The following is a 115,343-nucleotide window of genomic DNA, read 5'->3' on the forward strand; positions in this document are numbered from 1 at the left end:
GGTCTACAACTGCCAATTTAAAAGCGAGGGAATAATCTCGTTGAGTTCTTTTGCCAATTGATTTCATTACACTCTCCAAATTAAGTTTGAAAAGTGTCAACGCTATTTAGGACGGGTCAATAGCTATAAAAAAACCGCTCATGGAGCGGCTTTTTTTATGTTTGGTCAAACGCTTAGTAAGTAGCGCTACCTTTGGTACGTGGGAACGCGATTACATCACGCACGTTGCCCATGCCAGTCACATACGCAACTAGACGCTCGAAACCAAGACCGAAACCTGAGTGAGGTACAGTACCGTAACGACGTAGGTCGCGATACCAGCTGTAGTCTTCTTTGTTCAGGCCCATTTCTTCAAGGCGTGCATCAAGCACATCTAAGCGTTCTTCACGTTGAGAACCACCGATGATTTCACCAATGCCTGGCGCTACAACGTCCATGGCTGCAACCGTTTTGCCATCTTCGTTTTGGCGCATGTAGAAGGCTTTGATATCACGTGGGTAGTTTTTGATAACTACAGGTGAATTGAAGTGCTCTTCCGCTAAGTAACGCTCGTGTTCTGATTGTAAATCCACGCCCCACTCAACAGGGAATTCAAATTTCTTACCACAACCTTTAAGAATCTCGATTGCGTCTGTGTAATCAACTTGTGCAAAGTCTTTGCTCACGAATTCTTCTAAGCGTGAAATCGCTGTTTTCTCGATGCGCTGAGCGAAGAATTCCATATCATCACGGCGCTCTTCAAGTACTGCTGCAAATACGTATTTAAGCATGTCTTCTGCTAGCTTAGCGATATCTTCTAAGTCAGCAAAGGCAACTTCAGGCTCTACCATCCAAAACTCTGCAAGGTGGCGAGAGGTGTTTGAGTTTTCAGCACGGAACGTTGGGCCAAATGTGTAAATTTTTGACATCGCACTGGCATACGTTTCGCCATTCAATTGACCCGATACGGTTAAGAATGCTTCTTTACCGAAGAAATCTTCACTGTAGTCAATGTCGCCCTTATCAGTGCGTGGTAGGTTCTGCATATCCAATGTTGATACACGGAACATTTCACCCGCACCTTCACAGTCACTGGCGGTGATAATGGGTGTACTGATCCACATGTATCCACGCTCATGGAAAAAACGATGGATTGCTTGTGATAAGCAGTTGCGCACACGCGTTACCGCACCAATTACATTGGTACGTGGACGCAGGTGAGCGTGCTCGCGAAGAAATTCGATACTATGACGTTTTGCAGCCATAGGGTAGGTGTCTGGATTCTCAACCCAGCCGATCACTTCTACTGCATCTGCTTGAATTTCGAATGCCTGACCTTGGCCTTGTGACGCAACAAGTTTACCGGTAACTGATACCGAGCAACCTGCAGTTAAACGTGTTATTTCATCATAATTATTAAGCGAATTTGGCACTACTGCTTGGATAGGATCAAAACTCGAACCGTCATGGACGGCTAAAAACGAAATACCTGCTTTAGAATCGCGACGTGTGCGCACCCAGCCTTTAATAGTTACTTGGCTGTCTACTGCAACAGCGCCTTTTAATAGCTCGGCGATTGCTGTATGGCTCATTTTCACTCCAATGATTACTTGTGCCAAAGTGTCAAATACAAACTGATGACACCCTACTTATGATGAAAGTTAAGAGGCCTATCTTAACCGTGATCGAATGAGAAAAAAACTGTCAATTGGCCTGTTTAATGCTTTATTCCTCAAAAGTGCACAATATTTAGCCTAAACTTAATAGGAACAAGGGATTATTAGGACAACTGTGATGTTAAGAGGTGATCGAACAAGCCCATTTGTTTTTGTTGCATGGTGCGCAGCGATAGGCTGGTGCTTGTTTGTGGTCGTTTTAGTGTTAATTCACTATGGCAAACCCGAAGTACAGTACGGCATTTTAAGCTACTTCGGCGTGGAAACTCGTCACCATTGGTTAGTAAAACCAAAAAATTCTGCATTAATCTTACTTGGGCTGTGCAGTATTTGTAGTGTTTGTGGCATTATAATAGCCACAAAGATAAATAAAATGATGCACCTAGCGTCACTATCCTTAGTTGCTCTGGCGCTTTTGAGTGTCAGCTTCACGCTAGCTATAGTGAGTAGTAAATGAAACAAGTGTTTATTCTAAGAGGTTTACCGGGCAGCGGAAAAACCCATTATGCGCAAAACTTAGCAGACGATTTGGTGGTAGGAGACTCCAGCCAGTATTTCATTTGCAGTACTGATGATTATTTCACATCGGCTGATGGTGAGTATCAGTTCGATAAACACAAGTTACCGCAATATCACAATCTTAATTTGGCGCGCTTTATCAAAGCACTTAGTGACGGTATCCCACTTGTCATAGTGGATAACACTAATATTAAAAAATGGGAATTCGTAGCCTATGTAGAGGCGGCACATGCGTTAGATTACCAAGTTAAAGAGGTTATTGTTGGTGAGGTCAAAGACAAGGCCATGCAGCATTTGTACGCACAGCGTAACACTCATAATGTGGCGCTCAGGACCATAGCCAAGATGGCTTATCAATTTGAATGGTAATAAAAATCCCGCTAATAGCGGGATTTTTTAGTTTGGCATAGTGTTGTTAGTACGCGTCTTGCGCGATAGCCTTATAAATTGCACTGCACAGTGCGTTGATATCGTCTTCGCTACTGACAAAAGGTGGCATGAGGTAAATAAGCTTGCCAAACGGGCGAATCCACACACCGTTATCGACAAAGAATCGTTGAATTTTTGCAACATCAACGGTGCGCTTTAACTCTACAACACCAATCGCACCGAGAGTACGAACATTGGTGACAGCTTCAAGGGTTTCACAGGCTTTTAGTTGCTCTAGCCACTGGTTGATGTTTGCTACCTGCGCTTGCCAGTCATTTTTATACAATAAACTCAAGCTTGCATCGGCAACCGCACACGCTAATGGGTTCCCCATAAATGTTGGGCCGTGCATCAGAACACCGGCTTCACCTTCACAAATACCACGAGCCACTTTATCCGTAGTTAATGTCGCAGCGAGTGTCATATAACCGCCTGTAAGGGCCTTGCCCACACACATAATGTCTGGACAAATATCAGCATGTTCGACTGCAAACAGCTTGCCTGTTCTACCAAAGCCTGTGGCAATTTCGTCACAAATCAAGAGTACGTTGAATTCATCACAGAGCTGGCGCACGGTCTTGAGATATTGCGGGTGATAGAAATTCATGCCTCCTGCATTTTGCACTATAGGCTCAATGATAAAGGCAGCGATATCTTCATGATGCGCTTGGAAGTGTGAACGCAGTACTGCAGCTTCGCGTTCATCAAATTCGTCGTAAAAACCGCTTTTGGGTGCGGGAACAAAGTGTTGTTCTGGTAGGAATCCGCGATACATGCTGTGCATTGAGTTTATCGGATCGCACACACTCATCGCTGCAAATGTATCACCATGATAGCCCTTAGCAGGGGTCATAATTGTGTGCTTACGCTGGTTGCCCTGACTAAACCAATACTGAATCGCCATTTTTATCGCGACTTCAACACTCACAGAACCACCGTCAGCTAAAAATACCTTTTGCAGTGGCTTTGGTGTCATCGCAATCAGCTTTTTACACACGTCAATTGCCGGCTTATGGGTAATACCACCGAACATAATATGGCTCATTTGTTGGCTTTGCTGCTGTATCGCCGCGTTTAATTCAGGGTGATTATAACCATGTAAGGCGCTCCACCATGATGCCATACCATCCACCAATGACTCCCCACTTTGCAAATAGATGCGCGTGCCGTTGGCATGTGTAACAGGGTAGTTTGGCAGTGGTTTAAGCATTGACGTGTAGGGGTGCCAAATATGTTGGCGGTCAAATTCAACGTCAATCGTGTTGTCTGTACAAATATTGCTCATATGTAAACTTGGGTGCTTTGTAATTCGTTGACAATACTAAGGCAAGTCGTAGACTGATACAAAATTAGTTTTAGTGCCCATGTATAAAGAGAACTCTATGGAACAGGCCCAAGTCCGCAATAACTGGACCCATGAAGAAGTAAAAGCCCTATTCGAAATGCCGTTTAACGATTTGTTATTCAAGGCTGCGAGTATTCACAGACAAAACTTTAATCCAAATGAAGTACAAATTTCTACGTTGCTCTCGATTAAAACCGGCGCGTGTCCTGAGGACTGCAAATATTGTCCTCAGTCAGGTCATTATAAAACTGATCTAGAGCGCGAGCGCCTCATGGAAGTGGAAAAAGTGGTTGAACAAGCACGTTTGGCAAAGCAAAAAGGCGCAACGCGTTTTTGTATGGGTGCTGCCTGGTCTGATCCTAAAGACAGAGACATGCCTTACATCGAAAAAATGGTCCGCGAAGTAAAAGAGTTGGGCCTAGAAACGTGTATGACCCTTGGTATGTTAGACAATGACAAGGCACACCAACTTCGTGATGCTGGTTTGGACTATTACAACCACAACCTAGATACATCGCCGGAGTACTACCAACAAATTATCACTACTCGTACTTACCAAGACCGCTTAGACACTCTGGATAACGTCCGTGACGCCGGTATGAAAGTGTGCTCTGGTGGTATCGTAGGTATGGGGGAGCAAGCCAAGGATCGTTATGGTCTACTGTTGCAACTAGCAAACTTACCAAAGCAGCCAGAGAGTGTGCCAATCAATATGCTTGTTAAGGTTAAAGGCACGCCACTGGAAAATGTGGATGACTTAGATCATTTTGAATTTATCCGTACTATTGCTGTAGCGCGTATCATGATGCCTAAGAGTTATGTTCGTTTGTCGGCAGGTCGCACGGGAATGAATGAACAGATGCAAAGCATGTGTTTCTTCGCAGGCGCAAACTCTATCTTCTATGGTGACAAATTGCTTACCACAGAGAATCCAGAAGCGGATGCAGATATGAATCTGATCCGTAAATTAGGCATGAATCCTGAAAAAGGCCAAGATTATTCAGATGAAGCGTATGAAGCGTCTTTGAGCTCTGCAATCGCAGATAAAGCCGAGTCTGAATTATTCTACGAAGCGAACTAAATGGCGTTTGAATTCATCACTGATGCTTTAAATGAACGACAGGCGCAGCATTTGTTGCGCCAGCGTGTTGTTGTGCAAAACAATAGTGCGCGCGTGATTGAGATAGCCGATCATCAATTTTTAAACTTTGCGTCCAATGATTACTTGGCGTTAGGTGATGAGCCTTTACCACTAATCACACGCCGAAGTGGTGCCAGCAGTTCACCGTTAGTTACAGGGTATCAAGCATGTCACCAGCAATTAGAGCAACGTTTTTGTGATCTATTAGGTTACGAGGCGGCAATGCTCTTTGGCAGTGGATTTAGCGCGAATATCAGTGTTTTAAAAGCGCTGTTCAACGAAGCGCCCGATGGATTCATTGTTCAAGATAAGTTGAATCATGCGAGTTTGATTGACGGTGGTTTGCAAGCAAACGCGCAAATGCAACGCTTTAATCATAATAATCTCAGTCACTTGCAGGCACGCCTTGAAAAGTCCAAGTCACGCAACAAGTTAGTTGTCAGTGAAGGGGTGTTTTCTATGGATGGAGACTGCGCACCGGTGGCAGACATTAAAGCGCTATGTCAGCACCAAGGCGCATGGTTTATGCTCGATGATGCCCATGGCTTTGGCGTCAAGGGCAATGGATTGGGCTGCGGCGCAACCACAAAGCCCGATATTCTCGTCATTACCTTTGGTAAAGCGCTAGCATGCAATGGTGCCATAGTGTTGTCGAGCAAACCAGTGATTGACTTACTGCTACAAAATAACCGTGACTATATTTACTCTACTGCGATTTCGCCTATGAGCTGTGAAGTTGCAGATCACCGTTTGACCCAAGTATTAGCAGCAGATGACAAACGTGCGCATTTATCTGATTTAATCAGCTATTTTAAATCTCGTTGCGCTGATGAGGGGTTGGCGTTAATGGACTCTGACACGCCGATTCAACCATTAATTATCGGCGATAGCGAAGGTGCTTTAAACGCGCAACAAGCGCTGCGAAAGCAAGGGATTTGGCTTAGCGCGATTCGCCCGCCAACCGTTGCTCACAACACTGCACGGTTGCGGATCACACTTAATAGTGCGCATACGCATCAAGATATTGATACGCTCGTCAATGCGTTAAGGAGCTGCCAATGACAGCAGCTCTAAAAGTAAAGACGCAATCGCACTTCTCCAAAGCTGCCAGCCAGTATCAGAGTCACGCCAAAGTACAGGCGTTAAGTAGTGATATTCTGCTCTCACGCATTGGCGATAGTCACCTTGGCACATGTTTAGACTTAGGCGCAGGGCCAGGCGTCAATACAGGTGTATTAGCGGCGCAAAGTGATAACTACATTGCGTTGGACTTATCGCAGCAGATGTTGACTCGTATTGATGCCAATGCCCATAAAATATGCGCTGATATGGACATGTTGCCCGTGCAAAGCAATGTGATTGACACAGTCTTTAGTAACTTTGCAATGCAATGGTCTGACGATTTTGCCAGTGCCGTTGAAGAGTTATATCGTGTTATCAAACCTTCTGGAAGAGCGTACCTTGCTGTTGTTGCTTCAAACTCCTTGGTAGAAATTAAGCAGGCATTTGCAACTGTAGGGCGCAGCGCTATCAACCACTTTGATTCGATGCACAGCATGATTACTGGTGCACAAAACGTAGGTTTTGAGGTTACGTGGCAGCAGCAATCATTACTGTTTGATTGTTTTGATACGGCGCAAGAGGCATTAAAAAGTATCGGTGCCATTGGTGCGTCGAGTACACAAAACAATCAAGGTAGTCTCACGAAATCGCAGTATATTCAAGTACTTGACGCATTACAAAATGGCAGTCAGTCAGTAAAGCTGAGCTACAACGTTGCCTTTATGGAATTAACTAAATGAAACAGTTTTTTATTACCGCCACTGACACTGACGCGGGGAAAACGCATATCGCAAGTTTGCTTTTAAAGCTTGCGGTGCAACACAAAAAAAAGGCGGCGGGTTTTAAACCCATAGCCGCTGGCGCCGAAGAAGCGTTTGGCAGGCTAGTGAATACAGATGCATTAACGCTGATAGAAAGTGGCAATTGCAATGTGTTGTATGAGCAAGTGAATCCATTTATATACGCGCCGCCCATTGCGCCGCATATTGCCGCGAAGGAAGTCGGTGAGCAGATCACCATTGAGAAGTTAAACCAAGCTCACACAGATATAAGTAGTGTAGAGGCCGATATCTTGATCACCGAAGGAGCGGGCGGCTGGCTTCTGCCTATCAATGACACAGAATTAATGAGCGAGTGGGTAGCACAAGCACAACTGCCAGTGATCTTGGTAGTGGGCATGAAGCTGGGTTGTTTGAACCATGCGTTGCTTACGATGGAAGTGCTCTCAAGCCAAGGTATACATGTTGCTGGGTGGATTGCCAATCAAATCGACCCAGACATGCTGTGTTATCAACAGAACCTCGAAACACTCAAAGCAAGGCTGCCAGCGCCCATGCTCGCAGAGTCGCCATACACAGAAGATAAGCCAAAATTACGTATTCACGGGGCTTTGATGGATTTGTTCGGCTTGCGTTAATCGTGATCGACTAACCTAGACATACCTATTTACACTTTGTATGTCGCAATTAGCTTGAAGTTACCTATGTTCGACTATATATAAGAGGTAACTTCAACCAAGTCGGTGATGCTATCCATTATGAGTCATTGTTGGACTCCTAATGAATATTCTTACTCGATTGGAGAAATGTAGTATGAAGCGTATTGTGCTGTTTTTATTGACCAACCTTGCAGTGATGCTGGTACTTGGTCTGGTATTATCCGTTCTTTTTGCCTTCTTTGGTATTTCATCTCGAAGCATCGGTGGCATTCTCGTTATTGCGGCAGTGTTCGGATTTGGCGGCTCGTTCATTTCATTGTTTATGTCAAAATGGATCGCAAAAAAATCCACCGGAGCATACGTTATTGAGCAAGCTCGTACAGACACTGAGCAATGGTTAGTATCAACGGTGGCTGAACAAGCTCAGCAGCGTGGCATTAAAATGCCAGAGGTTGCGATTTATGACAGCCCTGAAATTAATGCCTTTGCTACCGGGCCATCAAAAAATAACTCACTTGTAGCCGTGAGCAGTGGATTACTTCACAACATGACCAAGGATGAAGCGCAAGCCGTTCTTGCTCATGAAGTTTCCCACGTTGCTAATGGAGACATGGTGACACTGACCTTAATCCAAGGCGTAGTGAATACCTTCGTTATTTTCTTGGCAAAAATTTTGGCGGGCATTGTCGATAATTTCTTAAACGGCGATGAAGAAGAAGGCGGTGGCTGGACTTACTTTGTCTTTGACATGGTATTCCAAATTCTTTTCGGTATTTTAGCCTCAGTCATCGTTGCTTACTTCAGCCGTAAACGTGAATTTGCAGCAGACAAAGGTGCGGCTGAAATGGTCGGTGCTAATAAAATGCGCTCAGCGCTTGAGCGTTTGAAGCATAACCATGAATCGCGATTAGAGGGTTCTATGATGGCGTTTGGTATTGCATCGGGGCGCTCAATCAGCGAGATGTTTGCGTCGCACCCGCCGCTTGACGCTCGAATAAACGCACTAAAATAAACACAGTGATGATTTGAAAAAGGGCCATATTTGGCCCTTTTTTATTGCTCGCGTTCACGAGCTTGTTGATTGGGCAGTAATTCTTCTACGATTTCTTTGGCAGAAATAGTGTAGCGCACGCCGTCGAACATGACGGATGTGAATTCGTCAATTCCGGTGATCCCTGTGAGTGTCCAGCCTTCACCGCGTTTGGGACAATACACTGTCGTTGTTGGTGGCACTTTGACGTACTGCTCTTGCATCTTATTTGCCTTTTGATGACTTGCTTGTTGACCTAGTTTAAGGCAATAATTCATCAACTTAAACCTTCAACTTCACTCCTTTGAAGATCAGCTGCAAAGACTCAGTCATTACATTGAGACCGATAACCCATAAAGACGCAAACGCGTTAATGCAAATCCTGTCATTGCCTAGCGTGGGAAAGTTTAATGACTATGGCTTGCTCACTGATAAGCACCAAGTAAGAGAAATTATTCAACAGGATATCGAACTGTTGCTTAGTGGATGCGGCGTGCGCATGGCGATTCTTTACGATAACCAGCTTATTGGCACCTGCGGCCTCTATAATGTCGAACGCCCCCGCGTTGAAGTGGGTTTTGAGCTCCATCCTGCTCATTGTGGAAGAGGGCTTATGCAACAATCACTCGCGTTGCTATTGAGCCACAGTCATCACTTTATTGGGTTTATACCTAGTCAGTTTATTGCTCACACGCACCAAGATAATGTGTCCTGTATTAAGACGTTACATGCCATGGGGTTTGAGCGCACACATGACAAGTTAGAGCCTAACGACTCGCTTGTGAGATTTATGCGTACCAATACTCATAAAACGTAGCGCACTAAAGTAGTACTGATAGAGGGCTGCGGTAATTTTTGCACTTCTATTGAAAAAGTCATTTGATATTAGCGAGATACGAAGGATAATCACTGAGAAAATGGTAACAGTGTAATAGTGCAACATGTACTTATTGTACCCAATAAGGTATATTTGCGCTGTTTATTAGTTAGCAAAAGTGGTTTTACATAAACCCATTGTATAAACAAATTACGCTGTTGTGCGATACGGAAGGCCTTATAAAAATCACTAGATTGGCCATTAGAATTGAATGGATTGTCCTATGAAAAAAATACTATTTATATTTGCTTGTTTACTCAGCACTAGCGTGTTGGCAGCGTTGCAGAATGCGCCCATTTTACCTGTTGATGTCTACGCTGACTTGCCAAAATTTAGTATGGCTCGGCTATCACCATCGGGGCAACGCATTTTGTTCCGCGCAGTTGATGGTGACAAAGACATCATGATGATCAAAGAGCTGAGCACCGGTAAGTTGGTTGGCGGAGTCGTGCTTGGCGAAGTTAACCCAAGTGGCGCATTTTTTATTGATGAAGACCGAGTCATTCTGCAAGCCTACAAATACAAGAAACTGCATGGATATCGAGGAAGGCATAACGTCAGTACAGCGTACGTGTATGATGTAAACACCAATAATATCGTGCAACTGCTTGTGCCTGGGCTTGGTATATATCATGGACAAACGGGTCTAGGTCACATTGTTGGTATTTCTGAGGATAAAACAGAAGTGTATATGCCAGCGTATACCGGAATTAAGACCCTTGATAACCCGCCTTATTCCTTGGTGAAGGTCAAATTAGATACTAAGCGTTCACGTGAGCCTCGTATCGTAAAACGTGGACGAAATGAAATCGATGATTACTTTGTTGATAGCCAAGGCGAAATTATTGCTATTGAAGCGTTTAACAACAGAGATGATCTGCACACTATAGATTCCTATATTAGTGGCGAAAAAGTTGAAATTTTCTCGCAAAATACGGCGATTAAGCGCGTATCATTTGTAGGATTAACACCTGATAAGCAATCTTTGGTGATGATCAAGGGCGATGAGCATGGCGGTGATAGTTATTACACAATGTCGTTGCATGATGGCAAAGTTACCGGACCCATCTTTGTAAGGCCAGGTAAGGAAATTGATTATGTTTTATCAGATATAAACCGTGTGGTTTATGGCGTTCGTTATTCTGGATTTAAGCCCAGCTATGAGTTCTTCAATAAGCAGGTAGACAATGTGCTTAACGCTTTACAAAAGCAGATGCCTAACAATGTATTTTACATTCAGGATCATAGCGCTGATTGGCAGAGCATCTTGCTATTAGTTGAGGGTGAGGGAAGCCCACAAGACTATTACTTATACAACAAAGAAACAGGGTTTCAGTTTTTAGCGAGTGCGCGCAAGGGAGTTGACCCAGCCTATGTAAATCCTGTGTTGGAAACGTCTATTACAGCCAGAGATGGTCTTGCTATTCCAACATTAATAACCAGCCCAGTAGGTGTAACCTTAGGGGATAAACCACTCCCTACTGTTGTTATGCCCCACGGTGGACCCGAGTCTTATGACAAATATGGTTTTGATTATATGGCTCAGTTCTTGGCGAACCGAGGTTACCTTGTGATCCAACCACAATTTAGGGGCTCGCGAGGTTTTGGCGCCGATCACACCACCAAGGGCTATGGTCAGTGGGGCCAAGCGATGCAAACAGACTTAGATGATGCATTAGCGGCCATGGTAGAGAAGTCTTACGCTGACAAAGACCGCACGTGTATGTTGGGATGGAGTTATGGCGGTTATGCAAGCTTGACTGCGGCGGTGTCTACGCCACAGATGTATAAATGCATCATTGCGATTAACGGTGTAAGTGACTTGGAGGAAATGCTCTCTACTGAGCGCCGTGAACACGGTAGCGACCACTGGATAGTGAGTTATTGGAACAAAGCCATGCGTGATAGCGTCGATGATAGCAAATTACTTGAACGTTATTCGCCAATTAATCATGTACACAAAGTGCAAGCGCCAGTCTTGGTGATTGCCGGTGAGCACGATAAGGTCGTTCCCGTAAAGCAATCGCGCAACATGGTGGAAGAACTTGAAGACGCGAACAAGGATGTCACCTACATAGAACTAGAAAATGAAGGCCATTCTATTATCAACAACAATACCAGCAGAACCATTACCCTAACTGCAATTGAGAAGTTTTTGGATAAACACTTATAGTCTGGAACTGGCGGGTGGCTGCAGGAGAGCCACCCGCTAAAGCAATGCCAATTTTGCGCTCAGTCTACTGACCATCGCCGTCTTGGTGATACCTTGGGTATTTAACCCTTCTATTAATGTCATAAAAAAGCAATCCATCATCGCTGCTGCACGAACTTCATCATATCGGTCACAGTCGACAAAAAGCTGCTGCTTTAATTTTTCTATACTGCTATTGAAAAAGACCCCTTGGCAAACCAATCCTTGGAGCAGGGTTTGTGTGAATTCCTGATAGCTTAAGAAAAAAGCATACAAGTGCTGAGCGTAATGGCGCAGTTTTAACTTGGGTAGCTCGAATGTGTCATCTTGCTGTGCTTGGGCTATGACATCGTCAAAATGCGCTTGCATCAATTCGTTTAGCAATTGTTCTTTGTTTTCAAAGTGGCTAAACAGGGTGCCATTTGCGATATCGGCTTTTTTGGCAATATCACGAGTAGATGTGCCAGCGTAGCCCTTGGATAAAAATAACTCCCATGCGCAGGACATTATTCGTGCGCGAGTGGCCAGTTTCTTTGGTGTTGTATGTGAAATAGTTGTCATTACAGATACCATTTTGAGCGTGCTCAATTGCTTTGTGAGCGCGCTCAATTCAAGTGCTTTTTTTAGTGTTGTTAGTAATACCTGCGATTTTTCAATACGTTATAGAGAAACGCAATTTTATGCTGGCAAAATAATCTTGTCTGTGTGGTGTACAATAACCTCTTACATGAAGCTTTAACAAGTCGTTAAATGATATTGATTTGTGGCATGATTTTTAACGCACTATTTTGTATAATGCGCCGCGAGTGCTGTAGGTGCACTACAGCCAATGAGCCAGTAACCCCCAGCATTGTATATGTCTATCTGGCTTTAAAAATACAGTATCGTTTATACCCCAGGAGTAATAATGAAAGTAGGTATCATCATGGGTTCCAAGTCAGACTGGCCCACAATGCAACACGCAGCCGATATGTTAGATAAGTTTGGCGTTGAATATGAAACCAAGGTTGTGTCTGCGCACCGTACTCCTCAGTTATTAGCAGATTATGCATCCTCTGCTGCCGATCGTGGCATTAAGGTTATTATCGCAGGCGCCGGTGGCGCTGCTCACTTACCGGGTATGGCTGCTGCATTTACTTCGCTTCCGGTGTTAGGTGTTCCGGTTAAATCAAAAGCATTGAACGGTGTAGACTCACTACTTTCTATCTGCCAAATGCCCAAAGGAGTAGCCGTAGGCACATTAGCTATTGGCGATCCGGGAGCGGCTAATGCAGGTCTATTGGCGGCACAAATTTTGGGGTGCCAACAACCAGAGTTATTAGCCAAAATCGACGCTTTTAGAAAAGAGCAAACTGATACAGTACTTGCTAACCCAAACCCCGCTGAGTGAGAGGCTCTGTAAGCATGAACATGTTAGTGTTAGGAGCAGGGCAACTAGCCAGAATGATGGCGTTGGCGGGTACGCCACTGGATATTCATATCAAAGCGTATGATGTTGGCTCAAAACAAGTCGTTCATCCTGTAACGGGTCAGGTTTATGACTTGAGCCTAGAGGCGGCGATTAGTGAGAGTCACAGTATTACCGCTGAATTTGAACATATCCCCAGCGATGTGTTGTTGCTGTGTCAACAAAGCGGTAAGTTTTTCCCAGGTCAGCAAGCCATTGAATGTGGCGGCGACCGCGCCAAAGAGAAAGCGCTTTTGGAGAAAGCCGGTGTGCCTAGCGCCCCTTATGTGCTGGTAACAAAGCGGAGCGATTTTGACAAAGCCATCGTTGAACTTGACTTGCCTTTGGTTATTAAGACTTGCCAGGCAGGATATGACGGCAAAGGTCAGTGGCGCTTAAAAGACGCTGCAAATGCTGATGAGATTTGGCAAGAAATGTCGGCATTTCTTGATAAAGACCCTGCGCACAGCATCATTTGCGAGAAGATGATCCCGTTTAATCGTGAAGTGTCAGTGATTGGTGCTCGCGACCAAAAAGGTAATGTTGCAATCTATCCTGTCACCGAAAATGAGCACACTAACGGCGTGCTAACGCTTTCCTTAGCGGGCGTAGTGGCAGAGTCAATTCAACAGCAGGCGATTGATGCGTATACCAAGCTTGCGAATGAGCTCAATTATGTGGGTGTATTGGCGATTGAATTTTTCGACGTAGACGGACAGTTGTTAGTGAATGAAATTGCGCCACGCGTTCATAACTCAGGGCACTGGACGCAGCAGGGCGCGTTTTGCTGTCAATTTGAAAACCACGTACGTGCGGTAGCTGGATTGCCACTTGGCGACACACAATTGCTGCAACCGAGCGCAATGATCAATGTACTTGGGCAAGCACACATTCCCACCACCGTATTAAATACCCCACAGGTACGCAGCCACTGGTATGCAAAGGGCGTAAAACCGGGTAGAAAGATGGGCCACATCAATGTGAGCGCATCATCGTTGCAATGTTTAGGTGAGCGTATTGAGCGCCTTACCTCAGAGCTCGATGAGCAAAATTATCCAGGATTGGCTCGTTGCGCCGAACGGCTTAAAGCGATGTAATGAAAAAACCGAGCATGTGCTCGGTTTTTTTTGTATCTTATCGCACGTGATAGGCGTGAGTGCATTCGCTTTGCATCGCCCCCACAATACTTTGCCTTATTAAATGGAATGAATATGAACAGTAAACTAAGCTGCGCGCTGCTCCTTGGTCTTCTTTTACTTACAAGTTGCGCTGCAGATGATGTACATATTGAACAAGCCGAAACGCAAATAGCTACACCAACTGTGCGCGTTGCCACGTTCAATGTGAGTATGGATGGCTCTAATTACGTCAAAGATTTTACCAAATTATCTGAGTCGCCATTACCTGAACTGTTGGCAGAGGGTACCAACGAGCAAATACACAACATCGCACAGATCATTCAGACGGTACGCCCTGACATCATTTTGCTTAACGAATTTGATTACACGCAAGATTGGCAACGTAATGTCGAATTATTTAAAGCGAATTTTCTATCTAAGGCACATGGCTCTGCGAAGGCTATCGATTATCCATATGCGTATAGCGCACCATCAAACACCGGCATAAGCTCTAAATTTGACTTTGATGGTAATGGCAAGAAGACTGGCAATGCAGGCGATGCTTATGGGTTCGGATTTTACCCTGGGCAATATGCCATGGTTTTGTTGAGTCGCTATCCTATCGACGCAGATTCTGTACGCACTTTTCAGCATCTTAAATGGCATACACAAGAAAACGCTGTGATGCCAATGCTTGAGGGGCAGCCTTTCTACGATCAGCAAACGTGGCACGCTGCAAAGTTAAGTTCAAAGTCGTTTTGGGATATTCCTGTGCGCATCGGCGAGCATACGTTGCACGTGTTGGCCTCTCATCCAACACCGCCAGTGTTCGACGGCCCAGAAGACCGTAATGGTTTGCGCAATATCGCAGAGATAAAACTGGTTGCTGATTACATCACTGAAAATTCGCCGAGTTATTTAATTGACGACAAAGGCGTACAAGGTGGCTTAGCGCCACAGAGTAGATTTGTAGTTGTTGGCGATTTAAATGCAGCACCAGAAGGTGAAAAAGCGCGCCCTGAAGCCATTAATCATCTGCTTGAGCACCCATTAGTTAATGCGACGGTCCCCCCCGCAAGTGCAGGTGGGGCTGCAAGTGAAGATGCGCAGTATGCCAAATATTACACGGCTAGCTGGCGCGCGCGTGCTGATTATGTGTTGCCATCTAAGGCAGGGCTGGAGATTGTCGATGCAGGGGTATTCTGGCCACATATCCAAGACGAGGGATATGAGCTAGTTAAAGATCGCACCCTGTCGTCTGATCACAGATTGGTGTGGATGGATTTAAAATTAATTGCGCACGGCGGGAACTAAATTGTACAAAAAACACTCAAACAATCTAGATAGAGCAGGTTGATAGCCTGTTTTATTGCTAGCGCAGAGTTTTGGTCAGCACCCTTGCTGGCCTTTTTTTATGCTCGTAGCGCTCCCTTCAATCGGCTTTGTGTAAAGCGTGACACCGCCTAACACTGTGTCCCAGTTAATGGAAATGGCACAATAAACAACTGCTTTTATATAGTTTTTTGTTTATCTCTCCTATAGTGAGGACAACGACCCATCGGGTCGTTTTTGTCATGTACACGTTCAGAGCGATGTTGCGTAACTTCAACTCTGGTAAGTACTTCCTAAATTTGCTATCAATGGTCTAAGGACAAAAACGAGACAGATTGCGGTAGAAAAACGACCCAATCGCTCGATATTAAATCGTTATTTTTACAGGCAAGTTAATGCTAATTCCGAATCCAGATGATCTTACAAATAAAGTGTCAAATCGAACTCGAAAGATATTCGGCTTTTTGAGTTTATTTATTTCTATCGGTGTAGTTAGCTTATCGTTTATATCTAATGACTCTACCGCAATGATTTTAAGCTTGATTGCAGGAGTTCCTTTATTTTTATTAGGCTGTTCATTGCTTTTTGGTAGAGGTAAAAAAGGAAAAGGTATTTTTTCTCCATTTACACTTTATTTAATTGGCACAGTTATCGGAGTAGCAAGCGTAATTACAGTGTTAATGGGGTATATGCCATCCAGTGTTGGTTTTGCAATTGCTTTTGGTTGCTATGCCCTAGCAAAAAAACGAAGCTACGGTGCAAAGTAAACGTAACCAGTTAATTAAACAATGGACGCAAAACAATAGGTTTGCGCTCCTTGGTCGCTTATTTTAGCCTACTATTTTGCGCCGTTTATTATGGCGTTGTGTGTCTAATAGGAGTAGGTGTGATTATCAAGTTTGACGTTTTTGGTAAACAAATGTCTGTCATAAAAAAAGAACACGAGTGGCAGTTATTTAATGAGTCAGACACGGGCATGCGTGCGCGTGTTTATGACGTAATAATACCTTCGGATATAAACGAGGAAGAGTTAGCACAATATTTGGATGACATTTACCATGAGTATTCATCTGACAAGCACGCTAAAGTAACACGGCTAAATTAGTTGAAGAGCGTCGTGGATGACCATTACAGTGGTGAGGCATTAGCCACCTTTACAAGAGCGAGTGGGCGCGCCACCGAACATGGAATTGGCTGTCATTTGTTGTTATCTACCTCAAAGAAAAACATCTTGGTCTAAAAAAAGTGTCAATGTGTGGCAGTTTTTGCTTAAATCGTGGCACCTTGGATTAAGAATTCTAAAATTATGTTCCATAAATCTTTTCTAGCGGTTACGGTTGCCTCGAGTTTTGTCCTAACAGGTTGCCAAACTACACAACAAGCGCCAGTTGAGCGTGTTGAACAAGCAGCCCAAGCGCCGCAAGCTGTTGTAAACACTCCTACTAAAGTGGGCAGTGTTCCTATCACCTTAGAACAAGCAATGGCAGACCCAGATTGGCTGGGCAATCAACCAGAAGGTGGTTTTTGGCTTGCTGACTCTAGTGCCATCGTTTATCAGCAAAAACAGCAAGGCAGTGTACTTAAAGATACGTATGTACAAGCGCTAGCTGATAAAGAGGGTAAACAGGTTGCGCTCAGTGCTTTGCATGAACTCGGTGCTGATGATGCAACATTTAGTAAAGACAAACGCCTGCAAGCATATGAGTTTGAGGGTGACATCTTCTTAAAAGATGTGTCTAAAAACACCCTAATCCAAATTACCAAAACCTCTGCGTTTGAATCTAAACCACAGTTCTTAAACGATAACTCGTTAGTGTATCGCGTGGGCAACATGTTTATGCATGTGGACTTGCAAAGCGGTTTACATACTGAGCTTGTTAACTTAAAGCTTGAAGACAAACCAGTTAAAGTGAATGAGCCAAGTACCTACATCGCCAAAGAGCAGCACAAGCTCATTGATTATGTGGCACTGCAGCATAAGAACCAAAAAGATAGAGTGCAACGCGAGCAAGCGCTCAATGATGCAAACACAGCGATGGTTGATGCCAATATTTATCTCGGTGATAGCAAGCGTTTAGTTGATGCTCAGCTGTCTCCAGATGGTACCAAGTTGATAGTGGCGTTGACTGATACACGTGGTTGGCGCTCAAAAGACGACATAATGCCTAATTACATCACTGATGATGCCGGTATCGATGCTGTGCCAGCGCGCCGTCGTGTTGCTGATGCAAAACCTCAAGAAACAGAACTCGTTTACATCGACTTGCAAGGTAAGCAGAAGTCAACGTTAACCTACAATACTCTGCCAGGTTGGGACGAAGATGTACTTGCCGATGTTAAAGCTGAAAATTATGCGCGCGAGGGCAAAAAGTATAAATCTGAGAAAAAGCGCCGTGAAATCAATTTGATGATGGACTGGGGTTGGGATCAAAGTGCCATCGTGTGGAACAACTCAGGGTCTGAAGTTGCTGTGATGCTTGAAGCATGGGACAACAAAGATCGCTGGATTGCGACAGTTGACTTTAATGGCAAAAAGCTCGTTAACCAGCACCGTTTGCATGACGATGCGTGGGTCAACTACACATTTAACGATTTTGGATGGTTGAATAATGACAACACACTGTACTTTTTGTCGGAAGAGACAGGTTATAGTCACATTTACACCAAGGCGTTAAATGGCAAGGCGCAACAGCGTACTCAAGGTAAGTTTGAGGTGTCTGACTTAACCCTTACTGCTGACGATAGTTACTTGTATTTCAAAGCAAATAAAAAGCACCCAGGTGTTTATGAGACCTACAGATTAGCACTCAACAATGGTCAAGTAGAGGCGTTGACTGACCTAGGCGGAATGACTGACTACGTATTGAGCCCAGATGAGAGCAAATTGTTACTTTCACACTCTACGATTATGTCACCGCCAGAGCTTTTCGTGATGGACGCGGTACCTAACGCTGAAGTAACACAACTCACGCACACTGTGTCTGATGAGTTTAAAGCAACTAAATTAATCGCGCCGCAAATCGTCGCTGTGCCATCGAGCCACGGCGAGCAGCCTGTCTACGCAAAAGTGTATTACCCAGCCGATTACCAAGAAGGTGAAAGTGGTAAAAACCGTAAAGCGGTGATCTTTAACCACGGCGCGGGTTACCTACAAAACTCGCATTTTGGTTGGTCAGGCTATTTCCGTGAATTTATGTTCCATTCACTACTAGCCAGCGAAGGTTATGTGGTCATGGACATGGATTACCGCGCATCAAAAGGCTACGGACGCGATTGGCGCACAGCGATTTACCGTCAAATGGGTACGCCAGAAACACAAGACTTGGTAGACGGTGTTAAGTGGATGGCTGAAAACGCCAACGTAGATGTTAAGCGTGTAGGTACTTATGGTGGCTCATATGGTGGCTTTATGACCTTTATGGCGCTATTTACAGAGCCTGAGTTATTCCAAGCTGGTGCGGCACTTCGTCCGGTAAGTGATTGGGCGCACTACAACGCACCGTATACCTCAAACATTCTTAATCACCCAGATGTGGACCCAATTGCGTACGAGCGTAGTTCACCAATTTACTTCGCTGAAGGCTTAGCTAAACCACTTTTGATCAATGCACCTATGGTAGATGACAACGTATTCTTCCAAGATGTGGTGAGACTGGTGCAGCGCTTTATTGAATTGGAAAAAGAAAACTTTGAAACTGCGATTTTCCCTGTAGAGCCACATGGTTTTGTGCAGCCATCAAGTTGGTTGGATGAATATCGTCGTATCTATAAGTTATTCGAACAAAACCTGTAATAGGCAGGTGTTAAAAACCCAAGCTTAATGCTTGGGTTTTTTTATGCTTAAAAGTTCTATAGCGCCAAGCGCCAGACCGCATAGCAGGCCAAATAGATGCGCTTCAATAGCAACGCGGGACTCAATTAACGTTTCTAAATCACTGCTTGCACCAATTGTCTGTTCGTATGTTACTTTTGCAATGACACCAACGAGTAATAACCAGCCCGTTTTCTCTTTGTTTTGAAGATCTTTTATTGCACCATAAGCGATTAACCCATGTAATGTTCCGCTTAGGCCAACATAGATATCAATATTGCTGCTGAATATATAAATGAGTAAGGTGGTGACCAGTGATATGGCACACAGGTAAAGCCAATATTTTGTGACACTGAAAAAATGATGATGCAACAACCACAGTGCACCCACACCTGCCATATTCATTGCCAAGTGAGCATCATTGCTGTGAACAAAGTTGCTCGTTAGAATGCGATACCATTGCCCATTTGCGATGGCATCTCGGTCAAATCGTAAATCAATGTTAAAGCCTAAAAACATGACCAAAGTACATATAAAAACAACGAACAAAGGGGCGAGATAAGTCTTTTTATTTGTTAATAATGAGCGCATAAACAACCGGACGCAGAATCTTTACTTTGCACATTGTGCCCGTTTAATTTTAAGATGCCAAACACACATGTCGACGAAGGATGATAAATGACATTCCCAAAAACAATTTTGTCACTGACATTAACTATTCTACTTAGCGCCAGTTGCACCGCCGCAACGCCAACAAAACCAAATCAAGTCCTAGCGGATAGAGAGCCGGAAGCAACCACCTCCGTTGTTGTCAAACAACAAGTCGAGGGCAGCAAATACATGGTTGCAGCGGCTAACCCTCATGCCGTACGTGCGGGAGAAGCTGTATTGGCAAAAGGCGGCAGTGCCATTGATGCCGCGATTGCCGTGCAATTAGTGCTGACACTCACAGAGCCACAATCGTCGGGAATTGGCGGTGGCGCATTTATTATGCATTATGACAATGCAACCAAGCATTTAACCAGCTTCGATGGCCGTGAAACTGCACCAAGCAAGGCAACACCTGAGTTGTTCCTTGACGGCACGGGTAAGGCTGTACCTTGGATTGATGCCGTGGTAGGGGGGCGCTCTGTGGGAGTGCCCGGTGTGTTAAAAGCACTAGCTGATGCTCATGAAAAATACGGTACTTTGCCGTGGGAAGAGTTGTTTACTGATGCCATTAAGCTCTCAGACCAAGGCTTTAAAGTGTCACCACGTTTACATGGCTTAATAGCAAAGAGAATTAATCCGGGCGTTGAATTAATGCCCAAAGCCAAGGCTTATTTTTTTCCCAATGGTCAGCCGTTAGCAATCGGAACCATTCGCAAAAACCCTGAACTTGCCCAGTTATATAAGCGTATTGCAACTCAGGGCGTGTCTGCTTTTTACAGTGGGGAGAACGCCAAGGCGATTGTCGAGGCTGTAAACAACAGCCCAATTGCGCCAGGGGTTTTGAGCATAGATGATTTGGCGTCTTACCAAGCCAAAGAACGCGCACCAATCTGTGTGGGATATCATGCATATCGGGTATGTTCTATGGCACCACCAAGCAGTGGCGGTATGGCCGTTTTACAAATATTGAAATTTCTAGAAGACAAGAAGTTGTCTCAGTATGCGCCAAATGACCCGGTGGCACTGCATTATTTTACCCAAGCATCCCGTTTAGCATTTGCCGATAGAGCGGTGTTTATGGGCGATCCTGATTTTCAACCTGTGCCAACCCAAGCTTTACTCGACGAACAATATATGGATACCCGTGCTGCGCTTATTACTGAGCAAGATAAAAAGCAAAAACATGGCAATCCAATGACAGGTGCTGCATACGCACAGGATGATTCTTATGAATTACCAAATACCAGCCACATATCAATCATAGACGCCAGCGGTAATGCCGTGTCTATGACCACATCAATCGAAATGGCTTTTGGCTCCACTGTGATGGCCAATGGGTATCTGCTCAATAACCAATTAACAGATTTTGCCTTATCGCCTAAACGCGATGGTAAATACGTTATGAACCGCGTGGAAGGTGGTAAACGCCCACGCAGTTCGATGTCTCCAGTAATTGTGTTCAATTCAGATGGGTCAATTCGTTTAGTGATTGGTTCGCCTGGCGGCAGTCGCATCATTAACTATGTGGCACACAGTATTGTTGGTGTATTGGATTGGGGATTAAGTGCTCAGGATGCGATTAACTTGCCGCGCATTACCAATCGCAACGATAAAACGACATTAGAGCAGGGTACGGAGCTAGCCGCGCAAAAAGAAGAATTTGAAAAGCGTGGGCACAGCGTTTATGTCGGTGACTTGAACTCGGGCATTCATGCAGTAGAAATTATAAACGGGAAGTTATATGGTGCCGCCGATCCTCGTCGAGAAGGCATCGCACTGGGCAAATAATGTGTGTTAAGTGGAGCACGTACAGTGCTCCACATCATGCAAATGTTAATGTAACTTCATGGCTGTGTTGTATATTTGCAAACAAGCCTAAAATCTCTCAAAGAATCGCTCGTCTAACCGATTTCGGTTTGCAATTTTAACCTGAGCAGCAATAATATCAGGCAATTGAATTGAGCTCTAAGTAGGCATCATGACTGATAAATCATCTGAAAAACAAAAGCACTCTACAGATCAAAACTACCTATATATTCCATACTCTGGGCCAACCTTACTTGAAACGCCGTTGCTAAATAAAGGCAGCGCCTTTAGCCAACGCGAGCGCGAAAGCTTTAACTTAGCAGGATTGTTACCGCCGCGTTTTGAAACAATTGAAGAGCAAGTTGAGCGTTGTTATCAGCAATATTCAAGCTTTAGCGACAACCTTAATAAGCATATTTATTTGCGTGCGATACAAGACAATAACGAGACTCTTTATTATCGCTTGGTGCGCGATCACATCGATGAAATGATGCCAATTATCTACACGCCAACAGTAGGTGATGCGTGCGAACAATTCTCTGATATTTATCGTAGTTCACGTGGCCTGTTTATCTCTTACGAAGATAGACACAATATTGATGACATTCTGCGCAATGCTACCAAAGGCAAAGTAAAAGTAATCGTTGTCACCGACGGTGAGCGCATCTTGGGCTTAGGCGACCAAGGTATTGGTGGTATGGGTATTCCGATTGGTAAATTGTCGTTGTACACAGCCTGCGGTGGTATTAGTCCAGCGTACACCTTGCCTGTGATGCTCGATGTAGGCACAAACAATGAGAAGCTTCTGAACGACCCAATGTACATGGGCGCACGTCACCCGCGCATTGGCCAAGAAGAATATGACGAGTTCCTAGATTTATTTATTAAGGCAGTTAAACGTCGCTGGCCAAATGTCATGCTGCAGTTTGAAGACTTTGCCCAGCCAAATGCGATGCCACTGCTCAAGCGTTACCGAGATGAAATCTGTAGCTTTAACGATGATATTCAAGGCACCGCTGCGGTTACAGTGGGAACCTTACTTGCTGCGTGTCGCGTAAAAAATGTGAAGCTCAGCGAGCAAAAAGTCGTATTTGTAGGTGCTGGCTCAGCGGGCTGCGGTATTGCTGAACAGGTGATAAGCCAGATGGTGTCAGAGGGTATTACTGATGCACAAGCGCGTAGTCAGATTTTTATGGTAGACCGTTTTGGCCTTCTTAGTGAAGATATGCAGGGACTACGTGATTTCCAGCAAGCCTTGGTACAATCAAATGACGCCCTGAGCGAGTGGACATACAGTGGTGACTTTGCATCGTTACTGGATGTCATGCACTGTGCTAAGCCGGGTATTTTAATCGGTGTATCTGGACAGCCTGGGCTGTTCACTGAACAAGTTGTCACGACCATGGCTGATAACTGCGATAACCCGATTATCTTCCCGTTATCTAACCCGTCAAAGCAGGTTGAAGCGCACCCACAAGATGTTCTTAACTGGACAAAAGGGAACGCCATCATCGCAACAGGTAGCCCATTTGGCAAAGTGCGATACGAAGATAAAGAAGTGGTTATCCCACAGTGTAACAACAGCTACATTTTCCCGGGTATCGGTTTGGGCGTTATTGCTATTAAGGCAAATCGTATCACCGATGAAATGCTTATGGCTGCAAGTGAAACGCTCGCAGCAAGCTCGCCACTGGCTAACGAAGGCAAAGGTAGCTTATTACCACCGCTTACACAGATTGAAACCTTGTCTAAGCGCATCGCCTTTGCGGTTGCTAAGGTTGCAATAGAGCAGGGTGTTGCGCTTGAAGTAAGCGACGAAGATATCCAAAAAGCTATAGATAAGAACTATTGGTTACCACAATATCGTAACTACAAACGCGTAAGTGTATAAACACACTACAGTTTGTAAAAACGCCGCACCTAGTTGCGGCGTTTTTGCGTTGAAGACGGCAATAAGCAAGACCAAATACAGTGTTTTTTGACCTTGCTTTATGAATAATGATTATAGGCAAATGAGTAACTCAATGAGTATGTTGCGTTACCAAGGAGTGAACGTCATTTTGAATTGGCAACAATTAGTAGATAACCGTCAGCGCTTTTTTTGGGTATTACAAATAGCGGGTTGGATTGGTTATGCGTTGGTTAACTACATCGGCTCCAAGGTGTTCGAAATGCGTGATATTTACGTATTCGTTATCTTGTTGAATGCCTATGCTGGTTGCTTGATGACGGTGCCTTTGCGTTATTTATATCGTAAGGTTTGGAATGCGAAGCCATGGATCCTTGTTACCGTTGTGTTCTCTGTTTCATACATAACAGGCACGCTTTGGTCGGTAGTGCAAAAGTTTAATTTGTGGGAAATATACCGCCATGGATACCGTCCTGACGAGTGGTTCTATTATTTTCAGCAAGGCCTAGACTCTGTTTATATTATTTTGTGTTGGAGTGGTCTGTACTTTGGCATTAAGTATTACCAGTTGCTTCAAGGTGAAAGACAAAAGGCCCTTAAAGCAAATACAATGGCTCACGAAGCGCAGTTGAAAATGTTGCGTTATCAGTTAAATCCACACTTCTTGTTTAATACATTGAACGCAATTTCAACGCTGATATTGGTTGAACAAAATAAAGACGCAAACAAGATGGTATCGCGTTTGAGTGACTTCCTGCGCTATACACTCAATACAGATCCAATAAAAAAGGTGCCGCTAGAACAAGAGCTTCATGCCCTAGGTTTGTATCTTGATATAGAAAGAGTGCGCTTTGATGACCGTTTGTCCGTAGATATGCAGATTAGTGAGGACGCAAGACAAGCGTTAGTGCCAAGTCTCATCTTGCAGCCGATTATTGAGAATGCCTTGAAGTATGCCATAGCGCATCTTACTGAAGGCGGCATCATAAGCATTAAAGCGCAAGTATTTGCGAAGGAGTTGTTGCTTGAGGTCAGCGATAATGGACCTGGCGCAGAACTTAAAAATGGTCAATTAGCGAATGCTTCAGGTGTTGGCGTGGCAAATACTAAAGATAGACTTAAGACCCTTTACGAAAACAATTATTCATTTGTATTATCGGGGAATACGCCGACCGGATTGACGGTTAACATTCGTATCCCTTTTGAGAAGGCCGTAACAGAGTGAATACAATAAAAACCCTTATTGTTGATGACGAATCATTAGCACGCAAAGGTTTGGCAGTACGACTTGCGCAGGTTCAAGAAATTGAACTGGTAGGTGAGTTTGCTCAAGGTAAAGATGCCGTTGAGTTATGCCAAACAGCGCAAATCGATTTGGTGTTTTTAGATATTCAGATGCCGGGTATGAATGGCTTTGAAGTGGCAGATGCATTATCGAATTTGCCAGTGACTCATCAACCCTTAATCGTTTTTGTTACAGCTTTTGATCGCTATGCCGTGCAGGCTTTTGAAGTACATGCGCTCGATTATGTACTCAAACCTGTGGATGACGACAGACTAAAACAGGCGGTGGAAAAAGTGCAATCACATCTTAAAACACAGCAAGATAATGCCCATAAGAAGAAGCTTGCAAGTTTTGTAGCGGGCATTACAGGAAACAACTGTGAAGAGATCCTCAAAAAGTTGGCATCCGGTGACAGCTTAGAAACGAAGCGGTACCCAGAGTCAATTGCAGTAAAAGAGCAGGGCGAGATTATTCGCGTTCCAACCAACACCATTGAGTGGGTTGATGCTGCTGGCGATTATATGTGTTTGCACTGTGGTGATGGGCAAACTCATATCCTGCGTAAAACGATGAAAGAATTAGAGCAAGAGCTTGACCCTAATCTATTTGTTCGCGTGCATCGCAGCGCCATTGTTAACTCCAAGCAAATCAATAAGCTTGTCACGCAGGTCAGTGGTGAATACCTATTAGTGCTTAGTAATGGCCAGGAATTAAAAGTAAGCCGAAGCTATCGAGACAAGGTTAAAGCTGCGCTAGCAAACTAGGCGCAGCAACCAAAACTAAAGGCGATATTCTTTCAATCGCGCGACAAAACTTCTGTTGCGCTGGTGGGTGTCTGAGGTTTCCTTAAGTGGTGTTAGCGTCACTTTATTATCTTCAATGCCCACCATCACGCCATTATCGCCAGCTTCTAAATGAGCGATTGAAGCAACTCCCAGTTGGGTTGCTAAAATTCTGTCTCCAGCCACTGGGGCACCACCACGTTGTACATATCCCAATATCGCGCTGCGACTATCGATGCCAGTAAAGTTACTTAGTTGCTGTGCTAACTCTTGCGCAGATATGCTCAACGAGTGCTCGGCCATGACAATGACATAGCTGTGCGCCGCATCATTTTTTAATGAATCAGCGACTTTCTCTTTTAAGTCTTGCACAAACGAAGATTCATCATCGATGAGCTCCTTACAGATAATTTGCTCTGCGCCACTTGCAAGGCCAGACTCCATGGCGATGATGCCACAATCGCGACCCATTACCTCGACTACAAACGTACGTTCAAAGGCTTGAGCGGTATCGCGTATTTTATCGATACAATCAAGAGCTGTGTCGATGGCAGTGTAAAAGCCAATGGTTGCATCGGTACCGTTGATATCATTATCAATCGTACCGGGAATGCCAATAATTTGCCCTGACCAATGTTGTGCGAGTTCTTGTGCGCCTTTAAAACTACCGTCACCGCCGATAACAATTAATGCGTCAATGTGATTTTTACGCAAACTATTCACCGCTTGAAGTATACCTGCGTTAGTGTGCATGTCTTTGCAACGTGCTGATTTGAGTATCGTGCCGCCACGATGAATAATATCAGCAACATGTGCAGCGCCAAGTTCAGTGAAATGTTCACCAATGAGACCATTGTAACCGCCGTAATAGCCGAACACGTGATGGTCGAAGGAGAGGGCTTTGAGAGTCACAGCGCGTATGGCTGCGTTCATGCCGGGGGCGTCGCCCCCGGATGTAAGTATTGCGATTCGTTTTTGTTTTGACATAAGTCGTTGCGATGATTGCGAAAACTTATGTTAACTATTTATTGAATAGTAAGAATTTTCAAGGTGTTTGTTGCACCAACCGTTTCCATCATATCGCCTTGAGTCAAAATAACCGTGTCGCCTGAGTTCAATTCACCCAGTTCAACCAGTCGTGCCAACGCTTCTGAGGCAATAAAATCTTTTTGGTATTTAGTCGAGTCGAAATAAACCGGATATACACCGCGGTATAGGGCTGTTTGGCCTAATGTTTGGCTGTGGCGTGCAAGCGAGTATATTGGTAATCCCGACGAGATACGTGACATGAGCTTTGACGTATTGCCCGATTCTGTCAGTGCCACAATCGCTTTTACCGTACCTAAATGGTTGGCCGCGTACATCGCTGATAGCGCGATGGTTTCCGCATTGTCAGCAAACATGCTGTCTAAACGGTGCTTTGAAATATGTGTCTCTTTTTGTGACTCTGCACCAACACATACACGTGCCATGGTTGCCACTGTTTGCTCAGGATAATCACCAGCGGCTGTTTCAGCAGAAAGCATCACAGCGTCTGTACCATCAAGAACGGCGTTAGCAACGTCCATTACCTCTGCACGCGTTGGCATTGGGTTATCAATCATCGATTCCATCATTTGTGTTGCAGTGATAACAACACGATTAAGCGAACGAGCACGGCTGATGATGGTTTTTTGTTTGCCAACAAGTGCAGCATCACCAATCTCAACACCCAGATCACCACGGGCAACCATTACCGCGTCAGACGCAAGGATAATGTCATCAATTGCTTCAACAGTCTCTACAGCTTCTGCACGTTCGATTTTTGCCAGTAGTTGCGCTTTGGAACCTGCTTTTTCAGCTAACGAACGAACGTAACGCATGTCTTCGCCAGAGCGCGGGAATGACACTGCAATGTAGTCTACGCCGATGTTAGTAGCAGTGATTAAATCTTCTTTATCTTTGTCTGTGAAAGCGGGAGCGGTTAAACCACCACCTAAGCGGTTAATGCCCTTATTGTTTGAAAGGATGCCACCAACGGTCACTTCACAATGTACCTTCTTGCCTTCAACTTTATCAACGGTAAGTTGAATTAGACCGTCGTTTAGAAGCAGTAGGTCGCCATGTTTTACGTCGTTTGGAAGTTCTTTATAATCAATACCAACCGCATTAACGTCGCCTTCGCCTAAACCTAATTCAGCATCTAGCGTGAACTTTGCCCCCACTGCGAGATTGACTTTACCTTCTTTGAAGGTTGATACACGGATTTTTGGGCCTTGTAGATCAGCTAGAATCGCTACGTGAACGCCAAGTCGCTGGGCAATTTCGCGAACATCATCAGCACGCTTTTGGTGGTCACTAGGCGTACCATGTGAAAAGTTGAGACGCACAACATTGGCGCCTGCACGGATTATTTTTTCTAAATTGTTATCTCTGTCGGTAGCTGGACCAAGTGTTGCGACTATCTTTGTACGTCTTAACATGCGTATCTCCCGTAGGCGTGAATGCTTTTAGCATGGTAGCAAACTTATAATAAAAAGACCCCAAGCTTGCTAGTGCTTATTATAGTTAACAATATTCGAACATTATGACACCGGTGTCAGGTGCAGTCAATGCGCTTAGTAAGCAAGCGATGAGATCTTTGTCCAAAGTTTTCCTATTAATTTGATATAATTCCCAAGCGGGGATTGAATGGTGAGTTGTTTCGCCTATAATGCCCGCCGTAATAAGGCTTTAACAGCCACACTATACGTTTTTACCGAGGAGGAAACTTGATGCAAGTTGCATTAGTAGGTCTGGGAGTGATGGGCAAGAACCTTGCGCTGAACTTAATCGAAAAAGGGCTAACCCTAGTTGCTTATGATAAAAACCCAGATGCTGGTGAAGAATTACTAAGCTGCGCCAAATCACAAGGAACGGCAGAGCGCTTGCACATAGTTTCTGATCTTCACGATATGGTGCGTCGTTTAGAAGCGCCTCGTTCAATTTTATTGCTTGTTCCTGCAGGTGAGTTGGTAGACCGCGTTTGCCAAGACCTTATCGATGCCGGTGTGAGTAAAGACGATATCATCGTTGATTGTGGTAACAGTAACTACAAAGACGGCATTGCTCGCAAGCTCAAGTACCAGAATAAATTTGAATTTGCCACTATGGGGATCTCTGGCGGGGCAGAAGGTGCGCGTCACGGCCCAGCAATGATGGCAAGTGGTTCAGAAGGTGGTTGGGAGCGTATTGAATCGTCAATGGAAAAAGTCGCTGCTAACTACAATGGTGAGTCTTGCTTTGCCCGTGTAGGTCAATCAGCCAGTGGTCACTTTGTGAAAATGGTTCACAACGGCATTGAGTACGCTCTGATGCAGCTCATCGCTGAGGTATATCATTTACTTCGTCTGGGCGCAGGTAAGTCACCGAAAGAAATCGCAGCGATTTTTGACTCATGGGGTGAAGGTGAGCTCAATAGTTACCTACTCGCTATCTCAAGCCACATTCTTAAGTTAGATACGCATGAAGGGCAGCCTCTAGTTGATTTAATTGATAACAAAGTAGGTGCTAAAGGTACAGGTCTGTGGACTGCGCAGAATGCACTAGAGCTTGGTATTGCTGTTCCATCATTGGTTGCTGCCGTACAAGCTCGTCATTTAACCAACACCGGCGACACTCATGCGGCGAAAGAGATGACCTACGCGCCAATTGCAACCGATAGCATCGACGTAAATCTGGATGAACTAAAAGATGCGTTCCACATCGCGAGCTTGTTGTGTTACCGCCAAGGTCTGGCACTAATCAAAGGTGCTTCACGCGCGCATCAATGGAAGGTTGATTTGTCTAAAACGCTACAAACATGGCGTGCAGGTTGTATCATTCGTGCTGACTACCTTGACCAAATCGCTCAGGGTGTAGAGTTTATCGACACGCTTGATGGCCAAGTCAAAGCACTTCGTCGTATCACGGGAGCTGCGGTTACTACAGGTCTTGCGTTCCCTGTGCTAAGTGCCACACAAAACTATTTAGCAACACTGAGCACGCCAAGTAATGGTCATTTAGTTCAAGCGCAACGTGACTACTTCGGTGAGCACGGCATTAAGACACACAGCGGCGAAGTATGCCATTTGACGGACCTTGCAGAGATAGACGCAAAAGTACGTTAATTATCTTCAGATTGAAAAAATGCCGCTATTTAGCGGCATTTTTTTTAAATTGACGTGACTTAGCGCGTTAACTCGCCGCGCAGATTGTCTTGCATAAGATGACGAATGGTTTGTGTAGAGTGGCGCTTACTGAGTAAATAGTGCAGTTTTGTAAGGCACGCCTCAAGAGTCATATCAAACCCGCTGATCACACCCACATTTAATAATGCGTTGCCTGTTGCGTATCCCCCCATATTGACTTGCCCTTGCAAGCACTGGGTTAGGTTGATAATGATAATGTCGCGCTCGTTGGCCTGTTCCAATAGCCCAAGAAACTCATGGTTTTGAGGTGCATTACCCACACCAAAGCTCAATAGTATCAGCGCTTTAATGTCGTCATTGATGATAGAGCTCACAACATCAGCGCTTATTCCAGGGTATAGGTGTAGAACCGCAATCGCTTGTGGCGTGATCCTAGCAACTTGGAGGTCGTTATCGATATACGGACTCAATTGTCCTTCAATGAGATTTATATTTATGCCAGCCTTCGCCAGCGGCGCTAAATTTGGTGAATCAAAGGCATTAAAACCATCAGCGTGGATTTTGGTTGCGCGATTTCCGCGAAATAATTGATTGTTAAAGAACAAACTGACTTCAGCGATAGGGTAATTGGCTGCTAAATACATTGCGTTTAGCAAGTTCACTTGGCCATCGGAGCGTAATTGGGACAGCGGGATCTGTGAGCCTGTGACTATTACTGGCTTAGTTAAATTCTCAAACATAAAAGACAGCGCTGAGGCGGTATAAGCCATGGTGTCTGTGCCATGAAGTACCACAAAACCGTCGTAATCATGGTACTTAGCTTTAATATCGTCCGCTATCATTTGCCAATGAGCAGGAGACATGTCTGAAGAGTCAATGAGTGGGCAGTATTCTTCAATATCAAATAACGGCATTTCATCACGGTTAAACTCCGCACTGTTTTTAACCGTTTCGGTCAAGTAGCCAGCCACAGGCACAAAGCCTTGGCTTGATTTTTTCATACCAATTGTACCGCCCGTGTAGGCGATGTAGATACGTTTACGTTTCATAAAAAAAGCCCGATAGTGTCTATCGGGCTAGTATAACATCGACTCAGGTGAGTGCTAAAAATTGTCAGGCAATTTATTCACCTAAATTAGTTCGTTACGTCACAAACAAGACAACGAATATAAATTCCTTCAGGGTCATTAAAGCTCTTGATGGTGGTAACTTGTTGCTTCATCTGTTCAACTAGCGTGTCAAATTGCAGTGCTGCACCGAAGCTTGCGTCATTCACTTTGTCTGAAGCAATGAGCGATTGTACTGCAGAGCTAGAGAATAGGTTTTGAACGAAGATATCTTGAGCCGAAAGAGGCTGCTCGATAAGTTTTACGTCATACATGTTAAGACCAGCTAGCTCAGCGGCCGCTTCAATCGCATCTTGTTTTGTACCAAGTTTATCAATGAGTCCTAGCTCTTTAGCCTGAGTAGCAATCCACACACGACCCTGAGCTATTTTATCTACTTCTTCAATGGTCATGTTACGTGACGTCGAGACGACTTCTAAGAAGCGTTTGTAGGCGTTTTCTACGCTCATCTGAATTGCTTGAGCCATTTTATCGTTAAGGCCAAGCAGCACGGAAGAGCCTTTCATTTCTGTAGTGCCTACACCATCTGAATAGATACCTAACTCCGCAGCACTGTTTTCAAATGTCATGATGGTACCAAATACGCCGATAGAACCTGTGATTGTACTTGGCGAAGCCCATATTTCATTGGCGTCACTGGCAATCCAATAACCACCTGATGCTGCTACTGAACTCATTGACGCAACCACAGGTTTACCTGCTTCTTTAAGCGCAATAACTTCGCGACGAATTAATTCTGATGCGAACATAGAGCCGCCACCAGAATCGATACGCAACACTACAGCTTTGATTGTGTCGTCATTGAGCGCTTGACGAAGTAGGGCAGCAGTACTGTCACCGCCGATTTCCCCAGCTTTCTTATGACCGTCCATGATAGTGCCCTTAGCTACAACAACGGCTACTTTTTCAGTTAATGGGTTATCGAAAGATACCGGAGGTTTAAAGCTTGCTAAATAATCATCAAAGCTAATTTGACGGAAGGTTTTACCTTCCTCATCTTTGCCAACTAAATCGATCAGTTGTTGACGAAGTTGTTGATTCGTTTTTAGCTCGTCTACCCATCCATACTGCAGTGCATAATCAGCGTTGTTACCATCAACCGTTTCAAGCTTTGCTAGATAGCTGTCGAGGGTTTCATCAAAATTTGAAATGTCGAAACCGCGTAACTTTGCGACCTCGGTTTTGTATTGTTGCCAAAGCTGATCGAGCCATTGCTTATTCGCTTCTTTCGCTGCGTCTGACATGTCATTGCGGATCAGCGGCTCTACGGCTGATTTGAAAGTACCAACACGGAAAACATGTTGTGTTACCTTAAGTTTCTCGAGTGCCTCTTTGAAATACACAGGGTAAACGCCGAAGCCTTCAAGCAATACACCACCATAAGGATGAAGATTAATCTCATCAGCATGGGCTGCTAAGTAATATTGACTCTGTGTGTAGTAATAGCCACTGGCGATAACCTTTTTACCGCTGGCTTTGAATGCTTCAATTGCTTGGGCAACAGCATGTAGTTTATTTACATGTGCGCTGCCAAGATTTTGAACGTTTAGTAATAGGGCTTCGATGCGACTGTCTGTTGCTGCGTTGTTAATAACATCAACTACGTCGTCGACTAGAATTTCAGCAGGTTCATCACTGCCACCTAATGACTCAGCAAGCGCGGCATCTAACGGATCTACGTAGCGCTTTTGTTCCACCAAATAGCCGTTGAGGTTGAGATTCAACACTGATCCAGTTGGAACGATTATTTCATCGTCATCACTTGCGATAGACGAAATAATAGCGATAACGATGGCGACAAAGATAATATTGACCACTAATCGGCGAGAGAAGTTAATCCCATCCCAAGTAGTTTTTACTGCTTTTTTAAACAAAGTCAGACCCTTACTAAATATAATTTAGGTACACACTGGTTAGACTTCCATATTAGCTCAAACATTCCCTAAGGTTAAATAGAAAAAAGTAACTAAGTGTTTACACATTACGTTTAGTACACCCAATAAGACTTGCCCGAATGTTTAAAAATCGTTAACCTCAAACAGGTATGACCAGAATATTACACAGAGGATGACCATGCTAGAAAACGCATTAAAATTAGCGCATGGAGAAATAAGAAACCGGCTCGTGATGGGCTCTATGCACACAGGACTTGAAGAAGGCTGGCACAATCGTAAACGCTTGGCAGCATTTTATGAAGAACGAGCGAAAGGCGGAGTCGGCCTCATTATCACCGGCGGCTATAGCCCCAATACTCGCGGTAAGCTGTCTCCTTTTGCATCGTCCTTTAATTCTCTTTTCGATGTGGTCAAGCATCGTAAATATACCCAAGCAGTGCACAAGCATGGCGGTAAAATCTGCATACAAATACTGCATGCCGGGCGCTATGGTTACCATCCGTTTAATTGCGCTCCAAGCGCTATCAAATCACCGATTACGCCATATGCACCCAAAGAAATGTCTGTGTCGATGATCAAAAGTACGATTAAAGATTTCGCAAAAAGTGCACGTTTAGCCCAACAGGCTGGCTATGACGGTATCGAAATTATGGGCTCTGAGGGGTACCTTATCAATGAGTTTATGGCTCCCCATACAAACAAGCGTACAGACGAATACGGTGGAAGCAATGAAAACCGTATGCGTTTTGCAAAAGAAATCGTTGAGGCTGTGCGTGGTGCAGTGACTGATGAGTTTATTGTCGTATTCCGCTTGTCTGTCATGGACCTTGTGCCAGACGGCTCCACCAAAGAAGAAGTGACACAGCAAGCAAAGACACTGGCTCAAGCCGGTGTAGATATATTCAATACAGGTATCGGCTGGCACGAGGCGCGCGTTCCGACGATTGCTTCTATGGTACCGCCAGGTGCATTTAGAGAAGCGTCCAAACGACTAAAAGACGCAACTGACAAACCTGTAATCGCCGTTAACCGCATCAATACACCTGATATCGCCAATGACATCCTCAATGCGGGTGACGCAGATATGATTTCTATGGCACGCCCGCTTTTGGCAGATCCTGAGATATTTAACAAGTACGCGCAGCAACGCGCAGACCAAATAAATATTTGTATCGGCTGTAACCAAGGCTGTCTTGATCACGTGTTCAAAGGTCAGCGCGCGACGTGTCTGGTTAATCCTCTTGCTGCATATGAACTAGATTATGCAATCGAAAAGGCGTCAACGAGCAAAAACGTATTGGTCGTAGGAGCAGGGCCTGCTGGTCTTGCGGCGAGTATTTACCTGCGCCAGCGCGGTCACGAAGTGACCTTAATTGAACGCAGTGACTCATTAGGTGGGCAGTTTAATCTAGCAATGCGCATCCCTGGTAAAGAAGACTTCCAACTAGCGCTGAAATATTTCAGTGATGAAGTTGTACGACAAGGCGTCAATCTACAAACGGGTGTCCAATACCAAGAGTCTATGCTTGGCGACTATGATGATGTGGTTTTTGCCTGTGGTGTTTCTCCCAGAGAAGCAAGCTTTGAATGTGCGGATGGCAAGCGAGTCTTTCGTTATGATGAAGTGATCCGTAAGGACGTTGAGCTAGGTTCAAAAATTGCGATTTTAGGAGCAGGGGGGATAGGCTTTGATATGGTGGCGTTTCTTACTGAAGAGCATCACCAGAGCATCGAGAGTTTTAAAACGCAATGGGGGATAGAGCAAACGGCTCAACCACATCGCACTGATAAGAAGCTCTATATGTTGAAGCGCAGTGAAGGGCGTTTTGGTTCTACACTGGGAAAAACGACCGGCTGGATACATCGCCAAGTTGCAAAAATGCAAGGCGTTGAACAAATATCGCAGTGCCAATATGTGCGCTTTGATGCCGATGGCTTACACATTTTAGTCAATGGCGAACCGCGAACACTGGATGTCGACACCGTCATTGGGTGTATTGGACAAACATCGAATGATGAGTATTTCAAACAAGCTCAAGATAAAGCTGCATCGGTCCATGTAATTGGTGGCGCGAAATTAGCGTCGGAAATCGACGCCAAAAGGGCGATAAAAGAAGCGTTAATGGTAGCCAGGGCTATATAAGTTAACAATAGGGAGCATTGCTCCCTTTTTTTGGGTAGCGAAATCTTTTCTGAGTTTTGTTGGTCTTTGTGCTATATCAGTAATTAACAACGATAAAAGTAGACTCACTATGTACGCACGGACCACCTCTTTTTACGAATCAGTTATATCTCGTTTGCAGCAATTCGACGGGCTTGCACCGTTACTCATGCGTTTGATTCTTGCTCCGGTAATGATCATTGCCGGTTACAGCAAACTTAACATCGGTAACGCTGACTTACCTTGGACTCAAAGACTATTGGCTGATCCCAATATAGTGTCATGGTTTGGTAATAGCGATTGGGGGTTAGGGCTACCATTTGCAGACTTTTTGGCGTTTGCAGCAGGGTGGACCGAGTTTGCCGGTGGGTGGCTGCTTTTAGTCGGTTTGTTTACGCGCCTTATTGCAATACCACTGCTTTTTACCATGGTTGTAGCTGCAACCACTGTGCACTGGCATAATGGCTGGTTTGCCATTACACCTACAAATCCCCAGACCAGCCCCGCGATGGTTTTAGACTGGGTTGGTATTGAAGGAGGACGCGAGAGTTTAAGCAATTCAATTATGGCCAAACATCGCCTCGATACCATTAAAGAAATCGTAGATGAACATGGAAGAACGTCTTACTTGTACGAAAAAGGTCCGATTGTAATACTAAATAACGGTATTGAATTTGCGGCAATTTACTTCACCATGCTGCTGTCTCTATTGTTTGTAGGTGGTGGACGTTATGTGAGTCTTGATTACTACCTGACACCAAGGCGACGGGACTTCTGATCAGGCAGTTTTTACCTCAGCATTACTGTGATAGCCTTGTTACATTGACAACTATGTGAATCATTACAAATGAATGCTAAAGAGCTGTTATTAAACAGGCAATCAGACAGCCAATTATCGTACCCTGGCCCAACATTGCAGCAACTCGAACTTATGCAGCACGCGGCGCTGAGAGTTCCAGATCATGCAAATCTCGCTCCGTGGGAATTTATTGTTTTAGAAGATGATAAGCGCGATGATTTGGGTCAAATCTTTTTACAGGCAGCAGAAGCTGAAAACATGGGTGAAAGGGCGCTGCAGCGCGCTGCATCACTCGTAGACCGCGCGCCAATGGTGATAGTGTGTATCATGAAGTACAAGCCACACGATAAAGTTCCACGTGTCGAACAACTAGCAAGTGCAGCCTGTGCAACCTACGCCATGCAACAGGCCGCTTTTGCCCAAGGTTTATCTGGTATTTGGCGCACAGGAGCTTACGCCCAATCTCCTTTCGTAAAACGCGCATTAGGATTAACTGAGCAAGATGAAATTATGGGGTTTTTGTATGTCGGTACACCGACACTTGATTGCCCTAAAAAACGACGTCATCAACCGGGCGATTTTTTTCGTAATTCAATTTAATTCTAAATATTTCGCAACCTGCGCCATTGCTCGGGTTGCGCTGTAAACTTCCACTACTTTCCTTTATTTAGATTACTATTTTTCACAATTTACTCTATGTGAAGGTTTTTTATGTGTACAAATTTTGTTAGTGTAAGAAATGTACAGAATTGTAATCATAAAAATAAAAAGAAGATAAGAATCAATGGGGAACTTATTCTTAAAAGAAAAAGAGCGTTGGGGCTTATGGACATTTTGGGGAGCAATTGGAGCGCTTATAACCACCTACGTAGCTGAGGTTACACAAGCGCCTTTGTACATCACGTTAAGTGCATTAATTGTGGTTGTGCTGGTGTCAACGTGGATGTTGTATTCTAAGCGGTATGACTTTCTTAGAGCGCTAAAAGTGACCGCATATATACTCGCTGTGAGTGTATTGCCAGCACTCACGTTGTTAATATTGCCAGCGAGTCAGCAGCAACGCACAGAGCTGATGGCACAAAGTTTAATTTTCGCAAGCATAGGGCTTGTTGGTTGCGTAATATGTGCCCTTATCGCAAAAAGGCCAAAACAATATTATTAAACCGCCTAATTTGACCCTGGAGTCTTTACATCAAGGCTGAAAAACACTAGTATTCTCAGCGCTTCGGAGAGATGGCTGAGTGGTTGAAAGCACCGGTCTTGAAAACCGGCATACGTTAATAGCGTATCTAGGGTTCAAATCCCTATCTCTCCGCCACCTTATTCTAAAAACCGCCCTCGTGGCGGTTTTTTCGTAATATAAATACTATGAAGGGAGCATTTCGATGCCAGCAATCATGCGTCTGTTTTTTTGGCTAGCATTAGCATTTTTCTATGCCGTGAGTCTTGATGTGATCAACACTATGGTCATTGATGCAGATATATCAGTTTTCGGTCAGCTTCTGAGCTTCACATTATTCAACGTACTGGTTGCCAATTTAGTCTGTAAGTATGAAAAAAATGTGCCCACAGTATGTGCGTTACTCACTGGCTGCATTGGCGTGATCGTTTGCGGGGTATTGGTTTGGCCATGGTTCATCGACATGGAACAATGGTTGTGGGTATATCTGATTGTATCTTTGGTGGTGTTTTCATGGGTTAATCCAAAGATCAGTGCTTTTCTGGCTAATATCTCAGCAAAAGACACGCCAAAACGGGATTAATTGCTGCGACGCCTGACGTACATCGGTGAGTATGTTACTCTGTGCGCGAACTTTATAATTTACTTAAATATGGACGACGTTATGTCTGATAAATTTACAACTGATGCAGATAAAGCGAGCTACGGCATTGGCTTGCAAATGGGTGAGCAGCTAAAAGCGAATCCTTTTGAAGGTTTGAACTTAAACTCAGTGTTTGAAGGTATGAAAGATGCTTACACTGGCGCTGATTTCCAAATTGAAATCCCTGCGATTCAAGCTGCGTTCGAAACAATCAATGCTGAGATTCAAAAGCGCCGCGAAGAAGAAGCAAAAGTATTAGCAGCAGAAGGCGAAGCTTTCTTAGCTGAAAACGCAAAGCGCGCTGAAGTAACAGTGACTGAATCAGGTCTTCAATATGAAGTAATTGAACAAGGCGAAGGTGCTAAACCAACAGCTGATTCAACGGTTCGTACTCACTACCACGGTACACTAATCAATGGTACAACATTCGACAGCTCATATGAGCGTGGTCAACCTGCTGAATTCCCAGTGGGTGGTGTGATCAAAGGTTGGACTGAAGCGTTGCAAATGATGCCTGCTGGTTCAAAATGGCGTCTATATATCCCGCACACATTAGCATATGGTGAGCGTGGTGCAGGTGCTGCAATCGCACCTTATTCAACACTTATCTTTGACATCGAATTATTAGATATTCTATAAGTCAAAAGAAAGTTTGAAAAAGCCCGCCTCTGCGGGCTTTTTGTTAAAACTGATAGGCGACACCCAACGAAATAACCGGGTACATGTCAAAATCAGATACATCATCCTCCAAATTAAGACGTTCTTGCTCTAGTTCATCATAAAATTGCTGCACCAGAGGGTCACTGGTATCTGTTAGGCTAAAGCGCTCAGTCATGCCATTGGCTGAAACGAATGCAGACCCACTTGCTTGCAGATCAACTTCAGGGTTGCCACTGAATATCACACCCAACTCAAAAGAAAATGATAACCGTGAGTCGTTACTTGGGCTGTTTCCCCAACCTAAGCCAAGATACCCAGCAGTACTGTCACCTAAATCAACTCGTGCATCCAATGTGAGCGGGTCGTTTGAATCCGGAGTATAGTCAGCATCGCCAATGTTATAAGAGCCAGAGCTGATATCGAGACTTCGACCTCGTACTCTGTTCTTATTGTTGTATATTCCGCCACTTAAACGAAAACTGGAACCCCAAGGGCGCCAATCAACAAGTACACCAGTGGTGCTTAAATTCAGTTCGCCTGTGTATTCAATTCCGTCTTCTTCAAAATCGTCGTCATAATCATATGAATTGGTCTGTAAGCGAATATTCCAATTGTCATTGATACTGTAATCAAGCTCTAAGCCAAGTCCCAAAGAGCCCGCCTTTACGCCAAGGCCAATGTCTTTTGCTTGGGCTGTCATGGCTGCGAATAAGCAAAGAGGTATAACAAAGATACGATAGTGTGTTGTCATTGCATTCATCCTGTAGTGATTGTGTGCATTTTGGTATTGCTTGTGAGGCACTTAACAACGAAATAGCGTCCTTATCTAAAGCTAGTAAACCTTAGCTTGTACCGTTAAAAAAAATGTTATGAGTGCGTAGAGTTGTGAGTTGGGAAGCAATTTAGCGTGCAAGGCAGGTTTACGATAACAAGTGACACTATTTTGTGTATCGCCAATTTAGGAACTAAGCTTAAGCAACTTATGACGTGTACTTAGATGCAGATGAAACAAGCTCTCTTTAAAGCTAATTTAGAAAATAATGGCGATGCCGTTGTAGTCTCCGACATTGATGGTGGTATCGTGTTTTGGAACGCTGCGGCCAAGAATATGTTTGGGTACTCTTTTGAAGAGGTAAAAGGCAAAGACCCCCACGACATATTAACACCGGCGAGTAATCGCGAATTTGCTAAGCACTCCAAAGCCGCGTATGCGAGTACGAGAAAATCTAACATTATGGGCGCCTTCATTCGTTTACGCGCATTGACTAAGAATAAAAATAAGATAGACGTCGACCTACAGATAAATAGCGTTGAACTTGACTCTAAAGTGTACATTTATACGTTTATTCGTGATGTATCTGACATGGTAGAGCTTGAAAAGAAAACGGATCGGCTTATTAACATAGATGCGCTTACGAAAGTAAAAAACCGGTATCGATTTAATACTGACATGAAATGGCTGGTGACGCGATGCCAAGGTACGGCAAAGCCTCTGAGTGTCGGGATTATCGACATAGATTACTTTAAAAGCATCAATGATAAATATGGCCATGATGTTGGCGATGTTGCGTTGGTACAGTTTTGTGAAATGATGACGTCCAGACTGCCAACTACCGCTGTCTTTGCACGTTTAGGAGGGGAAGAGATTGCATTAGCCTTACCCGACACTGACTGTTATGAAGCCGTTCAAATCATTGAAGAAATGCGTCAATATGTGAGTGAGCAAACAATTAAATGTGACTCAGCAAGTTTTAAAATAACGTTTAGCTGTGGATTGTCGAGTTTAAGGGGAGCTAAGTGTATGATTCGCTCTTTGTTAAAGGAAGCGGATAAAGCCTTGTATCAAGCGAAAGAGCAGGGGCGAAATCGTACTGTGTTATTTCATCATTAGTAGGTGCGTTAAAGCCGATTACTATCGACGCGTTTGCCAAGCTTTACGAACACTACGACACCACAGGTAGTCTATAACGACAAATCCGACTAACGAAGCAAATGCACCACAGATCACTGAACCGATTAGAAACGCAGGTCCAATGGTTGATAAACTGTCGCTCAGCCATTGCCAGCTCGGTTCGAAATAAAACTCTTGCTGTGGATGACCTAATACCAAGGTGCCCACGAGGTAAGAAAAATAAAATATTGGCGCCATGGTTAGTGGGTTTGTTATCCACACCAGTGCAATCGATAATGGCAGGTTTACGCGCAAAGGAATAGCAACCGCCGCTGATAAAATCATCTGAAAAGGTACAGGGATGAACGCAAAGAAAAGGCCAACGGAAAAGGCACCACGAGCAGAGCGTCTATTTAAATGCCATAAGTTGGCATCGTGTAATAATCGACCAAAAATACGCAGCGTTTTAATCTGCTTAATTTTATTGTGATCGGGTAAGAACCGTTGAATGGTTTTTTTCGCCATTTGATGGGGCCCTGTACATCTATTGCGGTGTGCAGTGGGTTTTCATTCGGCTGTATTCTGTCACTTTTCACCCCATCACTGCCAGTACTTTTTGCGCTAATAGCGATATTGATCATCGTTTGGTATAAGAACGGTTATTTTATCGGCTATATGCGTGCATGTCTTTTCGCTGTTGCTTATACATTAGTCTATTTTTTCACCTTTTATTACTGGTATGGACCTGAAATAGACAATATGACGCACAAAGTCGAAGCGAAGGTTGTAGAGCTTAGGCAAGTCGATAATCAGGTTTTTGGAACATTAGAGTTAGTTCAAATAGACGATTACCGAATTCCTTGGTATCAAAAAGGTACTAAATTATCGTCATCCTTTGTGAGCAGTATAAATATAGCGACTGGCGATAGGATATTTTTTTTAGCGAGGCTTAAACACAAACGCAGACGGGTAAACTTTGGCGTGCGTGATGCAAGAGTTTATGACTTTATTCACCAAGTTCGCTTTTCATCGTCAACAATAAAAGAACTGGATATTGTGTCGCAGCAGAGGGCGCCTGTATCACAGTATCGTCAATGGTTGGACGAACGCCTTAATACCCTGCATCTATACGGTGTATATAAAGCATTGTTAAGCGCCGATAGAACAAGCATTGACCCACACCATTATGACTTGTTTAAAGTAACGGGAACGATTCATTTACTGGCTATTTCTGGCCTGCACATCGCATTAATCTATGCCATGTTCTATTACTCACTCAAAATGAGTGCGATTGTATTTACCGCACTGTGTCGTATTCCCACAAGCCAGACTATCAATTTTAACAACTATTTCGCTGCGGCTTCGCTATTAATGTCTGGAGGCTTTGTTGCGCTGTGCGAATTTGTGCCAAGTGCTCAGCGCGCCTGGATTATGTTGTCGGTGTTCGTAATTTTGTTTTACATGAAACGCCAATATTCATTGATACACAGTTTGATCATTGCTTTGTGTTCCCTGCTGATTGTGAATCCTTTTAGTTTGTTAGACTTAGGCATGTGGTTTTCATTTATTGCAGTCGCGGCCATCTTTATAGCTTTGCACTTACTTCGCCATCGACATCTTGTTACTCGCTATATCGGTATACAAATATACCTCTTTTTGATACTTGCTCCATTAAGTATGTGGGCGTTTGGTGGTATTTCTGTGGTGCAAGTAGGCTTCAATTTAGTGGCTGTGCTCTTCGTTAGTTTTTTGTTGATGCCGTTGTTGCTTTTTGACGCTGTCATTGGTTTCGGTGGATTACCACATACATTGTTAATCGTTACGGATGATCTGTTATATCAGTTAATACAATGGCTATTGCCATATCGAGATAGCTATTGGTTTACTACAGGGCAAATACCGCTTTGGGGGGTAATGCTTTTATACATAGGTATGCTCGCAGTCTTCATAACGGGGCGTTTTTGGCCTGTGTTGTATGCGCTGGCATGTTGTTTAATATACTCAGGTAGTAAAACACTCGCGACCGAGCAGTGGCGCGCCGACATACTTGATGTGGGACATGGCCTGAGTGTGGTGATTAGCCGCAATGGGCGAGCGCTAGTGTATGACCTTGGCCCCAACTATTTTGGACGATACTCCATCGTGAATAATACATTGTTGCCACATATTCAAACTCGAAGACTGGCTGTTGAGCACACGATTATTTCACACCAAGACAATGATCACAGTGGAGGGCTTAGCCATTGGTTAGCGCAAGGAATGGGGCCATCTCTGGATTTTTTTCATTCAACTTCGAGCGCCTTGTGTGAAAACAAAACCCTGTATTGGCAGGGGTTGACCGTGCGAGTGATATGGCCAAAACCTAATTTAACTTCAGGGCATAATACTAACAGTGAGTCTTGTGTGGTGTTAATTTCTGACAATAAACACAGCTTTTTGCTCACAGGTGACATAGGCAACGAGCAGGAGTATAAATTAGTTGAGCTTGGCCTTTTACAACCAGTAGATGTTGTTATCAGCCCTCACCATGGCAGTAAGACGTCTTCTAGCGAAGCATTTATCCAAGCGGTATCACCCACGCATGTTATTCATTCAAGTAGTGAGCGCCTCAATTGGCAAATGCCACACCCAGATGTTACTGCGCGATACCAAGACGTTAAAGCGACACAGTGGCTAACCAAACGAGACGGGGGGATAAAAGTGCTGTTTTACAGTGATAAAGTGGTTGTAGAAACAGCAAAAGAACATAAAAACTATTGGTTTATCACTGATTAAGTTTCGTTTTTTGCCCTGCGCAGATACAATACAAGGCAACGCGTTCAGTTGAGAATAGTATGCAAGATAGCGCAACCCACACTTACAAACGCCTTTTGGGCTATGTCAAAAATTATAAAGCGGCTGCGATTGTGGCGGTTATCTGTATGCTTGGCTATTCAGCTATGGATGCTACCTTCGTGTGGTTAATGCAGCCATTCATTGATGACGGCCTTACCGAGCGTAATAGCACTGTGCTTACGTGGGCTCCTTATGTGGTTATAGCCTTGGTTATAGGGCGGGGTACCTTTAATTTCTTATCTAGTTATTGCCTCGCATACGTTGGTTCACAAGTGGTTCGCTCATTGCGACAAGACTTGTTTACTCATATGTTGAATCTGCCAGTGAGCTTTCACGACCAGCATTCAAATGGTGAACTGATTTCAAAAATTACCTTTGATACTGAGCAAGTACAGCAAGCTATTACAAAGGCTTTGTTGGTTTTGGTCAGAGAGGGGGCGTATGTCGTATTTCTGGTGGTAGTCATGTTTAGCGCGAGTTGGAAGTTGTCTCTGATCTTTTTGGTTATTACGCCAGTGGTTGCCGTAATTGTTGCCGTTGTCTCAAAACGGTTTCGTCGTATCTCAAAGAATATCCAAAACGCCATGGGTGATGTGACACGTTGTTCAGAACAAATGCTTTCAGGGCATAAAGTTATCCACGGCTTTAATGGTCAGGAACAAGAGACCGAACGATTTGCCAAAGTAAATAATATTAACCGTTTACAGCGTGTAAAAATGGATGCGACTAAGGCACTTAGTGTCTCTGTGATTCAGATCTTAGCTGCATCTTCTATGGCTGTCATACTCGTGCTCATTTCTATGCCTGGCATGATAGATTCAATCACCTCGGGCACCTTTGTCACGCTCATATCTTCGATGATGTTGATGCTACGACCGCTCAAACAACTATCCAATGTAAACAGTGAACTGCAGCGTGGTATTGCTGCTGCACAAAGTATATTCGCGGTGCTTGATACAGAACAAGAAAAAGACACAGGTAGCACGGTTTTACAAAAGGCGATTGGAAAAATAGAAGTCCGTGACCTTACTTTCACTTATCCAAGTGCGAATGAGCCAGTACTTAAAGGGTTAAACCTGACTATCGAACCTGGACAGAAAATAGCGTTAGTGGGTCGCTCTGGCTCGGGTAAATCGACTCTCTCTAATTTATTACCACGTTATTATGACGTTGTACCGAGTTCAGCGATGCAACTTGATGGGTGCGATTTACAAGAATACACGTTGAAAAGTCTGCGCCAGCAGTTTGCCATCGTATCTCAACAGGTTGTGTTATTTAACGATACGATAGCCAACAATATCATGTATGGCCTTGAGCAACCCTTGTCCGAAAGTGCGTTAATGGACGTAGTGAAAAAGGCCCATGTGTGGGAGTTTGTTAAAGATTTGCCGTTAGGGTTAGATACGATAGTCGGCGAGGATGGCGTCATGTTATCTGGTGGCCAGCGTCAGCGTATAGCGATTGCCCGTGCCATTGTAAAAGATGCGCCAATATTGATTCTGGATGAGGCAACCTCGGCGCTTGATACTGAATCTGAAAAACTCATCCAACAGGCATTAGAGTCACTAATGCACGATAAAACAGCGATTATTATTGCCCATCGACTATCAACTATAGAGCAAACAGATTGCATCTATGTAATGGATAAAGGGCAAATCATTGAGCAAGGCACCCACAGTGAGCTGCTCAAACACGATGGTACGTACGCCGCACTGGCAAAAATGCAACAAGGCGAGGGGGCGTAAGACCAACGCCATGAATATTGCAAAGCAAATAGAAAGTGCGTGGTTTAAGCGTTTTAGCCTAATTAGCGTGTTGTTACTGCCACTGACGCTACTATTTTGGTTGCTAAGCAGTGTTAATCGTATGCTGTTTAAAGTAGGCCTCAAACGCGCATATAAAAGCCCTGTGCCTGTCATCGTTGTCGGCAACATCAGCGTTGGTGGTAATGGCAAAACACCTATGGTTATTTACCTTGCTAACCTACTTAAAGAACAGGGTAAGCACGTTGGCATTATCTCTCGCGGTTATGGCGCCCGCCCTGCAAGTACACCGTTTGCTGTTAAAGCAGATACATCAACCCATGAAGGAGGCGATGAGCCGGTCCTGTTAGCCAAACGTACTGGCTGTCCTGTTTATATAGGTGGGGACAGAAAAGCGAGTATCGAGAAAATGATGTCCGAGCATAGTATTGATGTCATTATCAGTGATGATGGCCTTCAGCACTATGCGTTGGCTAGGGATATAGAGCTGTGTATTGTTGATGCCAAACGCCAGTATGGCAATCGCTTACTCATGCCATCTGGTCCGTTAAGAGAAGGGACATGGCGATTGCAGAGCGTTGATCTCGTTGTCTTCAATGGCCTCACCAATGGTCAAGCTAGCTACGTGCTAGAAGCGACAGGCTTGCATGGTGTAGCAGATGAGCAGCCAATCAATCCGCCGTTTCCTTCGGGGTGTGCGCTCAGTGCAATAGGGAATCCAAAGCGATTTTACGACAGTTTGTCGGCATATGGAGTCAATTTGGATGATGAGCGTCACTTTCGTGACCATCACCATTTTGAGCCACAGGATATCCCAAGCGGTGTAACCTATATGACAGAAAAAGACGCTGTAAAATGCCGCTCTTTTGCGCATGAACAGTGTTATTATTTGCGTGTTGATGCGATACCTAACGCATTACTTAAGCAACAATTAAATACGATATTGAAAGATAAAGGGGTGCTATAAATGGCGTTTGATACCAAGCTGCTAGAGATCATTGCTTGTCCTGTGTGCAAAGGTAAGCTGCATTACGACAAAGAAAATCAAGAACTCATCAGTACAGCTGCAAAACTGGCATACCCGATACGCGATGATATTCCAGTATTGTTGGAAAACGAAGCGCGTGAGCTTAGTTCTGACGAGGTTGAGAAGTGGAATTCGTAGTCATTATTCCTGCGCGCTACGCCTCAACGCGTTTGCCCGCGAAGCCCCTTGCCGATATTAATGGCAAGCCTATGATTCAGCACGTATATGAGCGAGCGCTTCAATCCGGTGCTAAAAGCGTATTTATTGCCACTGATCATTCAGATGTTCAAGCGGCATGCAGCGCATTTGGTGCACCAGTTGTGATGACGAGGGAAGATCACCAGTCAGGTACTGAGCGTTTGGCTGAAGTGGTCGATAAACTAGGTCTGAGTGACGAAACATTAGTGGTTAATGTGCAAGGTGATGAGCCGTTGCTCGCCGCTGAAAATGTATCGCAAGTTGCACGATTGCTCGATGGCAACGATGCGCCGATGGCGACACTTTCTACCCCGATTGTGGACGTTGAAGAAGCGTTGAATCCCAATGCAGTCAAAGTAGTAAGTGACACAGCGAACAATGCTTTGTATTTCTCGCGGGCAACCATTCCATATCACCGCGATGCACTATTGGCAAAGCAGTGCGAGCTCGACATCAGTCATATGCAAAGACACATAGGTATTTACGCTTATCGTGCAGGCTTTATTGCTAAGTACATAGATTTGGCACCGTCAGTTATCGAAAAGTTGGAATCACTCGAGCAGTTACGCGTACTGCACCATGGTTACACCATTAAGATCGCTCAAGCTGAAGTTGTTCCCGCCGCAGGCGTCGATACACCTGAAGATCTCGCTAGAGTAGTAGCTGCACTAAAATGAGTGAAGTTGGCATAATCGCGAGCGAGGACGATTTTGTTGTTGTAAACAAGCCCGAGGGTCTAAATTTTCATTGTGAAGATGGCCAATTAGGGCTGGTGGCGCGTGTTGAACGTCAACTTGGTATGGCTTTGTATCCTGTTCATCGTCTCGATAAGGTGACATCGGGCTTAGTTATATTGCCAACCAGTAGCGAAGCTGCAGCGGTTTTTACTCAGGCGTTTACACACCGTATGGTAGATAAAATCTACTTGGCTTTAGCGGTAGATAAGCCTAAAAAAAAGCAAGGTTGGCTCAAGGGGGATATGGCCAAAGCTCGAAGAGGGGCTTATAAACTAGTTAAAACCACGCAAAATCCTGCGATAACGCGTTTTTATAGTTATTCACTCGCGCCTAACTTACGTGGTTTCGTCCTCAAACCTTTCAGTGGTAAAACGCATCAGCTAAGGGTAGCGATGAAGGCGCTATCGGCGCCTATATTGGGCGACACGTTATATGGTGGTAGTGAAAGTGATCGCACTTATTTGCATGCCTACGCATTACAGTTCCAGTATAAAGGCTGTGATTACCAGTTTTATGCGCATGAAACTAGTGGTCAGTTAGTGCAGCATTTCGATGCGTTATGCGCCCAATTCGATAATCAACCGTGGCAGTTAGATTGGTAGATAAATGAACCAAGATTATGAACTTAGATTTGGCGGTATATCCCGCCTGTATGGACAACAGCAAACTCAGTGGTTACATGAAGCCCATTTTTGCGTAATAGGCATTGGTGGTGTTGGTAGTTGGGTTGCAGAAGCGCTTGTACGTTCCGGGGTTGGCAATATTACGCTCATTGACTTGGATGATATTTGTGTTACCAACACCAATCGTCAAATTCATGCATTGAAAGACACCGTGGGAATGGCAAAAGTTGAAGCAATGAAAGCACGTTGTGAACTTATAAACCCGCACGTAAATGTTCATCTTATCGACGACTTTATTACCTTGGAAAATTATCGTGAACACATCAAAGGCTTTGATTATGTCATTGATGCAATTGATGCGGTTAAAGAGAAAGCCGCACTTATTGCTCATTGTAAACGTAACAAAATGCCGATAATTACGACCGGGGGCGCAGGCGGGCAGACGGATCCAAGTGAGATCAAGTTCGGTGATGTGGCGAAGACCACGCACGATCCACTGTTGGCTAAGGTGAGATATATTCTACGCAAGCAATATAACTTCAGTAATAACCCGAAACGAAAGTTTGATGTTGACTGTGTTTACTCAACTGAGCAGTTGGTCTATCCGGACGGTCATGGACAAGTCTGTAAGGCGAAACAAGCGGCAGATTCAAGTATGAACATGGACTGTGCTACAGGGTTTGGCTCAGCAACGATGGTCACGGGTACATTTGGGTTCTTTGCGGCGGCAAAAGCCATACGCAAATATTTAGACAAACGAGCAAGACAGGCGTAGTTAGTCTATTGGTGTTGTTGTGCAAAGTCGTTAATGCTTTGCACAATCGCACGTATGCCATTACCGCGAGAGGGGCTTAGGTGGCGTAATAACCCGAGTTCGTCGAATTCCTTTTCAGCATCGATGTGTAACACTTCATTGGGTGTTTTGTTTTGATACAGTGTTAAGATGACCGCTAATAGACCCTTTACGATACGTGTGTCTGAGTCTGCAATGATCACTAACTTGTCTTCCTCTGGTGTAAAGTCGATGTACATCCATACGTTACTTTCACAACCAGACACTTTTGCACTATCTACCTTTAGCGCATCACTAAGCTGTGGTAATGACTTACCTAACAGCATTAATTCACGATAACGCTGTTGCCATGCACCAAGTCGGACAAATTTCTCTTTGAGCTGCGTATAAGGGGTTGCCATTAGCCAATCATCTCCAACGTGTTATTCAGGGCTGCGATGAAGGCATCAATATCGCTATGGGTGTTATAAAAAGCCATACTCACCCGTACAGTCCCGTTAACACCCAATGCAGACATCAATGGTTGCGCACAATGATGGCCATGACGCACAGCGATACCTTCCATATCAAGTAATGTGGCTATGTCAAATGGGTGCTCTTTATCGATAGTAAAACTTATTGTGCCCACGTTGTCTGTTAAGTCGCCAAGTAGGGTGACTGAGTCAATCGTCATCAACCGAGACTTTAAATCTAAAAATAAAGCCTGTTCGTGGGCGCGCATAGCATCTAAATCTAAAGTACTAAGATAATCGATAGCCGCACCAAAACCGAGTATGCCGGCGATGTTGGGGGTTCCGGTTTCAAATTTACTTGGTGGTGGATTAAATAGCGTTTTCTCGATGGTAACTTTAGAAACCATCTCGCCACCACTTTGAAAAACATCGAGCAGTTCTAAGCACTCATAACGACCATACAGCCCACCAACGCCGGTAGGACCAAGGCATTTATGGGCCGAGAATGCAAAAAAGTCGCATCCCAACGCCTGCATGTCTGGGCGCAGGTGAAGCAGTGATTGGGCGCCATCAATAAGCGTCCATGCGCCATGTTCTTTAGCTTTAGCAACCAAGTCAGCCACGGGATTAATGTTACCAAGTGCATTAGACGCATGGGCGATTGCAAATACTTTTGGTTTATATTGCGCAATAAGCTGATAGGCCGCGTCAACATCTAGTACACCACTTTTCGTCACAGGAATGGCTTTAACCGAAGCGCCGGTGCGCTTTGCCAATTGTTGCCAAGGCACAATATTAGCGTGATGCTCAAGCTCAGTTATTAAAATCACATCATCAGACGTCACATGTGGCGTCAGCCCATATGCGACAAGATTGATAGATTCTGTGGCGCCTTTTGTCCACACAAGCTCATTGCGTTGACAGTTAATAAATTCACTGACCTTAGCACGCGCATTTTCATACTCTGACGTAGCCTGCTGAGAAAGTTGGTGTGCACCTCTGTGCACATTGGCATTATTTGTCGTGTAAAACGTGCTTAGCGTATCGATAACGCACTGGGGTTTTTGACTCGTTGCCGCTGAGTCCATGTACACCAGGTCGTTGTTGGCGTGATGGGCAAGGGCAGGAAAGTCTTTTGTAATGCTATCGATATCGAACATAGAAACAGTGGAATTGTGGGGCATTGTTAATGGCGGACATTGTAGTGAATTGGCCTAAAATGGCAATAAAAAAGGCCGCTGTGATAGCGGCCTCTCTAATGAAGTAGCGTATTAGCGCTTGTCAGATGGTACGTAGTCGCGCTTAGTCGCGCCTTTGTACAATTGACGTGGACGGCTGATCTTATGACCAGGCTGAGATAGCATCTCGTCCCAATGTGAAATCCAACCTACGGTACGCGCCATAGCAAAAATCACTGTAAACATGCTTGTTGGAATACCAATCGCTTTAAGAATGATACCTGAGTAGAAATCTACGTTCGGGTATAGTTTCTTCTCAACGAAGTATGGGTCTTCAAGCGCGATTTGCTCAAGACGCATTGCTACGTCTAGAAGTGGATCTTCAATGTTCAGCTCTTTAAGTACTTCGTGACATGTTTCACGCATTACTGTGGCACGTGGGTCGAAGTTCTTGTATACACGGTGACCGAAGCCCATTAGACGGAATGGGTCGTTCTTATCTTTCGCTTTTGCGATGTACTCGTCAATGCGATCCACTGAACCGATTTGCTGAAGCATGTTTAGACATGCTTCGTTTGCACCACCGTGCGCAGGACCCCAAAGTGACGCGATACCAGCAGCGATACACGCGTAAGGGTTAGCACCAGATGAACCAGCGATACGTACCGTTGAAGTAGACGCGTTTTGTTCGTGATCAGCATGCAACATGAAGATGCGGTCCATTGCTTTTGCAAGGGTAGGACTCACTTTGTACTCTTCAGAAGGCACTGAGAACATCATGTGCAAGAAGTTTTCTGCGTAGCTTAGGTCGTTACGTGGATAAACGAAAGGTTGGCCAATCGTGTATTTATAAGCCATTGCTGCGATAGTAGGCAGTTTAGCTACTAGACGAATTGCACTGCGCTTACGCTGAGCTGGATCTGCAATATCAAGATCTTGGTGGTAGAAAGAAGACATAGCACCAACAACACCACACAACATTGCCATTGGGTGAGCGTCAACACGGAAACCCTGGAAGAATGCAGCCACCTTCTCATGCACCATAGTACTCATGGTGATTGAGTTTGAAAATTTCTCAAGTTCAGCTTCGCTCGGTAACTCACCGTTAAGAAGAAGATAGCAAAGCTCTACGTAGTTTGAACCTTCAGCAAGCTGATCAATTGGGTAACCACGGTGAAGTAGAACACCTTTAGCACCGTCGATGTAGGTGATAGATGAGTCACAAGAGCCAGTAGACATAAAACCTGGGTCATAAGTGAAGTATCCGTGTGAACCCAAGGTACGAACGTCAATAACGTCCTGACCCGCTGTGCCTTCATAAATTGGAAGCTCAATCGGGTCGTGTCCATCGATATGGACTGTGGCTTTCTTATCTGCCATCTATTTATCTCCTAATAAGAATAACTAGCTGTCGCCGTTATGCATGATACTAATGTTAAGCAAATTCCGATCATTCTAACGTACAAGAGGGGTGGGAAGTCAATTTTAATGCACATTCGTATAATAAATATTCTTTATAGATTAAATATTATACCAATGGCTAATTCGCAAACCACTCACACTAAACAAGAATTGTAATATCCTTTGCAGGCTTATATACTGTCGGAGGTTAAATACCGTAACGTCTTTAAGTAGATTCTAGATGTAAACGTGAATATTGTTCACTTGATTGGAAACCGTCTGAAGTGAATTTTTGCGTGTCTGGGATTTATTTCAGTGAGCGCATTTACGTAGCAATACGTAAGTGGTTATAAAAACAATGTAGATGGCTCTATTTTCAATGTGAGCAAGATGGGCAAGTAACTGTGAAAAAGCAAAGACCTGTAAATCTCGATCTAACGACCATCTCTATGCCAGCAACGGCCAAAGCTTCAATTCTGCACCGCGTAACCGGTGTAGCAATGTTCTTTGCCTTGACCTTTGTGATTTGGGCATGGGCTGAGTCTTTATCTTCTCCGGAAGGATTTGAATTTGTCAAAAACCTGTTAACCGGGTTTGTTGCCAAATTTATCGCCTGGGGTACCCTCACCATTCTTTCGTATCACTTCATCGCAGGTGTGCGCCACTTAGTCCAAGATATGGGCCCGTGGAAAGAATTAGACTCAGCTAACGCGACAGCGAAAGCGGGTTTCGTGTTGTGGGTAATTGTTGCTGTTCTAGCGGGAGTTTGGCTATGGTCTTAAATCAAGCATCTCTTAAGCGCGATGGCGTTCAGGATTTCGTATCTCTTCGTGCAACTGCGCTGATCATCAGCTCGTATGCACTGTTCATTATTGGTTATCTGCTATGCACTCCAGCACTAACCTATGAAGCGTGGTCAGGCCTATTTGGCAACCTAGCAATGAAAGTGTTCACACTTGTGGCACTGGCTTGCATCATGGTGCACGCACGTATCGGCCTGTGGCAGGTACTAACTGACTATGTGAAGAACGCTAAACTTCGTGCGTTCCTTGGCTTCGTACTAAACCTTATGGCTATTGCTTACGTAGTAATCGGCCTGTTCGTTCTATGGGGTGTTTAAGTGAAATATTCAGTTCGCGAATTTGACGCGGTAGTAATCGGTGCAGGCGGCGCGGGTATGCGTGCAGCACTAGCGATTACCGAATCAGGTAAGTCATGTGCACTTATCTCAAAAGTGTTCCCAACACGTTCTCACACAGTTTCAGCGCAAGGTGGTATCACTGTTGCACTTGGTAACTCGCACGAGGATAACTGGGAGTGGCACATGTACGATACGGTTAAAGGTTCTGATTACATCGGTGACCAAGACGCTATCGAGTACATGTGTAAAACTGGCCCAGAGGCAATCACTGAGCTTGAGAACATGGGTCTTCCTTTCTCTCGCTTTGAAAATGGCCGCGTATATCAGCGTCCATTCGGTGGTCAGTCAAAGAATTTTGGTGGTGAGCAGGCAGCGCGTACTGCTGCAGCAGCTGACCGTACAGGTCATGCGCTTCTTCACTGCCTTTACCAACAGAACGTTAAAAACAAAACTAACGTATATTCTGAGTGGTATGCACTAGATTTAGTGAAAAACGACGACGGTGCGGTTGTAGGTTGTACAGCAATCGATATCGAAACGGGTGAAGTTGTTTACTTCAAATCTAAAGCTGTTGTTCTTGCAACAGGTGGTGCTGGTCGTATCTTCGCATCTACAACTAACGCGCACATCAACACCGGTGATGGTGTAGGTATGGCGACGCGTGCAGGCGTTGCGATGCAAGACATGGAAATGTGGCAGTTCCACCCAACAGGTATTGCTGGCGCTGGTGTACTTGTTACAGAAGGCTGTCGTGGTGAAGGTGGTTACCTTCTAAACAAAGACGGTGAACGCTTCATGGAGCGCTACGCACCAAATGCAAAAGACTTAGCATCTCGTGACGTTGTTGCTCGTTCAATGATGACAGAGATCCGTGAAGGTCGTGGTTGTGAAGGTCCTTGGGGTCCACATATCAAGCTTAAACTTGACCACCTAGGCGAGGAAACCCTTAACTTGCGTCTACCGGGTGTATGTGATCTAGCTAAAACATTTGCACACGTTGACCCAGCTAAAGAGCCAATTCCTGTAATTCCAACATGTCACTACATGATGGGTGGCGTACCAACCAATGTAAATGGTCAAGTACTGAGTGTTGATGCTCAAGGTAACGACCAGCTGGTTGAAGGTTTGTTTGCAGTGGGTGAAATTGCATGTGTATCTGTACACGGTGCAAACCGTCTAGGCGGTAACTCACTACTTGACCTTGTAGTATTCGGCCGTGCTGCTGGTAACTTCCTAGGTACTTACCTAAATGGATACCAAGCTCAGCGTGAAGCTTCTAGCGATAACATTGACGGCGCACTTGCTCGCTTCAATCGTTGGGAGACGTCTAAGCCAGGTCAAGGTGAAGACCCAGTTCAGATCAAAAAAGACCTACAACAATGTATGCAGCTTAACTTCTCGGTATTCCGTGAAGGTGACGCAATGGCAACAGGTCTTAAAGAGCTTAAAGAAATCCGTGAGCGTCTACAGCACGCGCGTCTTGATGACAAATCAAGCGATTTCAACACTCAGCGTATCGAGTGTTTAGAGCTAGACAACTTGATGGAAACTGCTTACTCAACAGCGGTGGCAGCAAACTTCCGTACCGAGAGCCGTGGTGCTCACTCTCGTTTCGACTACCCAGATCGTGATGATGAGAATTGGCTATGTCACAGTATCTACAACCCAGAGACTGAACAGATGTCAAAACGCGAAGTAAACTACGCGCCTAAGTTGCGTGAAGCATTCCCACCTAAAGCTCGTACTTACTAGGAGAGATGACGATGGCAACTTTAGAATTATCTGTTTATCGTTACAATCCAGATGTGGATAACGCGCCGCGCATGCAGGATTACACTCTTGAGGTGGAAGAAGGTCGTGACATGATGGTGCTAGACGCACTAATGCTTATTAAAGAGCAAGACCCGTCACTGTCTTTCCGTCGCTCATGTCGTGAAGGTGTATGTGGTTCTGACGGTGTGAACATGAATGGTAAAAACGGCCTTGCGTGTATTACGCCAGTGTCAGCTTTGCAGAAAAACGGCAAAGGCAAAATTATCATTCGTCCACTACCTGGTTTACCGGTTGTTCGCGACCTAGTAATTGATATGACTCAGTTCTATACTCAATACGAAAAAGTGAAGCCGTACCTAATTAATGACACGCCAGCAGCTGGTGAGCGCCTTCAGTCAATCGAAGAGCGTGACAAGCTAGACGGTTTATACGAGTGTATCTTGTGTGCGTGTTGTTCTACATCTTGTCCGAGTTTCTGGTGGAACCCAGACAAGTTTATTGGTCCAGCGGGCTTGCTACACGCTTATCGTTTCTTAGCTGATAGCCGTGATACAGCAACAGAGCAACGCTTGGCTGATTTGGATGACGCTTTCAGCGTGTTCCGTTGTCACAACATCATGAACTGTGTCAACGTTTGTCCTAAGGGATTGAACCCGACTAAGGCGATTGGCCAAATCAAATCAATGCTTCTTAATCGTTCGGTTTAAGGGCATAATAAACGCTAAGAATGGCTAGACGTCTGTCTGGCCATTCTTCGATCTCTTACTCATACAATTGAGTAAGCCTAAAATGTAAATCTGCGCTAGATAAAAGGGCTTATAAATGCACGATGGTGTGATGAAGGCATGGCTAGAGTCTTCTCATCTATACGGCGGTAACGTTGCGTATGTTGAGGAGCTTTATGAAGCATATCTTGATGATGTGACTTCTGTGCCAGAAGAATGGCGTGAAGTGTTCGAACAACTTCCAAAAGTGGAAGGTGTGGATGTTGAAACCAAGCATTCGCAAGTGCGCGCTGAATTCGCCGAACTGGCAAAAAATAAACATCGGGAAGTAGTAATCGCAGAAGGGGGTCAGGGCGACCCTAAACAGATCAAAGTTCTGCAACTAATCAATGCTTTCCGTTTCCGTGGTCATCAAAACGCGAACCTTGACCCACTGGGTCTGTGGCAACGTGAGCGCGTTCGCGACTTAGACTTAGAGTTCCACGGCCTTTCAAAAGAAGATTTCGACACTGAGTTTTATGTTGGTTCATTCGCCGCCGGCGGTGACATGATGAAACTAGGTGACTTATACCAAGCGCTTAAAACAACCTACTGTGGTTCAGTTGGTGCAGAGTACATGCACATCACATCTACTGAGGAAAAGCGTTGGTTACAACAGCGTTTAGAGTCAGTCCAAGCGCGCCCTAAGTTCGACAGCAAAACCAAAACTCGTATTTTAAAAGGTTTAATTGCTGCTGACGGCCTAGAAAAATATCTTGGTGCTAAATTCCCTGGTGCAAAACGTTTCTCACTTGAGGGCGGCGACGCGTTAGTACCAATGCTAAAAGAGCTGATTCACCGAGCTGGCGAAAGCGGCCAAGAAGAAGCTGTTATTGGTATGGCCCACCGCGGACGCCTAAATGTATTGGTGAATGTGTTAGGTAAAAACCCATCTTCATTGTTTGATGAATTTGCCGGTAAGCACAACGATACGCTTGGCTCTGGTGACGTAAAATATCACATGGGTTATTCATCAGATTTCGCAACGGCAGGCGGAAGCGTTCATATGGCACTTGCATTTAACCCGTCACACCTTGAAATCGTTAACCCAGTAGTTATGGGTTCAGTGCGTGCGCGTCTTGACCGACTAAATTGTGAAAGCGGCTCCAAAGCGCTACCAATTACAATTCACGGTGATTCAGCAATTGCTGGCCAAGGCTGTGTGCAAGAGACATTCAACATGTCTCAAACAAATGCCTTTAAAGTAGGCGGAAGCGTTCGAATTGTTGTTAATAACCAAGTTGGCTTCACAACATCGAATCGAGAAGACGTACGTTCAACAGACTACTGTACTGATATTGCCAAAATGGTGCAGGCACCGATTTTCCACGTGAATTCGGATGACCCTGAAGCGGTGGCGTTCGTTACGCAAATCGCACTCGATTTCCGCAACCAATTCAAACGCGATGTTGTTATTGACCTTGTATGTTACCGTCGCCATGGTCACAACGAAGCTGACGAGCCAAATGCAACTCAGCCGTTGATGTATCAGAAAATCAAAAAGCACGCGGTACCGCGCGAGATTTACGCTCAGCAACTCGTTAGCGAAGGTCTTTACAGCGAAGATGAAATCAAGCAATTAGTTGATTCATACCGCGCTGGTCTAGATGACGGTAACTGTGTTGTTGAAGAAATTCAAAAAGACACCAAGCACTCATCTGAGTGGTCTAAGTTTGTTGGTCATGATTGGGATACCAAATATGACGCAAGCGTTTCGGTTGAAAAACTAAAAGAACTTGGTGAGAAAGTTGCTTCTTATCCAGAAAACCACAAAGCGCAGTCACGTGTTAAAAAGATTTACGATGACCGTAAATTGATGGCATCTGGTGAGAAAATGCTTGATTGGGGTATGGCGGAAACGCTTGCCTATGCAACGCTTGTTGAAGAGGGTACTGATATCCGTTTGACAGGTCAGGACTCGGGCCGTGGTACATTCTTCCACCGCCATGCTGTTGTCCACAATCAAACTGACGCTTCAACTTACTTACCATTGCAGCATGTTTCTGAGCAGCAAGGTAAGTTCGAAGTGTTCGACTCAGTGTTATCTGAAGAAGCGGTCCTTGCGTTTGAATACGGTTATGCAACAGCAGAGCCTACGTCATTAGTAATGTGGGAAGCACAGTTCGGTGACTTTGCTAACGGCGCGCAAGTGGTATTTGACCAATTCTTAAGTTCTGGTGAGCAAAAATGGGGTCGTTTGTGCGGTCTAACGTGTCTACTTCCACATGGTTATGAAGGTCAAGGTCCAGAGCACAGCTCAGCGCGTTTAGAGCGTTTCTTGCAACTGTGTGCTGACCACAACATGCAAGTGTGTGTGCCTTCGACGCCTTCGCAAGTTTACGCGATGCTTCGTCGTCAAGCTGTGCGCCCGTTACGTCGCCCGCTGATCGTAATGACACCGAAATCACTACTACGTCACCCGCTGGCTGTATCTTCACTTGAAGAGTTGTCAGAAGGTGTGTTCCATAACATGATTGACGAGATTGATGATATCGATCCGAAAAACGTGGAACGCGTTGTATTTTGTAGTGGTAAAGTTTACTACGAATTACTTCAAGAGCGTCGTAAGCAAGAGCTCAATAACATTGCTATTGTGCGTGTTGAACAGTTGTATCCGTTCCCTCACCAGGAAATGGAACAGATTATCGAACGCTACAAGCACGTTAAAGATTTTGTATGGTGCCAAGAAGAACCACAGAACCAAGGTGCTTGGTACTGTTCGCAGCACCACTTCTGGAATTCAATTCCACAAGGCGCAAACCTAACGTATGCAGGTCGAAAAGCATCTGCATCACCAGCATGTGGTTACATGTCTGTACACACTAAAGAACAACAAGCGTTAGTCGCTGACGCGCTTACAATTAATAAATAAGGGATAAGAGATGACCACAGAAATTAAGGTTCCTGTTCTTCCTGAGTCAGTTGCCGACGCTTCAGTTGCAACTTGGCACGTGAGTGTTGGCGACAAAGTAAGTCGCGATCAAAACCTAGTTGACATCGAAACTGACAAGGTTGTTTTAGAAGTAGTTGCGCCAGCTGATGGTGTGATCACTGAAATTAAAGAGCAAGAAGGTGCAACAGTTTTAGCCGAGCAAGTTATTGCAATTATCGGTGAAGCTGATGCAGCGGACGCTGGTTCTGCACCAGCATCATCTGAAGAAACAAAAGCTGCGCCTGCTGCTGGCGCTCAAGAAGGTAAAGACGTGGATATTAAAGTTCCTGTACTTCCAGAATCTGTTGCTGATGCAACTATCGCTACATGGCACGTACAACCAGGTGAAGCGGTTAGCCGCGACCAAAACTTAGTTGATATCGAGACTGATAAAGTTGTACTTGAGGTTGTTGCACCTGAAGACGGTGTAATGGGTGAGCACATTCACGCTGAAGGTGACACTGTACTTGCTGAGCAAGTTATTGGCACAATGAAAGCAGGTGCGAGTGCATCTGCAGCGCCTGCTGCAGCGGCTCCTGCTGCTCAAGAGTCTGGTGATGATAGTGCATCTGATGTGCTCACTCCTTCAGTGCGTCGTCTAATTGCTGAAAAAGGCTTAGATGCTTCGCAAATCAAAGGTTCTGGCAAAAACGGTCGTGTAACTAAAGAAGATGTAGATGCGTTCATCAAGAGTGCACCTGCGAAGCAAGAGTCAACTGCTGCAGCGACTCCTGTACCAGTAGGTAACCGTACGCAAAAACGTGTTCCTATGACACGTCTACGTAAGACTATTGCTAACCGTCTTCTTGAAGCTAAAAACTCAACAGCAATGCTGACAACGTTCAACGAAGTGAACATGAAGCCAATTATGGACCTTCGTAAGCAGTATCAAGAAGTATTCGAGAAGCGCCACGGTACACGTCTTGGCTTCATGTCGTTCTACGTGAAAGCAGTTGTAGAAGCGTTGAAGCGTTTCCCTGAAGTTAACGCGTCAATCGATGGCGATGATATCGTTTATCACAACTACTTCGATATTAGCATTGCAGTGTCTACACCGCGTGGTCTGGTAACGCCTGTACTTCGTGATTGTGACAAGCTATCACTTGCTGAAATCGAAAAGGGCATTAAAGACCTTGCGATTAAAGGTCGCGACGGTAAGCTAACTGTTGAAGACATGACTGGTGGTAACTTCACTATCACTAATGGTGGTGTATTCGGTTCACTACTTTCTACGCCTATCATTAATTTGCCGCAGTCTTCTATTTTGGGTATGCACAAAATTCAAGACCGTCCGATGGCTGTAAACGGTAAAGTAGAAATCCTTCCTATGATGTACCTAGCGCTTTCTTACGATCACCGTCAAATCGACGGTAAAGAGTCAGTTGGCTTCTTGGTAACCATCAAAGAGATGCTAGAAGATCCAACACGTCTTCTACTTGACGTGTAATCGTCATTTTTGATTAAAAATTAAGCTGCAACCGTGTTTTGCAGCTTTTTTTTTGCCACCTTTAGTCTTACTAGGGTTTTCAAGCTATGCCATGGGAACTATACTAGGTGCGCAATTTGGGATGGTTGAATAAATGCATTTTTATTCAGCTCTTTTGGTATAAAAAATTGGATAAAGCATCATGAATTTGCATGAGTATCAGGCAAAACAACTTTTTGCCGAATATGGTTTACCAGTTTCTGAAGGTTATGCATGTGACACACCTCAGGAAGCTGCTGAAGCTGCTGATAAAATCGGCGGTGACAAATGGGTTGTTAAATGTCAGGTTCACGCCGGTGGCCGTGGTAAAGCAGGTGGTGTAAAACTTGCTGACAGCAAACAAGAAATCAAAGAATTCGCTCAAAACTGGTTAGGTAAAAACCTAGTAACTTATCAAACTGACGAAAATGGTCAGCCAGTTGCTAAAATCCTTGTAGAGAGCTGTACTGACATCGCAAACGAACTATACCTTGGTGCAGTTGTTGACCGCGCTTCTCGTAAAGTTGTTTTCATGGCGTCAACTGAAGGCGGTGTTGAAATTGAACAAGTTGCAGAAGAAACGCCTGAACTAATTCACAAAGCAGAGATTGACCCACTTGTTGGTCCTCAAGCTTACCAAGCACGTGAACTAGGCTTCAAATTGGGTCTTAACCCAACGCAAATGAAGCAATTCGTAAAGATCTTCATGGGTCTTGCGAACATGTTCAACGACCACGATTTCGCACTTCTTGAAATCAACCCTCTAGTAATCACAGACGAAGGTAACCTTCACTGTCTAGACGGTAAAATTGGTGTTGATGGTAACGCGTTATACCGTCAGCCTAAAATCCGCGCGATGCACGATCCTTCACAAGAAGACGAGCGTGAAGCTCACGCTGCACAGTGGGAACTTAACTACGTTGCACTAGACGGTAACGTTGGTTGCATGGTTAACGGTGCTGGCCTTGCAATGGGTACTATGGACATCGTAAACCTACACGGCGGTAAGCCAGCTAACTTCCTAGACGTTGGTGGTGGCGCGACTAAAGAGCGTGTAGCTGAAGCATTCAAGATCATTCTATCTGACGACAACGTTAAAGCTGTTCTAGTTAATATCTTCGGCGGTATCGTACGTTGTGACATGATCGCAGAAGGTATCATCGGTGCAGTTAAGGAAGTGGGCGTAAACGTTCCTGTAGTTGTACGTCTTGAAGGTACTAATGCTGAGCTAGGTCGTGAAGTTCTTGCGAACTCAGGTCTAGACATCATCGCTGCAGAATCTCTAACAGACGCTGCACAGAAAGTTGTTGCTGCTGCGGAGGGCAAATAATGTCTGTACTAATTAATAAAGACACTAAAGTAATCTGCCAAGGTTTCACTGGTGGTCAAGGTACTTTCCACTCTGAGCAAGCTATTGAGTACGGAACGCAGATGGTAGGTGGTGTATCACCTGGTAAAGGCGGTCAAACTCACCTTGGTCTACCTGTGTTCAATACAGTACGTGACGCAGTAGAAGCTACAGGCGCAACTGCATCTGTTATCTACGTACCGGCACCTTTCTGTAAAGATGCAATCCTTGAAGCAATCGATGCGGGCATCGAGCTTATCGTTTGTATCACTGAAGGTATCCCAACACTAGACATGGTTGACGTTAAAGTTAAGCTTGATGAAACTGGTGTTCGTATGATCGGTCCTAACTGCCCAGGTGTTATCACTCCGGGTGAAACGAAGATCGGTATCATGCCTGGCCATATCCACAAGCCTGGTAAAGTAGGTATCGTATCACGTTCTGGTACACTTACTTACGAAGCGGTTAAGCAGACTACTGACGCTGGCTTCGGTCAATCAACGTGTGTTGGTATCGGTGGTGACCCAATCCCTGGCACTAACTTTATCGACGTACTAGAGATGTTCGAAAAAGATCCGCAAACTGAAGCTATCGTAATGATCGGTGAGATCGGCGGTACTGCTGAAGAAGAAGCTGCGGCGTACATCAAAGAGAACGTCACTAAGCCTGTTGTTTCTTACATTGCAGGTGTAACTGCTCCTCCAGGTAAGCGTATGGGCCACGCTGGTGCAATCATTGCAGGCGGTAAAGGTACTGCTGATGAGAAATTTGCTGCACTAGAAGCTGCTGGCGTTAAAACTGTACGTTCACTTGCTGATATTGGTAAAGCACTTAAAGAGAAGACTGGTTGGTAATCTCTGTCTTTATGACAAAAAGCTCGCTAAATGCGGGCTTTTTTTATATCTCGTGGACGTATCGTTCGAGCACATCTTCCTGCCATTTTTGCTCCATATAGAACCCGTATTAGTTTAAATGTCTACTCATGTGTAAGGTGAACGAGTAGGCCGCTTACTTAGTGTGTAGTCATCAGTGAAGTGGATCCAATAGTCGCTTTTGGACGTATATTCATACACATAAATAGAGGAATACATATGTATGGAAGAATTGTCATTCATTGAGTGGTACAACACACTCGCCAAACCAAGTTGGACACCTCAACCTGCCTTTATAGGATTAATGTGGCAAATCCTATATCCGTTAATATTTATTAGCTTTGCTTTTATATTTATCCAAACGTTCAGACGCAAATTAGAACTAGCGATTGCCGTACCATTTATAGTTAATTTAGTCGCAAACCTTGCGTTCACACCGATACAGTTTGGCTTGCGTAATCTCCCCCTAGCGAGTGTTGATATTATCGTCGTTTGGCTTTCTATTGTGTGGATCATGGTGGTAATTTGGCCTCGCTATCGTGTCGTAGCCTTGATGCAAATCCCTTATTTTATATGGGTTTCAGTGGCCACTTATCTGCAAATTAGTATTACGATAATGAATTGGTAGTGAGAATGGCGCGATGGCTTCGAACATCGGCATATAATGTGGGAATTCATTGTCTATACTTAGTCCTAAACGCTTCCCCAAAATAGCTATTATGGGTTTTAAACATCTTTACTTCTTTACAAGCTTAACTGTGCTGAGTGCTCCGTGTTTTGCATTTCATGATGATATTAACCATATCCACGGTGTCAGTGAGATGTGGGCGAACTTCACTCATGACGACGGCTCAGGATTGTATTGGGAGATAGCCAATCGCATATATGAAGGCGAATTACTTAGTCTTGAAGCAACCACTTATCAGCGCGCGGTTAATCAATTCAATAAAGGAGATGTGGATTTCATTTTAGGGATCTATGCATCTGACATAGAAGGGGATGATCATAGCCTGATAACTGCACAATTTATTGATGTCGATTATGTCGCCGCGTGTGTTAAAAAAGGAGCAGTTCCCGCCAGAGTAGACACGCTTCAATATGGCGTTGGCGCCTGGGTTAAAGATTATGGCTACGAGGCAATTTTTGATATCAAACAGTTTTATGAGGTTCCTGATCGTGCAAAAGGGCTGCAAATGCTTTCCAAGGGGAGAGTGGACTACTTCATTGATGCGTTGACAGAAATTAACTTAGAGTTTGATGCTCATCCTTCTCTGATAGCTGAGGTTGATTGTAAAGTAATTCATGAAGAAGGGCTTTACATTGCGTTTCACGATGACGAGCGCGGGCAACGCTTAAAAAAACGATGGGATACACAGTTTCAACATTTGTTGGATAGTGGCGAAATCAAACAGATGTTTGTGAAATATAAAGTCTCTTATCCTTTTGAAATGCATTAAAAAAGCCCCTTAATTAAGGGGCTTTCAGTGTTACTAAAGCGACTAATCTAAGTAAATAACTTCACCTAAATTGAGGCTCTCGATTTGTCCTTTAATCTTCTCTTTGTCACCCACGATAACCCATGTAAGTTGTTGTGGGTTTATTAACTTTTTCGCTTCTTGTTGGATAGTCGCAACATCAGGTGTACGCACCAAATCCGCATAACTCTCTAGGTAAGAAACGTCACGTCCACTGTCATAGGCATCAGCTAGCGCGTTAAGTAAGGACTGTTTCTTCTCATAACGCCCCGGAAGCTTAGCCGTTTTATTCGCTACGACTTTTGCAAGTTCATCTTCAGTAGCAGGTGTATCACCGATATAGCCATTGAGTTCTTTAAGGATCTCTTGAATCGATTCTTTCGTTTTATCAGTTTGAACCGGCGCATAAACAAAGAACGGGCTTTGAGCATCGGTATTCATCAAGATAGTACGAGCGCCATACGACCAACCTTTGTCTTCACGTAAGTTCATGTTCATACGTGATGTAAAGCTGCCGCCTATGATAGTGTTCATCATATCCAGCGTGACTTCGTCTTGGGCACTTAATTGTTGTGAATTAGGGCCTAGCAAACCAGAGATAATTAGTGACTGTGGCGACTCAGGTTTATCTAAAACAAACACGCGCGCTTTATCTGCAGCTGCCACCTCAGGGATCATCAGCGTGGGTGTTTGTGAGTTAGGCTTTTGCCACGAGGCCAGAGCACTCTCAAGTGACGATTGAAGCTGTGACTTGTCGATGTCACCCACTACAACAAGGCGACCTAAATCAGGGCGCATCCATTTTGAGGTAAAGGCGAGCAGATCATCACGGCTAATATTGGCGACAGAATCCTCAGTACCAGAGCCAGTTAATGCTTTGCCGTATGGGTGATCCTCACCGTATAGTAGTGGTGGCAGGACGCGCAGGGCATTGGTCATTGGGCGTGCTTTTTCTTGCTTTATGCCTTGTAATATAAGTTTACGCACACGTTCTATGTCGCTATCAGCAAATGTAGGGCGTTGTAATACATCTGAAAAAAGCGCTAGGCTCTTTTGCCAGTTCACTGTCATTGCTGACATTGAAATCGACGTGCTGTCTAGGCTGGCACTTGTTGAGATAGAAGCACCTAGTTTCTCGAGTTCGCCTGCAAGCTGCAGCGCATTTAGCTCACCTGCACCTTCATCTAACATATTTGCAGCGAAGTTTGCGACACCAGGTAACTGGTTTGAGTCAGTTGCAGTGCCCACATCTAAATCTAGGCGTAGATTAATAACAGGCGTATCGCTGCGCTGTGCAAGAACAACTTCCAGGCCATTACTTAAAGTGAAGGAGGTGACTTCTGGAAGCTCAAGAGTAGGGACGTCGCCAGCAGCAGGTACACCTGTAGAGCGATCAACACCACTTTCGCTTGAAGCCAGTTTGTCAAACGGATGTACAGTTAAAACAAAATCTCCATCGCTTAGCCAGCGTTTTGCAGCTGCTTTAACATCGCTAGGTGTTGCATTTGCGCTTATAGCAAACGCTTCTTGATAAAAACCAGGGTTCTCATGATATACGGCACCTGATGCCAATACATCCGACTTACCGCCAAAACCACCTACACCTTCAACACGTTTTACCCAACCAGCTGCATTAGCAAATTTAATGCGGTTTAACTCATCTAGTGTCGGGCCTTGATCAATTACGCGGGCAATTTCTTCATCGATGATGGCTTCGATTTTATCGATATTTGCTTTATCTAAAGCGTCCGCACCTATGATGATTTGGCCAGCAAGCGTGCGCTGATAATTGTACGCAAATACACTCGATGCAAGCTGTTCATCGTAAACTAGGCGTTGGTAAAGGCGTGAATTTTTACCGCCAGCAAGAACATCGCTTAGTAATGACAGGTATTCGCCATCAATGCTGCCTTTTTCTGCTGTATTCCAGACTTTTACAATACGTGACGCTGGCACTCGGTCTTGAATAACCAAGCGTGTTTGTTCATCTCGTTTAGCTATCCATTTCTCAAGCTTGGCAACAGGTTTGCCAGGTTTGATATCACCAAAGAAGGTGTTTACTTTTTGTTTGGCTGTCTCAACATCTATGTCACCTGCGAGCACTAACACTGCGTTATTAGGGCCATAGAAATCTTTAAACCATTGATGCACATCATCAAGTGACGCTGCGTTCAGATCTTCCATTGAACCAATAACAGACCATGAATATGGGTGACCTTGAGGGAAGGTATATTTCCATATATTGTCCCACATTGTGCCATAAGGCTGAGACTCACCTTGGCGTTTTTCGTTTTGAACAACGCCGCGTTGTTCATCGAGTTTTTCTTGGGTGACTGCGCCTAGTAGGTGACCCATGCGCTCTGATTCCATCCATAGCGCCATATCTAAAGCGGGAGTAGGGACGTTTTGGAAGTAATTGGTTCTGTCAGAGTTAGTTGTACCATTTTGCTCTGTCGCCCCAGCACGTTCGAATGGACCAAAATATTCGTCATCGTAGTTTTCGGTGCCATTAAACATTAGGTGTTCAAATAAGTGAGCGAAGCCTGTTTTACCGACTTTTTCGTTCTTTGCACCAACGTCATACCATACGTTTACCGCAACGATGGGTGCTTTTCTATCAGTATGAACGATCACCTTAAGGCCGTTATCTAGCGTAAACATGTCATATTTGATATCAACGAAAGGCAAATTAGCTGTTTGACTTGCCGCTTTCACTGCTGCGCTTGAAGTATTGCTGTCAGTTGTGGCACAGCCACTGAGCGACAACATTACTGCCATGCTTATCGCGCTGAGGGTCATTTTCTTCATTATTTTTCCTTAATTAACTATGCTGGACTCCCAGAAATTCACGGTTAATTTAGCATTACTAAAGTGTTAATGACATTAAATGGCGATAGATTGCACAAGGTAGAGTGTAACGAAATATGTAACTTTGAATGGCATAAAAAAAACCCCTCAAAAGAGGGGTTTTGGGTAACACAGTGCCAACTAGCACTGGGAATGAGGACGGTACATAAGGGCGCCTAAATAGGTTTGCCCGTTAGTCAAAGCTCATTTCTGGCACATCGCCTTCAACGATGAGTTTACCCGCTGTTTTGCTGATTATTTCATCAACACTAACACCAGGAGCGCGTTCTAGCAAATGAAATGCGCCATCTTTGACTTCTAACACAGCTAAGTCAGTTACGATTTTCTTTACGCAATTTACACCGGTTAGGGGTAATTCGCAGTGCTCAAGTAACTTTGAATCGCCGTGCTTACTAGCATGGGTCATGGTGACAATAATGTTCTTTGCACCTGCGACGAGATCCATCGCTCCACCCATGCCTTTGATTAACTTTTTCGGGATCATCCACGAGGCAATGTTGCCGTGCTGATCTACTTCAAATGCACCAAGTACCGTCAAGTCTACATGACCACCACGTATCATGGCAAAGCTATCTGCGCTATTAAATATAGCCGCTCCTGTAGCAGCTGTAACGGTTTCTTTACCCGCGTTAATCATATCAGCATCGAGCTCATCTTCAGTAGGGTAAGGGCCCATACCGAGAAGACCATTTTCTGATTGCAACATCACCTCAATGCCCTGAGGAACGTAGTTTGCAACCAAAGTTGGGATGCCAATACCTAGGTTTACGTAATAACCATCTTGTAATTCTTTTGCCACGCGCTGCGCGATTTGTTCACGATTTAATGACATGCTCAATCTCCTTAAGCGTTGCGCGTTGTTACACGTTCAATACGTTTCTCAAAGTCACCTTTGATCACACGATTCACATAAATACCAGGCGTATGAATCTGACTCGGATCTAACTCACCTGGTTCGACGATTTCTTCAACTTCGGCCACTGTAATTTTACCTGCAGTCGCAGCCATAGGGTTGAAGTTCATGGCTGTGTGGCGAAATACCAAGTTGCCATAACGGTCTGCTTTCCACGCTTTGACGATGGCGAATTCGCCAGTAATAGACTCTTCAAGAATATATGGGCGACCGTCGAATTCTTTGACTTCTTTGCCCTCGGCTACTGGTGTCCCAAAACCTGTGGCGGTATAAAAAGCCGGGATGCCAGCGCCACCAGCACGCATTTTCTCTGCAAGTGTGCCTTGAGGTGTTAATTCGACCTCTAGCTCGCCATCAAGCATTTGCTTTTCAAATAAGGCGTTCTCACCCACGTAAGAGGCAATGATTTTTTTGATTTGTTTGTCTTGCAATAAGATACCTAAACCGAAATCATCAACACCACAGTTGTTTGAGACAACAGTTAGGTCGGTGGTGCCCATGCGTTTAATTTCTGCGATTAGGCCCTCAGGGATACCGCATAGGCCGAAACCACCAGCGATGATGGTGTCACCATCTTTAAGCCCAGCCATGGCTTCGCTATAACTATTTACTACTTTATTAAATCCGGACATGTCTAAGCACTCCTTGGTTTTTATTGTTCACTGGCCAATATGGCATTGGCAACTTTACTTTGTGGCTTTTTGCCCAGCGCTTTACAGATTGCGTCGCCAGCGTGGGCCAGTGTTTTTAAATCAATTCCCGTGTCTATGCCAAGCTTTTGCAACAGATAGACAACATCTTCGGTGGCAACATTTCCTGACGCACCCTTGGCATATGGACAACCGCCAAGCCCAGCCACTGCACTATCAACAGTGCTAATGCCCATTTTCAATGCCGCATAGATGTTACTTATTGCTTGGCCATAGGTGTCATGAAAGTGCACGGCAAGCTTGCCTGCATCAATGTGTTCGAGCAGCAGTGTCAATAAAGACTCGACTTGATTAGCTGTGCCAACACCTATGGTATCGCCTAAGCTCACTTCATAGCAGCCAAGGGCCAACAATTGTTTACACACCGACAGTACTTGCTGTGGATCTACATCGCCTTGATAAGGGCAGCCAAGGACGCAGCTAACATAGCCGCGCACCTTAATACCATGTTCATTAGCAAGTTCGACCACGGGCCTAAAGCGCTCGATACTTTGTTCTATCGAGCAATTGATATTCTTTTGCGTAAACGCTTCGCTTGCCGCAGTAAAAATGGCAAATTCACCTACGTTAGCAGCGAGCGCCAACTCGGCACCTTTTAAATTTGGGGTTAGGGCGCTGTAAAGAACATCACCTTGTCGTGTTATCGACGCAAAGACGTCACTCGAGTCTGCCATTTGCGGCACCCATTTAGGGGATACAAACGCGCCCCCTTCGATGTGCTTTAATCCCGCTGTAATTAGGCTGTTAATAAGCGTTACTTTGTCTTCGGTAGTGACACTTTGTTCGTTTTGTAAGCCATCGCGTGCGCCTACTTCAACAATGCGTACAGACCTAGGAAAATGTGTTGCGCAGCTCATCAACTGTGCTCCTCTACAACCGCAAGAAGCGCACCATGACTAACAAGCTCACCTTCACCGTAGCAATAGCTTGTAAGTACACCGTCAAACGGAGCATTAAGTGTGTATTCCATTTTCATGGCTTCCATCACGACAATGGCGTCGCCTTGTTTCACATCACTACCTAAAGTCAACAGATGCTTTACGACAGTGCCATTCATTGGCGCCGCTAGTGCATCACTGCCAGCTTGCTCTGCACCAATGTAATGCTTTGATGTGAGGTTAAAGGCATATTGACGTCCGCAAAGAAGGACGGTCAAAGTGTCTTCATCGATTGTGGCATCCGCACTGAGGCGTTGGCCGTTAACAACGGCGATATAGGTCCCATCGCCTAAATGTTCGCCTTTTAACGAATAAGACTCACCATCAATATCAAGCATTAAGCCGCTAGTATTGGCATGAAGCACGATGTCATGATCGGCTAAGGGAACTTTGATTTCATTAACAGAATTGAGTTTGAAGCCACAAAGCTGGGTCCAAGGTGAACTGCGTTTAGCGTCTTTTGCTTGTAAATGGCAGTAGTATACCCAGGCCGCCATCGCCATAGTCAGGTGATCAGGTTGTGGCTGGGCAGTGAGCTCATCGCAGTGATTATCGATGAAGTGCGTATCCATTGTCGCATCTTGCAGCGGTTTTGCTTGGCAAAGCGCTATGAGAAAGTCAATGTTGGCACTAACACCACCAACAAACGTCTCATTTAATGAGCGCTCTAACAATGCCAATGCGTGTGTTCTGTTATCGGCTTTGACGATGAGCTTTGCAACCATAGGATCGTAGAAAGAACTGATCTCGTCGCCACACGTCACTCCTGTATCAACACGCACATCTTGCGTTTGCGTAGGGAAACGCAAATGGGTCAATGTGCCACTGCTTGGCATGAATTGTTGACTTGGGTCTTCTGCGTATAGGCGTGCTTCAAAACTATGACCACTAATTGTTACTTGCTCTTGGCTCAGTGGCAGTTGCGCACCTGAGGCAACTTCTATTTGCCATTTTACAAGATCAACTCCGGTTACCATCTCAGTCACAGGATGTTCAACTTGCAGACGAGTGTTCATCTCCATAAAGAAGAACTCTTCGCCACATAGCAAAAATTCGACAGTACCCGCACCAACATAGTCAATCGCTTGGGCACAACGCACGGCTGCTTCACCCATGGCTTTGCGCATTGTGTCGCTAAGACCTGGAGCAGGGGCTTCCTCAATGACTTTTTGGTGGCGACGCTGCAATGAGCAGTCGCGATCACCGAGATAAACACAGTTACCGTGTTTGTCAGCAAAGACTTGTACTTCAACGTGTCGAGGGTTATCAACATAGCGTTCAATAAGCACTAAGTCATTACCAAAGCTACTGATGGCTTCGCGTTTTGCACCTTCGAGCGCGCTCAAAAAGTCACGTTTGTCACGCACTACACGCATGCCTTTACCGCCACCGCCGTAAGCGGCTTTGATAAGCACTGGGTAACCAATTTTATCGGCTTCTGCTGCTAAAAAATCAGGCTCTTGCTTGTCGCCATAATAACCAGGCACCAAAGGAACATTGGCATCCGCCATAATTTCTTTGGCTCGTGTTTTTGATCCCATCGCTTCGATACTTTTGGCGTAAGGGCCTATAAACGTAATGCCTTTTTGTTCACACATCTGTGCAAATGCTTCATTCTCCGACAAGAAGCCATAGCCAGGGTGAATGCAATCGGCACCCGCTTGCTCGGCCACGGCAAATAGCTTGTCCATGTCCAAATAGGAAGATTTGCTTGGCGCAGGGCCAATGTGAAAGGCACTGTCGGCCATTTTCACGTGTTGCGCGTTGGCATCAGCATCTGAATATACGGCAATGGTATGCATGCCTAACGCTTTTGCGCTGCGAATTACACGACAGGCAATCTCACCGCGGTTTGCTATTAGAATTCGTCTAAGCATGATTTATCCTTGTTGTTGCCAAGCAGGGGCTTCTTTGTTGAAAAATGCATTGAGGCCAGCTTGACCTTCGTCGCTAACACGAATCGCAGCGATGCGTTCGGCTGTTAATTGGCGTAGCGACTCATCAATATCTTTACCAGCGACATCATTGATAAGTTGTTTAGCAGCTTTCACTGCCATAGGACCATTGTCGGTAATAATGTCGAGCATGCTGTCGCAGTGCGCTTCGAGATCTTCTGATATGTCATGCACAAGGCCCATGCTGTGGGCTTGCTCTGCCGAAAATAGCTCAGCGGTTAAAAAATAACGTCGCGCATTACGCTCACCAATCGCTTTAATGACGTAGGGGCTGATCACCGCAGGGATTAACCCCAGTTTTACTTCTGATAAGCAAAACTTGGCGGTTGGGCTTGCCAGAGCAATGTCGCATGCTGCAATAAGACCCAGAGCACCACCAAATGCAGCACCTTGTACTAAACAAATTGTCGGGTGAGGGCAGCTGTGCAGCACATGCATGAGTTTCGCCAGTTCAAGTGAATCGGCAACATTGTCTTCAAAACTGTTGTCCTTCATGGATTTCATCCAATTAAGGTCCGCTCCCGCTGAGAAATGCTTACCCTCACTTTTGAGTACTAAGGCCCGAATGTCTAACGTACTGGCATGTTCGATAAGCTTGATCATTTCATTGATAAGCACATCATCAAAGGCGTTATGTTTGTCTACACGTTGTAGTGTCAGGGTCGCTATTTTGCTTTTATTGATATTTAAAGTGACAGACATGTGGACTCCTACATTCTAAATACACCGAACTCGGTGTCTTTTTGTGGAGCATTCGCGGCAGCTTCGAGTGCTAGTCCAAGCACTGAGCGGGTGTCGGCAGGGTCAATTATGCCGTCATCCCATAAGCGCGCACTGGCGTAATATGGATGACCTTGACGCTCATATTGCTCAATAATTGGCTTTTTAAATTCGGCCAATTGCTCATCGGTCATAGATTCACCTGTGCGGGCGAGACCATCTTGTTTCACTTGTGCTAATACACCGGCGGCTTGCTCTCCACCCATTACAGAAATGCGTGCATTTGGCCACATCCACATCATGGTCGGATCGTACGCACGACCACACATACCGTAATTACCTGCGCCGTAAGAGCCGCCAATGAGAACGGTGAACTTAGGTACTTCAGCACATGACACCGCAGTAACCATTTTAGCGCCGTGTTTGGCTATGCCTTCAGCTTCATATTTTTGGCCAACCATAAACCCTGTGATGTTCTGTAAGAACACAAGTGGGATATTACGTTTGGCGCACAGTTGAATAAAGTGAGCGCCTTTTTGTGCAGATTCACTAAATAGCACGCCGTTATTGGCAACGATACCTACAGGGTGACCGTAGATATGAGCAAAGCCAGTAACCAGCGTTTCGCCAAAGTAACGCTTAAACTCGTCAAACGATGAATCGTCAACGATACGTGCGATGACTTCACGTACATCAAAGCTCTTTTTAAGGTCGCTACCGACGATGCCGTAGAGTTCATGAATGTCATAGCGAGGAGGCTTGACCGTTTCTAGCATCTGAGCAACAGGGCGCACATGATTGATACGGGCAATACATTGGCGCGCAATAGACAATGCGTGTTCATCGTTGTCAGCGTAGTGATCGGCGACACCCGACACTTTACAGTGCACATCTGCACCACCTAAATCTTCAGCACTTACCTCTTCGCCAGTGGCTGCTTTAACCAGTGGAGGACCTGCCAAGAATATTGTGCCTTGTTCTTTTACGATAATGCTTTCATCTGCCATTGCGGGTACGTAGGCTCCCCCAGCAGTACACAAACCCATAACGACAGCAATCTGTGGAATACCTTTTGCTGACATACGGGCTTGGTTGAAGAAGATGCGACCGAAGTGCAGTTTGTCTGGGAATACTTCGTCTTGCTCTGGCAAGTTGGCACCGCCTGAATCGACAAGGTAGATGCAGGGTAGGTGACAACGCTCAGCAATCTCTTGAGCACGAAGGTGCTTTTTGACTGTAAGCGGGAAATACGTGCCACCTTTTACTGTTGCATCGTTGCCAACTATCATACATTCAACGCCTTGCACGCGTCCGATACCGGCTACAACACCTGCGCAAGGAATGTCTTGTTCATATACCCCAAATGCGGCGAACTGACCGATTTCCAAAAATGGAGAACCTTCATCAAGCAGGTGCTCAATACGGTCACGTACAAACAACTTACCGCGGCTTTGATGACGCTCAACATACTTTGGGCCACCGCCGCCACGCAATGTGGCAGCTTTATCGTGTAAATCTTTCACCAAGGCGCGCATTGACTCGTCATTTGCGAGAAATTGCGCGTCCTTAGGATTAATCGCAGAGTTTAGTATGGTCATAATGCACCTTATCGGCTTTCGGTGAATAGCTCACGGCCAATTAGCATACGACGGATCTCAGAGGTACCTGCGCCGATTTCGTATAGCTTCGCGTCACGTAATAGACGGCCTGTAGAGTATTCGTTGATATAGCCGTTGCCACCGAGGATTTGAATCGCATCAAGCGCCATCTTCGTAGCCAACTCTGCTGCATAAAGGATTACGCCAGCGGCGTCTTTACGTGTTGTTTCGCCACGGTCACATGCACGAGCTACTGTGTATACGTATGAACGAGCCGCATTCATTTGCGTGTACATATCAGCGATTTTGCCTTGAATTAACTGGAATTGACCAATTGGCGTATCGAACTGCTTACGCTCATGAATATAAGGCACAACGACATCCATACATGCTTGCATGATACCTAGCGGTCCGCCTGCTAACACTACGCGCTCATAGTCAAGGCCGCTCATCAGCACTTTTACACCTTCATTGAGGTTACCCAATATATTTTCTTCAGGTACGGCGCAGTTTTCGAATACGAGTTCACAGGTATTTGAGCCCCGCATGCCTAGTTTGTCGAGCTTTTGTGCTTGTGTGAACCCTGGAGTGTCACGTTCAACGATGAACGCAGTAATGCCTTTAGGGCCAGCGTTAGCGTCTGTTTTTGCGTAAATAACGTAGGTATGTGCATCAGGACCATTGGTGATCCACATTTTATTACCGTTAAGGATGTAGTGATCGCCTTTCTTCTCAGCTTTAAGACGCATAGACACAACGTCTGATCCTGCACCTGGCTCACTCATCGCAAGCGCGCCAATGTGTTCGCCGCTTACCAATTTAGGTAGGTATTTTTGTTTTTGCTCTTCGTTACCGTTGCGGAATATTTGGTTTACACACAGATTAGAATGGGCGCCATAGCTTAGCCCAATAGAAGCGCTTGCACGGCTAATTTCTTCCATCGCAATAACGTGTTCTAGGTAACCAAGACCCGCGCCACCGTACTGCTCGTCAACAGTCATACCCAACAGACCCATTTCGCCAAGTTGTGGCCAAAGCTCGTTGGGGAATTGGTTTGATTCATCGGTTTTCTCGGCAAGAGGCGCGATTTCGGCACTTGCAAAACTATTAACGTGTGAACGGATCATATCGGCTGTTTCGCCCAGGCCGAAGTTGAGTTCTTTATAAAGCGAGATAGTACTCATAATGATTAATCCTGTTGTAAATGTGAGAGTGTTTCGCGGCAGCGTTTTTCCGCTGTTACTAATTCCATTAAAACGACCTTAATGTCGTCCATTTGTTGAATGAGGTGTGCTTTTTTGTCTTCGATAAGATCGAGCATGGTAACGAGCTGTTTAGCACTGGATTTGTCTGCGTCGTAAAGCTCGAATAAGCGACCGGTTTCAGCGAGTGAGAAGCCTAAGCGTTTACCGCGTAGGATCAATTTTAGGCGCACCTTGTCACGCTTTGAGTAAATACGTGTTTGGCCATTGCGACGAGGTGTAATTAGCCCTTGGTCTTCATAAAAGCGAATACTTCGGGTGGTAATGTCAAACTCTTTCGCCAAGTCGCTGATGGAGAAAGTCTGTTCCTGTTGGCTTTGCTCGGTCATCATTATTTAGTCTTATCTACTACAAAATATTAACACCAATATAAGTGAAGTTTACGTAAAGGTAAAGCTGGTTTTATAAACTCTTTTAGAACTAATTATCTATAGATATTTCGGCTCTAGGCAGCGTAAATACTATGGTGTGCGTTTTCGTCAGGATGTTTGCTAGTGTTCATATGTGTTGGTCAGAAAAGTTTACAGCGACTATTTTGTGAGCATTTTGTTTATCTGATTGACGTTGGCGTAAACGTAAATTTTATGTATGCTCAACTGAAACTGATTATGGAGAGATAAAAATGAGCTCACAGCTAAATGACAACGACATCGTTATTGTTAGTGCTAAACGTACCGCTATGGGCGGCTTTATGGGAGCTTTAAGCGGTGCATCAGCAACAGAGCTAGGTGCCACTGCTATTAAAGGCGCTCTAGAGAGCGTAAACATGAACGCTCAAGAAATCGACGAAGTGATCATGGGCTGCGTTTTACCAGCTGGTCTAGGTCAAGCACCTGCACGTCAAGCCATGTTAAAGGCGGGTATGGATAAACACACCGGTGCAACTACTATCAACAAAGTATGTGGTTCAGGCCTCAAAGCTGTCATGCTTGCGCACGACCTGATTAAAGCTGAAAGTGTTAATAGCGTTGTAGCTGGTGGTATGGAAAGTATGACTAACTCACCTTACATGCTACCTAAAGCGCGTGGCGGTATGCGCATGGGCCATGGTGAAGTTAAAGATCACATGATGATGGATGGTCTTGAAGACGCTTATGACAACCTAGCGATGGGGTGCTTCGCCCAAGCTACAGCGGACCAGTACGACATTACCCGCGAGCAAATGGACGAATTTGCTGTTCTGTCACTGGAAAAAGCGAACAAAGCAATTGCGTCTGGCGCCTTTGCAGATGAAGTTGTAGCACACACCATTAGCACTCGTAAGGGTGACGTTGTGGTAGATACAGACGAGCAGCCAGGTAATGCTCGTCCAGACAAAATTCCAGCGTTACGTCCTGCGTTCAAGAAGGACGGCACAATAACCGCTGCTAACTCTTCATCAATCTCAGACGGTGCGGCTGCACTTGTGGTTATGAGTTATGCTGAGGCTCAAAAACAAGGTATGACACCAATTGCTAAGATCAGCGGTCACACTACGCATTCTCGTCTACCTGCTGAATTTACTATCGCACCTGTAGGCGCGATGGAAAAGCTACTGAGCAAACTTGGTTGGGACAAAGACGACGTTGACCTTTGGGAGATCAACGAAGCGTTCGCCATGGTTACTATGCTCGCCATTAATGAGATGGGCCTAAACAAAGACAAAGTAAACGTCAATGGCGGTGCATGTGCGCTTGGTCATCCTATTGGTGCAAGTGGCGCTCGTATTTTAACGACATTGATTCATGCGCTTCGTCAGCAAGGTAAGCAACGCGGTATCGCATCACTGTGTATCGGTGGTGGTGAAGCAGTCGCTCTTGCAGTAGAAGCACTTTAATTTTTTCAAGCGCCCTCATAACAACAATGACTGGGCGCTTTTCATATTTGGGGAGACATGCATATGCATAAGGTACCATTATACATCGGCGGCGAAATGCGCCAGTCAGAATCATCGCAGTGGCTAGACGTTGTTAATCCAGCGAACCAAGAAGTGTTAGCCCAAGTACCTATGGCGACACAGAGCGAAGTGGCAGAAGCGATAGCGTCGGCAAAAGAAGCGTTTCAAACGTGGAAAGAAGTTCCAGTCAGTGAACGCGCTCGAATTATGATGCGATACGCGCAGTTATTAAAAGATCACCACGATGAGCTTGCAACAATCATTTGCCATGAGCTAGGTAAAACATTTGAAGACGCTAAAGGCGACGTATGGCGTGGTATTGAAGTAGTAGAGCAAGCAGCTAATGCACCGTCAAACATGATGGGTGAAACTGTTTCAAACGTAGCACGTAACATCGATACCTATTCATTAATTCAACCACTGGGTGTGTGTGCAGGTGTAACGCCATTTAACTTCCCAGCAATGATCCCATTATGGATGTTCCCATTGGCGATTGTGTGCGGTAATACCTTTGTACTTAAGCCCTCAGAGCAAGACCCACTTACACCAATGCGCTTGGTTGAGTTGTTTGAAGAAGCCGGTGCGCCTAAAGGTGTTCTTCAGGTTGTGCATGGCACCAAATCTCAAGTGGACCAAATTCTTGAGCACCAAGACGTGCGTGCAATTTCATTCGTTGGTTCATGTGGTGTGGGTCAATATATTTATGACAAAGGTACGGCGAACCTTAAGCGCGTACAGTGCTGTGTGGGTGCTAAAAACCACCTTGTTGTAATGCCTGATGCCAACAAGCAAAACGTAATCAATAACCTTGTTGGTTCATCGGTCGGTGCGGCTGGTCAGCGTTGCATGGGTATTTCTGTTGCTGTATTCGTTGGCAGCGCACAGCAATGGGTAGGCGATTTAAAAGAAGCGCTTAGCGTTGTTAAGCCTGGCCCTTGGGATAAAGCGGATTCAGCATACGGCCCACAAACTACCGTGGCGGCAAAACAACGTATTCTTTCGCTTATCGAGCAAGGTAAAGCAGAAGGTGCAGAATGCTTGTTGGACGGCTCTAACTGCACAGTAGAAGGTTATGAGGAAGGTAACTGGGTTGGTCCAACGCTATTTACTAACGTCACCACCGATATGGCAATCTATCGCGAGGAAATCTTCGGTCCGGTCCTTTGCTGTGTATTCGTTGATACGCTTGATGAGGCCATTGCCTTAATCAATGACAATCCATATGGCAACGGAACATCAATTTTCACAGCAAGCGGTGCAGCAGCCCGTAAATTCCAACACCATATCGAAGTAGGCCAAGTAGGTATTAATGTGCCTATTCCTGTGCCGTTACCATTTTTCTCATTCACGGGCTGGAAAGGCTCGTTCTATGGCGATCAGCACACATACGGTAAGCAAGGTGTACGTTTCTACACAGAGACTAAGACAATCACAGCGCGTTGGTTTGAAGACGACGTTGTGAGTGGTCCGAACATGAGTATTCACCTTAAGTAATTCAATTCTTGCAGTGGGCGGTTGATGTCGCCCGCTGAACAATGCAGTACAAGAGAGTAAGTTATGGATTTTAATTTATCAGAAGATCAACTTGCGTTTGCTGATATGGCAGAGCGCTTCGCTGCTCAAGAGATGGCACCATTTGCTGCAAAATGGGACCAAGAGCACATTTTCCCAAAAGAAACGATTCAAAAAGCCGGTGAGCTAGGCTTTTGCGCGTTGTACACGCCTGAAGAAGCCGGTGGTCTGGGCCTTTCACGCTTAGACTCAAGCATCATCTTTGAACAGCTAGCAAAAGGTTGTACAGCAACGACAGCGATGTTGACGATTCACAACATGGCGACTTGGATGGTTGCAAGCTTTGGCACGCAAACAGCGAAAGACACTTACTGTCCAGAGCTGGTAACGGGCGAAAAACTCGCGTCGTATTGTTTAACTGAGCCTGGTAGCGGTTCCGACGCTGCATCGTTAAAAACCAAAGCAGTGCGAGATGGCGACGATTACCTGATCACAGGCTCTAAAATGTTTATCTCTGGTGCTGGTAGCACCGATGTTTTAGTGGTGATGGCGCGTACAGGACAAGATGGTCCTAAAGGCATTAGCGCATTTGTGGTGCCAGCTGACGCCGAAGGTATTAGCTATGGTAAAGCAGAAGAAAAAATGGGCTGGAATGCTCAGCCTACACGCCTTGTGACGTTTGAAAACGTTCGTGTTCCAGCTGATCATCTACTTGGTAATGAAGGCGAAGGCTTTAAGTTTGCTATGCAAGGTCTAGACGGTGGACGCATTAATATTGCGACATGTTCAATTGGTACTGCACAACAGGCACTCAACACTGCCAAAGCATACCTTAAAGAACGTGAACAGTTTGGTAAACCGCTCGCTGCGTTCCAAGCATTGCAGTTCAAGCTTGCTGATATGAATACAGAGCTTGTTGCTGCGCGTCAGATGGTGCGTTTAGCCGCATTTAAACTCGACTCTGGCGACAGTGAAAAGACAGCTTATTGTGCAATGGCTAAACGCTTTGCAACGGATGTTGGTGTAAAGGTGTGTGATGACGCACTGCAGATTCACGGCGGTTACGGCTATATCAAAGAATATCCATTAGAGCGTCATTTGCGCGATGTACGTGTACACCAAATCTTAGAGGGCACAAATGAAATTATGCGCCTAATTGTTGCACGTCGCATCCTAGCTGACGAAGTAAACGAAATTCTGTAGGAGGGAATATGAGCGCACAAATTAAGGTACAAAAGCAGGGTAATACTGCGGTATTAACTATGAGTAATCCACCTGCTAATACGTGGACTGAAGAGACGCTTAAGAGCCTTACAAACATCGTTAATGAGCTAAATGCAGACAAAGACGTGTATGCCTTAGTGATTACTGGTGAAGGTGAAAAGTTTTTCTCAGCGGGTGCTGATTTAAACCTGTTCGCAAGTGGCGATAAAGGCGTTGCTGCACAGATGTCTCAGGTATTTGGTAGCGCATTTGAAACGCTGAGCAACTTCCGTGGTGTCTCTATTGCTGCCATTAATGGTTTTGCAATGGGCGGTGGTTTAGAAGTGGCATTGGCATGCGATATTCGTATTGCAGAAGAGCAAGCACAAATGGCACTTCCTGAAGCCAAAGTAGGCTTGTTGCCTTGTGCTGGTGGTACACAGAACCTGTCATGGCTTGTTGGTGAAGGTTGGGCAAAGCGCATGATTTTATGTGGTGAGCGCCTTAAAGCCGAAAAAGCTTGTGAAATTGGCTTAGTTGAAGAAGTGGTTACTACAGGCGCTTCGCTGGATAAAGCGTTAGAGCTAGCATCACAAGTTGGCGATCAAAGCCCTGTGGCGGTTAGTTACTGTAAAGAGCTTATCCAAAAAGGCCGTCATGGCGATATCACAAGCGCACTACCACTGGAGCGCGAGTTGTTCGTTAAACTTTTCGACACGCAAGATCAAAAAGAAGGCGTCAACGCCTTTTTAGAAAAGCGTAAAGCAAATTGGGTGAATGGCTAATGGACTCTCTTATCCCTCTCAACGATACAGATTCAGAGGTGGTATATGAGTTAGCGCCGTGTTCAAACGGCGCTAAGATTGGACTTGCAACTCTGAATGTTCCTAAAGCGCTCAATGCCCTAAACCTTAACATGATCCGCCTGTTAGATGCGCAGCTTAAACACTGGGCAAATGACGATGAGGTTGCGTTAGTGGTCATCAAAGGCGCGGGTGAAAAAGCATTTTGCGCAGGTGGTGATGTCGTGAGTCTCCACAGCGCTATGGCAACAGGTGAGCCACAAAATTATGGACAAACGTTCTTCACAGAAGAGTATCGTTTAGATTACGCCATTCATTGCTACAACAAACCCGTTATCGTCTGGGGTGATGGCTTCATCATGGGCGGTGGTATGGGCTTGATGGCGGGGGCGAGTCATCGCGTTGTGACCGAGCGTTCAAAATTAGCAATGCCTGAAATCACCATTGGTTTATACCCCGATGTTGGCGGTAGTTATTTCCTGCAAAAAGCGCCAGATCAAGTAGGCCTGTTTCTTGGCCTAACTGGTGCCATTATGAATGCGGACGATGCACGCCATGCTGCACTTGCTGATCATAGTATCGATAGCGATAAGTTCGACTCAGTACTGGCTGTATTGTGTGAGCAAAACTGGGGCAAAACAGCGGGCCTCAATCATGACAAGCTGACGCAAATACTGACAAAGTTTGATGGTGAGTCCAAGGCAATGGAAAAGGGCGGCTTGCGCTTACACCATAATGTCATCGCAAAGCTTGCCCAATACGATACGTTAGCCGCAAAAGTTGATTACTTATTGAGTATTCAAACTGAGGACAAATGGCTCGCTCGAGCGATTAAGACGCTACAAAATGGCTGTCCTCTGAGCGCTCATTTAGTGTATCAGCAATTAAAGCGTGCTCAGGGTTTATCACTCAAAGCATGCTTCAAAATGGAGCTGGGTATGTCGGTGCATTGTTGTGAGGTTGGTGAATTCCAAGAGGGTGTTCGTGCATTGTTGATCGATAAAGACATGACTCCTAAATGGCAGTTTCCGACTCTAGAGAGTGTACCAGATGATGTTGTTGAGCAGTTCTTTGCGCCAAAGTGGGAAAAACATCCACTTGAAACCCTAGTGTAGGAGAGTGTAATGGCGAAGATTGGATTTATCGGCCTTGGTAACATGGGCGGGCCAATGGCACGTAACCTTGTAAAAGCAGGCCACGAAGTAAATGTATTTGATTTAAACCAGCATGCAGTAAGCGAACTCAGTGATGATGGCGCAACCGCGTGTAAAAATTCCACTGATGTCGCTAAAGGCGCTGACTTTGTTATTAGTATGCTGCCTGCGGCAAAGCATGTGACTTCGTTATATTTGGGTGAAGATGGACTTATTAACCATCTTGCTTCGAATACGGTGGTGATCGATTGTTCGACCATCGACGCAGCAAGTGCAAAACATGTAGGCGACACACTGCGTGATAAAGGTATCGCTTTTGTTGACGCGCCTGTTTCAGGGGGAGTCGCAGGTGCGGCGGCCGGTACATTGACATTTATTGTCGGTGGCGAACAAAGTGTGTTTGAAAAAGTGGAGCCTGTCCTCAATAACATGGGCAAAAACATTTTCCACGCGGGTGATATCGGTGCTGGGCAAGTGGCAAAAATTTGCAACAACATGCTCCTCAGTATTCTTATGGCGGGCACAAGTGAAGCACTGCAAATGGGTATAAATCATGGTTTAGACCCTAAGGTGCTATCGCAAATAATGCTTAATAGTTCGGGTCGTAACTGGACGTTGGAACTGTATAACCCGTGTCCAGGTGTCATAGAATCAGTACCGTCCAGTAACAATTATGAGCCTGGTTTTATGGTCGATTTGATGGCTAAGGATCTAGGTCTTGCAATGGAAGCGGCGCAACATTCAGGTTCTGCGACGCCACTTGGCGCGATGAGTAAAAACCTGTACACCATGTTGCAAAACCAAGGCGCAGGTAAGCAAGATTTCAGCTCAATCTTCACTTTATTTGAGAAGAAGTAATTATGGATTTAATGAATAAAACAATTGTTGTCACAGGCGGCGCGCAAGGTCTAGGCCTTGCAATGGCAAGGATGGCAGCACAAAACGGTGCTCAATTAGCACTTATTGATATGGACAGCGCGTTGCTTGACGAAGCAGTGGCCATGTTAAAAAGCGAAACTACAAACAAAGACGCTAAAGTACAAGCCTATGTTGCGAATGTCAGTGTTGAACAAGAAGTGGAAGCAACATTTGCTGCAATTGCACGTGATTTTGGCGCTATCCATGGTTTAATTAATAATGCTGGTATTCTCCGTGACGGCCTATTTATCAAGGCTAAAGACGGCGAGGTGATTGATAAGATGTCGCTGTCGCAGTTTCAGTCAGTGATTGACGTTAACTTAACTGGCGTTTTCCTATGTGGCCGAGAAGCAGCAGTGCACATGGTGCAAAGTGGCGAGGGCGGTGTCATCATCAATATGAGTAGCGTCGCTCGTGCCGGTAACATGGGGCAAACTAATTATTCAGCTGCGAAATCTGGCGTTGTTGCAATGACAACGAGCTGGGCTAAAGAGCTAGGTCGTTTTGGTATTCGTGTAGGTGCTATCGCCCCGGGGGTTATTCGTACCAAGATGACTGATGCAATGAAACCTGAAGCTAAAGAGCGCCTTGTTAAAATGAAACCAGTGGGCCGTTTAGGCGAGGCTGAAGAAATTGCGCATACAGCCAAGTACATTTTTGAGAATGAGTTCTTTACCGGACGCGTTGTTGAAATTGACGGTGGTATTCGTCTATAACACACTGATAGTGTGGATAAGGCGGTCAGCTGTGAGTTGACCGCCTTTTTTTTAGTTTTTACTGATATGAGCGCTAGAGCTCAGCTGTATTCCATGGTCTGTAATGTCGGTATTAAAGCTTCCTTTAATGTTCTGCTCCAGCAACATCTCAAATTCAGGTGGTAACTCTTCTCCTGTTGTTTTTGCTGCGTCAACCATCAGTTTCATTAATGGCGCTAAATCCATTCCCATACCGAGCAAGCCATTTGCCTGTAACGTTTCGGTTTGTAGCTGGTTAGCTGTCTGGGTTGCTTTGTTGCCAGTGAAAACAGTGATGTGGTTGCCCTTAATCGCTATTTTTACATCAAAAGCTAGTTGGTCGCCCAGTTGCAACAATTCAGATAGCGATACCGCTGTGCCGTCCTCTGGGATTGTGACATTAGCTAATTGAGGATTGAAACTTTTCCCAGCATTTAATAGGGTCAGAGGATCCTCAGCACTCAGCGTTGCAATTGCGTCAATACTTTTTACATCTGGCACATCAGGGTTAGTTAAATCAACATTGATGTCGTTGATACTCACACTGACACCTTTAACTCCCGCCAACATACCTGACATCATGGCTACGGCCATTGGGTTAGCTTGTTTTACTTGTTGTTGGGCCATTAATAGCGGCTCACACTGAAATTCAGCCTGAGTGAACGATTGCCAGATGGTATTAGTAAATGAAGAAATTTTTGAGACATCGATACCATATCCAAGGCTAAACATACCCGATGAATTATCAGTAATATGCGCAGGAATGTGGCCGCGTAGTTGCCCCATCGAGTTGAGCAATTGTACGTCGGTGCTCTCTACAACCATATCGATGTCATATTCTGCATATGTTTGTGTCACGTCAAATTTAGACGTACCAAATACAAGAGCGGGGAACTTTGCCGCGATGTTGGGTAAGTCTGTTTTACATCCAGGTGTGCGAATAGCATCAAGCGCCGTGTTATCACCAGCAGCGGCCAAAAACGTATCGATCATTTGTGATAGTCGTGACGGTTTATCAGCAACCAAAGCAGAAATCAGCAGTGTGTTATCAATATAGTTCACTGAGCTGCCGTCCCAATCATATTTATTCACATAATTTTGTAGTTTTTGGGTCGATGATAATGCAACTGCGGGCTTTTTCGTCGCGAGCGCAATCTCAAGGTCTTCCTCAGTGTTAAACATGCTTGAGTTGAAGGTCAACGTAAGCCATTGACCTTGTTTACTGGCGATAAGATCAATGGAACCGGCACTATCTTGAGCCAAAGCAAAGCGTGTATAGGCTACACCGTGGAGCGTGTGCTCGCTGTAACTTAAACCAGATTCATCCGCAGACGCTTTCAACGTATTTATAAAGTTGTCACCGGATGCGAGCTCAAGACGAATGACTGGGGTCATACCAATGGTATAGGCAAGGTAGCGAAACTCTTTACCCAGACCCCACACTTTATCTGCTGTTTTATTTAACATTGCAGCTTCATATTTGCTCAGTAAGGAGAGCATAAAGGCAGAAGCAGGGTTTTGTTCGCCGCTTTGTTCAAATGCCTGTATTAACTCTTCATATTGACTCTTGTAATCATCATTTGGTGCTAATGTTGGTAGCAGATTACTGTATTTTTCATACGGGAAAGGGGTGAGCTGAGAGGCAAATAAAACAGTATCTGCTGGCACGTAATCTAATTGCGCCATGGTAATTTTAGGGGCTGATTGCTGTGTTTGTTGGTAGTAAAGACCGCCACCAATAGCAGCGATAGCAGCAGCGCCGAGTAGGATTTTCTTCATCAGAACTCCATTTCAGTTAATGTTAATAATTAGTGAATAAACAATACGATATTCTCGATGCTCGGACAATGTAAATAACCATTTAAATTGTTTCGTGTTATTTCAGAGGTACACAAAAAAGCGTAAACTAGACAGAGCGTTACAAAAGACTGAGGTGTCTGTGGCACAAAGGCCCATAACCAACTTTTACATCAATGAAGAGCAATCAATTTATTTGCTTTCACATCGTGATGCGAAAAAACATAAGCAATGGCTCAACATCTGTATTAAGCAGTTAACCATGCTTGGCTATCATGATGTTGAATTGATAGGTTCAGGGGCGTTTGGTTTTGTATTCGCAGGTGTCGATGAAAAACACCTGCAATGGGTGTTTAAATTTTCACGCATAACATTGGCACAGTCTGTTCGTGACAGATTGGAAGATGAAGCATTCATGCTGTCACGATTTGATCATCCCATGATCCCAAAATACTTTGCTTTTGAACGCATCAAAAAGCAGGGGATTTTGATGATGGCGCGCTCTAAGGGCCATGATCTAGAGTACTTTTCTATTCGCTCAGGCAAATTTAGCGCCAACCAAGTAGTGAGTTTGGCGTTGGAGCTTCATACCCTGTTGTGTGTGTTGCGTGAACACAAAAATGGTATTGCACGCTCGCCGGTTGTCCATGGCGACATTAAACCTTCTAATTTGGTATGGGATCCCGTCACAAAAGTGCTGTCTTTAGTAGATTGGGGCAGCTCTGTTTATGCGCAGCTAGACGAGTGTCGAGATCCAGTTGGTGCGAACATCATGGATTTGATGTCTTCAGATATCACTAACACCAATGCGCGTATGGGGGATGTTTACTTCATCGGTGATGAGCAAATGTCAGGAGAAAAATCGTCGCCAAGATTCGATGAGCAAGGTGTTGCCTCAACCCTCTATGCACTGGCGTCTGCGCAATCATGCCGCTTCGGTGCAAAGGTGATCCCAGCGAGCTCCCTTGGCTTACCGATGGAATTTGCCAAGGTTATAGACGGTATGTTGTCAAAAGACCAGGGGGTTCGCGATCAAGCCGGGGATTACTTTATGCGTAACATGCCGGCGATGGCAAAAGCCTATATTCCAGATGAGCATAGGGAGCCTAGCAAAGCGATGATCCCTTTTTGGTGTTCACAGGCAACGATTTTGCCAGATACTGTTGTGTATAGCTCACGTAAACAATTTTTACGCCAAGCTGATAGTGAACATCGGCTAGTTGATGTAAATGACGCCCAATTAGAGCGCTACTACCGTGAGTTTTTATTTGATACCGGGGATACCGAAAAGGCATTTTTAGCCTCGATTAGCCGTCTTGCAAAGTATCCGGTGGTGGGCGGCTTAAGTTTTCATTGGAAACACGACAACCTCTTTGTTGAGTCGAGCCTTATTTTGTACGACCACACGCTCGAGTTAGCCTTTCAGGATGCGGTCGATAACACCATTAAATTAGCCCAAGGAATTGAGCAAAAAGGCTTATTCAAGTGCTGTTTGTTTGATGCAAGGCAAACCATCCAATTAGAGCGGGATCACAGTGGTGCTTTTATTTTTGATTCTTTGCCAACGCTCAGCTATGACATTATCGACATCCCAACAGCGGAGACGCTGCGACCTCACTCATATTTTGAAGATGGCAAAGACCCTGATGAGCAGTTACAACTGCCAAAAAAGGTCATACAAAGCGTATTTGAACTCAATAAAATTCATCACACAGGGTGTATTATTTTTGAATCATTGGAGCAGCGTATAAAAATACACCATTATTATCGCTTGCTCGATGCCAGCAAAGAGCTGCGTTTCAAAGAGTTACTCAATGAAATTATGCAATATGCCATGAGCATCGACGGGGTTGGTGTTGCTGGATTTATGAAGCTACCATACAAAAACACCCGCGAATTTTCTTTGTGTAGTCGTCAGCCAGATAATTTTCTTGCTAAAAACCCAAAAAAACATAGTTGATGCAAAAATTAACATGTTTTTAGGAGGCTAAGATCTGCATTATTCGAAGCGCTTATTTTGTGCTTTATCGTCCCGATTTTATCCGACTATTTATTTCTAATATCCGCAAAAATTAAGCTTGAAATATGCAATGAATGACGGCAAATTGAAGTTGTGGGCAAGGGAACTTAATGGTGTTTCTGCAGTCTACATCCAGTGTGGTTTTTTAGTGATGTAACTCTTGATTACCTTCACGCGTGTTCAACACATTGTGAACCACACCAAAGAGAATCTGTTGTTAAAGAGTCCAAGTAAACGGTCGGCGAACTTGAGGTACGACCAAAAATTTTTTTCGAACTAATTTAAAAGAACTGTCAGCCAGTTACGTAATGTCAATACGACTGGTCAAATTTTAAACATTGCATGTGACGGTTTTATTAACTATTCATTACGTGTAGAGAATAAAAACTACACAGTACGAAAACTATAAATGGTGAGGACTTTACCTATGAAGAGACAAAAACGTGATCGTCTAGAACGCGCCCATTCTCAAGGTTACAAAGCAGGCTTGGCAGGCCGCTCAAAAGAAAACTGCCCCTACCAACAACTCGACCCGCGCTCTCAATGGCTCGGTGGATGGCGAGAAGCCATAGAAGAACGATCAATGTATAAAGTCTAATTTGAATTTGAATGAACAACGCCGCTAATTAGCGGCGTTTTTTATGGCTTGCTGTGCTGTGTGCACTTTAGACAAGTTAACCAAAATGGCACAGTGTGCGAGCAGGCTAAATAATGTGTGAACGTCACTAAGATGGTTCTAAGTACACAATTGTATTAAAAAGATCTTATCTTGTTATCACATCAGTCATTGTGCGCTGCATCTGAGTATACGGCGATACCCAGTGGTATTAGAATGCGCTAGTATCTTGGAACAAGCCAACTTTAAGGTCTTTTGCTTCGTAGATCACACGACCATCAACCTCAACTGTACCATCAGCCATACCCATGAATAATTTACGTTTAATAACGCGTTTCATTTCAATGCGGTAGGTTACTTTTTTAGCGGTAGGCAGGATTTGACCTGTGAATTTAACTTCGCCTACACCTAACGCGCGGCCAAGACCTGGGCCACCAGACCAACCTAAGAAAAAGCCTACAAGTTGCCACATAGCGTCAAGACCCAAACAGCCTGGCATTACAGGATCACCTTTAAAATGACAATCAAAGAACCATAGTGATGGGTCTATATCTAGTTCTGCAACGATGTAACCTTTACCGTGTTCACCACCATCTTCTGTAATGGAGACGATACGGTCCATCATTAACATATTGTCACTAGGTAGGCGGCAATTGTTTTCGCCAAACATCTTGCCTTCACCACATAAAACTAAATCTTCTTTTGAGTAGCTATTCTTACGTTCCATAACACACTTTATCGTTTTAAAAATCTGCGGGTACTTTAGCGTACACATGTACGCTAAACAACTCTGAGCAGTGATTTATTCGTGTATTTTTATAGAAGTTTTGTGTAATTACTGTGACAGCAGTGTAAAGAGCAGGTCTTATTAAGAATTATTGCTATTTCAAAGAGTAAAAGGGGGGAAATGTAGGTCTCTAACCTGTATAATTTGCTACAAACTCACATATGCGACATAGGCTATCTTATGATTCTTTTCGTCAATAACCTTACAGTTATCGATTTTTCTTATTTTTGCACCAACCGTGGTCCGGTTGGAGAGAGTTGGATCGTCGATTTAACGTTAGAGGGTGATTTGAATGAAGAGTCTATGGTTTTAGATTTTGCATTGGTTAAGAAGCAAGTGAAACGCATTATTGATGACAGTGTTGACCACTCACTCGCAATTCCAATGTTGGCCGATATAAGTTTCTCAGAAAAAGAACACCTTTGTACCTTTGATGCGCAGTTTGGGGACGGTCACCACATAGCGATGACTGCACCACATCAAGCAATAAGCAAAATAAATGCTGATGTCATTAACGAGAAGACCATCACCGAGCATTTGAAGGCGCTAATCTTGCCGCAACTTCCTAATAATGTGAAAGGCATAGACATTGTATTGCGACCGGAACCGAGTAATAGCTTCTATTATCATTATTCACATGGGTTAAAGAAGCACGATGGCAATTGCCAGCGTATTGTCCACGGTCACAGAAGTACTATTGGTATCGAAATTGACGGTATGCGTATGCCTCGGCTGCACAAACAATGGTGTGAACGTTGGCAAGACATTTACTTGCTAAGTGAAGAAGACAAGGTTGATGCATCCCAACTAGAGCATATAACGGCGAAAGACGGTGATGTATGTAGCCGCTATGAATCAACGCAGGGATTGTTCGAGCTTGCAATGAGCGCGCAACGAGTAGACGTTTTACCCTGTGACACAACGGTAGAGCTGATCAGTGACTTTATCGCTCAAGAAATTAAAAAGCAGCACCCAGACAGTAAAATAAAAGTGACTGCCTACGAAGGCGTGGGTAAAGGTTCAATCAGTTATGCGTAATCTGATTCGCCTTGTTGGTGCATTATGTCTCAGTGCATACACTGGAATATGTGTTGCAGCTTCATCGTCTCTACCATTTCCCTTTGTCAGCGGTCAGATGACGCAAGGGGCAATGTTAGTAGGGCAGATCCCTCAAGCCAAAAAAGTGATGTTTGCAAAGCGCGAACTGCAACTCACCGAACAAGGGTATTTCGTGTTTGGTGTGGGGCGTGATGCAAATCAAAGCCAGGAATTGAAATGGTTAGATGACGCGCAACAATGGCGTACCATCAACTTTAGCATTGCCAAGCGAGATTATAAAATCGACCGTATTGAAGGTGTTGAGCGCAAGTATGTATCGCCACCAAAAGAGGTGCTCGATAGAATTCAAAAAGATGCAGCGCTGGTGAAATCTGCGCGATCTCAAGCATCTAACAGACAAGACTTTTTAAACCCTGTTTACAAACCCGCTGTTGGTCGAATTTCTGGTGTTTATGGCAGTCAACGTTACTTTAATGGTACGCCTAAACGCCCGCATTTTGGTCTTGATATAGCGAATAAAACTGGGACACCTATTTATGCACCACTGAGCGGAAAAGTGGTGCTTGCACAGCCTGATTTATATTATTCAGGCGGTACTGTAATTATGGATCATGGTTATGGGATTACTTCGACCTATATTCATATGCACAAACTCAACGTATCGCTTGGCGATGAAGTCTCTACAGGAGACATTATCGGCCAAATAGGCGCTACGGGAAGGGTGACCGGCCCCCATTTAGATTGGCGTTTTAATTGGTTTAACACCCGATTAGACCCTCAGTTATTAATGATAGATACATTAGCGAGCGAAATTAGCACGAATGACTAACCTTGTTGACAAAGAAGCTGTTGTTAAGCAGCGCATAAAAGATTCAATTACTCACGTAACGAAAACAGTGTTTCCAGGGCGTACGAATCATCACAATACGCTATTTGGTGGTGATGCATTGGCATGGATGGATGAAGTTGCGTTTATTGCAGCAACACGTTTTTGCCGTAAACCACTGGTAACTATTTCGTCAGACAGGGTGGATTTCAAAGAAGCAATCCCAGCAGGCACGTTTGCTGAACTTGTTTCAAAGGTTGTTCATGTTGGTAATACCAGTTTAAAAGTTGATGTAGATATCTTTTTAGAAACGATGCACAAAGACGATAAGCATCTAGCTATTAGTGGCAGTTTTACCTTTGTCGCCGTTGATGAAAACCACAGACCAACACCGGTTGTGTGTGACAAAATGCTCAATGGCTTCAAAGATTAAATAAGAGGAAGCGTATGCTTCCTTTTTATCACACGCCTAAAATGAACACATCATACAATTTAGCAAATATATACTTCTCGACTACGGTGTTAATGGTAAGAGTGGGGTTGATCAACACACTAGTCTTGATACATAAAACTAACGTAGTGATTTAACTACTAGATTAACGCTTTTAGCTAATTCAGACTGTTGTTGTTTCTCAAGCTGTTGTTGTTGATACGCTTCTTCTACATACAACGTTTTTACGAGATGGATGTGCTGTGACAAATTCGGATGCTGTTTCGCTAAATAATCAAGCTGTTGTAATGGTGTTAGTTGATGGGCACTCAGTAAGCCTAGCTCCTCGGCTTTATCAAATAGTTTTTTCACCTGTATTGCGCTGAAGCTCATTATGATTTTGGGCTTGCGAGAGTGAATGATTAGCAACAGCAAGAGAATAAACCCGATACTCAGCACCACTATCACCATGCTATATTGAGCAAGTCGGTTGCCGAGCAAATCTTTAAGCATGGTGGATTGTTTTTCACGGTCAAAACCCAACACCCATTTAGTCCAGGTATAGTCCATTTCTTCGAGTTTTAATCTAAGCCATTGCAGACTCTCGAAACTGCCCAGTTGCAATAAACCAAAATCTAGATTGTCTAAAAACTCTTGTTGTAATTCTTGCACTTGCGATAATGAACCATTGAGACGCTCTGGTGCGACCACAGCGGTGGCATCAAAGCGTTGCCATTGCTCGCCATCATGATACTCGACCCATGCGTGAGCGTCATATTGATACACGGCAAGATAATTTTGCTTGGTAATTTGCTCACCACCGAGGTAGCCAGACACTAATCGAGCAGGGATCCCGGCGCTGCGCATAATGAACGCGCTGACACTGGCATAGTGACCGCAAAAGCCACGCTGTGTTTGCGTTAAGAAAATATCTAATGAGTCACTGCCAGTGATAGGTGTTGGCGTTAATGTGTAGCTAAATCCTTGCTCAGCGTAATATTGATACAGTGCACCAATAAACTCTTCAGTTGTGGAGGTTTGTAACTTTAATTTGCGCGCTAACTCACGCGAACGTGGATTACCTTGTTGTGGTAACGCGGTGTAGTAGTCGACCAATGTGTCGTTGAGTACTTTTGTCTGATAAAAACTATATTTAAGTGGATATTGAAAACTCGATGCTGTCATATTTTTTCTACGTAATAACCCATCTCGCAGGTTATGTACTTCATCGGAGTTACTTTCACCGTACCCTAAAGTATAAAGCCATCGGTTACTGGTCTTTTCTAGATATATCGTCGCGCTGTTCGTGCCTTGCGTTTGTTCTGATGGAAGCCTTAACCGCATGGGCTCATCACGCTTATTCCACGCTTTTCCGTCAAATTCCTCGTGTAATATTGCTCGCCAATAGTAAGGACCTTGGGAAGGTCCGTTTGGAAATTCAGCGCGAAAAACAAGTTCATCTGATTTTGCGAGGCTCGCGATATTAAAGGGGTCCACTTTTTCATTTAACCCTGTTTTGGCCGAACTTGCGCCAGGTAATTTCCAAAATGCGGGGAGTTTTGGCACGAATACCAGCATAATGGCAGCGAGCGGTAGTGCCACAAGTAAGGATTGAAACGCCTTAACAAACGCAACGCGTGATTTTTTTACGCCACTTAATGCTGCCAGTGCAGCGGTGAGGCCAATGAAAAACAATGCAACAGCAACGCTTGCATACAGTGATTGCTTAAATAGGAATACGGTTGATATACAAAAGAAGGTTAATACTGCGACGTTTTTTAGAGTATGAGCGGTTCTAGCTTGCAATAATTTTAAAATACTCGCTTGCAAGAGCATGGTCACGAACAAAAGTACGTTTTGCTTGAGGGTCACTGTGATAAACAACACTGCAAGTAAGGCAGCTGCAAGTAAGTTTATCACCAAGGGCCCGGGGCGCTGTGTTCTTTCCGTAGCCAACAGTAAGTTCCATAAACACAAAAGCAGTAAAACACTGAGCAGCATGGTTGGAAATTCGTCGCTGATAAGCGCCAAAATGCCAATGTAGATTAGACTCAGAATGATACTCGCAAAATTGACCATATCAGCTGGCACCTTGATTGAACGTAGCGAGCGCGCGTAATAACTTTTGATAGTGTGTCGCGCTGTTTTCTTGCCCAAATGATGCTGTTGGTAAGCGCATAGCCAAAGGTGTCTGGCTATTTTTTGCCATTTCAACCGAGTAAGCCATCATGCATAGTGCTTGTTCTGTATTCGTTTGGAACTGAGCAAAATCGAGAATGCGCGATTGATTCGATTCTGTTACAAACTCTTTAACGAGGGTCTGTTCACGTTTGGCGTAATGTTTCCAAGATATACGTCGATAATCAACAAAATGCTTTTGCTCTTTAAGCCCATCAAATTCATCATTACCTGATTGCACATGTTTACTTTGCGCTGCATTGTCTTCATCGCTGTCGTGCACTGCGAGTGATTGCGAATGGTTGAGCGGTGAAGGGTAAACAAAGTAGGGCGCGTTGGTATCGAGGTAGCTCCACACTTGTGCAAGACCAAAAGGAAAAGTGGAGGAAATTTTCATGCGCTGTGCGTTGTATTTACCTCTTTTATCATTATGACAGGTGATGACTACATCACTCATTACATCATCTGCATAGTCCACCAACACACAGGTCCCTTGCCAGTTAATCTTTATTGCATGGCTGGTTCGATATTCATTTTTAACCCGCAGCTTCATTGCCGAAGGTTGGTTTGAAAAACAATCTGGGATATCAACGAATTCAATGGTCAATCCCTTCATATTTACATAGGCCTGAATAAGCGACATTAACACCAACACCAGCATTAAGTAGGCGCAAACATGGATGAGGTTGTTTTGATAATTGGTCGCAAGCAAGAAATTGAGCACAGCAATCAGCAAGAAAAACATCCCAAGCTTGGATGGCAGAACATACAAAGTACTGTGATCTAGAGTGATTCGCTTCTTTTTGTGTTTATTGCGAAGTAACAGCGCCTCAATATAACTAGTCAGTGGAGCCATCGCCTTGTGAACAAAGGCAAACATATTACAAGGGCACCTTTACCCGTCGTAATATATCGTCACATAAATTTGCTTGGCTATATGAATCATGCGGATTGATACGATGTTCACAAATGCTGGTAAATACAGCTTGTACATCTTCAGGCATAACAAAGTCTCTGCCTTCGATAAACGCCCATGCTTTGGCTCCTTGAGCCAATGCAATACTCGCACGCGGTGACAGAGGATGGGCAATATCTTTATCGTGGCGAGTGATTGTTACTAACGCCAAAATGTAATCAACAACCGTGTTGGCAATTGTGATTTGGTCCACTTGGCTTTGCATTTTTTTGAGCACGTCACAGGTAACTATGGCCGGTTTATCTTCATCTCTTTGTGGCCGAATACCTTTAATAAGCAACTTTTCTGCATCAGCTGGCGGAAAACCAAGGCTTAACCGCATGAAAAAACGGTCTAATTGCGATTCTGGTAACGCGAATGTGCCAGATTGGTGCTGTGGGTTTTGCGTTGCAATGACAAAAAAAGGAGTAGGGAGCATGTAACGTTCAGAATCGATACTCACACAGCCTTCTTCCATTGCTTCGAGAAGCGCACTTTGAGTTTTTGGGCCAGCTCGGTTTATTTCATCGGCCAGTACAACTTGACTGAATATGGGGCCTTTGTGAAAAGAAAATTGCTGTTCTTTGGTATTGAAGATGCTTGCACCGAGAATATCTGCTGGGAGTAAATCACTGGTGAACTGAATTCGTTGGTAGCTCATGCCTAATGCTTGCGCTAAACCATGAGAAAGTGTTGTTTTTCCCATGCCGGGCAAGTCTTCTAACAACAAGTGGCCTCGAGCAAGCATGGCACATAACGCCAATTTAATTTGTTGTTCTTTACCAAAAATAACGTCTGCAAGACCAAGCGTTAATTGCGTTAATTTTTCTCTCATGTGATTTAACTAAGCTCCAATCGCTTCATAACCATATCAACCTTATTGGCGTTAAAAGGTTTGCTGATGTATTCCTGTGCACCGAATTCCCAATTATGTTCTACGTTTTCAAAGGAATTGTGATCAGCGCAAAGAATAATTTGGCTATGAGGATTGGCTTCACTTAAATAACTAACAATGTCACAACCATCAGAATCTGGAAGTGCAACGTCAACAAAAATCACGCGGGGTTCGATTTGTTTAATGATAGGTGTAGCATCACTGATATCAGTGGTCTCACAGATCTGGTCATAACCGAGCTCTGTAAGAATTGTACTCAAGGAGCGTCGCATCGACTTATCATCATCGATAATAAGAATGGGCTCTAAAGGACGAACAAATTCCATAATGCATCTTTTTATTCGTGTTTTGATTAATACTATGCGATAAATTGTGATTGCTCAATATGTAAGACTCTTTAATACAAGTAGTTAGGCATGTAGTACGCAAAATGTTGTTATCAATTCACACGTAATCAGTATAAGTGCCAAACATTACATGAAGATCATAATGCACGTTGAAAATGTCCGATACCGTCTAGTATTGGACATAAAGTGCATTATAGAATCACCATATAGTTAATATCTTATAATTTATGTTATGTTAAATTAACTATTAATATAGATAAAGCGGCTCCATGGTTAGACAGAATGATGGTGATTCTCATGAGAACTCAGAATGACCTCTTATTCTTAAATTGGCTTTGCATTCTGAGATGTGACTTTATTGTTTATTTTATGTTGCAGCTGGGATTTACCCAAAGGCAAACTCCTCAGCCTCGGCTTTTTAGCCCTGAAATGAATTTGTCACCAAACTGATTCTTCACTTTTGCCGGTCAGCCAGCCTTGAGAACAGCTCCAAAGCCAGAAAAACAAAGCTCCGTGAACATAGAACAGCTAGTGTGAGTATTTTGATTCAAATATCAAAATAAATCACCAAGACATTCGGACGATATTCCTCTTGCACTACCGACATTCGAAGATTCCCCTGGCTCAGTATTCGTTACGATATATTCAACTAAATACCTGCCTATTTACATCTTCTTCAAATCTGTAATTGGGAGTCTTAGTCACTTTTGACAAACAAATTTTAATTTCGTTGAGTTTTGATTCATCTCTTCGACTTTAAACTTCTGCCATTAATGCTTTTCTACAAATTCATTGCTTTTAAATCAGAGATTGCAGGTTTCTTATCGAGTGAATTAGACAACGTTTGATATCCCAAATGCATTTGATTTAATTTCACTCATATAAATTGCCCTAAATTCCAACCTTCACATCTAATGCCACTTTCATCTTCCAGTGTGACTAAAGGCGTTAGCTTGAAGCGTTCCCTCTTCGAGTGAAGCCATACATCCAACCTAATCTAGAAACTTGCTAACTCTTACTCTTCCATATTATTTCGAATTCCAGAAGAGATATCTCCTTTATTATCCTCTAGGTTTATAGTTACTTCTTCAGCTTCAACATCATAGTTTACTTCAGCATCATCAATGAAACCTACAGGTAGACCATTCTCTCTTTCCGAGCTGAAATGTGCCACGATAAACCCTTCAAAATCACTTATAATATGGCTAGGAACATCATTATCGACAAGTATAAATTGGCATGTTTCACCTGAGTTTTCATATTCTTCGGCAAGATTAATTATGTGCTGAAATATGTTCTGATATTTTGTTGGATCAGACACACCCTCATTTAAATCTGAGGTGACTGATGTCTCTTCCGCATACTTACTTTTTGTCTTACCTAAATATTTACCAACAGTATCAATCATTAGAAAAGATGGATAACTCATTTGTCGAGATAAAGCTTCTGCCATAAATGAACAGAGGTAACCTATACAAATAATTGTTCTCAACCCTCCAGATGTAATATTTTGGTAATCGACGCCCCTAACAACAGGGAAGAACTTATTGCGGGTGAGCAAAATCCCCGTAGGGTCTTTGATCCTAATAAAGTCTAAGTAATCTTTTAAGCTATCTCCCATACTGCTGAGTATTTCATCCATAGAAGGAGCCTTCTTTTCTAGCTCCTCTAACTGCGTTTTCAACCTTTCGATATCCTTATCTAAGGATAATTTCTTTTTATTTAATAAGTTATGCTGATTTCTAATTTTTAATCGTGAAACTAATTCAGCTCTTTTTTGCTCTAATCTTCCAAGCTCAATAACAAAAGTATCTCTTTCGGAAATATAAGGCGAAACAATGTCTTTAGTGTGTATTTCAATTACACTCCTTGCTTTGTTCCTTTGTGAAACTAACTCAATTAGATTAGCCTTAGAAATTTCCCATTGCTTACGGCTTTCATTTATTAAATTTTCTGTATCCCTAACACGTCTTTTCAGGGAGTTAACTTCATGTTTGACTTTTTCTGCTTCAGGGATTTCAAATCTTTGCTTAGCTACTTCAATTTCAAGTGTATTGTCACAAACTGGACACAATGAAACTTCTTGGTCTATTTCGCCAATAACTTTTCGAGCAGAAACCGAGGCATTGAATTTAGATATATCCGTCAAGTAATCATTTTTAAGGCGAGTGAATCTTTCTATCTTGTCTGCAAGCTGGGAAATTTCATTTTGTTTACATTGTAAGTCGATTTCTATTTCTTCTAACGCAGATTTAGCTGCTTGATATATATCATCGTCTCCAATCGCACGTTCATTCAGCGATTTAATCTGCTCTTTTAAGTCAGAAATGTCTGAGTCAACTTTCGTAACCGTGTTATCTAGCCCGGCAAAGCTTCCAAAACCAGACTCTCTAAGAAACTCAGAAACACTGTTGAATTTTCGCTCAATCTCACTTCGTTCAGATGACTTGGATGATATTTCTTGGCTTAACTCAGCTGTTTGACTGTCTAATGTATTAAATAAGTATTTGAATACTTCCGCTACTTTACTCTCTAAGAAATAATCACCTCTATGCAAAAACCTTTTACTACCTAAATCGTCCTGATCTACGTAACAAAATTTAAAAATGTCGCGAAAGCTTAGTCTGCTCAAGCCAGAGTTATCTTTGGTTGGTGCATCTTTGATTTTTATATTTGTGAGATTAAGAGCGGACAAGAGAAAATCTGAGAAAAATTCGTATTCTTCCTGTTCTTTTAACTTCTTAAAATTAGGGATATATTTTTTACAAGCGAATTCTTCAACTTTAGCATATTCGCACGGATAAACTTCTATCAACGCCGATGGGTTAAATATATCTCGTTTTATAGTGTACCTATCTTCATTGAGGTAGACATCTAAGACTGCATAACGCGCCACTGCCTCTATTTCTGGATAGGTATCAAATTTTTTAGCTCCCAGCAGATAATTTATAAGATTCAATATACTGGACTTTCCTGTTGCAATATCACCATAAATGATATTCACACCCGGATTAAAATTAACTGTATAGTTTTTTCTTCGACCAACAACAACTAATTGATTTATAAGAATGCTACTCACGTTCAGATTCCCTTCTTAATAACTTGGTTTAATGTTTGGTTTATCTTATTTTCTGATAGTGATTGCACGTCATATAAACTCTGACAAATCAATCGAATGTTATAAAAGTAGTCATCAGTAAGCTTAGCCGCAGCCTCTACACCTAGTGAAGTTAACTTATAAAAAAAACCGCCCTTCTTTTTATAAATAATTTCTAATAATTTATTGGCGACTAAAATTGTTAACAGTGCTTTAACTGACTCCCGATCAAACAATGCATCAAAATTCGGAGCTAATGTATTAACAGAAAATGTATCCTGATAGTCCAGTATTACAGAAGATTTTCCTAAACTATTTAAAAACTGATTACAGACAACAGGGTTTTGAACCAAATACAGGTAGGCATGAAGTTTTCCATTATTGAGAGTTAATTTGCCTCTTTTTGTCTGGCATAAACTTTCAACAATTATAATTACAGTTGCTAAATTAGCGTGGATATCCAACTCAGGTTCAAGGAAAGGTAATGCCATTTTATTTGTTTTCCATGTCAATTGACTTGCTTTCAGTCCACCATATATCTAGTTCTTTTTCATTGGCTAGTTGATGCAGCATTCCTTTCTTATGGTAATTTTTTAAAGTCGGTATCAAGCTTTTTAGTAATCTAGAGTCTTCATCTGAAATTTTTTCATATACTTCACTTAAAAGAAGGCCTGAATTTATTTTATCATTTGCTAAAAATTTACAGTAACTATCTTTATATAATTGACGGATGTTTACAAATAACTCTTCTAGCTTTTGCTTATCATACCTAGACTTAAACAACTTTCTTACATACTCAGCATTAAAATAAAGCTCTTTAGCGGTTTCCTGAGTATCTAAATGTATATCCCCAATTATTAGCTTTATTACAAAAAGCTGGTCATCAAAACTACTTTCTTCAGTGTTTAACTTTTGATAGCCAGCGTCATTTAGCTTTACGTAAGTTCTAGTTTCTTCAATAAAAGGTATAACGGCATTTACAACAATACAGCTTGAACTTTCTGGTTTTGCAATGGATGTGTGATCTCGCGCCACCGAGATTATATCTTTCTCTTGATCGTCTATAGCGACTGCACTTGCTTTACTGACCAGCTCATCATAACTTCCTCTAAAATACTTAGTCCTAGGCTTATTTGACAAGTTTATCCATTCTTGATTTAGCCAACCAATGAAGTCGCATACAGGCCTTAAATTATCAACCTGTAAATTAGAGCTAAATAACCTCCCTATCGAAGCAGCTTCAGCACCCATATGAGGAACGGCTAAGGAAATGAACAATTTTACTTTTGTTTCACCACTTGATTTCAATTCATCAATAATCATTGATTTAGTAACCAACCCTCCCATGCTATGGGCAATAACATATATATTGTCATATTGAGATAATGTAAATCGAAGGTGATTACTTAAATTGCTCGAAAGTTCTTTAATATCTAGGTTTTTTTCTTTTGTATGAGTCTTACCGCGAAGGAAGTTCTTAAATTTACGAAATTTCTCTTTAGCAGCAGCTAATTTGTTAGTGAGACTAGTAAAATAGCTATAGGATGCAATATCGAAGTTTGCAGCAATAGTTTCATTTTGGCTGAGCAACGTTGGGAATGTAGAACCATTATCATTTCTCCATGTGTGTTCTACATCGCCTGTAAAACCATGAATAAACAATATTAAATTGCGGCAATTTTCTCTTTGTTGTGTAAAAATAAAATCCTGTTCCATTAATTACAACATCCTTATTTATTGTTTAGAAAAAGCACCAATGGTTCATCATACTCTATTTGATATTCTCGGTAAGAGCAAACCTTTGCGGTGGCTAAAATAGCCCCGATGATGACACCAACTAATCCAATAAGGGCCGCTTCTAGTTTCATTTTTAATATTCCTATTCAAACTTAAGCACCTTGCTACAACTAGGTGCGTTGCTTCAAGGTGCCCGGTAATAAAATTGAACATCAAATTCAGGTTGAATATTCCCTAAACATCCAACTTAAATTATCTTGGTTGGCGGGTATTAGTTCTGTCTTGTTTAAAGACAGTAATCTTTGACCAGGACTTCGAACTATAGACTCTGGTAAAAAATCACCGTATACAAATTCAGGTAAATAGTTTTCTATTTGTTTATAGACAGCGTAAGCATTATCAACGGGCACAAAAGAAATCTGGTACTCTTTTCCCTTGGTGCTGATAAAGACTATAAACTCATTGCCCCGTATCATCCCTAAATTTAGTTGCTCATACTCTGTTAGATTGCTGATAAACTGGTGAATAGAACACACTTTTGCATTTCTCAATGCTGATTTTGCTTCATCGTAAAGAACTTCCCAATCACTCGCTTGATACGATGATTTTGGACATAGCTGCTGACTTTTGTTGAAAGTAGCCAGAAATGTTTGCCAATTGGGTAATAACGGTTTGAATGAGTGGCTTTTAACCATGCATGCGGCTTGAAGTGGCGGCAAATCTCTTAACTGATATGGCAGGCGCTTGACTGAATAAAGCAAGTGATTAGGATTTGCCAACAGTGACATATGCTGCACGATGGATATGATTTCGAATTCTCTTGATGTATTCCCCATATTCATTTCGCTGTCGTCGAATAGATCAAAATGGTCATTTTGATATTCAACTAGAAATGCCAGGTAACTATCACGGCCAGCGCCTGGTCTACCCTCTAAAGCAAAAGCATAAATGTTTCGTATGGACTCTTCCATATCAACTGCATCGCGTATGATTTGAATTATTGTATCTTTAGAGCCGTAGGTGGTTCGGGGAAGTTTTTGTCTTACGACAGTTGAATTGGTGTTAGCTAACACCAGCTCGATTGCTGATATGTTCATATTTTTTCCTTAGCACATTGGCACGTAGCCAAAGCATTATTAAGTAAAATTGTGTTGTGCCATCAGTGCTCTGAAAAACACCAGCTCAAAATATCAACATTTATCAAATGTGGGCAAGATTAAATTTACTTCCAATTAATATCCACTGTTTGCTGACGAAACTAGTAGTTTTACAACCCTCTCTTATGCTCCTCTTGCTTGGTGGGGAAGCTAAATCCAAAAAAATGTAAGAAAATTACAAAAAAATAATTCTATTTATAATTCAATTATATAGCGGGTTTACCCATATCCGGTATGTAAATATCGAAATTTCATCCGCGTTAAAAACTTCCGGTTTTTCATACCTCTATCCCCTACTTCATCACAATGACAGTTCATTTAATTATTAGTATATTATGTTGTTGAAAAATATAGGAATTTGATCAAATTAATTTCTTTGCTATTCGTTTATTAAATCAAATTTTTTGGTAGCAGAGATGAATAAAGGAACACAAAGCCAGCACTTAAAAGCAAAACCTTCGAGTACGTCTTCGTGGTGGGCGAACTTGAGTTTCATTCCTAACTTAAAATCAGACGGCCCAGATATGCTACGTGCTGAGAGCTCGTTAGAAACATTGTTTGTTTTAAAGTTACTCATTGATCCGCAAGTTAAATACGTCACAACAGCGTGTACTTCAAAATACATAGTGCGCTTGGGTTGTCGATATACAGACGATGTTGAATACACTCTAGCTGATCCTACCTTGTATTGTACTGAAGTCAAACAGTCTTCGGAGCTTGAAAAATCACAAATAAGAGACAAATTAGCGATAGTTGCTGATGAACTAAACACTGAGCAATGCTGCTTCGAAATTAAAACTGAGCATGACATTTGTCCCGGAGATTCTACAGCGAATATTTTGCGATTTTTCAGACATTACCATAATTACTTTCCTGAAGATGAACTTGTAGAAGTAGAAAAAGTAGCTGAGCTGCTCAGTGCAAACAAGGGTGTACCGTTGTTGCTTTTAATTGATTCATTACGTGATAACGGGATTTCCTACCCCGGTCAAAAAGTGTGGTTCCTACTCGCACACAAGCGTTTGCATGTATCTGATGAATCAAAATTCATTAATAGCAATACGTTTATTTGGAGCTCATCATGTTCAAAATAAATAGCAAATTCATTTTAGACGACACTCTTGTTTCAGTGACTTACTCAAGCTCTTGTTATTCAGTATTTAGAGATGTGAAACACGGAACAGAGTGCGGATATAACAATTATCAGCTTCAGCGCCTTCACAAAAAGGGATTACTTAAACCCATGGTTTTTTCTGAAATAGACGAAGAGTTAGCAAGAGCTACATATGCTTTCTTAGCTGAATCGCAAAAGCGTGAGCTTAATATGAAAATAGCGCTGGTTAATCAATTCATAGCAGAACCAATCAAAGCAGGTGAAGAGGCAAACCAATTGATAAGTGAAACGCTTAAGCTAATCGGAGAGGATTGTTGTGTTGGAGAATCAACAGTACGCGGCTGGGTTACTAAATACAGAAAAAGTGATGGAAATGTATTTAGTCTATTAGACGGACGCAGAAAAAAACCTAACTTCGCGAGCTAATCATGACCGTTGAGCAAACACACAAGCAAATCTTGCTAGAGCAACAAAAACAGTTATTCAGAGAAATTGTACGCCAATATATTGCGGTTTCAAGCCCACTCAATAACACACAAGCACATGAGCGACTAGTTTCCCTACACTTAGAGAGAGGGCTCGATGGTCAACCCGTTTCATATTCGACATTTTGTCGCTGGTTAAAAGAAGATATTGACTCAGCATACTTAGCTAGACGGCAAGATGGACGCGTTGCAGGTAAAGTTGCTACGCAAACAAAAATAAAGTCAGATGAGATATTCACATTCATGTCGAATGTGCAAATTGATTGCTTACATGCGCCGATTTTTCTAGTCGATGACACTAACTACAGAGCGCTTGATAAAGTTCCGATTGAGTATCTTTCGTATGAGCCTATCACCACCGCCATCTTAGCTAATACCACTAATTATGAGAGCGGCTCAGAGCGCAGCGACTATTTAATAGAGCATTTCAAATCCATCTTCTTGGGTAAACCTGATTTACACATTGAAGTTGGTTACTCTAAACCGTGGTATGCGATGGGCCTCGTTATATCGCTCATTTTAGACGGAGCAAGTGCAAATAAAAGTAAAGATGTTCATATGTTCTTACGCAAATGGTTTGTCATTGCACACATGGCAAAAACCCAGGAAGGGAAACAAAAATCTAGGGTCGAGAGTCTGAATGACTGGTTTAAAGATAATGTATTGAACGCTTTACCTGGTCATTTTAATGACCGACTCGCTTTAAATCTAAGAGATACTATTAATGCCCGTGCCCAAGCAGCTCTGACAATTCGTGAATATCACATAATAAAATCCAGAGTTTTATTGGATTATTTGTATGGTAAACACACAGACAGCAAAACTGGTGAAACATTCTCACGTGAAGATGAGTGGAACCGCCAATGTGCTTACAATCCCCCGCCATTCGTTCAAGACGTTGAAGAGTTATGTTTATTCAGTGGTCTCAGAGAGCATCGAACTATTAACGCCAGCGATGGCATTGTTCTTACTCGAAGCGGCAAACGATATTGGTATAACAGCACAGAACTTCAAGCGATGAGACGACACCTCAAGAGAACCATGGGTAAGCATTTTAATGGTGAAGTTAGCGTTACGTACTCGCTCATAAATGAGTATTTCATATGGATACTTCACCCACAGACAAAGGCTATGCTAAAAGTTCCGATGGTGACTCCACCGAAACAATTACCGCGCAACTCAGAGAAAGAAGAATTTCTTGAACAGCTAAGACAAGTCGATGCATCTATTGATTTAACTCGTATGAGTAACGATGAAATTATAAAACATGCGCTCACTCGCAAAAGAAAAATACGCGAATTTGAGAACAACAATAAAAAAGCAGCTAAAAAGAATGCCGAATCGACTCAAGATGCTACTGAGAAAGAAATGAAAAAAGCCAATAGCTACAAAGAGATGCAGCGAAACATGGCAATTGAAGCTGTAAATACACACATTCATGAAACTAAGCACGAAGCACAGGCTAATGAGCAAAAAGATGATGAAACAACATTAAACAATAATGAAGAGAATTTTGGCGGGTGGGTCGATAACTTGAACTACGGTGATGGTGAATAAAGATGGTCACAAATATAGATAGAATAAACAGCTTTCTCGATAACTTAATTATCCACCCAAAGTTCAAGCAATGTCTTGAGTCTACATTGAATTGCGTAAATGCGGTTACAACTGGTCCGTATGGCATATGTATCTTTTGTCAGCCAGGCACGGGAAAAACCAAGCTGGGAGATTACTTAACCCTACAATTAAACAAATCATGTATTCAAACTCGTGAATGTAAACAAATCAAGGCGATAAAAATAGATTTGGAGGAAGGCGCGTTAGCAACTGATGTTAAGAGAAGCATCATCTATCAAATTACCGGTGATTATCCGAGCGGTTACACAAAGCAGGTTTTAAATAATTACCTAAAGCAACAACTAAAAGTTGCGAATGTGAAGATTATTATTATTGATGAGTTTCATCATTTGCTCAGAGGTGAAAAGAGAATAGATCAAAAAGTGGGTCAGTTTATAAAGTCACTTATCGACAAATACAATGTTGCTGTTCTTCTGCTTGGTATCCCACGCGCTCAAAAAATTCTTGAATTAGACACTGAGTTAAATTCACGTGTTATACAAGGTGGTATGTTAGAGCTCTTCAATTGCAAGAACGACAATTCAAGAGCTTATTTTCAGAAGTTTTTAAGAGAATATAGCGCTAAATGTCCAGTTCCGATTATTGATCTATCTACTGACAACATGGCTTACAGAATGGAACTTGCAACGGGCGGTGATTTACGACGAATTCGACAACTATTCCAGCACATGCTGCTTCATATCGATGAGGGTGAAGAAATTACAATTGCTCATCTAGATGTGGCTCACCGACAACTAAACAAAGCTAATGGTAACTATGACTCAAACAACCAAGTTATTTGGCCATTTTCAAGCGAAGTAACATTACAGCAAGTAAAACAAGCGCTGGTCTATGAATAGTACCTTCCAACTTACCTATGCCCCTGAACCTAAGAGTGACGAGTCGTTACGTGGGTACTTTGAGCGCTTAAACCATATCAATGGCATGAAAGGAGCTCAGAACCTCTGTGATAAACTCAGAACGACTTACCTACCGCAGCAGGCCCGTCCATTTTCAAAGAAGTATAATAATTATTTTATTAATCTAGCCCCAGCACTGAGAATGAAGCCTGAGGAGCTGGCTGGTTATTTTTATAACCAAAGTAATATTAACTATTTTAGAGAAATCAACTTAACAAACACCGCCCACCTCTACCATAAGGACTTTAGATTCTGCCCTTTATGCCTTGCTGATGATTTATACATGAAGCATCTGTGGGATATCTCTTTAGTAACTGCGTGCCCTATCCATCAATGTAATTTGCAATCAGAGTGCCCTCATTGCCATGAAAAACTTAAGTGGAATACATGGAAACTTAACGAATGCAGAAAGTGTGGAGAGTCATTGACTGTAACACCCATAGTGACTCAATGCGACAAGTACAGCATGATGGTTTCGAGATTGTTTTTAGAAGCTAACAACAATAAGTATATAGAGGCTTTACTCTTAGCTACCCAGCGAATGCATCGAGCGTTCGATAATATGCTCTCGACACCGAAGCTAGAAACTTACGCTATGAGTCGAATACAGCAGTTAGTGCATTTGGGGTTAGGTCTGCTACACAGCTCTTCATTTCGTCACAGTTACTTTGTTGAGTTAAAACATAGAAAAGCGACTTACCGTGATATCTCTATTGAATCAGTTCTAGAGCCATGGGCCAATTTTAATAGTGTTTGCCAGTTTCAATATGATGACTCGTTGCCAGAAATAAGTTTTTTCACCAGAGATATCGAAGCTTTTGATGAAGGTATAAGTACTTCCCGTTTAACAACTTATAAAAAGCAAAATGAATTATCTTTATCTCATCAAATATCAGCAAATCGCCTTGCGAGTCTGATTGGTTTAGACTTGGACTCTATTAATAGTCTTGTAGAACATAATGTTTTAGTGCCCTTAACGGTTGCACGTAAAGGTAGAAGCCCTATATTCGATATGAATGCTTTAGCAGAACAATTTTGTGAGCTAGAAATACACCAAGTATCAAGTTCAGAAGAGTTAATACACTTTCATGAGCTTAATCGTGTTTTGCTATTGTTCACAGCTAGTCATCGTTATATCTATGAGTTAATTCTCAATGGCAAACTCAAACTATATTGCCCAGGTGAACATCGACAGCTAAAACATTGTTATCTGAATGAACAAGATTTGTATAAAGCGCTTCAAGCTCAACTCTACGAACATGAGCAGAGTGTTACTGGCACAGCTTTAGCCTCCATATTTTTCTCTCATCTTACTCTCATCAAGCGCCTTGAAGCAGTGAATTTATTCGAAGCCAATCACTGGTCAAATGAATATTCAGTTGAAGGGCATGAATTCCATAAATTTATAAATAAATACATTTGCCTTAATCGTGTTTCATATTTTGCAAATGTGCCTGAAAATACATTGTTAGATGGACTTAAAATGTTAAGGATTGAGCCAATTTTTCAGGAATCTTTTAGAGGCAAACAATTAATTTTACTATCTGATTCTCAATCTATAAGGCTGAAACTGTACAAGTTCATCGAGAATCTGAAAGGCCGTCTGATTGATAAATATATTGGGTTTTAAGGCAGGCACTAAGGTCCCTATAACTTTAAACTCACAATAGTGAAAATAAACACTGTATTGTAGGTTCTGCCTACATAATAATGATTTTTTGCACTATTAATGGTAACTCACTATTGGACAGAAATGAGTTAGAGCCGAAGGACGGCTGTGTATAAGAGGTAGATCTAAGTAACGCCCGCATTTGCGGCAAATTGGAGCGCCGCGGAAATTTGTCCGAAACATGCGCTTGTTAAGTTGCGACTATTTTAAATTAACAATATAGTTAGTTGGATGAAAAAGGCTCTGGTAATCTGGTTTCATTGCAACGGATTTTTGAAAAGCGTTTAACGCCTCTTTATGATATCCAGAACTAAAATAGCCTAGCGCAAGGCCATCATAAACCTCTGGCACTTCGGGAAAGTTTTTAGTTAAATACTCAAAAAAGAAGATTGATTCTTCAGGTTTTCCAGCACTAATTAAATTTCTACCCAAATCCGTCAACACTCGACCAATAAAAGTTTCGTATCCTTCAGCTTTATATCTAGGCTTAAACTCTTCATTAAACCTTTTCTTGCCAATTTTCTTGTACAATTTATAGGCGAAAGTCGTAGGGGGAGCACGAGGTACTTCAATTTCACCCTCATGCATTAACCCCATGATTCGAGCAGAGATCTCTTCCGCTACTAAACCGTCAGTGTTAGCAAGTACGAAAACCCATATCCCACTTACGAAATTTATTTCTACTGCGGTGCTTACACCTTTACCCCCACCAAATGCAACCCATTGTGAATTATCTTTTTGTAAGTTTTTAAAAAAGGCCAATGAAGATTTGGATAAAAGTTTCCCATTAAAAAGTTGTTGATAGAACAACATTAAGTCTGTAGCAGAATAAAAACCTCCTCCGGCTGGACCTTTATGCTCTCTTTGATCCTCCTCAACTAGAACTTGCTGACCGTCATAATTGAAATGATAAAGTTCAGCCATAACCTTTGGCATTACTCCAGTAGTTTCAAGAGAAGTGGCACGCACTTTAGACATAATCATTGTTTCAGCAAGCGCCCAATAGTCTTTGTTGTAGGCTTTCTCCAGAATTGCACCAAGAAGAACATAGCCCATATTTGAATACCGCCGGTCACGGCCTGGTTCAAACAATAGATTTGCATCATTCACCAACGTAATTGTCTTTGCAATAGTGTCGTAAAGGCGAAAGTTTGTCCGGTATTCAGCATTAAAAATATCAGGAATGCCTGATGTATGTTGCAATAAATGGATAACTTTAACCTTGTTTGAAATATCACTTGGAAGATCTGAAACGTATTTGGCTAACGGTTCATCAAGCCCGATTAAACCGTCATCAACTGCTTGCAACACTAAAACAGCGGTTAAATCTTTTTGAATTGAACCTATATCAAATAGCGTATCTGCTTGATTTTTTATACCTTGATCTAAGTTAGCGTAACCTACGGATGATTCGAAAATTTTGTCTTGATGTTTAAATACAAGCACGTTTCCTGAGAACCAGCCAAGCTCTTCATATTGTTTAACTAATTTTTGAATATTACTAGCCTGACTTCCATAGGTAGAGGCTGAGAATATAAACAAGAAAATGGTAAATAAAGCTATCCTTAACACAAGAACTCCTTACGCAGACTTATACAGCAACTTAACGCCCCGCTAAGGGGCTGATAATAGCTTGCTAAATTTGTGAAGCGAAGCGGAACCGAGCAAGCTGTTAGCAGTCCCGTCTTAAGCGACTTGTTAGGTGCCGCGTACTCGAATGTATACAAAAGTAATCAATGCGAACATAGTAATCAATATACCTGATAATGGCCAATAAGCCATCCATTGAACAGGTAAGCCAGAAGGATCTTGAGGTAATAACCAAAGACTAGAAATAACCACTAAAGATAAGGTTGCACCTATATAACCAGCATGAACAACTTTTACTACAGGTTTAGCTAATACAGAAAATAATGCCCAAACAATATATGGAGCAGAATAAAGCATCGCACCACCAACTAAAACAATTAATGTGGAATATAAATCTGATTTTCTCACAAGTACCGAAAGAATAGCCAAAACTACACTAAGTAAAATTGGTACTGCGAAATAAAATTTCATGATCATACTAGATAGGCACCTAACGCCCTTGTTAATGGGCAAAATTTAGTTGGCTATAATCTTGAGCGGAGTGAAATCAGCCAACTGAATTTTGTCCACTATTCAACAGCTTGTTATGTGCCTGTGTGCTGTTTTAACCAAGTATTGTATTTTCTTTTATTTTTGTATTTTACTTCTAACATATCAGCAGAAATCATTGCCTGGCCAAGTGTAGCTAACGCTTGGCCACGTCTATTTATGCTTATAGATTCATCATCACCTTGATCATGGTGTTTAACCAAATTTCTAGCGCTATTTCTAACTTTTCGAAATTTTCCCCTAGATATTTGTTGATGACCTTCCGCAGCTAAATCGTAGTTAATTAGCTCATGAATTAAGTTAAAAGGGTTTTTACCAAGCTTTGCATCAGCTAAGCCAGTGAAAACCTCCTCAGCCGCACCAGCTAGAGTTAAGCAAGAGATATATCTACCTCTAATTAGCATATCTATTGCATCTTCTAATTGTTCTTTAGCTAAATTTATTTTTTTACTATGGTTAGCCAATTTGAACCTCACAACCGAACGATTGAATAGACACATAACACCCTAATTTGGCGGCACAAACGCGTGGGCTATACTGCGAAGCAGAGCCCGCGTGTTTGTGTCCCCAACATTTGATTGTTATGTGCCACGAACTCAACACAAAGAAAGTACTTTAAACTTTCCCCCAGTCTTCGAGTGTTTCGTCGAAGTTCTCTGCTACACCCTGCGCATGGATGTTGAAGCAAGAATAACCATATCCATTCGTCAATATTTCATCACGGTTTGCATTCATAAAATGGCCATTTGTAGAAACAAGCATTCCATTCTTTGCGCCATATCCATTTATCAATGCATCAAACTCAAAAGCTTCTCCGCCAATTAAAGTAGTAAATGGAGACTCAATTGAAAGATTATATTTAGTTCGCAGCTTTTCTATATTAGTCATCGGTTACTCTGGCACATAACGCCCGCGTAATAAGCGCGAGCTTGCGAGCGTCCTAATTGACGCGTTTGTTATGTGCATTTTGCCAGTGCTCTATTGACAGTGATACAAACTCATTAAAGCTTTCTTTGGTCTCGAAACTACGAACTGGCACTATATGGAACAGGTAACCCGATATCTGAAAAAGCAAATATGAACCTGCGACTTTCACTTTGGTTATGCCAGCCCATTTGCTAAGACCCTCGTTAGCAGAGGTTTTTTCATGGAGCCCTTCGTCTGTTAGCGTATATTCATGATGCCCAAGAATTCCATTTTTTGTGGATGACATAAGTAAAATTGAAATCATCGAGAAGACCACGCCAAATAGCATACCGAAAAGGCCACCACCAAAAGAACCAATTGTGATAGCGATCCAGTTGTTCTGAGTTTGGGGAACACCATTTTTCCAGCAGATAAATCCAAACACAAATACAGCAATGACTAAAATAGTTAAGTAGGTGGACCTTAGCCTTGGCAAGATTGCCAAATTAAAACGAACCAAATCCGATTTACTGATGTTGGTAGTAACTCTCATAGTTCTCCTTGCACATAACGCCTCAATATGGGGCGTAAAAAGCTTGGCTAAAATTAGCGAAGAATGAGCGCCAGCCAAGCTTCTTACGTCCCATCCATAATTGACTTGTTAGTTTACTTTACCTGAACTTAGAACCACATTTATGACATGATTTAGGTCTAATTTCTACTCCTTCACCGCCTAATGCAAATGGAACCGAATTGCATTTTGGACACCTGTAATACAACCAGATACCAACATTAAAGGTTAACACTCCGATTAATGCTCCATAAAAAGGATTTAGGAACTCAATGCCAAAATATTGCAGTATAAAACCACTCGAAAAGAATCCCACAGTTAATAGCAATATGACATAAAACCGTTTCTGGACTGATTTAAATTGCTCAGATACATCATCCATAATTGAGGGTTACTCCAAGTAAACTAACGCCCCGCTAAGGGGCTGATAATAGCTTGCTAAATTTGTGAAGCGAAGCGGAACCGAGCAAGCTGTTAGCAGTCCCGTCTTAAGCGACTTGTTAGGTGCCGCGTACTCGAATGTATACAAAAGTAATCAATGCGAACATAGTAATCAATATACCTGATAATGGCCAATAAGCCATCCATTGAACAGGTAAGCCAGAAGGATCTTGAGGTAATAACCAAAGACTAGAAATAACCACTAAAGATAAGGTTGCACCTATATAACCAGCATGAACAACTTTTACTACAGGTTTAGCTAATACAGAAAATAATGCCCAAACAATATATGGAGCAGAATAAAGCATCGCACCACCAACTAAAACAATTAATGTGGAATATAAATCTGATTTTCTCACAAGTACCGAAAGAATAGCCAAAACTACACTAAGTAAAATTGGTACTGCGAAATAAAATTTCATGACCATACTAGATAGGCACCTAACAATTTAATAGTGCGCAAATCGCGCATATTTCTGATTTTCGATCGCGCACTTTTCTGAATGGGTTAGTTTTAACAAAGTTGATAACTAGTTGCCAGCGTTCTCAAAAATATATGTTGTTAATTATTTGAGAAAGATAAAAGTGCGCAATTTGCGCATTTTCTTGAATATGGGGGAAACTTCACTATAACTGTATATATGTACAGCCCTTGAAGAGGGGTTTTATGAAAACACGTTCGCCGTTTTTGAACTCTATTGCTGATTACATGTTAAGTCGGCATTATTCGCTTAGAACCGTTGAAACCTATTTAAAATGGATAAGTTCTTATATTCATTTTCATGGTAAGCGTCACCCGGCCTCAATGGGAGATAACGAGGTGACAACTTATTTGGATCATATAGTACTCAAAGGTAATGTATCACCTCGGACTCAAGCAACTGCATTGAATGCATTAGTCTTTCTATACAAACACATAATTCAGAATGAACTTTCGTTAAATTTGGATTTTGTTCGGTCTAAAAAACAGCCCAAATTACCCGTGGTGATGACGCCAGATGAAGTAAAGCAACTAATGAGTTATTTATCCAAACGATATTACCTAATTGCAGGGTTAATGTACGGTAGTGGTTTGCGGGTTATGGAAGCTGTGCAACTCAGAACAAAGGACATTGATTTTGACTATAAATGTATTCAAGTCTGGAATGGAAAAGGCAACAAGCATCGAATTGTTACACTCGCTACTGAGTTGATCCCATTGCTTAGGAATCAAATTATTCAGGTGGAAGAGTATCTAAAGTTGGATTTACAAAATGAGCAATATGCAGGTGTCTGGATGCCAAATGCGTTAGCTCGTAAATATCCATCGGCTAACAAGTCACTGGCTTGGCAATATTTATTCCCGTCTTATAAATTAAGCGGCGATCCAGAGACAGGCGAGATAAGGCGTCATCATTTTCATCATACTTGTGTTAGAAAGGCGGTAAAAAAGGCGCTTAAGAAGACTAATATTACTAAGCTTATAACGCCTCATACCTTCCGCCATTCTTTTGCTACACACTTGTTACAAAGTGGGGCGGATATAAGAACTGTGCAAGCTCAGTTAGGTCATTCAGATGTTAAAACCACTCAGATTTATACTCATGTTTTACAGCAAGGCGCAAACGGTGTTGTTAGCCCTTTGAGCAAAATCTTCTAGCTTGTTTTGGGGCATAAATGAGTTAGCGGAATGTTCGCTTAGTAGACTAAAGCCAATAACACTGGATGACGGCGACCATCTCTTAAACGCGGATAGCTTTCAATCAAATAAATTCTGTATCTATTCATCAAAACAGCAAAACCAAATATGAGCAAGTTAAGCTAAACACTTAGCAAAATTTTAAACTGCGGCGAATGGTTTGTTATATTTTTTGTTCTACTAAATCTTTTTTCACAAGATTTTAGTGACACTTCCGAGATTTTAGTGACACTTCCGAGATTTTAGTGACACTTCCGAGATTTTAGTGACACTTCCGAGTATTACTTCGATGTTCGTGCTTTACTTAGATTTTGCCTTAAGGAGAGCACGATGTCCGCAGCTCAAGCCCTCGAAAACCGAATAAGAAACCGCTGTAATAATGTCGTATTCTATGTGCCATTGATCATAGAACCGCCGTTTGCATTCATTATAAACCGATTGCTAAGTACGCTATCTACCATAGCAGAAGGTGGCATGGTGGAGGTATTGTATATAGATACTTGCTCCATTACAGGTATTCCTACTGTGCAATTGATGCTACCACCCTCGGTTAGCAATGCTATGGTGGACTCGTTATTTGATGAAACTCAGATATTGCTGCACCGCGCCGCAAGGTTGGACAGCATTCATTCCTCACAGAGGGAGGCCTTCTAATGAACATTTTGTTTCTGTGTACCTCCAACCTCAATCGGAGCAAGACTGCTGAAAAACATTTTGCAACTAAAGAACCGCATATTCATTTTCGATCAGCAGGTTTGAGCAAAAAAGAATGTCAGCGCAACGGCACCATACTCTGTACCGAAGAAATGCTGGTTTGGGCCGACCTTATCTATGTAATGGAAGCAGAACATATTCGCCGAATTGAGGAGTACACAGGCACGAAATATCTAGATAAAATATTAAACCTCGACATTCCGGATGTTTACCAATATTTCGACCACGAGCTGGTTGAGCAATTAGATGCTCGCCGTAATGCAATGGAGTTCGAGGAATTGTTTACGCGTATCGAAGCACCATCATCTCATGCATCTACCTTACGTTTATTTCAGGTCAGTGGAAAGGAGCTTGCTAAAACGTTTAAGCCAGACGGCATATACAACGTACAAAAGGATACCGAAGCTCCGAATATTCATCCGACTAACAGCAGTCTAACCCAGGATAAGCCGGATAAAGAAAGCCAGTGATATGTGACCCATCTACATTTGAAGGATGTTAATAACGTCTATTCTGAAATATGTGTCAGTAAAATTTATTGATTATGAAATAAGGGCGTAACTTGTTGTTTTATAGTTCTCAGTATTATGGGTTCCCTTAGGAATCACCAATGAATCATTTACAGCGGCCTATTTCCGTTAAATGAACTGAAATTTTGTAATTGGAACGCTATGTGACTCAATATGCTGCTGCGCTACGTTCGCTTATTTTGGACGATTTAAGATGTCCGCCACATTATCTTTTAACTTGGGTGCAAATTGTTCCATATAGTCTTTAACTAATTTGACATATTCGTCGTTATCTTCAAATGGCGTATTCGGGTCATATGCTTGTGCGGCTTCAATCATCATGGCTCTGTCGTAGCTATTGAACAAGGCCACAATTTTTTCAGCATTATCTTTGCTGATACCTAGTGCTTCGTACGCAGCTTTGCCCATTCGCAAAGAACTGTCATACGTTTCACGAATAATATCGCGACAACCTAGTGACCATAAATCATAAACATGGTGTCTATCGACTCCACGCGCAATAACATGAACATGCGGATATGTGTGAATGATATATTTTGTCAGTGTGGATATTTGTTCTTTGTCATCAAGCGCAATAATAAACAATTTGGCCTTTGCAATACCTGCAGAACTTAGCAATTCGGGTCGTGTTGCATCACCAAAAAAATAACGTACGCCAAGGCGTTCCATAATCGCTAGCCGTCTAAAGTCATGGTCGATGACGGTGGCATTGAAGCCTCCTATTTTTAGTATTCTATCTACTAGACCGCCCACACGCCCTGAACCTGCAATGATGATATGACTTTCATCGGGAAACTGTTCATCGCGGGGTTTAGTCTCAACCTCATATCGCGGCGCGATAATGTGCTGGTACACAAGAAACAACAAGGGAGACACCATCATAGACAAGGTCACGACCAGTAGCAGTTGGTCTGCAATTGCCTGGTTCATTACATGATTGGCAACGGCAAATGATAACAAAACGAAGCCAAATTCACCTGCCTGAGCGAGACTCAATGCCAACAACCATAATGCTTCACCTTTAATGCGCAACGTTCGTCCTAGGACAAGTAACACCCCTATTTTCAAAATGATTAATCCTAGAGTCGATAGCAAAATGACAATGGTATTCTCTGTCAAAAGAGTGAAATTCATACTTGCGCCAACAGTAATGAAAAACAAACCCAGTAATAAGCCTTTAAATGGTTCGATATTGCTTTCTAATTCATGCTTGTAGGGAGAGTTTGCAAGTACAACACCCGCAATAAAGGTTCCAAGGGCTGGCGACAAGCCAACTAGCATCATCATCAGGGCTATGCCAATAACCATGAACAACGCAGTCGCTGTAAATAATTCCCTTAGGCGAGAATGGGCAATGAATCTAAAAACGGGGCCGGTTAAATAAATCCCCCCTACTATTACCCCAATAACTACAGCGAAGCGAACAAGTGCGCTTTGCCAAGCCGACAAGCCAGTTAGTAATAGTAATTGGCTACTGTGATCAGCCGCAGCATCTGTGGCGACATCAACAAAAAACTCAGGTGCAGCAAGCACAGGTAAAAACGCGAGTATCGGAATGACGGCAATATCTTGAGTCAGCAATACTGAAAAGGATGCACTTCCACCAGGAGTTTTTAATAGCCCTTTTTCTGACAACGTCTGCAAAACGATAGCTGTTGATGATAGCGTTAAGATAAGTCCGATACTAAGACTTAATTGCCAACTATACCCAAAAGCCATCGCACTGAGCATAATGACAAAGCTTGTTATAAATACCTGACCGCCCCCCAACCCGAGAAGTTCTCGGCGCATTGACCATAGCTTTTTGGGTTCAAGTTCTAAACCTACAAGAAATAACATCATCACTACGCCAAATTCAGCAACATGCTGAATTGAAGTGACATTAACTGAAAACATGGCAAGTACGGGGGCAATGATTATTCCAGCAATCAAATAACCAAGCACTGATCCTAGTCCCAATCTTGTGGCAATGGGTACAGCGACGAGTGACGATAGTAAAAATACACAGGCAACAAGCAGCGTTTCAGTCATGGTTGTTCCTAATTTGTTATGTTTGTATGCAAATTATCAAAGTCTGATCAAAATGCAACGCCAGTAATAAAGGTTACTGTATGCGCTCGATAAGAGAAGATGTAAATATGTGGCAAGAATAACTGAGCATTACCTACCTATTCTAAACTATAGAAAAGGTAGGCAGAAAAGCGTTTGAAGTAACAAAAAGAATTAGACGTAGATGCCAATCGTCGCATCTAACAACAGTAAAACTGCGCTAATTAATATCACGCTTAGCGTTAGCATCATACTAAAAACACGAAGCTTTATTTTTTCATTAAGTTGTGAAATGTTACTTGCGTGCAACAGTCGTCCTAGCACTAAAATAGCCCC

The 115,343-nt window shown here is 43.4% G+C and carries 104 protein-coding genes and 1 tRNA gene (1 of these 105 running past the window's edge); 63 read left to right on the forward strand and 42 right to left on the reverse strand.

Translation table 11 applies throughout. The annotated features are described in order from the left end of the window. Window positions 1–173 precede the first annotated feature (173 nt). Window positions 174–1,571 (reverse strand): asparagine--tRNA ligase, encoded by a 1,398-nt coding sequence (gene asnS / locus AAEU32_RS12375; RefSeq protein ID WP_421970844.1) that lies wholly within the window; start codon window positions 1,569–1,571, stop codon window positions 174–176. Between the two features lie 537 nt (window positions 1,572–2,108). On the opposite strand from asnS, the gene AAEU32_RS12380 reads away from it, so the two are divergent. Next, window positions 2,109–2,543, forward strand: a complete 435-nt coding sequence (locus AAEU32_RS12380) for an ATP-binding protein (protein WP_421970845.1) — start codon at window positions 2,109–2,111, stop codon at window positions 2,541–2,543. A 46-nt stretch (window positions 2,544–2,589) separates the two neighbouring features. Here AAEU32_RS12380 and bioA read toward each other — a convergent pair whose 3' ends face one another. After that, the gene (gene bioA, locus AAEU32_RS12385; protein ID WP_421970967.1) at window positions 2,590–3,879 is read right to left on the reverse strand and encodes an adenosylmethionine--8-amino-7-oxononanoate transaminase; all 1,290 of its coding nucleotides are present in this window, start codon (window positions 3,877–3,879) and stop codon (window positions 2,590–2,592) included. A 106-nt stretch (window positions 3,880–3,985) separates the two neighbouring features. Between bioA and bioB the strand changes: the two genes are divergently transcribed. The 5 genes from bioB (at window position 3,986) to htpX (ending at window position 8,601) form a co-directional block, all read left to right on the forward strand. After that, window positions 3,986–5,029 (forward strand): biotin synthase BioB, encoded by a 1,044-nt coding sequence (gene bioB, locus AAEU32_RS12390; protein WP_421970846.1) that lies wholly within the window; start codon window positions 3,986–3,988, stop codon window positions 5,027–5,029. After that, entirely contained in the window at window positions 5,030–6,151 is a 1,122-nt protein-coding gene (locus AAEU32_RS12395; RefSeq protein WP_421970847.1) for an aminotransferase class I/II-fold pyridoxal phosphate-dependent enzyme, read from the forward strand. Further along, the gene (locus AAEU32_RS12400) at window positions 6,148–6,891 is read left to right on the forward strand and encodes a methyltransferase domain-containing protein (RefSeq protein WP_421970848.1); all 744 of its coding nucleotides are present in this window, start codon (window positions 6,148–6,150) and stop codon (window positions 6,889–6,891) included. Before AAEU32_RS12395 ends, AAEU32_RS12400 begins: the two co-directional genes overlap by 4 nt. Next, complete coding sequence (gene bioD, locus AAEU32_RS12405; protein ID WP_421970849.1) at window positions 6,888–7,568, forward strand: dethiobiotin synthase; 681 nt, start codon at window positions 6,888–6,890, stop codon at window positions 7,566–7,568. The genes AAEU32_RS12400 and bioD overlap by 4 nt, the downstream gene beginning before the upstream one ends. Before the next feature lie 175 nt (window positions 7,569–7,743). After that, window positions 7,744–8,601: a protease HtpX gene (gene htpX / locus AAEU32_RS12410; protein ID WP_421970850.1), complete on the forward strand. Its 858-nt coding sequence runs from the start codon at window positions 7,744–7,746 to the stop codon at window positions 8,599–8,601. Window positions 8,602–8,642: 41 nt separating this feature from the next. On the opposite strand, the gene AAEU32_RS12415 is transcribed toward htpX, so the two are convergent. Next, the gene (locus tag AAEU32_RS12415) at window positions 8,643–8,843 is read right to left on the reverse strand and encodes a hypothetical protein (protein ID WP_421970968.1); all 201 of its coding nucleotides are present in this window, start codon (window positions 8,841–8,843) and stop codon (window positions 8,643–8,645) included. Window positions 8,844–8,956: 113 nt separating this feature from the next. On the opposite strand from AAEU32_RS12415, the gene AAEU32_RS12420 reads away from it, so the two are divergent. After that, the gene (locus AAEU32_RS12420) at window positions 8,957–9,436 is read left to right on the forward strand and encodes a GNAT family N-acetyltransferase (protein ID WP_421970851.1); all 480 of its coding nucleotides are present in this window, start codon (window positions 8,957–8,959) and stop codon (window positions 9,434–9,436) included. 283 nt (window positions 9,437–9,719) lie between these two features. Beyond that, window positions 9,720–11,669 (forward strand): alpha/beta hydrolase family protein, encoded by a 1,950-nt coding sequence (locus tag AAEU32_RS12425; protein WP_421970852.1) that lies wholly within the window; start codon window positions 9,720–9,722, stop codon window positions 11,667–11,669. 36 nt (window positions 11,670–11,705) lie between these two features. On the opposite strand, the gene AAEU32_RS12430 is transcribed toward AAEU32_RS12425, so the two are convergent. Further along, window positions 11,706–12,248 carry a TetR/AcrR family transcriptional regulator gene (locus AAEU32_RS12430; protein ID WP_421970853.1) on the reverse strand — a complete coding sequence of 181 codons (543 nt, stop codon included), beginning with the start codon at window positions 12,246–12,248 and terminating at the stop codon, window positions 11,706–11,708. A 346-nt stretch (window positions 12,249–12,594) separates the two neighbouring features. Here AAEU32_RS12430 and purE point away from each other — a divergent pair, with 346 nt between their 5' ends. The 6 genes from purE to AAEU32_RS12460 all read left to right on the forward strand — a co-directional run bounded on the left by purE (window position 12,595) and on the right by AAEU32_RS12460 (window position 19,377). Then, complete coding sequence (purE, locus tag AAEU32_RS12435; RefSeq protein WP_421970854.1) at window positions 12,595–13,077, forward strand: 5-(carboxyamino)imidazole ribonucleotide mutase; 483 nt, start codon at window positions 12,595–12,597, stop codon at window positions 13,075–13,077. 14 nt (window positions 13,078–13,091) lie between these two features. Continuing rightward, window positions 13,092–14,231: a 5-(carboxyamino)imidazole ribonucleotide synthase gene (locus tag AAEU32_RS12440; RefSeq protein WP_421970855.1), complete on the forward strand. Its 1,140-nt coding sequence runs from the start codon at window positions 13,092–13,094 to the stop codon at window positions 14,229–14,231. Window positions 14,232–14,345: 114 nt separating this feature from the next. After that, on the forward strand, window positions 14,346–15,566 hold the full coding sequence (locus tag AAEU32_RS12445; RefSeq protein WP_421970856.1) for an endonuclease/exonuclease/phosphatase family protein: 1,221 nt from the start codon (window positions 14,346–14,348) through the stop codon (window positions 15,564–15,566). A gap of 413 nt (window positions 15,567–15,979) precedes the next feature. After that, a complete protein-coding gene (locus AAEU32_RS12450; RefSeq protein ID WP_421970857.1) occupies window positions 15,980–16,351 on the forward strand; it encodes a hypothetical protein in 372 nt (123 codons plus the stop codon). 119 nt (window positions 16,352–16,470) lie between these two features. Beyond that, window positions 16,471–16,689 carry a DUF7661 family protein gene (locus AAEU32_RS12455; RefSeq protein WP_421970858.1) on the forward strand — a complete coding sequence of 73 codons (219 nt, stop codon included), beginning with the start codon at window positions 16,471–16,473 and terminating at the stop codon, window positions 16,687–16,689. A gap of 201 nt (window positions 16,690–16,890) precedes the next feature. Next, window positions 16,891–19,377 (forward strand): S9 family peptidase, encoded by a 2,487-nt coding sequence (locus AAEU32_RS12460; protein ID WP_421970859.1) that lies wholly within the window; start codon window positions 16,891–16,893, stop codon window positions 19,375–19,377. Between the two features lie 24 nt (window positions 19,378–19,401). Here AAEU32_RS12460 and rrtA read toward each other — a convergent pair whose 3' ends face one another. Further along, window positions 19,402–19,914: a rhombosortase gene (rrtA, locus tag AAEU32_RS12465; RefSeq protein ID WP_421970860.1), complete on the reverse strand. Its 513-nt coding sequence runs from the start codon at window positions 19,912–19,914 to the stop codon at window positions 19,402–19,404. A gap of 159 nt (window positions 19,915–20,073) precedes the next feature. Between rrtA and ggt the strand changes: the two genes are divergently transcribed. From ggt to AAEU32_RS12485, 4 genes are all read left to right on the forward strand, one after another. Further along, window positions 20,074–21,834, forward strand: coding sequence for a gamma-glutamyltransferase (ggt, locus tag AAEU32_RS12470; RefSeq protein WP_421970861.1), 1,761 nt, complete (start codon window positions 20,074–20,076; stop codon window positions 21,832–21,834). A 190-nt stretch (window positions 21,835–22,024) separates the two neighbouring features. Further along, entirely contained in the window at window positions 22,025–23,743 is a 1,719-nt protein-coding gene (locus AAEU32_RS12475; RefSeq protein WP_421970862.1) for an NAD-dependent malic enzyme, read from the forward strand. A gap of 169 nt (window positions 23,744–23,912) precedes the next feature. Continuing rightward, the gene (locus AAEU32_RS12480) at window positions 23,913–24,986 is read left to right on the forward strand and encodes a sensor histidine kinase (RefSeq protein ID WP_421970969.1); all 1,074 of its coding nucleotides are present in this window, start codon (window positions 23,913–23,915) and stop codon (window positions 24,984–24,986) included. Further along, window positions 24,983–25,810 (forward strand): LytR/AlgR family response regulator transcription factor, encoded by an 828-nt coding sequence (locus AAEU32_RS12485; protein WP_421970863.1) that lies wholly within the window; start codon window positions 24,983–24,985, stop codon window positions 25,808–25,810. Before AAEU32_RS12480 ends, AAEU32_RS12485 begins: the two co-directional genes overlap by 4 nt. A 15-nt stretch (window positions 25,811–25,825) precedes the next feature. Here AAEU32_RS12485 and AAEU32_RS12490 read toward each other — a convergent pair whose 3' ends face one another. Continuing rightward, window positions 25,826–26,815, reverse strand: a complete 990-nt coding sequence (locus AAEU32_RS12490; protein WP_421970864.1) for an ATP-dependent 6-phosphofructokinase — start codon at window positions 26,813–26,815, stop codon at window positions 25,826–25,828. Between the two features lie 38 nt (window positions 26,816–26,853). Beyond that, window positions 26,854–28,290: a pyruvate kinase gene (pyk, locus tag AAEU32_RS12495; RefSeq protein WP_421970865.1), complete on the reverse strand. Its 1,437-nt coding sequence runs from the start codon at window positions 28,288–28,290 to the stop codon at window positions 26,854–26,856. Window positions 28,291–28,581: 291 nt separating this feature from the next. On the opposite strand from pyk, the gene gnd reads away from it, so the two are divergent. Further along, complete coding sequence (gene gnd / locus AAEU32_RS12500) at window positions 28,582–29,955, forward strand: NADP-dependent phosphogluconate dehydrogenase (RefSeq protein ID WP_421970866.1); 1,374 nt, start codon at window positions 28,582–28,584, stop codon at window positions 29,953–29,955. 59 nt (window positions 29,956–30,014) lie between these two features. Here gnd and ansA read toward each other — a convergent pair whose 3' ends face one another. Together ansA and sppA are read right to left on the reverse strand one after the other, a co-directional pair. Continuing rightward, window positions 30,015–31,025 (reverse strand): asparaginase, encoded by a 1,011-nt coding sequence (gene ansA, locus AAEU32_RS12505; RefSeq protein ID WP_421970867.1) that lies wholly within the window; start codon window positions 31,023–31,025, stop codon window positions 30,015–30,017. Between the two features lie 86 nt (window positions 31,026–31,111). After that, window positions 31,112–32,977, reverse strand: coding sequence for a signal peptide peptidase SppA (gene sppA, locus AAEU32_RS12510; RefSeq protein WP_421970868.1), 1,866 nt, complete (start codon window positions 32,975–32,977; stop codon window positions 31,112–31,114). 199 nt (window positions 32,978–33,176) lie between these two features. On the opposite strand from sppA, the gene AAEU32_RS12515 reads away from it, so the two are divergent. The 7 genes from AAEU32_RS12515 to bamJ all read left to right on the forward strand — a co-directional run bounded on the left by AAEU32_RS12515 (window position 33,177) and on the right by bamJ (window position 38,420). Further along, complete coding sequence (locus tag AAEU32_RS12515; protein WP_421970869.1) at window positions 33,177–35,141, forward strand: oxidoreductase; 1,965 nt, start codon at window positions 33,177–33,179, stop codon at window positions 35,139–35,141. Window positions 35,142–35,250: 109 nt separating this feature from the next. Continuing rightward, window positions 35,251–35,937 (forward strand): HvfX family Cu-binding RiPP maturation protein, encoded by a 687-nt coding sequence (locus AAEU32_RS12520; RefSeq protein WP_421970870.1) that lies wholly within the window; start codon window positions 35,251–35,253, stop codon window positions 35,935–35,937. A 69-nt stretch (window positions 35,938–36,006) separates the two neighbouring features. After that, window positions 36,007–36,558: an NAD(P)H nitroreductase gene (locus tag AAEU32_RS12525; RefSeq protein ID WP_421970871.1), complete on the forward strand. Its 552-nt coding sequence runs from the start codon at window positions 36,007–36,009 to the stop codon at window positions 36,556–36,558. A gap of 184 nt (window positions 36,559–36,742) precedes the next feature. After that, entirely contained in the window at window positions 36,743–37,120 is a 378-nt protein-coding gene (locus AAEU32_RS12530) for a hypothetical protein (protein ID WP_421970872.1), read from the forward strand. 65 nt (window positions 37,121–37,185) lie between these two features. Continuing rightward, window positions 37,186–37,276: transfer RNA gene (locus AAEU32_RS12535), tRNA-Ser, on the forward strand. A gap of 67 nt (window positions 37,277–37,343) precedes the next feature. Beyond that, entirely contained in the window at window positions 37,344–37,721 is a 378-nt protein-coding gene (locus AAEU32_RS12540; RefSeq protein ID WP_421970873.1) for a hypothetical protein, read from the forward strand. A gap of 81 nt (window positions 37,722–37,802) precedes the next feature. After that, a complete protein-coding gene (bamJ, locus tag AAEU32_RS12545; RefSeq protein WP_421970874.1) occupies window positions 37,803–38,420 on the forward strand; it encodes a BamJ family beta-barrel-assembly machinery protein in 618 nt (205 codons plus the stop codon). Between the two features lie 43 nt (window positions 38,421–38,463). Here the strand turns inward: bamJ and AAEU32_RS12550 are convergent, their stop codons facing one another. Beyond that, window positions 38,464–39,192 (reverse strand): hypothetical protein, encoded by a 729-nt coding sequence (locus AAEU32_RS12550; RefSeq protein WP_421970875.1) that lies wholly within the window; start codon window positions 39,190–39,192, stop codon window positions 38,464–38,466. Window positions 39,193–39,438: 246 nt separating this feature from the next. On the opposite strand from AAEU32_RS12550, the gene AAEU32_RS12555 reads away from it, so the two are divergent. Next, complete coding sequence (locus AAEU32_RS12555) at window positions 39,439–40,332, forward strand: GGDEF domain-containing protein (RefSeq protein WP_421970876.1); 894 nt, start codon at window positions 39,439–39,441, stop codon at window positions 40,330–40,332. Between the two features lie 21 nt (window positions 40,333–40,353). Here the strand turns inward: AAEU32_RS12555 and AAEU32_RS12560 are convergent, their stop codons facing one another. Further along, window positions 40,354–40,857, reverse strand: a complete 504-nt coding sequence (locus AAEU32_RS12560) for a DUF2062 domain-containing protein (RefSeq protein WP_421970877.1) — start codon at window positions 40,855–40,857, stop codon at window positions 40,354–40,356. Window positions 40,858–41,091: 234 nt separating this feature from the next. On the opposite strand from AAEU32_RS12560, the gene AAEU32_RS12565 reads away from it, so the two are divergent. Genes AAEU32_RS12565 through tcdA form a run of 7 tightly spaced genes read left to right on the forward strand, consistent with a single transcriptional unit; the run spans window position 41,092 to window position 48,290 of the window. Continuing rightward, window positions 41,092–43,107: a DNA internalization-related competence protein ComEC/Rec2 gene (locus AAEU32_RS12565; RefSeq protein WP_421970878.1), complete on the forward strand. Its 2,016-nt coding sequence runs from the start codon at window positions 41,092–41,094 to the stop codon at window positions 43,105–43,107. A gap of 59 nt (window positions 43,108–43,166) precedes the next feature. Next, window positions 43,167–44,912, forward strand: a complete 1,746-nt coding sequence (gene msbA / locus AAEU32_RS12570; protein ID WP_421970879.1) for a lipid A export permease/ATP-binding protein MsbA — start codon at window positions 43,167–43,169, stop codon at window positions 44,910–44,912. A gap of 10 nt (window positions 44,913–44,922) precedes the next feature. Beyond that, window positions 44,923–45,897: a tetraacyldisaccharide 4'-kinase gene (gene lpxK / locus AAEU32_RS12575; protein ID WP_421970880.1), complete on the forward strand. Its 975-nt coding sequence runs from the start codon at window positions 44,923–44,925 to the stop codon at window positions 45,895–45,897. Further along, complete coding sequence (locus AAEU32_RS12580) at window positions 45,898–46,095, forward strand: Trm112 family protein (RefSeq protein ID WP_421970881.1); 198 nt, start codon at window positions 45,898–45,900, stop codon at window positions 46,093–46,095. Beyond that, window positions 46,083–46,832 carry a 3-deoxy-manno-octulosonate cytidylyltransferase gene (kdsB, locus tag AAEU32_RS12585; RefSeq protein WP_421970882.1) on the forward strand — a complete coding sequence of 250 codons (750 nt, stop codon included), beginning with the start codon at window positions 46,083–46,085 and terminating at the stop codon, window positions 46,830–46,832. Before AAEU32_RS12580 ends, kdsB begins: the two co-directional genes overlap by 13 nt. Further along, window positions 46,829–47,494, forward strand: coding sequence for a TIGR01621 family pseudouridine synthase (locus AAEU32_RS12590; protein ID WP_421970883.1), 666 nt, complete (start codon window positions 46,829–46,831; stop codon window positions 47,492–47,494). The genes kdsB and AAEU32_RS12590 overlap by 4 nt, the downstream gene beginning before the upstream one ends. Window positions 47,495–47,498: 4 nt before the next feature. After that, on the forward strand, window positions 47,499–48,290 hold the full coding sequence (gene tcdA / locus AAEU32_RS12595) for a tRNA cyclic N6-threonylcarbamoyladenosine(37) synthase TcdA (RefSeq protein WP_421970884.1): 792 nt from the start codon (window positions 47,499–47,501) through the stop codon (window positions 48,288–48,290). A gap of 5 nt (window positions 48,291–48,295) precedes the next feature. Here tcdA and AAEU32_RS12600 read toward each other — a convergent pair whose 3' ends face one another. The 3 genes from AAEU32_RS12600 to AAEU32_RS12610 all read right to left on the reverse strand — a co-directional run bounded on the left by AAEU32_RS12600 (window position 48,296) and on the right by AAEU32_RS12610 (window position 51,318). Further along, entirely contained in the window at window positions 48,296–48,709 is a 414-nt protein-coding gene (locus AAEU32_RS12600; protein ID WP_421970885.1) for a SufE family protein, read from the reverse strand. Next, window positions 48,709–49,944 (reverse strand): aminotransferase class V-fold PLP-dependent enzyme, encoded by a 1,236-nt coding sequence (locus AAEU32_RS12605; protein WP_421970886.1) that lies wholly within the window; start codon window positions 49,942–49,944, stop codon window positions 48,709–48,711. The genes AAEU32_RS12600 and AAEU32_RS12605 overlap by 1 nt, the downstream gene beginning before the upstream one ends. A gap of 87 nt (window positions 49,945–50,031) precedes the next feature. Then, window positions 50,032–51,318 (reverse strand): citrate synthase, encoded by a 1,287-nt coding sequence (locus AAEU32_RS12610; protein WP_421970887.1) that lies wholly within the window; start codon window positions 51,316–51,318, stop codon window positions 50,032–50,034. 425 nt (window positions 51,319–51,743) lie between these two features. Between AAEU32_RS12610 and sdhC the strand changes: the two genes are divergently transcribed. The 10 genes from sdhC to AAEU32_RS12660 all read left to right on the forward strand — a co-directional run bounded on the left by sdhC (window position 51,744) and on the right by AAEU32_RS12660 (window position 63,091). Next, complete coding sequence (gene sdhC / locus AAEU32_RS12615; protein WP_421970888.1) at window positions 51,744–52,121, forward strand: succinate dehydrogenase, cytochrome b556 subunit; 378 nt, start codon at window positions 51,744–51,746, stop codon at window positions 52,119–52,121. Then, window positions 52,112–52,459 (forward strand): succinate dehydrogenase, hydrophobic membrane anchor protein, encoded by a 348-nt coding sequence (gene sdhD / locus AAEU32_RS12620; RefSeq protein WP_421970889.1) that lies wholly within the window; start codon window positions 52,112–52,114, stop codon window positions 52,457–52,459. Before sdhC ends, sdhD begins: the two co-directional genes overlap by 10 nt. Beyond that, entirely contained in the window at window positions 52,460–54,232 is a 1,773-nt protein-coding gene (sdhA, locus tag AAEU32_RS12625; protein ID WP_421970890.1) for a succinate dehydrogenase flavoprotein subunit, read from the forward strand. An 11-nt stretch (window positions 54,233–54,243) separates the two neighbouring features. After that, window positions 54,244–54,960 carry a succinate dehydrogenase iron-sulfur subunit gene (locus AAEU32_RS12630; RefSeq protein WP_421970891.1) on the forward strand — a complete coding sequence of 239 codons (717 nt, stop codon included), beginning with the start codon at window positions 54,244–54,246 and terminating at the stop codon, window positions 54,958–54,960. A gap of 115 nt (window positions 54,961–55,075) precedes the next feature. Further along, window positions 55,076–57,889, forward strand: a complete 2,814-nt coding sequence (locus AAEU32_RS12635; RefSeq protein WP_421970892.1) for a 2-oxoglutarate dehydrogenase E1 component — start codon at window positions 55,076–55,078, stop codon at window positions 57,887–57,889. Window positions 57,890–57,899: 10 nt separating this feature from the next. Next, on the forward strand, window positions 57,900–59,396 hold the full coding sequence (gene odhB, locus AAEU32_RS12640) for a 2-oxoglutarate dehydrogenase complex dihydrolipoyllysine-residue succinyltransferase (RefSeq protein ID WP_421970893.1): 1,497 nt from the start codon (window positions 57,900–57,902) through the stop codon (window positions 59,394–59,396). Between the two features lie 181 nt (window positions 59,397–59,577). Then, window positions 59,578–60,744, forward strand: coding sequence for an ADP-forming succinate--CoA ligase subunit beta (sucC, locus tag AAEU32_RS12645; RefSeq protein ID WP_347389395.1), 1,167 nt, complete (start codon window positions 59,578–59,580; stop codon window positions 60,742–60,744). After that, the gene (gene sucD, locus AAEU32_RS12650) at window positions 60,744–61,616 is read left to right on the forward strand and encodes a succinate--CoA ligase subunit alpha (protein WP_421970894.1); all 873 of its coding nucleotides are present in this window, start codon (window positions 60,744–60,746) and stop codon (window positions 61,614–61,616) included. The genes sucC and sucD overlap by 1 nt, the downstream gene beginning before the upstream one ends. A 241-nt stretch (window positions 61,617–61,857) precedes the next feature. After that, the gene (locus tag AAEU32_RS12655) at window positions 61,858–62,262 is read left to right on the forward strand and encodes a TspO/MBR family protein (protein WP_421970895.1); all 405 of its coding nucleotides are present in this window, start codon (window positions 61,858–61,860) and stop codon (window positions 62,260–62,262) included. Between the two features lie 91 nt (window positions 62,263–62,353). Next, window positions 62,354–63,091, forward strand: a complete 738-nt coding sequence (locus AAEU32_RS12660) for a substrate-binding periplasmic protein (RefSeq protein WP_421970896.1) — start codon at window positions 62,354–62,356, stop codon at window positions 63,089–63,091. Window positions 63,092–63,133: 42 nt separating this feature from the next. Here the strand turns inward: AAEU32_RS12660 and AAEU32_RS12665 are convergent, their stop codons facing one another. The 9 genes from AAEU32_RS12665 to AAEU32_RS12705 form a co-directional block, all read right to left on the reverse strand. Then, on the reverse strand, window positions 63,134–65,917 hold the full coding sequence (locus AAEU32_RS12665; RefSeq protein WP_421970897.1) for a M16 family metallopeptidase: 2,784 nt from the start codon (window positions 65,915–65,917) through the stop codon (window positions 63,134–63,136). A gap of 232 nt (window positions 65,918–66,149) precedes the next feature. After that, a complete protein-coding gene (locus tag AAEU32_RS12670) occupies window positions 66,150–66,809 on the reverse strand; it encodes a CoA transferase subunit B (protein ID WP_421970898.1) in 660 nt (219 codons plus the stop codon). A gap of 11 nt (window positions 66,810–66,820) precedes the next feature. After that, window positions 66,821–67,522, reverse strand: coding sequence for a CoA transferase subunit A (locus AAEU32_RS12675; RefSeq protein WP_421970899.1), 702 nt, complete (start codon window positions 67,520–67,522; stop codon window positions 66,821–66,823). 20 nt (window positions 67,523–67,542) lie between these two features. Beyond that, window positions 67,543–68,457: a hydroxymethylglutaryl-CoA lyase gene (locus AAEU32_RS12680; protein ID WP_421970900.1), complete on the reverse strand. Its 915-nt coding sequence runs from the start codon at window positions 68,455–68,457 to the stop codon at window positions 67,543–67,545. Continuing rightward, window positions 68,457–70,415 carry an acetyl/propionyl/methylcrotonyl-CoA carboxylase subunit alpha gene (locus tag AAEU32_RS12685; RefSeq protein ID WP_421970901.1) on the reverse strand — a complete coding sequence of 653 codons (1,959 nt, stop codon included), beginning with the start codon at window positions 70,413–70,415 and terminating at the stop codon, window positions 68,457–68,459. The genes AAEU32_RS12680 and AAEU32_RS12685 overlap by 1 nt, the downstream gene beginning before the upstream one ends. Window positions 70,416–70,418: 3 nt before the next feature. Continuing rightward, on the reverse strand, window positions 70,419–71,195 hold the full coding sequence (locus AAEU32_RS12690; RefSeq protein WP_421970902.1) for an enoyl-CoA hydratase-related protein: 777 nt from the start codon (window positions 71,193–71,195) through the stop codon (window positions 70,419–70,421). 8 nt (window positions 71,196–71,203) lie between these two features. Beyond that, complete coding sequence (locus AAEU32_RS12695) at window positions 71,204–72,811, reverse strand: carboxyl transferase domain-containing protein (RefSeq protein WP_421970903.1); 1,608 nt, start codon at window positions 72,809–72,811, stop codon at window positions 71,204–71,206. Window positions 72,812–72,819: 8 nt separating this feature from the next. Next, entirely contained in the window at window positions 72,820–73,995 is a 1,176-nt protein-coding gene (locus AAEU32_RS12700; protein ID WP_421970904.1) for an isovaleryl-CoA dehydrogenase, read from the reverse strand. 5 nt (window positions 73,996–74,000) lie between these two features. After that, entirely contained in the window at window positions 74,001–74,405 is a 405-nt protein-coding gene (locus tag AAEU32_RS12705) for a MerR family transcriptional regulator (protein ID WP_421970905.1), read from the reverse strand. 290 nt (window positions 74,406–74,695) lie between these two features. Between AAEU32_RS12705 and AAEU32_RS12710 the strand changes: the two genes are divergently transcribed. The 7 genes from AAEU32_RS12710 (at window position 74,696) to AAEU32_RS12740 (ending at window position 82,255) form a co-directional block, all read left to right on the forward strand. Next, window positions 74,696–75,889, forward strand: coding sequence for a thiolase family protein (locus AAEU32_RS12710; RefSeq protein WP_421970906.1), 1,194 nt, complete (start codon window positions 74,696–74,698; stop codon window positions 75,887–75,889). A 63-nt stretch (window positions 75,890–75,952) separates the two neighbouring features. Then, window positions 75,953–77,443, forward strand: a complete 1,491-nt coding sequence (locus AAEU32_RS12715) for a CoA-acylating methylmalonate-semialdehyde dehydrogenase (RefSeq protein WP_421970907.1) — start codon at window positions 75,953–75,955, stop codon at window positions 77,441–77,443. A gap of 63 nt (window positions 77,444–77,506) precedes the next feature. Further along, window positions 77,507–78,664 carry an acyl-CoA dehydrogenase family protein gene (locus AAEU32_RS12720; protein ID WP_421970908.1) on the forward strand — a complete coding sequence of 386 codons (1,158 nt, stop codon included), beginning with the start codon at window positions 77,507–77,509 and terminating at the stop codon, window positions 78,662–78,664. An 8-nt stretch (window positions 78,665–78,672) separates the two neighbouring features. Further along, complete coding sequence (locus AAEU32_RS12725; protein ID WP_421970909.1) at window positions 78,673–79,449, forward strand: enoyl-CoA hydratase; 777 nt, start codon at window positions 78,673–78,675, stop codon at window positions 79,447–79,449. Then, complete coding sequence (locus AAEU32_RS12730; RefSeq protein ID WP_421970910.1) at window positions 79,449–80,582, forward strand: enoyl-CoA hydratase/isomerase family protein; 1,134 nt, start codon at window positions 79,449–79,451, stop codon at window positions 80,580–80,582. The genes AAEU32_RS12725 and AAEU32_RS12730 overlap by 1 nt, the downstream gene beginning before the upstream one ends. A gap of 9 nt (window positions 80,583–80,591) precedes the next feature. Continuing rightward, window positions 80,592–81,479, forward strand: coding sequence for a 3-hydroxyisobutyrate dehydrogenase (gene mmsB, locus AAEU32_RS12735; protein ID WP_421970911.1), 888 nt, complete (start codon window positions 80,592–80,594; stop codon window positions 81,477–81,479). Between the two features lie 2 nt (window positions 81,480–81,481). Next, entirely contained in the window at window positions 81,482–82,255 is a 774-nt protein-coding gene (locus AAEU32_RS12740; RefSeq protein ID WP_421970912.1) for an SDR family oxidoreductase, read from the forward strand. A 51-nt stretch (window positions 82,256–82,306) separates the two neighbouring features. Here the strand turns inward: AAEU32_RS12740 and AAEU32_RS12745 are convergent, their stop codons facing one another. Further along, the gene (locus tag AAEU32_RS12745; RefSeq protein ID WP_421970913.1) at window positions 82,307–84,052 is read right to left on the reverse strand and encodes a hypothetical protein; all 1,746 of its coding nucleotides are present in this window, start codon (window positions 84,050–84,052) and stop codon (window positions 82,307–82,309) included. A 160-nt stretch (window positions 84,053–84,212) separates the two neighbouring features. Here AAEU32_RS12745 and AAEU32_RS12750 point away from each other — a divergent pair, with 160 nt between their 5' ends. Together AAEU32_RS12750 and rmf are read left to right on the forward strand one after the other, a co-directional pair. Then, a complete protein-coding gene (locus AAEU32_RS12750; protein ID WP_421970914.1) occupies window positions 84,213–86,030 on the forward strand; it encodes a protein kinase domain-containing protein in 1,818 nt (605 codons plus the stop codon). 487 nt (window positions 86,031–86,517) lie between these two features. Then, window positions 86,518–86,688: a ribosome modulation factor gene (gene rmf / locus AAEU32_RS12755; RefSeq protein WP_421970915.1), complete on the forward strand. Its 171-nt coding sequence runs from the start codon at window positions 86,518–86,520 to the stop codon at window positions 86,686–86,688. A 229-nt stretch (window positions 86,689–86,917) separates the two neighbouring features. Here the strand turns inward: rmf and fabA are convergent, their stop codons facing one another. Then, window positions 86,918–87,433, reverse strand: coding sequence for a bifunctional 3-hydroxydecanoyl-ACP dehydratase/trans-2-decenoyl-ACP isomerase (gene fabA / locus AAEU32_RS12760; RefSeq protein ID WP_421970916.1), 516 nt, complete (start codon window positions 87,431–87,433; stop codon window positions 86,918–86,920). A gap of 240 nt (window positions 87,434–87,673) precedes the next feature. Here fabA and AAEU32_RS12765 point away from each other — a divergent pair, with 240 nt between their 5' ends. Genes AAEU32_RS12765 through AAEU32_RS12775 form a run of 3 tightly spaced genes read left to right on the forward strand, consistent with a single transcriptional unit; the run spans window position 87,674 to window position 89,811 of the window. Next, entirely contained in the window at window positions 87,674–88,531 is an 858-nt protein-coding gene (locus tag AAEU32_RS12765) for a 6-carboxytetrahydropterin synthase (protein ID WP_421970917.1), read from the forward strand. Next, window positions 88,524–89,381, forward strand: coding sequence for a M23 family metallopeptidase (locus AAEU32_RS12770; protein WP_421970918.1), 858 nt, complete (start codon window positions 88,524–88,526; stop codon window positions 89,379–89,381). The genes AAEU32_RS12765 and AAEU32_RS12770 overlap by 8 nt, the downstream gene beginning before the upstream one ends. Beyond that, window positions 89,374–89,811, forward strand: a complete 438-nt coding sequence (locus AAEU32_RS12775) for an acyl-CoA thioesterase (protein ID WP_421970919.1) — start codon at window positions 89,374–89,376, stop codon at window positions 89,809–89,811. The genes AAEU32_RS12770 and AAEU32_RS12775 overlap by 8 nt, the downstream gene beginning before the upstream one ends. Window positions 89,812–89,949: 138 nt before the next feature. Here the strand turns inward: AAEU32_RS12775 and AAEU32_RS12780 are convergent, their stop codons facing one another. The 9 genes from AAEU32_RS12780 to AAEU32_RS12820 form a co-directional block, all read right to left on the reverse strand. Further along, window positions 89,950–91,887 carry a transglutaminase TgpA family protein gene (locus AAEU32_RS12780; protein ID WP_421970920.1) on the reverse strand — a complete coding sequence of 646 codons (1,938 nt, stop codon included), beginning with the start codon at window positions 91,885–91,887 and terminating at the stop codon, window positions 89,950–89,952. A gap of 1 nt (window position 91,888) precedes the next feature. After that, window positions 91,889–92,866 carry a DUF58 domain-containing protein gene (locus AAEU32_RS12785; protein WP_421970921.1) on the reverse strand — a complete coding sequence of 326 codons (978 nt, stop codon included), beginning with the start codon at window positions 92,864–92,866 and terminating at the stop codon, window positions 91,889–91,891. A gap of 1 nt (window position 92,867) precedes the next feature. Continuing rightward, window positions 92,868–93,776 carry an AAA family ATPase gene (locus AAEU32_RS12790; protein WP_421970922.1) on the reverse strand — a complete coding sequence of 303 codons (909 nt, stop codon included), beginning with the start codon at window positions 93,774–93,776 and terminating at the stop codon, window positions 92,868–92,870. A gap of 5 nt (window positions 93,777–93,781) precedes the next feature. Continuing rightward, window positions 93,782–94,162: a response regulator gene (locus tag AAEU32_RS12795; protein WP_421970923.1), complete on the reverse strand. Its 381-nt coding sequence runs from the start codon at window positions 94,160–94,162 to the stop codon at window positions 93,782–93,784. Between the two features lie 1,036 nt (window positions 94,163–95,198). After that, on the reverse strand, window positions 95,199–97,262 hold the full coding sequence (locus AAEU32_RS12800) for a hypothetical protein (RefSeq protein WP_421970924.1): 2,064 nt from the start codon (window positions 97,260–97,262) through the stop codon (window positions 95,199–95,201). Between the two features lie 2 nt (window positions 97,263–97,264). Continuing rightward, the gene (locus tag AAEU32_RS12805) at window positions 97,265–97,771 is read right to left on the reverse strand and encodes an ABC-three component system middle component 4 (RefSeq protein WP_421970925.1); all 507 of its coding nucleotides are present in this window, start codon (window positions 97,769–97,771) and stop codon (window positions 97,265–97,267) included. Window position 97,772: 1 nt separating this feature from the next. After that, the gene (locus AAEU32_RS12810) at window positions 97,773–98,996 is read right to left on the reverse strand and encodes an ABC-three component system protein (RefSeq protein WP_421970926.1); all 1,224 of its coding nucleotides are present in this window, start codon (window positions 98,994–98,996) and stop codon (window positions 97,773–97,775) included. 14 nt (window positions 98,997–99,010) lie between these two features. Then, entirely contained in the window at window positions 99,011–99,148 is a 138-nt protein-coding gene (locus tag AAEU32_RS12815) for a hypothetical protein (protein ID WP_421970927.1), read from the reverse strand. An 87-nt stretch (window positions 99,149–99,235) separates the two neighbouring features. Further along, complete coding sequence (locus AAEU32_RS12820) at window positions 99,236–100,114, reverse strand: hypothetical protein (protein ID WP_421970928.1); 879 nt, start codon at window positions 100,112–100,114, stop codon at window positions 99,236–99,238. Window positions 100,115–100,590: 476 nt separating this feature from the next. On the opposite strand from AAEU32_RS12820, the gene AAEU32_RS12825 reads away from it, so the two are divergent. The 5 genes from AAEU32_RS12825 to AAEU32_RS12845 are packed head-to-tail and all read left to right on the forward strand — an operon-like array spanning window position 100,591 to window position 105,940. After that, entirely contained in the window at window positions 100,591–101,268 is a 678-nt protein-coding gene (locus AAEU32_RS12825) for a PDDEXK family nuclease (RefSeq protein WP_421970929.1), read from the forward strand. Continuing rightward, window positions 101,256–101,714 (forward strand): hypothetical protein, encoded by a 459-nt coding sequence (locus tag AAEU32_RS12830; RefSeq protein WP_421970930.1) that lies wholly within the window; start codon window positions 101,256–101,258, stop codon window positions 101,712–101,714. Before AAEU32_RS12825 ends, AAEU32_RS12830 begins: the two co-directional genes overlap by 13 nt. A 2-nt stretch (window positions 101,715–101,716) precedes the next feature. Beyond that, on the forward strand, window positions 101,717–103,330 hold the full coding sequence (locus AAEU32_RS12835; RefSeq protein ID WP_421970931.1) for a hypothetical protein: 1,614 nt from the start codon (window positions 101,717–101,719) through the stop codon (window positions 103,328–103,330). 2 nt (window positions 103,331–103,332) lie between these two features. Beyond that, window positions 103,333–104,250 carry an ATP-binding protein gene (locus tag AAEU32_RS12840; RefSeq protein ID WP_421970932.1) on the forward strand — a complete coding sequence of 306 codons (918 nt, stop codon included), beginning with the start codon at window positions 103,333–103,335 and terminating at the stop codon, window positions 104,248–104,250. Further along, window positions 104,243–105,940, forward strand: a complete 1,698-nt coding sequence (locus AAEU32_RS12845; RefSeq protein WP_421970933.1) for a TniQ family protein — start codon at window positions 104,243–104,245, stop codon at window positions 105,938–105,940. The genes AAEU32_RS12840 and AAEU32_RS12845 overlap by 8 nt, the downstream gene beginning before the upstream one ends. A 240-nt stretch (window positions 105,941–106,180) precedes the next feature. On the opposite strand, the gene AAEU32_RS12850 is transcribed toward AAEU32_RS12845, so the two are convergent. The 6 genes from AAEU32_RS12850 to AAEU32_RS12875 all read right to left on the reverse strand — a co-directional run bounded on the left by AAEU32_RS12850 (window position 106,181) and on the right by AAEU32_RS12875 (window position 110,464). Continuing rightward, on the reverse strand, window positions 106,181–107,551 hold the full coding sequence (locus AAEU32_RS12850; protein WP_421970934.1) for a serine hydrolase domain-containing protein: 1,371 nt from the start codon (window positions 107,549–107,551) through the stop codon (window positions 106,181–106,183). A gap of 126 nt (window positions 107,552–107,677) precedes the next feature. After that, window positions 107,678–108,046 (reverse strand): hypothetical protein, encoded by a 369-nt coding sequence (locus AAEU32_RS12855; RefSeq protein WP_421970935.1) that lies wholly within the window; start codon window positions 108,044–108,046, stop codon window positions 107,678–107,680. A gap of 107 nt (window positions 108,047–108,153) precedes the next feature. Further along, entirely contained in the window at window positions 108,154–108,582 is a 429-nt protein-coding gene (locus tag AAEU32_RS12860; protein WP_421970936.1) for a hypothetical protein, read from the reverse strand. A 151-nt stretch (window positions 108,583–108,733) separates the two neighbouring features. Then, on the reverse strand, window positions 108,734–109,006 hold the full coding sequence (locus AAEU32_RS12865; protein WP_421970937.1) for a hypothetical protein: 273 nt from the start codon (window positions 109,004–109,006) through the stop codon (window positions 108,734–108,736). Window positions 109,007–109,058: 52 nt separating this feature from the next. Next, window positions 109,059–109,577, reverse strand: coding sequence for a YcxB family protein (locus AAEU32_RS12870; protein ID WP_421970938.1), 519 nt, complete (start codon window positions 109,575–109,577; stop codon window positions 109,059–109,061). Window positions 109,578–110,095: 518 nt separating this feature from the next. After that, complete coding sequence (locus tag AAEU32_RS12875; RefSeq protein WP_421970939.1) at window positions 110,096–110,464, reverse strand: hypothetical protein; 369 nt, start codon at window positions 110,462–110,464, stop codon at window positions 110,096–110,098. A gap of 239 nt (window positions 110,465–110,703) precedes the next feature. On the opposite strand from AAEU32_RS12875, the gene AAEU32_RS12880 reads away from it, so the two are divergent. Both AAEU32_RS12880 and AAEU32_RS12885 read left to right on the forward strand, forming a co-directional pair. Continuing rightward, a complete protein-coding gene (locus tag AAEU32_RS12880) occupies window positions 110,704–111,675 on the forward strand; it encodes an integron integrase (protein ID WP_421970940.1) in 972 nt (323 codons plus the stop codon). A gap of 692 nt (window positions 111,676–112,367) precedes the next feature. Continuing rightward, window positions 112,368–112,898, forward strand: coding sequence for a hypothetical protein (locus AAEU32_RS12885; protein ID WP_421970941.1), 531 nt, complete (start codon window positions 112,368–112,370; stop codon window positions 112,896–112,898). Between the two features lie 234 nt (window positions 112,899–113,132). On the opposite strand, the gene AAEU32_RS12890 is transcribed toward AAEU32_RS12885, so the two are convergent. After that, window positions 113,133–114,989: a monovalent cation:proton antiporter-2 (CPA2) family protein gene (locus AAEU32_RS12890; RefSeq protein WP_421970942.1), complete on the reverse strand. Its 1,857-nt coding sequence runs from the start codon at window positions 114,987–114,989 to the stop codon at window positions 113,133–113,135. 192 nt (window positions 114,990–115,181) lie between these two features. Then, window positions 115,182–115,343, reverse strand: the 3' portion of a protein-coding gene (locus AAEU32_RS12895) for an MAPEG family protein (protein WP_421970943.1). 231 nt of this gene lie beyond the right edge of the window; the window shows 162 of its 393 coding nt (coding positions 232–393); its start codon lies off the right edge, out of view; the stop codon is at window positions 115,182–115,184.

Origin of the sequence: Pseudoalteromonas maris (assembly GCF_049257235.1) — a bacterium.
Lineage (GTDB): Bacteria > Pseudomonadota > Gammaproteobacteria > Enterobacterales > Alteromonadaceae > Pseudoalteromonas.

Bases quoted from the DNA above. Each gene is read 5' to 3' on its own strand.
- AAEU32_RS12765 (WP_421970917.1), top strand. From the start codon at position 87,674: ATGATTCTTTTCGTCAATAACCTTACAGTTATCGATTTTTCTTATTTT.
- AAEU32_RS12710 (WP_421970906.1), top strand. From the start codon at position 74,696: ATGAGCTCACAGCTAAATGACAACGACATCGTTATTGTTAGTGCTAAA.
- AAEU32_RS12770 (WP_421970918.1), top strand. From the start codon at position 88,524: ATGCGTAATCTGATTCGCCTTGTTGGTGCATTATGTCTCAGTGCATAC.
- AAEU32_RS12475 (WP_421970862.1), top strand. From the start codon at position 22,025: ATGACTGATAAATCATCTGAAAAACAAAAGCACTCTACAGATCAAAAC.
- AAEU32_RS12880 (WP_421970940.1), top strand. From the start codon at position 110,704: ATGAAAACACGTTCGCCGTTTTTGAACTCTATTGCTGATTACATGTTA.
- AAEU32_RS12395 (WP_421970847.1), top strand. From the start codon at position 5,030: ATGGCGTTTGAATTCATCACTGATGCTTTAAATGAACGACAGGCGCAG.
- AAEU32_RS12440 (WP_421970855.1), top strand. From the start codon at position 13,092: ATGAACATGTTAGTGTTAGGAGCAGGGCAACTAGCCAGAATGATGGCG.
- AAEU32_RS12430 (WP_421970853.1), bottom strand. From the start codon at position 12,248: ATGACAACTATTTCACATACAACACCAAAGAAACTGGCCACTCGCGCA.
- AAEU32_RS12530 (WP_421970872.1), top strand. From the start codon at position 36,743: ATGGGGAACTTATTCTTAAAAGAAAAAGAGCGTTGGGGCTTATGGACA.
- AAEU32_RS12600 (WP_421970885.1), bottom strand. From the start codon at position 48,709: ATGGCAACCCCTTATACGCAGCTCAAAGAGAAATTTGTCCGACTTGGT.
- AAEU32_RS12790 (WP_421970922.1), bottom strand. From the start codon at position 93,776: ATGAGAGAAAAATTAACGCAATTAACGCTTGGTCTTGCAGACGTTATT.
- fabA (WP_421970916.1), bottom strand. From the start codon at position 87,433: ATGGAACGTAAGAATAGCTACTCAAAAGAAGATTTAGTTTTATGTGGT.
- AAEU32_RS12400 (WP_421970848.1), top strand. From the start codon at position 6,148: ATGACAGCAGCTCTAAAAGTAAAGACGCAATCGCACTTCTCCAAAGCT.
- AAEU32_RS12425 (WP_421970852.1), top strand. From the start codon at position 9,720: ATGAAAAAAATACTATTTATATTTGCTTGTTTACTCAGCACTAGCGTG.
- AAEU32_RS12560 (WP_421970877.1), bottom strand. From the start codon at position 40,857: ATGGCGAAAAAAACCATTCAACGGTTCTTACCCGATCACAATAAAATT.
- AAEU32_RS12725 (WP_421970909.1), top strand. From the start codon at position 78,673: ATGAGCGCACAAATTAAGGTACAAAAGCAGGGTAATACTGCGGTATTA.
- AAEU32_RS12445 (WP_421970856.1), top strand. From the start codon at position 14,346: ATGAACAGTAAACTAAGCTGCGCGCTGCTCCTTGGTCTTCTTTTACTT.
- AAEU32_RS12705 (WP_421970905.1), bottom strand. From the start codon at position 74,405: ATGATGACCGAGCAAAGCCAACAGGAACAGACTTTCTCCATCAGCGAC.
- asnS (WP_421970844.1), bottom strand. From the start codon at position 1,571: ATGAGCCATACAGCAATCGCCGAGCTATTAAAAGGCGCTGTTGCAGTA.
- AAEU32_RS12565 (WP_421970878.1), top strand. From the start codon at position 41,092: ATGACGCACAAAGTCGAAGCGAAGGTTGTAGAGCTTAGGCAAGTCGAT.
- AAEU32_RS12635 (WP_421970892.1), top strand. From the start codon at position 55,076: ATGCACGATGGTGTGATGAAGGCATGGCTAGAGTCTTCTCATCTATAC.
- AAEU32_RS12450 (WP_421970857.1), top strand. From the start codon at position 15,980: ATGCTAATTCCGAATCCAGATGATCTTACAAATAAAGTGTCAAATCGA.
- AAEU32_RS12785 (WP_421970921.1), bottom strand. From the start codon at position 92,866: ATGTTTGCCTTTGTTCACAAGGCGATGGCTCCACTGACTAGTTATATT.
- AAEU32_RS12715 (WP_421970907.1), top strand. From the start codon at position 75,953: ATGCATAAGGTACCATTATACATCGGCGGCGAAATGCGCCAGTCAGAA.
- ggt (WP_421970861.1), top strand. From the start codon at position 20,074: ATGACATTCCCAAAAACAATTTTGTCACTGACATTAACTATTCTACTT.
- AAEU32_RS12490 (WP_421970864.1), bottom strand. From the start codon at position 26,815: ATGTCAAAACAAAAACGAATCGCAATACTTACATCCGGGGGCGACGCC.
- AAEU32_RS12890 (WP_421970942.1), bottom strand. From the start codon at position 114,989: ATGACTGAAACGCTGCTTGTTGCCTGTGTATTTTTACTATCGTCACTC.
- AAEU32_RS12695 (WP_421970903.1), bottom strand. From the start codon at position 72,811: ATGACCATACTAAACTCTGCGATTAATCCTAAGGACGCGCAATTTCTC.
- AAEU32_RS12820 (WP_421970928.1), bottom strand. From the start codon at position 100,114: ATGAACATATCAGCAATCGAGCTGGTGTTAGCTAACACCAATTCAACT.
- AAEU32_RS12885 (WP_421970941.1), top strand. From the start codon at position 112,368: ATGAACATTTTGTTTCTGTGTACCTCCAACCTCAATCGGAGCAAGACT.
- AAEU32_RS12865 (WP_421970937.1), bottom strand. From the start codon at position 109,006: ATGACTAATATAGAAAAGCTGCGAACTAAATATAATCTTTCAATTGAG.
- AAEU32_RS12720 (WP_421970908.1), top strand. From the start codon at position 77,507: ATGGATTTTAATTTATCAGAAGATCAACTTGCGTTTGCTGATATGGCA.
- AAEU32_RS12550 (WP_421970875.1), bottom strand. From the start codon at position 39,192: ATGACAACACACTATCGTATCTTTGTTATACCTCTTTGCTTATTCGCA.
- AAEU32_RS12665 (WP_421970897.1), bottom strand. From the start codon at position 65,917: ATGAAGAAAATGACCCTCAGCGCGATAAGCATGGCAGTAATGTTGTCG.
- AAEU32_RS12775 (WP_421970919.1), top strand. From the start codon at position 89,374: ATGACTAACCTTGTTGACAAAGAAGCTGTTGTTAAGCAGCGCATAAAA.
- AAEU32_RS12520 (WP_421970870.1), top strand. From the start codon at position 35,251: ATGTACGCACGGACCACCTCTTTTTACGAATCAGTTATATCTCGTTTG.
- sucD (WP_421970894.1), top strand. From the start codon at position 60,744: ATGTCTGTACTAATTAATAAAGACACTAAAGTAATCTGCCAAGGTTTC.
- AAEU32_RS12590 (WP_421970883.1), top strand. From the start codon at position 46,829: ATGAGTGAAGTTGGCATAATCGCGAGCGAGGACGATTTTGTTGTTGTA.
- AAEU32_RS12875 (WP_421970939.1), bottom strand. From the start codon at position 110,464: ATGGTCATGAAATTTTATTTCGCAGTACCAATTTTACTTAGTGTAGTT.
- bamJ (WP_421970874.1), top strand. From the start codon at position 37,803: ATGTCTGATAAATTTACAACTGATGCAGATAAAGCGAGCTACGGCATT.
- sucC (WP_347389395.1), top strand. From the start codon at position 59,578: ATGAATTTGCATGAGTATCAGGCAAAACAACTTTTTGCCGAATATGGT.
- AAEU32_RS12610 (WP_421970887.1), bottom strand. From the start codon at position 51,318: ATGGCAGATAAGAAAGCCACAGTCCATATCGATGGACACGACCCGATT.
- AAEU32_RS12685 (WP_421970901.1), bottom strand. From the start codon at position 70,415: ATGCTTAGACGAATTCTAATAGCAAACCGCGGTGAGATTGCCTGTCGT.
- AAEU32_RS12730 (WP_421970910.1), top strand. From the start codon at position 79,449: ATGGACTCTCTTATCCCTCTCAACGATACAGATTCAGAGGTGGTATAT.
- AAEU32_RS12515 (WP_421970869.1), top strand. From the start codon at position 33,177: ATGCTAGAAAACGCATTAAAATTAGCGCATGGAGAAATAAGAAACCGG.
- AAEU32_RS12690 (WP_421970902.1), bottom strand. From the start codon at position 71,195: ATGTCTGTCACTTTAAATATCAATAAAAGCAAAATAGCGACCCTGACA.
- bioD (WP_421970849.1), top strand. From the start codon at position 6,888: ATGAAACAGTTTTTTATTACCGCCACTGACACTGACGCGGGGAAAACG.
- gnd (WP_421970866.1), top strand. From the start codon at position 28,582: ATGCAAGTTGCATTAGTAGGTCTGGGAGTGATGGGCAAGAACCTTGCG.
- AAEU32_RS12675 (WP_421970899.1), bottom strand. From the start codon at position 67,522: ATGTCCGGATTTAATAAAGTAGTAAATAGTTATAGCGAAGCCATGGCT.
- mmsB (WP_421970911.1), top strand. From the start codon at position 80,592: ATGGCGAAGATTGGATTTATCGGCCTTGGTAACATGGGCGGGCCAATG.
- AAEU32_RS12845 (WP_421970933.1), top strand. From the start codon at position 104,243: ATGAATAGTACCTTCCAACTTACCTATGCCCCTGAACCTAAGAGTGAC.
- AAEU32_RS12830 (WP_421970930.1), top strand. From the start codon at position 101,256: ATGTTCAAAATAAATAGCAAATTCATTTTAGACGACACTCTTGTTTCA.
- tcdA (WP_421970884.1), top strand. From the start codon at position 47,499: ATGAACCAAGATTATGAACTTAGATTTGGCGGTATATCCCGCCTGTAT.
- AAEU32_RS12380 (WP_421970845.1), top strand. From the start codon at position 2,109: ATGAAACAAGTGTTTATTCTAAGAGGTTTACCGGGCAGCGGAAAAACC.
- AAEU32_RS12835 (WP_421970931.1), top strand. From the start codon at position 101,717: ATGACCGTTGAGCAAACACACAAGCAAATCTTGCTAGAGCAACAAAAA.
- purE (WP_421970854.1), top strand. From the start codon at position 12,595: ATGAAAGTAGGTATCATCATGGGTTCCAAGTCAGACTGGCCCACAATG.
- AAEU32_RS12460 (WP_421970859.1), top strand. From the start codon at position 16,891: ATGTTCCATAAATCTTTTCTAGCGGTTACGGTTGCCTCGAGTTTTGTC.
- AAEU32_RS12660 (WP_421970896.1), top strand. From the start codon at position 62,354: ATGGGTTTTAAACATCTTTACTTCTTTACAAGCTTAACTGTGCTGAGT.
- AAEU32_RS12415 (WP_421970968.1), bottom strand. From the start codon at position 8,843: ATGCAAGAGCAGTACGTCAAAGTGCCACCAACAACGACAGTGTATTGT.
- AAEU32_RS12740 (WP_421970912.1), top strand. From the start codon at position 81,482: ATGGATTTAATGAATAAAACAATTGTTGTCACAGGCGGCGCGCAAGGT.
- ansA (WP_421970867.1), bottom strand. From the start codon at position 31,025: ATGAAACGTAAACGTATCTACATCGCCTACACGGGCGGTACAATTGGT.
- AAEU32_RS12555 (WP_421970876.1), top strand. From the start codon at position 39,439: ATGCAGATGAAACAAGCTCTCTTTAAAGCTAATTTAGAAAATAATGGC.
- AAEU32_RS12670 (WP_421970898.1), bottom strand. From the start codon at position 66,809: ATGTCATTAAATCGTGAACAAATCGCGCAGCGCGTGGCAAAAGAATTA.
- sdhD (WP_421970889.1), top strand. From the start codon at position 52,112: ATGGTCTTAAATCAAGCATCTCTTAAGCGCGATGGCGTTCAGGATTTC.
- AAEU32_RS12540 (WP_421970873.1), top strand. From the start codon at position 37,344: ATGCCAGCAATCATGCGTCTGTTTTTTTGGCTAGCATTAGCATTTTTC.
- AAEU32_RS12825 (WP_421970929.1), top strand. From the start codon at position 100,591: ATGAATAAAGGAACACAAAGCCAGCACTTAAAAGCAAAACCTTCGAGT.
- pyk (WP_421970865.1), bottom strand. From the start codon at position 28,290: ATGTTAAGACGTACAAAGATAGTCGCAACACTTGGTCCAGCTACCGAC.
- bioB (WP_421970846.1), top strand. From the start codon at position 3,986: ATGGAACAGGCCCAAGTCCGCAATAACTGGACCCATGAAGAAGTAAAA.
- AAEU32_RS12810 (WP_421970926.1), bottom strand. From the start codon at position 98,996: ATGGAACAGGATTTTATTTTTACACAACAAAGAGAAAATTGCCGCAAT.
- AAEU32_RS12630 (WP_421970891.1), top strand. From the start codon at position 54,244: ATGGCAACTTTAGAATTATCTGTTTATCGTTACAATCCAGATGTGGAT.
- AAEU32_RS12815 (WP_421970927.1), bottom strand. From the start codon at position 99,148: ATGAAACTAGAAGCGGCCCTTATTGGATTAGTTGGTGTCATCATCGGG.
- AAEU32_RS12605 (WP_421970886.1), bottom strand. From the start codon at position 49,944: ATGCCCCACAATTCCACTGTTTCTATGTTCGATATCGATAGCATTACA.
- AAEU32_RS12870 (WP_421970938.1), bottom strand. From the start codon at position 109,577: ATGAGAGTTACTACCAACATCAGTAAATCGGATTTGGTTCGTTTTAAT.
- AAEU32_RS12700 (WP_421970904.1), bottom strand. From the start codon at position 73,995: ATGAGTACTATCTCGCTTTATAAAGAACTCAACTTCGGCCTGGGCGAA.
- rrtA (WP_421970860.1), bottom strand. From the start codon at position 19,914: ATGTTTTTAGGCTTTAACATTGATTTACGATTTGACCGAGATGCCATC.
- AAEU32_RS12840 (WP_421970932.1), top strand. From the start codon at position 103,333: ATGGTCACAAATATAGATAGAATAAACAGCTTTCTCGATAACTTAATT.
- lpxK (WP_421970880.1), top strand. From the start codon at position 44,923: ATGAATATTGCAAAGCAAATAGAAAGTGCGTGGTTTAAGCGTTTTAGC.
- odhB (WP_421970893.1), top strand. From the start codon at position 57,900: ATGACCACAGAAATTAAGGTTCCTGTTCTTCCTGAGTCAGTTGCCGAC.
- rmf (WP_421970915.1), top strand. From the start codon at position 86,518: ATGAAGAGACAAAAACGTGATCGTCTAGAACGCGCCCATTCTCAAGGT.
- htpX (WP_421970850.1), top strand. From the start codon at position 7,744: ATGAAGCGTATTGTGCTGTTTTTATTGACCAACCTTGCAGTGATGCTG.
- AAEU32_RS12745 (WP_421970913.1), bottom strand. From the start codon at position 84,052: ATGAAGAAAATCCTACTCGGCGCTGCTGCTATCGCTGCTATTGGTGGC.
- AAEU32_RS12855 (WP_421970935.1), bottom strand. From the start codon at position 108,046: ATGATCATGAAATTTTATTTCGCAGTACCAATTTTACTTAGTGTAGTT.
- AAEU32_RS12525 (WP_421970871.1), top strand. From the start codon at position 36,007: ATGAATGCTAAAGAGCTGTTATTAAACAGGCAATCAGACAGCCAATTA.
- AAEU32_RS12780 (WP_421970920.1), bottom strand. From the start codon at position 91,887: ATGGTCAATTTTGCGAGTATCATTCTGAGTCTAATCTACATTGGCATT.
- AAEU32_RS12795 (WP_421970923.1), bottom strand. From the start codon at position 94,162: ATGGAATTTGTTCGTCCTTTAGAGCCCATTCTTATTATCGATGATGAT.
- AAEU32_RS12805 (WP_421970925.1), bottom strand. From the start codon at position 97,771: ATGGCATTACCTTTCCTTGAACCTGAGTTGGATATCCACGCTAATTTA.
- AAEU32_RS12680 (WP_421970900.1), bottom strand. From the start codon at position 68,457: ATGAGCTGCGCAACACATTTTCCTAGGTCTGTACGCATTGTTGAAGTA.
- AAEU32_RS12655 (WP_421970895.1), top strand. From the start codon at position 61,858: ATGGAAGAATTGTCATTCATTGAGTGGTACAACACACTCGCCAAACCA.
- msbA (WP_421970879.1), top strand. From the start codon at position 43,167: ATGCAAGATAGCGCAACCCACACTTACAAACGCCTTTTGGGCTATGTC.
- AAEU32_RS12580 (WP_421970881.1), top strand. From the start codon at position 45,898: ATGGCGTTTGATACCAAGCTGCTAGAGATCATTGCTTGTCCTGTGTGC.